Raw genomic sequence first — 115,343 nt, forward strand, 5'->3', positions numbered from 1 at the left:
ACAAAAAAAACTATTTCCTGAGATGCGTTTATGGTACAGGAAAATAATCCAAAAACCGGCCATAAAAGGTAATGACCGTATTATATTAAATTTTGGCGCCGTAGACTGGCAAGCAACAATCTTTATAAACAAAAAACAAATCGGAACGCATACAGGAGGCTATCAAAGTTTCTCGTTTGACATTACCGATTTACTAAAGCCAGACAACAACGAAATTTTAGTAAAAGTATTCGATCCCAGTGACAAGGGGCCCAATCCTCATGGAAAACAAGTTCTTAATCCGACGAATATATATTATACTTCATCAAGTGGTATCTGGCAAACGGTATGGTTGGAAACTGTTCCAGCTATGTATATAGCAAATATAAAAACTACTCCAGATATAGACAAAAGTACTTTAGCTCTAAGCATCACAACAAAAGGGAAAATAGAAAATACAAGGCTTGAAATTACTACATCAGCAAATGACAAAGTAGTAAGCATCCAAAAATTTCCAATAACCAATAATCAGGGAAATTATACACTTACAATACCTAAGGCTAAATTATGGTCTCCCGACGATCCATTCCTGTATGATCTTACTGTAAAACTCATAAAGAAAAATAAAATAATTGATGAGGTAGAGAGCTATTTCGGAATGAGAAAAATAAACATTCAAAAGGATGAAAAAGGTGCAGATCGTATTTTTTTAAATAATAAGTATACGTATAACCTTGGGATTCTCGACCAAGGATTCTGGCCTGAAGGATTATATACCGCCCCAACGGATGAGGCATTAGCATTTGATATTAAAACCATAAAATCGTTAGGTTTTAACACCATACGAAAACATATAAAAGTTGAACCAGAGAGATGGTACTACCACGCAGATAAAATTGGTATGCTAGTTTGGCAAGACTTTGTAAATCCACCTCATGGATACCCCAAAGGCTATGATTCTATTTTTGAAAAAGAAACACAGGAAACAATAGATCAATTACATGACCATCCCAGCATTATTACATGGGTTCTATTTAATGAGCGATGGGGGGCATATGATCAAAAAAGGCTAACAGAATGGGTAAAAAAATATGATCCAAGCAGGATAATCAACGGACATTCTGGCGAATTGCTTTATGTAAACAATCAACTTCGTGCACCTGCTGATGATCCGTGGATTGGTAGTGATATGACGGATGTGCATTCATATCCAGATCCAATAAATGCTCCTCCCTTGCCCAATAAGGCTCGTGTAATTGGTGAATTTGGTGGTGTGGGTGTACCTGTTCCTGGTCATGAATGGGACGATATGCAGGGCTGGGGCTATATACAAGTCACTCCGGAAGAACTAAAAACTAAGTATATCCATATGACAAGTGAGCTTAAGAAATTGGAGGTCGCTGGTCTAAGCGCTTCCATTTATACCCAACCTTTTGATGTTGAGGGAGAGGAGAATGGCCTACTTACCTATGACAGAGAGATAATTAAGATTCCTGTTACAGAATTGAGAGCCATCAACCAAGAACTGGTAAAACAAACCAAAGGATTTGCAATAGATCCAAGTTTCGTTATTGCAACGAATATAAATATAAACGACAATGATAGTCGCTATGAGTCACTAATTGATGATTATAAAAAAGGGGGAAGAGATTCTGCTTTTCTAAGAAGACTTATACTAATATCCATACGCAAAAAAGATCAATCAACAACTACCCTAATAGGGAACAATTATATCAGCATTTTGACGAATCCTTTTTCCAAGGATAACTTAACTTTTATTAGAAGAATAACAAAGACCAGTAAAGATAGAGGTTTTCAACTTTTCATAGAGCAACCCAGGAAAGTAGATTCGTTCCTCTGGGAAACTGCGGCAATAAGTAAAGTAAAATCAATAATCGACGCAGAGGAAATAGCTCCTTATAAAACAAACCCTGATTGGGAGACCATAGAGCAACGAGTGACAAGTAAATATGGTAAAGTTGGTGAAGAATTAGTACTTGGCAAACGAATGTTATATTACGGCGTGGAGTCAAGCCATAAAGATTGGAATATTTATGCAAAATACTACACATTATATTTTAAGTTAGCATTGGAACGACCAGAATATGATATTAATAACTTTTCATGGCTCATTTTCGAACATTGCAACGACCTAAAGACTTTGGATTTTGCAATTGATGTTATGAAATATGCAATTGAAAAATGGGACCAATCACCTGAGGCATTCGATACATATGCTCATCTGCTTCATAAAACAAATAGATCTAATGAAGCTATACCATGGGAAGAAAAAGCACTAAAGCTAAAGAAAGGAACTCCCGACGAAAAAGTCTACGCCGAAACTCTTCAAAAAATGAAAGCCGGCCTCCCTACCTGGCCACAAAATAATTAAACTCTACGCGGTGTAAGTGGGTGGATGGTTTACACCCCTTACGCACTCATGTGTCGGTCGCTAATATTCCTATTAGTGACCCATTTTTTCTCAAAATCACACTCAAAATGTCAAATAAATTATTTTTTCATATTCATAGTACGTAAGGGAATTCGCATGTGTACTATATATGATTAACCTTAAAAAAAGACGAAAGCAAAATATTAAGATACAAAACTGAATAGGCCAGATTGAAATAGTTTGTTGCTATCCTATAAAAACACTTCAGTCGAGCCCGGTCAGCAGGCAAAACAATAACAGACATTTTTACACCACTTTCACAAAAAAAATAATGTTATGAAAGCGCCCAGTAATCTCCCGCGTATACCTTTAAGAATCGATGAAGATGACCAGGATTTCATCTCTATTGAAAGTTTACCCCCGGAATATCAGCACCTGGCCATGCCGGCTGCTAAAATCTCTTTCAGAAGTGATGACTATGTGGATATCATCAGCCAGACGATAAAGTTTGGCCGGTTCACACTCCGTACGCATGAAGTATTCAATAAGGAACATCCCATTATGCTGGTTCCTTATACAAAAATTGAGCTACTGGCCCTGCATTTTATGGCTGGCGGCGAAATAGTAGCAGAGCTCACCGACCAGGGGCCGTATATGATGGCCAAAAGGGAAATGACCTTATTCAAGCTGGAGCCCAGCGCCCATAAGGCGCCCATGAATCCCTGGGACAATATGTTCAGCTTCCATATTAACATCACACCGGAAGACCTGATGGAGCTGGCACTGGAATACCCCGAACTGGCGGCAATAGTTAAGAAAACATCCAAAAAAGGCAGTGCGCCCATCAACGCAGAGCCGTATCATATCAACCTGGCGTGTACAGACCTGATTGATGCCATCTGCAACTGTAAGTTTGTAGGCAAACAGGCCGAAATATTTATGCACCGGTGCTGCCTGGAGCTGTACTTCAATTTTGCGGCGCAGGATAAACTGGAGGATGAGCCCATGCGGGTGTTCCCGTTATATGTATCTGAAAAATTAGAGGAATCCATTAAATACCTGGTGAACGTCACCAACGAAAAGTTTTCCATGGCTAAAATGGCGGTACTGCTGGACCTCGGCACACAGGAATTGAGAGAAGCCTTCGTTAATAGCTTTTTTATGACGCCGGAACACTTCCACTTCCAACGCCAGATGATCCAGGCATATAGCACCGTCATCACTTCTCCCGATCCCCCTGAAAAAATTTGTACTTCTATAGCAATGAACAATGCAGACGAATTCACTACCCTGTTTGAATCCTATTTTAACTGTTCCATCGCTATCATTCGAAGTAGTCAATGAAGAGATTGAATATCCCCATTTTTGGTTTTTTAGGTTATTAGTATGCCGGATCAATCCTGATCCGGCAATCACTTGTCCCTCAAAATAACCCTTGCTTTTTGCCGTCAGAGAAAGATTCCTTAAATTCCTTTTTCTTTCTCACCGCTAAAAGCAAGGGTTATGTCATTTCAGCAACGTACCATCTTTATTACCGGCGCAAGCCGCGGCATAGGCAAAGCCATTGCGCTGCGACTGGCCAGCCGGGGAGCTAATATTATCATTGCCGCCAAAAGCGTGGAAGAAGATCCAAGACTGGGAGGAACCATCTACTCCGCCGCTGCTGAAGTAGAAGCCGCTGGTGGTAAAGCACTCGCCGTGCAGGTAGATATCCGGGAAGAAACACAGATAGCCGCCGCCGTGCAACAGGGCGTCGAAAAATTCGGTGGAATTGATGTAGTGATCAACAACGCATCCGCCATCCAGCTCACCAATACAGAAGAAACACCCGCCAAACGTTTCGACCTCATGTACAATATCAACGTACGCGGCACCTTCCTCGTAACACAACACTGCCTCCCCTACCTGAAAAAAGGAAATAATCCGCATATCCTTACGCTGTCGCCACCAGTGAACCTGGACCCAAGATGGTTTGGACCACACGTAGCCTATACCATCAGCAAATACAATATGAGCATGCTGGCCATGGGCTGGGCCAATGAACTGGAGAAATACAACATTGCCTCCAACGCATTATGGCCTGCCACCACCATTGCTACGGCGGCAGTAAAAAACCTGCTGGGAGGCGATTCGCTGATTAACAAAAGCCGTACCCCGGAAATTATTGCCGACGCGGTGGAATATATATTGCAACAGCCCTCGTCATACACAGGAAATACATTGATTGATGAAGATGTGCTGAAAGCGATGGGGATCACCAACTTCGATAAATATGCAGTAGTGCCGGGCGGCAAGCTGCAGCGGGATTTGTTCCTGTCTTAAAAAAAATGGCCCGGTAAAACAACTTTACCGGGCTTTTCCCCCTCCCTACTCCGGGAATATGCGCGGCATATCCCTGAAAATAAATTGTTTGTATAACTGATCTGCAACAGGATAAATATCATCGGGAATAGCCACCGTTTCCCCATACTCCGACGTTTTATACAATGCGCACCGGATAGCACGCCAGCAATGAGATGTTTTATCATATAACAGCGCTTCCATAGTGGCCTGTTGATCCTGCATAATGGTATCCTGGAACACCAGGCTGTAATCATTCCAGGAGGCTTTCACGGTTTCATCATCGGAGAACTTCAGCCAGTGACGCACATGCGGCGTTACTTTTTCCCACTCTCTTAAACGGATTAATATAGCTACCAGGCTGTGTACATGATCCATCACATGCGGATCCAGGTCAACAGCCCGGCGGGCGAACTTCGCAGCCAGATCCATCCGGGTATTCAGTAAATACAGGCACCAGGCTACCCGGTTCAAATCACGGGCCGGCAGGCGGAGATAATTGTAATTGAGCTGTTGCTCCATAAACAACAACAGGGAAACCGCAATGGACGTTTCTCCCTGATCTACCAGGAAACGCAGGTAAGAAATTTTTGCCTGCAGCAAATCGTAGCTACTCCCCTTCTGATCTACCGCCTGCTGGTACCAGGTATGCGCCAGCTGGTAATCCGTAAGACTTTCCGCATACAACTCCGCCAGTGCGCACATAGGCTGGCATTGGTCGCTGCCGGGAGCCGACATGGCGGCTTTATACAGCTTTTCCGCCTCCGCATATTCCCCGGTTTCTTTATAACAATGCCCTACCAGGAGTTGTAAGAAAGATACCTGCTGCACAGATGCCGGCGCATGTTTAAACACCGCTATCGCCGCTTCATAGCGACGCTGGTCCGATAATACTTTGACCAGGTGGTGACAGGTAGTTACACAGTCGGGTACATTTTGCAGGTGCTGGCTCCAGAGAACGGCAGCAGTGTGATAGTCTTTTGCCAGGTAGTAAATTGCCGCCAGCTCCTTCTGTACATTAAACGCAGAGAACTCAAATTTCTCCGCCCACTCCAAACCATTATTCAACAAAGAAAGATTGCCCGTTTGCGCTGCCACGGCGTGCAATGCATCCAGGTAAACTTTTGCCAGTATATCGCCCTGGGGAAAATAGTCATCAGATAAGGTAAAAGCCCGCTCAAAATAGTGAACAGCCATCCGTGGTTCGCCCAGCGCATAATGGCTGTATGCCAGTATTAAGTAGAAGGAAATTTGTTCCTGCTGTTGCCGCTGGTTTCCCTGCACGGCTTCAAGGTAGGCAATGTCCGTTTTTTCCAGCATGCCTGCTGGCCGGGGAGCCTTATGCTTTTTATTCAGCCGCTGCAGAAATGCCGGTAAATTTTTTAGGATTACCTGGAGTGATGCTTCTTTCATAACGATTGGGGTTAGTATCCTTGCCGCGCGCCACACGTGCAAATAATAATACACTCCCATCAGGCAGAAGGTACCATTACATAGATCACCTCCCCGCATAACTCCCCGCCGACGACGTCACCGGCCGCCGGTTCACCACATGCAGCAAATACTCACCGGAACCGGTTTCCATGATATACCGCCCTTCTTTATACCTCTTCTCTATCGCCACAGCCACTCCATTTACGGTAACATCTGAAGTGGATTCTGCGGGCGCATAAATAGTAGCGCGGCAATTGGCAGGTATCCGCACCCGGAGTGTAAACGTGTTATCTTCCTTCTTCCAGTCGCTCACAATTTCCCCATAGGGAGAAAGGTAGCTGGCTTTGGCGAAGGTAACATCACCCACCGGTTCCGGGCGGATCACGATATCGTGGAAGGCAACGCTGCCGGGCGCCGGGCGGATGCCGGCAAGGCCGCTGTAAAACCATTCCATCAGGTGGCCGAGCATAAAATGATTGTTGGAAGCATCACGGTAGGCTTGCCACGATTCGGTAAGCGCAGTGGCGCCTTTGGCGAGTTGCAGCCCATAGCCGGGAACATCGCTGCGACTGTTCATATCAAAGATTACATCTGAGCGGCCTTCGTCGTCGAGCACGCGGAGCAGGTAGCGGTAACCGATATCGCCGGCAGTGATACTGTTGTTATGCTGACGGATATCTGCCACGATGTTTTCCACTACGCCGGCTTTATAACGGGGATCTGTCAGCTGCATGAATACCGACATGGCGTTGGCGGTTTGACTGCCCGTAGCATATTGTTTGGTGCTGTCGTTGAAGAAGGCGCGGTTATAGGCCTGCTTTACGGCTTCGCTTTGCGCTTCGTACTTTTGTGCGTCTGCCGTTTTTCCTAGTACGGTAGCCACTTTCGACAGAATGCTGAGATCATAATAGTATATAGCCGTAGCCGTTATACCCTTTGGCGTGAGTTGTGATTCGCCGGGGAATTTGGGGCCAATGTCGTACCAGTCGCCCAGGCCGTGTGACAGAATATGATGATTTGATTTTTGCGAGAGATAGTTTACGTAGCGGGTCATCATCGGGTAACTTTCTTCCAGCACCGATTTATCGCCGTACCATTGATACATATACCAGGGCAGGATGATGCCGTTGCTGCCCCATTCCGGCGAGTCGCGGAAGCCGTCATCGAATTGCACATACTCCGGTGCGATGTCGGGGATCAGGCCATCTGCAGTTTGTGCATGGATCATATCCCGTACTACTTTCCGGCAAAGTGCGGCAATATCGTAATTGTAACGGATAGAACTGCCTACCAGGTGCGCTTCTTCCAGCCATCCCAGTTTTTCGCGGTGCGGGCAATCGGTAAACACGCTTGCCGTGTTGCTGCGGATGGCCCAGTCGATCAGCTTAAAGGTTTTATTAAACAATTCATTGGAGCAGCTGAATTGCCCGATGGTGGGCGCTGCATTGCGGGTATGCAGGCTATACAGTGTTTGTATTTCCGGTAACCCGGCAGGATTGCTTTTGCCGGCAGGCACGGCGCCATCGATTTGGATATACCGGAAGCCATAGTACATAAACTGCGGCTGCCAGGATTCTGTACCTGTTCCCTTTAAAGTATAATTAAAAAATACCGGGCTGCCTACGGCAGATTGATCTGCCAGGCCCTTTTCGGTGATCAGTTCCGCCGGCGTGATACGTACTACCATTCCTTTTTTCCCTTTCAGGGAGATGGCAGGAATAGCAGACGCATTTTGCCCCATATCGTATACCCAGGTGTTAGTACCGGTTTGTGTTATTTTAAGCGGCGTAAAGCGGTCGAATATTTTCAGGGGAGCGGCGGTTTGCGCTTCCAGCTGCGGCGGACCGGTTACCGTTACGGCGGGCCGCCAGGAAGCATCGTCAAAGGAGGGGGTGTCCCATCCTGGTTGTTCCAGGGTGGCATTGTAATCTTCCCCGCCGTAGATGCTGGAAAAAGTTACTGGGCCCGGGGCGGCTTTCCAGGTGGTGTCGCTGATAATATTTTCCGCGGTGCCATCATTGTATTGCAGATGCAACCGGCAAATGAGTTGGGGGTAACCGAAGGCGCCGGTGAGTTTACGGTATCTTTCGCCGGGCACATAAAAAAAACCGTTGCCCAGCATTACACCGAGTGCATTGGTACCGGTGTGCAATTGTTCCGTAACATCAAAGGTAACATAGAGGGCATGCTGATCATATTTTGTCCAGCCGGGATCGAGGAAATGATCGCCTGTTTTTTTTCCGTTGAGATGAAGATCAAACTGACCCAGTCCGCTGATATAAACAATGGCCTTTTGCAGTGGTTTGGCGATATTGAATTCTTTTCTCAGCAGCGGCAATACGTCTTTCCGGTGCCGGTATTTGGGGTCGTTGTCGTTGGTAATGGCGGGGACGATGCGAGCCGTATCCGGCATTTTCTCATAACCAATCCATTGCGCCTGCTGCCAGTCGTGCGGAGAAAACAGGCCCGTATGCCACTGTGCAATGTCACTCCATGCCGAAGGCTTTCCGTGCTGATCCCATACCATTACTTTCCAGTAGTAGGTGGTAGCGGGCAGCAGTGATTTGCCGTTGTACAGTACCTGCACCGACTGGTCCGACGGTACCTTTTTAGAATCCCAGATGCGTCCGCGGTTTTGATCCAGTGCGGCGGGATTATCCGCTACCAATACGCGGTAGGCGGTTTGCCGGATGTTGGTGCCTTTACTTTGCAGTTGCCAGCTGAGCGCGGGGTGCAGGGCATCTATGCCCATGGGATTGTCCTGGTATTCACATAGCAGGTGTTGCAATGAAACAGATTGCGCAACAATGGTATGGGTAGTACCCAGGAGCAGCAACAAGAGCCATGATTTCATCATCGTCAACTGTTTTTGATATCGGTTAAGGGATCAGATATCAATGATCGCCTTTATCACTCCGTTACGGGGATCCAGCCAGGTGGGGAAGGCGGTTTTTACGTCGCCGAATTTCACCCGGTGTGTAATGTATTTATCCGGATGCACCTGTCCTTCTTTGATACAGCGGATCACCTGTTCAAAATCTTCGCGGGTAGCGTTGCGGCTGCTCATCAGGGTGGTTTCCCTTTTATGAAATTCCGGATGGGAAAACTGGAGCAGGTCTTTCTGCAACCCGATGAGTACATACCGGCCGCCATGTGCCAGGTAATAAATGCCATTGTTAATGGCTTTCTGGTTACCGGTGGCGTCTATTACCACTACCGGCATATCGCCGCCGGTAATGTTACGCAGTTGCGTGGCTACGTCTGTAGCGGCATTAATGGTAAAAGGAATGCCCAGCGCTTGCTGGGCAAACTGCAGCCGTTTATCCTGGATATCGGTGGCAATTACCTGTGCGCCGGCAATGCGGGCAAATTCCATGGCGGCCAGGCCGATGGGACCCGCACCTATTACCAGTACGAACTCACCGGGTTGGACGGCTGCGCGGCGGATGCCATGTGCGCTTACCGACAGCGGTTCCACCAGTGCCAGCTGTTCGGCAGTGAGACCATTGCCATGCACCAGCAGGCGTTCCGGCACCGACAGGTACTCTGCCATGCCGCCGTCTTTATGCACCCCTAATACCGCGATATTTTCGCAGCAATTGGGTTTGCCGTTGCGGCAGGCAATACAAACGCCGCAGTTTTCATATGGAATAACCGTTACCAGCTCCCCTATGTGGAAGCCGGTAGATGTTATGCCGTCCAGGTCTACAATTTCACCAGCCAGCTCATGCCCGAGGATGCGGGGATAATTAAAATAAGGCTGGGTACCTTCAAAAGCGTGCAGATCGGTGCCGCAGATCCCTATTTTGCGGATGCGGATAATAGCATGCCCAGCCTGCACCGGGGGCATTGCCTGCAAACCATATTCAAAATTGCCGGGAGTAGTACAAATGAGTGTTTTCACCATAATTAATTTAGAAAAAAAAATCCGTACCCGGATGTTTTATTTTCAGCTGTGGATAACAGCATGATATTCAAAGAAACAGGATTAAAGAAGATATTTCTTATAGTATATTATCCTGTCTGTTATACATATTGATTATTCCCGGTGAAAAACCCTTCAACGGCAAGCTATATGTCATTTGGACACTTAATATTATACACTTGCATTTTTACATAATTTGGGTATTTTTACTATCATGCGCGAAGATATCCCCGAATTGCAAAACAAAATATACACCGGTGATACACAGGCATTTAAAGAATTGTACGATGACTTTTGCGCGCCATTACTCCAATTAGCCCTGGCTATTGTTCATTCCAGGGAAATGGCGGAAGAAATAGTTGCAGATGTGTTTATTGCCGTATGGAAAAAAAGGAAAAGCCTTCACCAGGTGAGCAACCTGAAGTGGTATCTCTATGCAGCCACCCGTAACATTGCGCTTAACTATCTCCGTAAATATGCCCATAAAAAAACGCTGCATCTTGATGAAGCCTATCTACTGGAATATGAAATAAATCCCGAAGCGCAACTGATCAGCAATGAAATGATGCGGCATATTAATACGGCCATCAGCGAGCTTCCCCCACAGTGCCGCCTTATCTTTAAACTAGTGAAAGAAGATGAGCTCAAATACAGGGAAGTAGCCATGCTGCTTAACATCTCCATAAAAACGGTAGAAAACCAGGTAGGCATCGCGCTGAAAAAACTCACTAAAATAAAGTCCTTCCTCACTACGCCGCTTCCGGGAGACCAGTAATCTTTCTCAAAAAAAAAATTCCCGCCCTCTTGGGGGTATTATCTTCTTCCGGTTGTCTTATACCCCGAAGTGCCCTTCGTCAACCATTTTCAATAGTACTATGAGCAACGACCGTATATGGATATTACTCGGTAAACAGTTCAGCGGCGATATTTCACGCGAAGAACTGTCTGAACTGGAAACATTGCTGAAAGATGATCCGGAGGCTGCCGCTTCGCAGGAACTTGCTGCCACCATCTGGCAGTCGCCTATGCAGGAAGTGACTGATATGCAGCACAGTAAAGAACGTATATGGGAAACCGTGAACCCGGAACTCCAACGCAACAATATACGCAAACTGGTAGCGATGGCGGCGGCAGCAGCGGTGCTGGCGGCAGCCTGGACGCTGTGGCATTTTACGCGCACCACGGCTCCTGCAGTGCAACAACTCAGCTCCGCTCCCGGTGGGAAATCGAAGGTAATACTTCCCGATGGCTCCATCGTATGGCTTAACAGCAACACGCAACTCTGTTATGAAAAAAACAGCTTTGGCCAGCAACAGCGGGAGATTACGCTTACCGGTGAAGCATTTTTCGATATTGCCAAAAGCGAAGGCGTTCCTTTTATTATTCATGCGGGGAAAGTAAACATCCGCGTACTCGGCACGGCGTTTAACGTGAAAGCCTATACGGGCGACAGCGCCGTGTCCACTACGCTGGTTCGTGGAAAAATTGCGGTATCGTTTGGAGGAAAAACCGTGGTGATGCAACCCGAAGAAAAACTAATGGTTCCGGCCACCCGGCTGGCGCCTGTCTTGCAGCAAAAACACCTGGAAAAAGACAGCAGCGGACAGCTCCGCGAAATATCCTGGCTGAATAATAAGCTGGTATTTGACAACGAAACCTTTGGCGAACTGGCGGTGAAAATGCACCAGTGGTACGGGGTTACTTTACACTTTGAATCTGCCCAACTGCAACAACTCCGGTTTTCCGGCATCATCGATACAGAATCAATAGACGAGACGTTGAAAATGCTGCAGCTATCGCGGCCCTTTAATTTCCGGATCAACGGGAAGGACGTCCGCATCAGTAATTGATACCGTATTTATCATCTTCAAAAATAAATGCTATGACATAAAAACATTACAAACCCGTTCTTTTAACTTTCGTTCACCCTCTTACATTCCATGTTATGAAGATAATGTTCCTATGGACTTTTATTAAAAGTCTGCATGGCAGGCTGCCTGGTATACTTATCCTGGCCTTGCTGCTAACCGGTACCACGCCGGTATACGCCACCTCCGCCACCCAGGAAAAGATCAGTATCTCCCTGGATAAAGTCAGCATTAAAACAGTGCTGAAAGCTATTCAACAAAAAAGCCGCTACCGGCTGATCTACAACGACGATATTTTACCGGAGAAACCGCCGGTATCCATTCACGCAGAAAATGCTACCGTAGAGCAACTGCTCACTGAAACCCTTTCCGGTACTACCCTTCGTTACACTGTACTAAACGACAACGCTATTGTAATTGCATCCGGAAACATCATCGCCGCCAAATTAAGCGGCATTGTAAAAAATGAACACGGCGATCCGCTGATTGGTGTTTCCGTAAAAGTAAAAGGCACCAATATCGGTACCATGACCAATGAACACGGTCGCTTTGAACTGCAGGCCGCTGCTGGCGTTACGCTGGTATTCAGCTACGTAGGGTATGAACAAACCGAAGTGGTAAGCACCGCTGATCCGATCAACATCATCCTGAAAGAAAGCGCCAGCGGATTAAATGAAGTAGTGGTGGTAGGTTACGGCACGCAGAAGAAAACTTCCTCCACCGCCTCCGTGGCAGCAGTACAGGGTAAGGAGCTGGCAAAATCGCCGGTGACCAATATCTCCAATTCGCTGGCAGGAAATGTTTCCGGTATCAGCATGCGACCCAATGGCGGTCAGCCCGGCAGGGATAATCCTGATATTCACATCAGGGGTATTGCCACCACCGGTAACAATTCACCACTGATAGTAGTGGATGGTATCATCCGCAACAATATCAACGAAATTGCGCCGAGCTCCATCGCCTCCGTGACGGTATTGAAAGATGCCGCCGCAGTAGCGCCTTACGGATTGGGTGGCGCTAATGGCGTAATTCTCATCACCACCAAACGCGGACAAACAGGTATGCCGTCGTTATCGCTCAACGCGTATTACGGTTGGCAAACGCCCACTTATTATCCTAAGATGCTGAATGCACAGGACTATATGCGCCTGCGTAATGAAGCCTATATGAATGAAAATCCGGGTGGCGCACAGCAACCTTTCTCCGAAGAACTCATCAACACGTATGCAGACCTGAACGCCAAAGATCCCGACAAATATCCCATCAGCAATACCAAAGACCTGGTGCGCATGCGCGCGCCGATTCAAAACTACAACCTGCAACTCAGTGGCGGCACCAAAGTGGTGCGGTACTATGCAGGTATTGGTTTCCTTAAACAGGATGGTATGTTTGACCCGATCAACTACAAGCGTTACGACTATAACGTAAACATGGAAGTGAGCGCCACGTCCACCACCACCGTATCGCTGTCGCTCATTGGCGCCATTGAAAACACCAACAGCGTGGATGCGGCCACTACGCCGGGGCAACTGTTCCGTAGTGCATACAAACTGATTCCCATCACCAACATGTATTACAGTAATGGCCTGTGGGGCGAGTTTGCAGGCAATACGCCGGTAGGTATCCTGAAAGCAGGTTATTCCCATCGTAATGCCACTTCGCTGCTGACTACCCTCGCGGTGGAACAGCAACTGCCTTTCATTAAGGGGCTTAGTATTAAAGGTACTTTCAGCTATGATCCTAACGACTTCACCGTGAAAGGATGGCATACGCCGTTTTACTTTTACTCACAGAACACCTCCACTAACCCCTACTCCTATACGAAACAGATATCCACTTCGGAAGGTAGTGCTGCACCCTACACCTGGCTGAACCAGGAGTATTCAAAGAACCAGTTCTATACCTACCAGGGATTCCTGAACTATCATAACAGCTTTGGCAAACACGACTTCACAGGACTGCTGGTAGCCGAAGCCCGTAAGAATGATTCTACCGGCTTTTCTGCGCGGCGGAATAATTTTGCGGTAAACATCGACGAGCTGGGAATGGGCAGCTCCAACAAAAATGATTTTGATAACAATGGCTCTACTATTACCGGTAGTCAACTTGGTTTTGTATACCGCGTAGGTTACATCTACGATCAAAAATATCTTTTTGAAGCAGCCGGCCGGTACGATGGTCACTATTATTTTGCGCCTGGTAAACGATGGGGTTATTTCCCTGCTTTCTCCGCAGGATGGATTATCTCCGAAGAAAAATTTATGAAGGATCGTCCCTCTGTGCTGAACTATCTTAAACTCAGGGGCTCCTGGGGAAAATCGGGTAACCTGGCCGGATCTGCGTTCCAGTACCTGAACGGTTATAATTTATACGGTAACGCCTATGCTTATGGCAACGGCAATATGGTACAGGGTTCCAACATCAGCAGGGAAGCCAATCCCAATATCACCTGGGAAATATCTACTAAAACAGATATCGGTATAGATGCTACTTTATGGAAAGGTTTACTCACACTGGAAGTAGATTATTTTCATGAAAGAAGAACGGGTATGCTGCTGCCGCCGGCTGTAACGGTGCCGGTAGAATACGGCCTGGGCCTCTCCGACGAAAACCAGGGTATTATGGAAAACCGTGGTATCGATATTTCCGCGGGTACCAGCCACCGTTTCAACAATGGCCTGCAAGTAAACCTGAACGGCAATTTCAGTTATGCGAAGAATAAAATGATCCAGGTGTTTGAAACTGCTGCCACACATGATAATCCCAATCGCAGCAGAACAGGCCGGCCCACCGGCACGCAGTTCGGCTATCATGCGCTGGGATTGTTTTCCCAGGGAGATGATAAAAACAGCGATGGTATCATCAACAGTGATGATGGATACAACGTTACCCAGTTTGGCGTGCTGCATCCCGGCGATATCCGCTATGCAGATATAGGCGGCCCTGGTGGTAAACCCGATGGTAAAATAGATTCCTATGATGAAACAGTGATCGGCAACCCCGTGTATCCTTTCATCACCTACGGTTTCACGCCCAGCGCCTCCTGGAAAGGATTTGACCTCAGCCTGTTTTTCCAGGGATCTGCGCTGGCCAGCCTGAACATCCGTGGTTTCCAGACGGTGCCGTTTAACAACAACAACAGTAATTCAGCTTATGAATACTACAACGACCACTGGACACCAGCCACGCCCAATGCCAAGTATCCGCGTGCGAACCAGTCGCCCTACGCTAATAATACACAGAACTCCGATTTCTGGATGATGAAAACGGGTTATCTCCGCTTAAAAACTGCCGTGCTGGGATACACCCTTCCTCCAAATATTTCAAAAGCTATGAAGATGCAGAGTGTCCGTTGCTATTTCTCCGGTCAGAACCTGCTCACCTTCAGCAAAATGAAATTCATGGATCCGGAAGTAGGCTACACCGACCTGGAAACAGCGTATCCTAACCAGAAGGTATTTGTGTTTGGACTCAATGTCACCTTTTAGATTCATCCTGTTAAATAAAAATATTATGATCCGCTTCATACATCTGTTGCCCGCCGCTATACTGCTGCTCAGTATCCTGTCGTGCAAAAAAGAATTCCTGGAAAATACCGACAAGTCGAAGCTCACCGATGAAACCCAATGGAGTACAGAAGGGAATGCCGATCTTTTCCTGAACGATATTTACAGCGCATTACCGAACTACTGGAACCAGCCGGAAAACCTGGATAATTTCACCGACGACAACGACGCCGGTTTTTATTACACTTCCTATAACTGGAAACAGGGCATTGTGGAACCTTCCTCCAACGACTATACTATTTGGGGAGGCATCACCGGTTCCGGCGATATCACCAACTGGACAACCATCTTCACCAATATCCGCAAATGCAACACCTTCATTACAGAGGTGCGTAATAACGCTGCTAACTTCTCGCCCGAGTGGCTGAACAAACGGCTCGATGAAGCCCGGTTTATCCGCGCTTTTTTTTACAGCGAATTGTGGATGCACATCGGCGGACTGCCTATTATCACCGTGCCCGCCGACAGGCGCACCATGGATAGCGCCGCTATTTACACGCCCAGGAGTACTTTTGCAGAAACAACGGACTTCATCACCACTCAACTGGATTCCATTGCCAAAGATGGTTACCTGCCGGCTAAATATAACAAGGGCGATGCGGACGCCGGTCGTGCTACGCTGGGCGCCGCGCTGGCCTTAAAAGGATGGGTGGAATTATATGCCGCCAGTCCTGCTTTCAACGCCGCTCAACCCGCCGCAGGCAACGACCCGCACAAAGTAGCAGGTTACAATAACTTTGATGCGCAGCGCTGGGGCAAGGCCGCCGCTACTTTCAAACAGTTCATCGACCTTTATGGCAATGGCAAATCATACGAACTGTTTCCCGATCCTTCCGCCATTTGGTACGAAGCCAATGAATACCATTCAGAAGTAGTGTGGGACCGCCAGGTAGTGGCCAACACCATGGGATCTTCCTTTGAACAATATGGCGGTCCGGTGTGGATCAATGGCGCTTACTATACCTGGGGCAACTACAACCCTACCCAGGAACTGGTAGACCAGTTCAATATGGCCAATGGCAAACCCATTACCGATCCCACTTCCGGCTATGATCCGCAACATCCTTACATAGGTCGCGAGAAGCGTTTTTACGACTGGATCGTTTATGACGGCGCGCCCTATAAAATGAACTGGATGGATAAAGGCGACACCATATACACCCGCATTGATAAAGTACGTCCTTCCAAAAACCAGATTGATTTTGGTACTGATGACGTAAGTAACACCGGTTATTATTTTAAAAAGCGGCTCAACCCACTGGTGCGGCCCGGCGGTGGCGCAGTAAGCGGCGCCAACTTTATTTATTACCGCTATGCCGAAGTACTACTGGGATATGCCGAAGCGCAAAATGAATCCGCAGGACCTGATGCCACCGTATACAATGCCATTAACCAGATCCGCAAAAGAGCTGGTTTGCCCAACCTGGCGCCGGGATTATCACAGGCAGACATGCGGGCTGCTATTTATCATGAAAGACGGGTGGAACTCTGTTTTGAAAACAAACGCTTTTATGACATCATCCGCTGGAAAACCGTGAGCACGGTGATGAATGTGGATAAACATGCCATGAAGATTACGAATACAGTACCCAATAACAACTCAGGCGTATGGAAATACGAAATTGTGCCGTTGAACCACCCGCACGTGTTTACCTCCAAAATGTACCTGAACCCGGTACCGCAGGATGTGATAGACCGTAACCCGAAGATTGTGCAGAACCCAGGATATTAAGAGATATCTATTAAAAAAAAGTTGCAGGCAAGTCCTGCAACTTTTTCATTTTATATGGCTGGTGTGTAAGAATGAGGTGATTAGGAGGTATTTGTAACTTATATTTTTGCAATCGTCTTATGCACATTTTTCTTCTCTTTTTTCCTTAATTCTTTACTTGTACTGATATTATACGCCTTGCCTTTCTCCGCCAGCAAAAACCAGCTGAGTGCGGGTATTGTATTGTTTGAGTGCAGCTCCAGCCTGATAAACAACTCATCATTAGGAAATTCTTTATTATGAATAATACGGCTTAAACGGGTTTCATCGATACTGATCTCCGCGGCGAATTCCTTTTGCTTCTTTTGCACGGCCCGGATATAGGCAGAAAGGAAATAGCCGAAGTGCAATGAGCCCTGGTATTCCAGTGATTCAATTACGCTTTCCATCTGGTACTTAACTTGCAATAAGTCTGCTTTGAGGTGATCGGCTGGGGTCATTTTATTCCACTGCTGCATACGAAACGCTGCCATTTCTCTATCTGCAGCAGTTTTTTCTTCTTTGGAAAGGCCGTGAGGATAAATGTTATCCACAGATAGTTCTTCACTTATTTTCTTATTCTTCTTCATAATTAATCGTTTTCCGAATAATCTGTAATGAGAGTAATAGAAATTTCACCGTCTACATAGAGCTGTGCTCCCATTGGAGAAAAAAAACATTTCCTCATATAATGAGATATTAATACCGTCTTAGGTATCAAAGAAACAAAACCATTAAACCCTTCTTTAAATGACAGTTTACATGCAAAAGCAATCAAACAACCTGCCAGCCTATCATACACCTTTAAATCACCTCTATTCTCCCGTGACAATTCCAACAATCTTATTTCACATCTACGCTCTGAAGAATTAATTTGAACAGACATCAGTCCAAGAATATAATCATCATTGATAAATGTGATTTTATAGGTTTCAAATTCTACTTCCCTTTCCCAATCAAAATCAAATCTCTTCTTTGTGGCGCCTGTTAACTCCACTTTTCGTAGTAAAGTTATACGCCTCTTTATTTGCCCGATGCAGTATGTAGAACTCTCATAAAGTTATGTAACTTTATTCTATTTGTCAATTAATTGATAAAAATCATCAATTAAAAGAATAAATGACCCGACTTAAAAGCAACCGTATTGCGGCTGAAGCATCATTAATTATTACAAAATGGGAAGCAATATGCGTAGTTAATTAACTGATAAGAGGAAATTCCCCGGGGTTATACAAAGTATAAAACAGCTGAATATTTAGTTTAATTAAATATACACAGATATCGCAAATCAGTACTATGCAATTAATTAAATTCAAAACAAAAAAGCCATCAATAACGACAGCTTTTGGGGTTAATCTTCGGAACAGTCCCTCCTCACTCCACCATCCTCCTCACCCCTTCCGTCATCCACACCTTCATCCCGCCCTGCGCATCCACATACACCAGGTACGCATCCAGATCTTTCCGTTGCTCCAGGAACTGTTTCGTTGCCTCTACTCCCATTACCATAAAAGCGGTATCATATCCGTCTGCTGTAATAGCATCTTCAGAAAACACCGTAACGCTCAACAGCGAATCGGGTGTGGAGTAACCGGTTTTGGGGTGAATGATATGTCCGGATACAGTACCGTTTTGCTCATAGTGATCGCGGTAATTACCTGCCGTGGTAGCAGACCTGTTATGCAGCCGTATGGTAGCGAGTTCCTGATCAGGATGCAATGGGTTATCGATGCCAACCGTCCACGACTTGCCGTTTTTAAGCCCTTTACAGCGCACTTCTCCGCCTATTTCTACCATATAATCGCTGATGCCATTGCGGTCCAGTAATGCGGCTAAAACATCCACACTATAGCCTTGCGCAATGCCGTCGAAATCGAGGCTTACACCTTCCTTTAATTTGCGCACGCCGGTTTCATCAAAATGGATATTGGAAAAGCCTACATATTGCAACAGGGAATCGGCCTTTTCCCACCAGGGGGTATGTGTTCTTTTTCCCTGCCGGTAAGCGGCGGTGAGCGGCATGACAGTAGGGTCGAAAGCGCCGCCGGTGGCGGCGTATATCTCGGCGGATTTTTTTAACACCGGGTAAAAATAAGGCAGCTGGAATTCAAGGGAGGTAGCGCGGTTGAATAAAGAAATCTCGGAGTCCTTCCGGTAAACAGACAGGCACTGGTCGATGTCTGCCAGGATTTGTGTTATCTGCGGCGTGAAATCCCGCTGCTGCGCATCCGCATATTGAATATGCCAGGTAGTGCCTTGCGCGCTGCCTTCCAGGTGTATCAAGGAAGGAGCAACGGCGGTATGCAACAGCAGCAGGATATAAACGGCGTACATGTTTAATTTTTAAGCAGGTCCATCAATTCGCTAAGGTGATCGGTGTATACACTCCGCGGGCTACCGTGATATTTGTTGGCCACATAGGCGGCAAAGCCCACTACTTCTCCCATCATACCACAGGTACGCATTACACGGGTACTGCCAAAGGCCACGTGTGTGGTGCTGATATTCCGTCCTGCCATAAACAGGTTGCTGATATTTTTAGAATACAAACAACGGTACGGAATAGTATACGGGGCCACCCTGATATGTTTGGTGCCGGCAAAAAACTCCTGTCCTTCAAAATATTTTTTGTTGACAGGATCCGGGAAGTGCAGGTCGATGGTCCAGGTGGCGGTGACAGCGCCATCCGGGTACATTTTGCCTTCCTGGATATCCATTTGGGTGAGCACATGATCGCCGATGATCCTCCGGGATTCGCGTTTACCGCCGATATAGGCTACCCAGGCCAGTTGTTGTTTGCCATATTTTTCTGGTTTGCTGTTTTTAAGATAGGACCAGTTACCATAAATCGCCCGCAGGTTATGATCGCGGATTTGTTCGGCTTCCGTGATGGTATTGAAATTACCAAAACCGGTTTCCCATTCCCAGTCGGCTTTAGACGCATCAATATGATACTCATCTGAAAACTGCAAGGCCCAGGGTGTGGCAGGGAAAGCAGTAACGCTGTCGGTTGGCAGGGAAGCCCACAAATTGGAAGTACCCAGTGTAAAACTATCTGGCTTCTCTGCGGCGAGGGATTCGCCTGTTTCTTCCTTGCTTTCCCTGCCCATCCTGAAGGCGGCGCCGGCAAGATAACCTATCGTGCCATCGCCGGTACAATCAGAGAAGTAAGTGCCGGTAAAACGTGTTTCCTGGTTGCTGGCAATATCACGACCGGTAACTGCTACAATATGATCTTTCTCTTTTTCTACTTTGAATACATAGGTATTGAGGAACAGGGTAAGATTTTTTTCCGCTTTAACGATGGCTATTTTACGGGCATCGCCATATTCTTTTGCATCGGGGTTACCGTTACCGGGATCGCCGTTATCCATTTCCCTGACAATGCGACCTAACTTGGGATAATAATTTTTGTCGATATCGCCCATCAGGTGCACCCGTATTTCCGAGCTGTTGTTACCGCCGAGTACGGGTCTGTCTTGTATCAACGCTACCTTCAAACCCATGCGGGAAGCGGATATAGCGGCACAGGTGCCGGCAATGCCGCCCCCTACTACCACGAGATCAAACGGGCCGGCTTCTTTTGGCGCTGCCGTTAAATGCAAAAGGTTACGGCGCAATGCGCTCAGTGCGGCCGCGTCATCCGGCGGGGTAAATTTCCCGGTGGTAAACATCAGGGCATCACAACGGCCATTAAAACCGGTGAGGTCGCGCAAGGCTATTTTTGTGGCGCCGGCAGGCACGGTGATCTCGCCTCCATCGTACCATTTCCATTTGTCGTTGCCACTTTCTCCAAACACCGTTTTCACCGGTGCATCATTCACCACCACCTGGAATTTTCCTGGCCCCTTCGGGAAGGGCGCCCAGTCTTTTGTGCGCACCCATAAATGATAAGTACCTTTCTCCGGGAAATTAACGGTAGTCACCGCATCTTTTACCGGGCGGCCCATGCCATGCGCCATCAGGTAGGAGGAGCCCATTACGGGAAACGACTGCTGGTCGATTACCCAGCCGCCTTTTTCTGTAAAGGATTCTGTTTCCACAAATACCCGCTGTTGCGCCTGCAGCCAGGGTGTACCTATACACAACAATAGGATGGTGAGCCAGCTATTTTTCAGTTGGATGAAGCGTTTGTTCATATTCATGCATCTTAATTTTTACGGAATGATTCACCGCCTGCTGTTGTAGCAGCAACGCATGGATAGCGGCTGCCCGTGTGGCATCGGTGCTTTCTAACTGGTTTGCCAGCAGCTGTATCGCCGCATCCGGCAAATGGGGCGTGGCCTGTAATGCGGCCAGTATTAAATGGAACTGTTCCTCATTGGCACTGCTGCCCGCATTGGCGAGTTGCTTTGCCATTGCATCGCTCAGCGGCACGGTAGCCAGTTTGCGCAGCATGGTTAACTGTAACGGATACACGCTTTTAGTGTAAGTATCCCATAACCACGACTGTGCCTTGGCGCCGGTAATAAAACCGGGATGTACCTGTTGTAAAGTATACCTGGCAATAAAAATATTTTTGCCATTAATCAAGGTACGGATATCATTTTCAAAACCCGGCATTATCTTCCCGTTTTTATCCATCACCTTTTCAAGTGCTTTATATTGATAAGCGTGATTGGAGGAAGACAGAAAACGGTGCAGCAGTGCGGGATTGATATAGGTATCTGTAATACGGGCGATTTCATCTGTCACGGTACCGTGTGCGATATGCCAGAGCGTATAACAGGTATACACGGCGCCGGAAATCACTTCATTTTTAATGGTTTTCAGCGTGGCGCCGGTACGGGCATCCACCGAATCGCTGAGACTTTCCGTTCCCGGTACAATGAGGTCGGTGATGGCCAGATCAGCCAGCAACGAATTGGGCCGGGCTAATATGTCCTGCAGCTTTTCATAATCGTCGCGTTTAAATTCTTTGTGATCCAGCTTTGTTAATACTTCCTTTCCGGGCAGATCATAACGGATATAATTGCCCAGCAGGTCCCAGTAAAGGTTGATGTATACCGGTTTACATTCTCCCGTATAACAAACCGGCGTAAAAATATGCCGGTAATAGTACAGTGGCCTGTTATCCCGGTCCAGCGCCAGCTGCAGCTCATAAGCCGCAGTGTCACTGATACGGTATGTTTTATACGAGGCAGCCACCGGTAACAACGAGCGGTTACCCAGCACGTCTTTCACCGCGCCGGTATCAACGGGATTTTTTCCGTTGGCTACCTGGCAACACCACATCAGTAAACAGACCACTGTATATTTCATGCCGCTCGTTATTTATATTCCAGCCATGCAGTAGCGTGGCAGTTTTTGTTGCTGGTAAAACGGATCCATCGTGCTTCGAAGCCATCGGGGAACTGCCAGTTCAGCGTTTCTCCCGGGGCAACGGTAACGGTTTTATACTTCATCCAGGCGCCGTTGCCCACCGGGTCGATGTCCAGGGTAAATTCAACCGGCGCGGCAGCATCATGCGATAACTGCAGCTGCCGCTGTGAATAAAAACCAATCAGGTAAGGATCTGAAGGTTTGCCTGCTTCCACCGCCGCATCTTTCCACGGACCGCCGCGGCCCACAGGCCGGCCCAGCTGCCAGAGATCATCGATAGCGCCTGCCCATACCATCGCTTTTTTATCTTCCGATACAATGATATGTTCGCCGGCTTTGGTACCGGGAGCAATGCCTGTCATTACCAGCATACCGCGGTAAGCGGCGTAGTCGTTGATCCGGAAAGGATGCGATGCTACCGGTCGTATTTTCGCATAGCCGTCGGCGTTTTCCGCAGGCAATTCATAGAAGGTGCCCATACAATTAAACAGGTCCCTTTCTGTTGACACCTCGCGGCAAATGCGCAGGGCGGCTTTGCCGGTAAGTCCGGCGAAGGCTTCATTGCCCAGCGGCAACCGCCATCTGCGGCCTTTATCGTCTACAATCAATACAGCGCCGGCTTCCACCGTTACCGCCTGTTGCGGGATGGCGAATTTCTGTTGGATGAAGTCCGCCGTTTTAGGATCGTCTTTTTTTACAAGGTCCATATTGGCATCCAGTTCGTAATAGCCTTCCACTGTAGCGTCACCATTTTTATACGACTGTGCCAGTATGCCAAGTGCGCGGCGATCGTTACCCAAACCATATAATAACCCGCCGTTGGAAACGGCGTCGGTTACATTGCTTAGTCCGTTGAAAATAGCCGCCGGGGCTGTTTTGCGGGCATCATTGGCAGCATAAAAGAAATGCGCGGTGGCTACTACCGGTTGTGCGGCAGTGATGCGGATCCATTCTCCCGGCATATTTTCCGGGAAAATAACATCGCCGGTTTGCCCGGGCGCTACGGTTACTTTTTGCGCAATGCTCCAGTTGCCGTCACCTTTATCTGTTTCCAGCGTGAACTCTACGGCACGTTTGCCGTTGTGGGTGATGCGTGCGCTGCGGTGAGGCCAGCCGGCAAAGAGGAAAGGCTCGGAAGGCTGTGAGGGCGTTACGGCTTCATTCAGCCATACGGCGCCTTCAGCGGTGTTGGGTCCCAGCGCATCGGGTTGTTGCAGGGAGGTAAACCAGAGATTGGAATTTGATTGTCCGGGTCCTTCAATACTTCCTTTGGCGGTACGCTTGTTGAGAAATTCTTTTTGTGCGGCGTCGTCGCAACCAAACACCAGCTGATCCTGCCAGCGGGTGAAGTCGCCGATCACTTTCAGGTAGGCGCTACGGGGACGGATACCCGCAGTATGCCCGGTAGAAAACTGTCCGGGGAAATGCCAGAACAGGCCGTGCATGGTCATGAGGTAATCCGGTTTATTGTTGGCGCCGACATCGCGGATACGCGGCCATTCGGTGTTCCAGCCATGTGCGCCGTCGTAGCTGTGACTGGCCTTTGGCAACCGGAAAAAGCTCCATTTGCCCTGGTCGCGCAATCCGAGTAACACCGATTTATGATCCCAGCCTGTAGCCCATATGGGGTCGGTGGCCGGATTTTTATTTCCGGAGATGCCGCCCGGGCCGGTGATTTCCGTGAACTGGTTCCGGCGCACCACTTTCCAGTCTTTCCCGTTCCATTCCGATAACGACCCGGCTTCAATATCAAACTGGGTCAATGCTTTGGGTCCGGGTTCCCCGTTGTTGGAATAGATCATTACGCCCTGCCCGGAATACAGGCCTTTACCATGCGCTCCCGGCAACAAGGCGGAAGGTGAGTTGGCGGTAGTGTCTGCGCCTTTTTTGTTTTTTACATTTCCATCTTCATATAATAAAGTAGGTTGAAGGGTTTTTACATCTACTTCATAAAAACCTTCTTCCATGGTGCCATAATAAATTTTCCCGGCAGGATCTGTAAGATGCCTGGCGTTACCGGTATGCCGCCCGGGCATTGCCGTGTAAGGGATGACGCGCACCTGGCCGTTTTCTCCAATCGCATATGGCCCTATGAACAACTGGTGGCTTTCGGGGTGGATCATACGGTTGGCTGGTGTGCCGCCAATGCTTTCGCTGCGTACCACCTGTTTCAGGTCGGGGGTTATTTCATACAGTTTATCAGATGAGCCAAAAGGCAGGTGCGGGCCGTAAGTAATTACCCACAACTTTCCCGCCCACGGCACTACTGCACCGGTGCCGCATTCTCCTTCCTTGTTATACATCGCCAGGTGCGGGTAAATACCGCTGAACGATCGCGGCGCCGCGGCTTTTTCACTTTTACACGCAGCTCCCAATATACCGATGGCCATTACTGCTGCTGCCAATCTATTTCTTTGTGTCATGTGCTGGCTTAATAATTTGGGTTCTGGGTGAGGTGACTGGTCAATACTTCTGTAGATGGAATAGGCCACAGGTACTGACGCGTGGCATCAAACTTCCGCACGGTGATCTGTTTTACCAGGCCGGCATTATACATCGCGCTAAAATCCGCTATACCATCTTCATCAATAGCCGGCGTTTGCGGGAAGAACCATAATCCCGGCTGCACTATTTTTGTGCGCAGGTCCGCGGGTTCCAGCAAACCATAGTTTGCTTTGTTCAGCACTTTTTCCGCCAGCTTCCAACGGATGATATCCATGTAGCGGATGCCTTCCAGCGCAAACTCCATTCTTCTTTCCGTACGGATAATTTTACGCAGGGCCGACTGATCTGCCGTAGTCACCGCAGGATACCCGCTGGTATTGGTGTACACGGTACCATAGGCGCGCGCCCTTACTTTGTTAATAGCGTCGCGCACCAGCTGATCTGTTTCTCCCAGCTCTGTTTTGGCTTCTGCATATATGAGCAATACATCTGCAAAACGGATCACGATATTATCCGGTTCTGATTTCCAGGAGTTGAGGAGCCAGTCGCCGTCAATTCCTTTTTTCCATAACAACCCGTTGAACGATGCGTACTGTGCAATGGTGCGGGTATCTTTATTTTCTACGTATTTATTGTCTGATACTGATCTTACTTTCACGGAGTCCGGGTGTGGCTGGAAAATATATCCCAGGTGCGGTGTCTGAAACTCTACGATAGTGGCGGCACAGCGCGGATCCCGGTTATCAAACGGGCGGCGGGGATTAAATAAAGGGGATTCATCTACCGGTAATCCATCTTTACATAAAAAACTGCAAAAGAGATCCCATGACGGATCTTTGGCAGCCCACCCACCGGCGTTACGCGATACATAGTTCTGGCAATCGTCGAAAGTGACTTTTAAGGTCACGGATCTTGGCAGGCCAAAAACTGTTTCTGTGGAATTCTTTGTCTTCGACAGGAACAAGTTACCAAAATTATCGTGCAATTTATATACATCGAGATCGATACATGCCTTAGCGGCATCGCGTGCAACGGCCCAGTCGCCCATATACAGGGCAATACGCGCTTTCATGGCCAGGGCAGCGCCTTTAGTGGCACGTTTCAATTCCGATGTACCGTAAGTGGTTTTCAAGGAAGCGGCAGCGGCATCAAAATCTTCATAGATCTTTTTCAGCACCGTGGCTTTGTCCGTTTGCTTCAGCTGCAATGCCTGGTCGATATCGAGCATGGAATCGGTGTAAATGATATTGCCGTAATGCGATAACAAACGGGAATACATACACGCTCTTACAAAGCGGGCTTCTGCGGTGTAGTTGTTGATCTGGTCGGCCGACAACACCTTATCGGCGCGGGAAATGCTTTGCAGGATGTTGTTGGCGCGGGCAACGGCTTTGTAGGTATCTGTCCACCACTTCTTTACAAAATCAGTTTGCCCATTGATGGTAGCGCCGGTAATAGCGGTAGTAACGTCGCGGTAGATCCAGTCGTCGGTCCACTCGTCGTCGTCCCTCATCCAGAAATTGATTTTATACAATCCGTTAAGCGACATTTCAATTTCTTCCGCATTGGAATTCCAGGTTTCGCTGGAGCCGTCGGACAGCGGGTTGAGATCCAGGCTGCCGCAGGCGCTGAAGAGAAAACAAGTGATGCCGGCTATGAGAATAAGTTGCTTCATGTTCGTGGAATTTAGAATTTAACAGATGCGCCAATAACATAACTGGTGGTAATAGGATAGCCCAGTGAAGGTTGTTCGGGATCCCATCCTTTCGGGAAATTATGCACCGATAAAAGATCGCTAACGCTGCCGTATATACGAACACCTTGTATGCGGATCTTCTTTACCCAGTCGTTAGGCATGGAATACCCCACACTGATATTTTTCAGGCGGAAATAGGCGCCGTTGATCAGCCAGAAATCGGACATGGCGTAGTTATTGCCTGCGGAAGTATTGCTGTAACGCGGATACCGGACTGCTTTGTTCTGTTCCGGCGTATTGTATTTGCTCCAGGAATTGCCATCGAGGATAGCCGGGAAATTGCCGAAATTTTCCATGAGGGGCCGTACCATATCCACAGTAAGCCTGGAGTTTTGTTTGCCTACGCCCTGGAATACGATACCAAGGTCCCAGTTACGGAATCCGCCCTGCAAATTGATCCCGTATTGGTAGCGGGGCAGCGAACCACCCAGCAATACGCGGTCGTATTCAGGGGATATTTTGCCATCGGGTACGCCATTCGGACCGCTCACATCGCGGTAGCGGATATCGCCGGGCCTTACATTGGCATTGAGCTTCGCCGATTTATCCACTTCATCTTGTGTCTGGTAAATGCCATCAGATAAATAGCCATACCATTCGTTAAATTCACTGCCTTGTTTTTTGATAGAATCTCCCACGAACTGCGTACCACCCAGGTCGCCCATTTTTGATACAAAGTCTGCCACGTTCACGGATACACTATAAGTGAAATCACCGATGCGATCGTTCCAGCCCAGTTGCGCTTCCCAGCCGGTTGTAAACATTTTACCAGTGTTCTGGTAAGGATTGTCGAAGCCAATGTAATCAGGGATTTCCAGCTCCAGCAGGATATCGTCTGTTGTCTTCTTAAAATAATCACCGGTAAAACGTAACCTGTTATTGAGGAAGTTTACATCAGCGCCGAGATCCCATGAATGGGTGGTTTCCCAGGAAATATCACGGATCGCATATTGCCACTGTGCGGCAGATTGCGCGGATACGGCGCTGTTGCCTTTATAGAACAGGGAGTTATTTTCAAAGCGCAGTAATGCCTGGTAAGGATAGTTACCGATACGTTCGTTACCCAGCGAACCCCAGGAAGCACGGAGCTTTGCAAAGGATAACCAGGGCGCGGTGGATTTCATAAATTTCTCTTCTGATATGACCCAGCCGGCGGAAAAAGAGGGGAAAGAACCCCAGCGGTAGCCTGCAGCAAAACGGGAAGACGCATCATAGCGGATATTACCCTGGAACAGGTATTTATCTTTGTAGCTATAAGTAACCCTTCCAAACCAGGAGCGGTAAGCATTTTCATATGCGCCGCCGCTGTTGTCGCGGAACTCCAGTGGTCCCAGGTTGAGGTAAGGATAGTTGCTGAGGATATACTGGCCGCGGGAAGCGCCCAGATCTTCATTGAACGCCTTATAAAATTCATATCCGCCCATCAGGCTGAAGCTGTGGTCTTTGATTTGTTTACTATAATTGGCAATAAACTGGGTGGTATAGCGGTAGTTGTCATTGCGGACTTCTTCCAGTTTGGTTTCCGTAGCGCCTTCAATATATCCCGAAATGATGTTGGGATTGTTGAAAGACGTATACGGCACTTTGCGGGTAAATTTCTTTCCTTTATCGAAGTTAATAAAGGGAGATACGACACCGGAAATTTTCAATCCTTCTATGGGCGTAAAATCGATGCCTACCTTTCCGCCAAGTTGATTAAACCAGTTGTTGTTAAAGCCGCCGTATTTTGTTTGCACGTATATGTTCGCGCCGTCTTTTCCAGCGCCAATGCGGCCGTCGGACCACATGGCCGCGTAAATAGGCGGCATGATACCCATCTTGTACATTGGGTCTACGACGGGTTGTTTAACGATGGTGCGTTTGTAATTCACGTCCACGCTGGCGGTGAGGTATTTATTGATGACTATGTCGTTATTGATACGTGTGGTGAGGCGGTCGTAGGAGCGGTCGTCGTACAGTGCGCCGACTTTATCATATACCAGTGAAACCCTGGAGCGCAGTGCCTTCCCGGCGCCGGCGATGCTGAGTGCATGGGTTTCGCGGGGTGCGCTGTTGTTGAGGATCATGCCTCTAAAATCAGTATCCGGGTATTGATCCGGATTTTGTGCATGCAATGTGGCGTAGTTATCCACAATATCTTTGGTATAGGTAGGGTATTCGTTGGCGTTATTGCCATTATCGTTCCACCGCAGCTCGTTGGTAAGTTGCATATAGCGTACAGCATTGGCATAATCCGGCAGTTTGGTAGGCTTTTCCACGCCGTATTCATAGCTGTAGTTCAGGTCCAGCTGACCGCTCTTTGCGCGTTTGGTGGTGACCAGGATCACGCCGGCGGCCGCCCTGGAGCCATAAATAGAAGCAGAGGCGGCGTCTTTCAATACCGAAATATTATCGATATCATTTGGGTTGATGGAGTTGATATCATCTATGGGCACGCCATCGAGGATGATGAGCGGTGTGGCGCCGGCATCAGAAATGGTGGTGATGCCTCTTACGCGGATCTGCGCCACGGCGCCTGGTGCGTTATTGGTGCGGGTAACCATTACACCCGGCACAGCGCCCTGGAGCGCCTGCGATACCTGCGTGGTTTTGCGGGAGGCGATGGCATCGCCTTTCACGGTAGATACTGCACCGGTGAGGTCACTTTTCTTCATGGTGCCATAGCCGATAACCACCAGTTCGTCGAGCGCGGTGTTGGCGGCTTTGGTAAGACGAACGTCCAGCTTATACTGTCCATTCACGGTGATCTCTTCTTTATTAAACCCGATGTAGGAAAAAACGATCACGGCGCCATCGCTGATATTGGAAAGCCGGTATTCGCCCGTTTCGCTGGTAACAACGGCGTTGCTGGTACCTTTCTGTAATACCGTAACACCGGGCAGCGGTGTATTGGAATCGTCGGTTACCCGGCCGGTGATGGTCATTTGCGGGATCATCAATTTCAGGAGGGGCGGAAGCGTGAGTGGCGGTCGCTGCTTTTTTACGGAAATAGTTCTGTCCAGGATGGTAAAAGTCATCCCCTGGTCTTTCAGGGCAGCATTCAGCAATACCGCCAGCGGCGCGTTTTCCACGGAGAGGGTCACGGGCGTACTGTTTTGCAGCAGCTGGTTGTCGTAGAACACCACGTAACCCGTTTGTTTTTTAATGGCGGCAAATACTGCTTTGAGTGATACCGACTTACCGGAAAAACTGACCGTTTGCGAAAGGCCGGTGGCACTTACATTCAGGAGCAGTAATGTGAACACAATCGTTAACTTCATAGCTAACAGCATTTTGGTTGAGCATAGCGTGCGATGCCGGGAAACCCTGCTGCCTGTCCGGGAAATAACGCTCCGGGTAATAGCAACAGCTGTCCGGCTGCAAAGAGCGATACAATTAATTTGCATACATTTGCATTGTTTGGTTGAATGAATAAGGAGTCTTCGCCGACTTTTTTGTTTCTGTTATCCAGACGCCGCCGGAAATGTTATCAGCGTTTCCGGCTTTATTATGCATAACAGGTGAGGATACATAAACTACAGGAGCTTATGCAGTGGAATTTGTGTTTCTAAGTTTAATAGTGAATCAGTAACGTGGTTTTTTATTTCAATACAATAATATTTTTCCCCTCTATCTTAAATTTCACCCCATTTTCTTCCAGTATTCCCAACACTTCCGTTAAGGGCAAAGAGCGTTGCATACCGCCGCCAAAGCTCTTTTCAGGAACAGGTCCTTCATAAGTCACTTTAACGTCGTACCACTTCTCTATTTGCCTCATTACGGCAGGCATATCTGCGTCGGTAAACTGGAAGAACCCGTTTTTCCAGGCGATGATTTCATCGGTATCTATATTTTCAGTAACGTGTAATACTTCATCTTTGCCTACCCTCGCCTGCATGCGCGGGCGGAGTACGGTGCTGTTGCTGCCGGCAGTTACGCTTACGGCACCATCTACCAGCGTGGTGCGGACAGCCGGTTCCTCCGTATAGGCATTTACGTTAAATCGTGTGCCCAGTACCGTTATAGCGGTGTTGCCGGCGGCTACCCGGAAAGGCATATTGGCATTGGCGGTTACCTCGAAATAGGCTTCCCCTTTTACTGTTACTTTTCTTTCCTTACCGGTAAATGCGGCGGGATAAGTAATCGCAGAAGCGGCGTTCAACCAAACCTGTGTGCCATCCGGCAAGGTAAGGTGGTACTGACCGCCCCGCGGGGTGGTCATGGTATTATACATGGCCTCGCCGTTGCCGTTGCCCACATAAGCCAGTTCACCGTTGGCCTGTTTGATGATCTTTACGGCGCCCTGCCGGCCCAATAGTCCGTTGCCGGCGCTGTCCAGCGCAATCACGCTCCCATCGGCCAGGGTGAGCATGGCGCGGTTGCTGCCCGGCATCACTTCATTTTTATATCGTTGTTGTTTGCTTTCTGCTACCGGCGATGGCGACCGCTGATGCTGCCATGCCCATACGCCTATGCCACCCAGTACAAGGATACTGGCAGCTGCCCACCATATTTTATAATAGCGGGTACGCGCCTGTACCACGGGGACCTCCGGCGCACGGCCAAACATGGCTGACACAATACGGTCCGACATTTCATCCGGCATCATGATCAGCGGCACATGCGATGCCCAGGCTTCTCCCAATACGGCTTCCAGCACAGTATCATCCGTTTGCCGGTCGATCCATGCCGCCAGCTCCAGCTTTTCTGCCGGTGTACAGGTATTATCAAAATAGCGTGCTGCCAGGTAGCTGATCCTTGCTGAAGTCATGCGGTGTTTTTACATTAATGCGGAATCTGTCGTATTATAGACACCCGGGCGGAAGGATATAACTAGTGTCGCTGAAAATATTTTTTCAGCAGAAGCCATCGATGATCATCAGGAGGCAGGAAGCGCCGGTAATGGAATGCAGGTGCGGCCCCAGTTGCTGGCGGATGGTGCGCAGGGCGGCAATCATATGATTATTAACGGTAGACGGGGAAATATTAAGCTGCCGGGCAATTTCTTCATGTTTCAGTCCCTGTTCCCGGCTCAGGGTATACACCAGTTTTTGTTTTGGGGGAAGATGATCGAGCGCGTATTGTAACTTTTCCCTCACCTCGCGGACACTCAGGTTATCCGCGGCATCAGCGGGGGCGGCATCGTTGATCGTCCTGGTGAGTTCAGCCAGGATCAGTGTTTCTTTCGCCATCCGGCGGAACGCATTCAGTGCCTGGTGTTGCGCCATCCGGTAAACATACCCGCCAAACTGTTCAATGTTCACCAGGTTTTCACGGTCCTTCCACAATTTCAGGAATACGTCCTGTATTACGTCTTCCGTCATTTCGGGAGATTCCGTTAAGCGCAGCAGGAAGCTGTACAACTTATGCCTGTACAGGAAAAAGAGTTGGGTAAACGCCTCCTCATGGCCTTCGGCAGCCCTTTGCAACAATTTCTTTTCAATGTTTACGTGCTCCATGGAACCGGATAAAGTGGAATAGTTTTACATAACGTCGTTGTATTAAAAGTAAAGAAAATGATGGAACGGGGAGAAAAAAATAAAAAAGGGCTGTCGTTTCCGGCAGCCCTCTCCTGTAAATTCGTTTTTGTTACTGTAATTCTCTTACCCAGATATTCCGGAAGCTGAGCGGTTCACTCTTATCGCCATGTGCCTGCAGCTTGATAGGGCTGGCGCCATGCGCCTGGCGGTAAGATGCCTGGCCGATGTATTGGGTAGGGCCTTTCAGCTCGTAGCCATTCTGTACTACCACGCCGTTAAAAGTTACGGTTACTTTTGCGGGAGATACCAACGCGCCATCTGCACCAAATACGGGCGCTGTCCAGATGACATCATACGTATTCCACTCCCCTGGTTTCAGGGTAGGGTTAGCCAGTGGCACGGACTGCTTGTAAATGCTTCCGGCCTGGCCATTGGTATACGTTTTATTGTTATAGGAGTCCAGTACCTGTAATTCATAACCGGCATCCCCTTTACCAATGGAGGCGAGGAAAACGCCGCTGTTGCCCCTGCCCTGACCGGTACCGGTGATATTCGCGGGAACGCGCCACTCGATATGTAACTGGTAGTTCTTAAAGGACTTCTTTGTTTCAATATTCCCTGACTTCTTGTTTACCGTCAGAATGCCTTTGTTCACCAGCCATTCTGCGGGTTTCTCCCGGTCGTCGGTCATTACCCACTGATCCAGGTTGCTGCCATCGAACAGTATGATCGCATCCGAAGGCGCTTCACCACATTTTTTTCCGGGTTTTACCTCCGGCGGCACCGGGGTATATACTTCTGTATCTTCAGGTTTTGCTTTCTCCTGGGCATTGGCGGCGCCAATTCCTCCGGCCAGCAGCATGGTAACTAAGATTCTCTTTTTCATAATCAATATTTAACTGGAACTAATTTTATGGGTCAAAAATGTAACCGGCGGCACAATAATATATAAAATAGTATCGGTAAGCAAGCATTTTTATGTCAGCGGCAGCCCGTTTGGTAACATACAGTTAACACTAAAAAACATTCTTTGCGGATTGATTACACTTAATTAATACGTGCTGTCATTACAAATGAAACGTTTTTTTCAGTTTATCGTCGTATGCTTATCTGTCCTCCCGGCAATCACCACCACTGCGCAGGACACCCTGCAAATGCAGCTGGCCGCCGCCGGAAAGCTGAGCCAGGAATCACCGGATGCCGCCTTTCTTGCCCTGCGCAAAATGCACGATGCAGCTATCAGTAACAAAGATGAAGCCACTGCCGGCAAATGCCTCCGCCAGATGGGAAAAATCTGTTTTACCCTGGGGCACTACGCCAAATCGCTGGAATACTACCAGCAGGCGGCCACTCTTTTTACCGCCACCGGCCATAAAGCCGCCGAAGCGGCCGTACTCAATGATATGGGCCAGCTCTATTACCGCAATATTAATAAGCCAGGCGCCAAAATGCAGTACGATAAAGCCCTTCAGCTGTACCGGCAGGTAAATGATCCCGCCGGCATTGCCGCCACCTATGGCCACATTGGTCACTACTACGAAAAACAGCAACAATACGACAGCGCCCGGTATTTCCAGGAACTGGCGCTGACACAATACCAGCGCGCACGCGACACTTTCGGCATGGCCGGCATCTACGAAAACCTGGGCACCATTTATGAAGACCTCGAAAAATACGATACCGCCCTCTCCTCCTTCCGCATGGCCCTGCAACTTTTTGAGGCAAGCCACGAACGGATAGCCGGCATAGAAGTATTAAATAATATAGGAGACGTGCTCCGGAAAACCGGCGATGTAAAAAACAGCCTGCCCTATTCTAAAGCAGCACTCGCCCTGGCACAGCAAACCAATAACAAGTACCAGGAGGCCGCAGCCTGTAAAGACATTGCCAAGGCATTTAATCTCCTCGGACGGAACGACAGCGCCTTTTATTATATGGAGTACAGCCGCAAATGCCTGCTCGACATCTACTCTGCCCAAAACAACCAGCAGATGAATTTCCTTCAGATCCTGTACGATACCAATAAAAAGAACGACGAAATCCTCCAGCTGGAAAACAGCCATAAAATAAACCGCATCATTTACACGGCAGTAGTCATTGTAGTGGTGTTACTCATCCTCCTTTGCCTGCTCACCATTTCCCGCCAGAAGCTGAAGATCAGCCAGGCCCAGACCGTATCTGAACGGAATGCCGAAATAAACCGCGTGCAGAAAGACCAGCTGGAGCTAAAAAGCAGGCAGCTGGCCACGCATACGCTGGACGTGATTCAACGAAACCAGTTCCTCGATGAACTGCGGAATACGCTGTCAGAAATGGTACAGGAAGATAAACGGGACCAGAAAAAACAACTGCAGCAACTGGTGTTGAAAATTAACCAGACCGTCAATCACGAGAAACAATGGAAAGAATTCACCGGCATCTTTGAACAGGTACACCAGGTGTTTTTTGATAAACTCAATGCGTTGCACAGCGATCTTACCAACAACGATATCAAATTACTGGCGCTCCATAAAATGAATATGGACTCAAAAGATATGGCTACCATTCTTGGTATTTCACCCGACAGTTTACGGGTGGCAAGATACCGTCTCCGGAAAAAATTAAACATTCCCGAAGGCGATACGCTCAACACTTTTGTGCAAAGCCTGTGATGCATAACGTTCCGGTAACGTTGCGGTAACATAATGGTAATGGCGATTCCTGTTACAAATAAACACCTAACTACCAACAACTTACATCCTGTTTGTATACGCTGATCACGCTTTGTTTACGGTGTTGTTAACGCTGTTTACGTTTTGCTTACGCTGCTTTCTTGCATTTTTTTTTGCAGCAGCCCACATTTGCGATGCCATTCGCCACTAACACGAACGGCATCAAATTCACCAAAAGATGAAGACACTTTTAACAACGCTTTTATGTCTGCTGCTGAGCGTCACATTTGCCAGCGCCGGCAGTCTGAAAGGACATGTGTACGATCAGAAAACGGGCGAACCGCTGGTAGGCGTCACCGTTGTAATGGACCAAACCAAACTGGTAGCTCTCACGGGTCTTGATGGTTCCTTTGAATTTAAAAAAATCACCGCAGGAAAATTCACCCTGCACATTTCCCATCTTACCTACAAAACATTAACAAAAGAAGTTACCGTACAGGAAAGTGACAACCCCGCGCTCAACATCTACCTCAGTGAACGCAGCAGCAAAAACCTGAGTGAAGTAGTGATTGCCGGCGGCACCAAAGCCTCCTCTGAAAACACCGCCCGCAAACTGGAACAGAAATCCGTCCAGGTGATGAACGTAGTATCCGGTCAGGCAATAGAAGTATCGCCAGACCTCACCGTTGCCAACGTGATCCAGCGCGTTTCCGGCATCTCCATAGAACGCAGCAGCAACGGCGACGGGCAATACGCCATTCTCCGCGGCATGGACAAAAGATATAACTACACACTTATCAACGGGGTGAAAATACCCAGCCCGGATAATAAATACCGCTATGTGCCGCTGGACATCTTCCCGTCGGAATTGCTGGACCGCCTCGAGGTATATAAATCCTTAACCCCCAACATGGAAGGTGATGCCGTAGGCGGCGTAGTGAACATGGTAATGAAAGACGCTCCGGGGAAACTGTCGCTCAACGCCAACGTAGCCACCGGCTACAGCCAGATGGTGCTGGATAAAGGCTTTACTTCCTTTGATGCCGGCAACATACAATCCAAATCACCTTACGAAGCGCACGGTAAAAGCTATAATGCCACTCCCGCAGATTTTGCCACTGGTACACTCGACTATAAAAACAAAAGCTTCGCTCCCAACCTGGTAGCAGGATTATCTGTTGGCCAGCGTTTCCTGCACAATAAACTGGGTGTGATCCTCGCCGGTAGTTTCCAGAACACCTATCGCGGTACTACCAGCACATTCTACAAGAACGACATGGATACCGGGCATTACTCTGTGCTTACCAGTATGCAAAACAGGCAGTACAGCGAACAACAGCAGCGCAGTGGTGTTCACGGGAAAATCGACTATGTGTTTAATGAAAATAATAAGCTGTCGCTTTACAACGCCTATATGAACCTGCAAAGTTTCCAGACCCGGGAAGGTATTACCACCAACTTCTCTGATGGCGTATTTGATCCTGCAGCCGGAAATGCACAGCTGACGTTTGAAAACCGTTCCAGGAAAACCACCCAGCAGATCTACAATTCCACCCTGCATGGCGATCACCATATTATTCCGGGTAAATTAAAGTTGCAGTGGTCTGCCGTGTTTTCTTCCGCCAAAAATGAAGTGCCGGACAATACTACCATTGCATTAAACGGGGTACGGAACAACTTCCAGGACACACGTACCACTATTGAAAACAACGGTACCTCCCGTCGCTGGGAACGTAATACAGACAATGATCTCGCGGGCTATCTCGATCTTACGTACACTGCCAGGATAGCCGGCACCAAAGTAGATTTCTCCGCCGGTGGCCTGTACCGCGACAAACAACGCAGCAGCTTCTTTAACAACTATACCTTCAGACCTTCGAATATCAATGCTGTATATGGCAAAGATTTTACCAGCTATACAGATATCGTATGGGAGATCCAGAACCCCGGAGGCGCAGTAGGCAACCCGCTTACTTACGACGCATCCGAAAAAACAACATCCGGATATGGCATGTTTAAATTTGAAGTAGCTGAACTGGAAATAACCGGTGGCGCACGCATAGAGCATACCGACCAGGGTTATCATATGTTTTTTCCACAGGGAGAAGACCGCCCCACGGGCAGCCAGGTATATACCGATGTATTGCCGAGCCTGAACCTGAAGTACGAGTTATCTAAACACCAGAACTTACGCGGTTCCTACTTCCGCTCACTGAACCGTCCCGGCTTCTTTGAAATTGTTCCTTCCAAAATTATACTGGAAGACTACCAGGAACGCGGTAATCCAGACCTGAAGCGCGCTATCGCGGACAACTTCGACCTGCGTTATGAACTGTTCCCAAAGCGTTCCGACCAATTGCTGGTAGGCGTATTCTACAAAAGGATCCAGGACCCGATTGAAAATACCATCCGCGCAGATGCCACCCGCCCGCAGGATCAGTATTATTCTGCCGGTAACTTTGGTACCGCCCGTAACTACGGCCTGGAAATAGATTATATCAAATTTTTCAGTAAGATAGGATTCAAAGCGAACTACACTTATACCCATTCTTCTATCACCACTTCTAAAAGTCTGAGGATCCGGGATGATAAAGGCGACATTGAAACCATCGCTGTGGATCAGACCCGCCCTTTATACGGACAGTCGGAGCACATCGGTAACCTTTCCGTGCTGTACAAAGACATTCAGCATGGATGGGATGCACAGCTGGCCGGCGCTTACACTGGTCCGCGTATCAACACTGTTTCCCAGTACATCGATAATGATCTGTGGCAGAAAGGATTTATACAGATGGATCTTTCTGTAGAAAAAAGATTCAGAAACAACTTCAGCATCTTCGTTAAAGCAGGTAACCTGCTGAACACACCCACAGAAATATTTATCAAAGGAACGGATCCTGCCAATACCAATATGCCCGGACAGGGAAAGGCCAATGAAACCCTGATCAGGAAAGAATATTATAAACAAACCTACCTGCTCGGCGTACGTTACAAGTTATAAACTCATTCTAAAATATTCATCTCATGAAATATAAAAATATTCTCTTTTACGCTGCGTTGATACTGACTATTGTCAGCGGCTGTAAAAAAGCAAACAGCGATGTAGACCTCAGCGAAAGCATCATTGGCTCCGGCACTGTTCACGGCGACGTGTGGGGCATCTGGCCCAAAGGCAGTATTCAGCGTGTTTCCGGCGACATCACCGTTCCTGAAGGCAAAACGCTGGTGATTGAAGAAGGCGTGCTGGTGATCATGGACACGCTTGTTAAACCGGAAGTGATTGTAAAAGGAAACCTGTACTCCATGGGAACACCTGAACAACCCGTGCGGTTTACCATCGAAGAAAACTACCGCACCAACAGCCGCAAGTTTGGTAAACAATGGGGCGGTATCCTCGCGGCGAAATCCTGTGCAGAGCTATTGTTAGACAATACCATCCTTGAATACGGTGGTGCTGTTACCACCGAATCATCTACCTCTGTAAAACTGGGCCTGTATAAAGCTGTGAGCGGCGAAGCGCTACCCGCGTTATGGTACAGCAATGTGAATGGTAAGCTGGTTGTTAACAACTGTATCTTCCGCAATTTTAATGAAGACTGCACCTATATTGAAGGTGGTAAGATCATCTTCTCCAATAATAAATTCTACACCACCGGTATCACCGGCGGAGAGGGTATTAACATCAAATCCGGCTGTATTGCGGATGTAAGTTATAATCTCTTTTACTCTACCAACACCAACGCCCTTAAATTATCCAACTCTGGTGAGCGCACTCCGCAGGCGCACGTAATTGCGTATAACAACACCATGCTCAACACCGGCTGGAGAAGACCTACTGTAAAAGGCGGCTCTGTTTGGGTGGAAGCCACGGTATTCGTGGAGCTGCACAATAACCTGTTTGCCAACACACGATTTGGTATTAAGAGAGATACTAAAAAAGTAGAGGACAGTCGCTCCGTGATCAGCAACAATCTTTATTATGGTTTTAATCAAACTACCGTAGACCAGTTCCAGCCTGCGAAAGATATTGTAAGCGGCGCCAACGACGTTATTGGTACCAAAGCCGGTGAGAATGATCCGAAATTTGTAAGTTATCCGCTGAACACACCAATGGATAGCCCTGACTTTAACACCAGCTGGGACTTTCATTTACAGGCCGGTTCACCCGCGCTGGGCAAGGGTACCACTGCTTTTACCCGTAATTTCCCGAACGGTCTGGAGCTGAATGGGAATAATTACGCTTCTCCCGCTCCTTCGTCTTTTATTGGTGCATTTGGCACTAAAAACTAAAACAGCGATCTCACAGTAATGACTACACGCAATATATTATTTTCCGCAGCAGTTCTACCCGGACTGCTGTGTTTTCTTGCCTGCGCAAGACCGACGAGCCGGGCTAACGGGCAGGTATATACGGATACTGCTATTGTTCAGCCGGCGGTTATCACCGAAGCTGTAAAGTTTGATTCAGATGATCCGGCGATCTGGGTAAACCCACAGAATCCCGCCCAGAGCCTGGTGATAGGTACCGATAAATCGGCCCAGGGCGCCCTGTATGTGTTTGACCTGGAAGGGAAGATCAAACAGGTAGTAGCCAACCTGCAACGCCCCAATAATGTGGACATTGCATATGGACTAGTCCTCAATGGAAAACGTATAGACTATGCCGTTACCACGGAACGCATCACGCATAAACTCCGCTTCTATTCATTACCAGGCATGCAACCCATCGATGATGGCGGCATCCCGGCATTTGAAGGCGAAACCGGCACACAGTTTCGTGATCTTATGGGCGTAGCTGTTTACACTAATAAGAAGAACGAACACTATGTTATAGCAGGCCGGAAAACCGGTCCGCAGGATGGGACCTATTTATGGCAATACCGCCTCTCCGATAACGGTGCAGGAAAAATAAAAGCCACGCTGGTACGTAAGTTTGGCCACTACAGCGGTAAAAAGGAAATAGAAGCCATTGCGGTGGATAACGAAGCCGGTTATGTTTATTATGCTGATGAACAGTACGGCGTACGGCAATATTATGCTGATCCCGAAAAAGGTAATGAAGAATTAACAGTTTTCGGCACCACCGGTTTTACAGAAGATCACGAAGGCATCTCCATTTATAAAACGTCTCCCACCAAAGGATATATCCTGGTATCTGACCAGGGTGCCAACAAATTTCATATCTTCAACAGAGCAGGAACAACACATACGTTGCTGAAAACAGTGAAAGTAAGTGCCAGCCACAGCGATGGCTCTGATATGGTAAATGTGCCGCTGAACAATACTTTCAAACATGGATTATTTGTAGTGATGAGCGACGACCGGACCTTCCACTATTATCGCTGGGAAGATATCGCCGGTAAAGAGCTGGAATCAGCGCCAACAAAAAAATAGTGTCCCATATATGAAATCTATCTTTCTCGCTTCGCTGTGCCTGTTGGCCGGTTTTGGCCCGGTGCAGGCGCAGGATGCTGCTGTTAAAAAGGATCCCATCGCTGCAAAGCTGATCCGTGGTCCTTACCTGCAGGCAGCAGGTACACAGCAGATGCTGATCCGCTGGCGCACCGATGCATCTGCCCGCAGCCGTGTGAAATACGGTACGGCGCCGGATAAACTGGATCAGCAGGCAGACGATGCCAACCTGGTAACAGAGCATAAAGTATTGCTTACTAACCTGCAGCCCAACACCCGCTACTATTATTCCATTGGCGGCTATAAGGAGGTATTGCAGGGCAACGCAGACAATTACTTTATGACCCTGCCCGAAGCCGGTAAAACAGACCTGTACCGCATTGCAGCATTGGGTGATTGCGGCGACGGCTCTCCCAACCAGCAACTGGTAAAAGAACAACTGGTAAAATACATCGGCAGCAATTACCTGAATGCGTGGATATTATTAGGTGATAATGCTTATCCCAACGGCACCGACGCGGAATATCAAAGCAAGTTTTTTAATGTTTATAAAGATGACCTGCTGAAGAAATATCCGCTGTTCCCGGCGCCCGGCAATCATGACTACCATGATACCGATATCTCCGCCGCTGCCGCGCAGCAGTCGCACCAAACAAACTACTACCAGAACTTCTCCATGCCATCTGAAGGAGAATCCGGCGGGTTACCTTCCCACTCGGCTTCTTTCTATTCCTTTGATATCGGGAACATTCACTTTTTGTCGCTGGACAGCTATGGCAAAGAAGACAGCGCCTACCGCCTGTATGACACTACCGGTCCCCAGGTTACCTGGATAAAGAAAGACCTCGCCGAAAATAAAAATAAAGGCTGGGTTATTGCCTACTGGCACCATCCACCGTATACTATGGGCTCCCATAATTCCGATGAAGAAGATGAGCTGGTACACATCCGGGAAAACTTTATCCGGATACTGGAGCGCAACGGGGTAGACCTGGTGTTGAACGGGCATAGTCATGATTACGAAAGATCCAGGATGATCAAGGGGCACTATGGTCCGGCTAACAGCTTTGATCCTGCCAAACATAATGTCAGTAATTCTTCCGGCCGGTACGATGGCGGCAGCAATTCCGCACCATACATCAAGGACAGCATACACACCACCGGTACCGTATACGTAGTGAGCGGCTCCGCCGGAAAACTGGGTGGCAAACAAACGGTTTACCCGCATAATGCCATGTATTTTGCAGATGCAGAACACGGCGGCTCCAGCATTCTTGAAATACAGGACAACCGCCTCGACCTGAAGTGGATCTGCGCAGATGGCACCATCCGCGACCAGTTTACCATGATGAAAAATGTAAACCGGAATACCAATATCCGTATCAAAAAAGGCGAAGCAGCAACATTAACCGCGTCGTTCATTGGTACTTATAAATGGAATAACCGTAAAGACACTACACGGAGTATTACCGTAACACCCACTGCTTCCACCACAAAATATACCGTAGTGGATGCATACAACAATGTAAAAGATACTTTCACCGTATATGTATCGAAATAAGATCATCTGGCTATTATTCAGCCTGCTGGTAGCTTATAGCTTTGCACCATCCACGGATGACCGCGGTGTTACTCATACCATTGCCATTTTCAGGGAGGGCGCCAACGGATTTTCGGCGGCTTCCCTGGAACTGGAACAGGCCATACAGGCGATTGATAAAGATGATCCGGCCAGCCTTATGGCTGCTAAAGAAGCGTTGAAAAAATGCCGCTTACAATACAAAAGGATCGAGTTTTTTCTTGATTACTTTTTCTTCTCTTCCTCCATGGTGTATAACCGCCCGGCCAAAACGGAAATAGATGAACCGTACATGGAATACCAGGCGCCATCAGGGTTACAGCAGATAGCGGTACTGTTGTTTGAGAAAGATCCTTTCTCCCGGAAAAAAGAACTGGTAACAGAAGCGCTGGTAATCCGTGCTGCCGCCGCCGATCTTACGTCGCTGCTCTACCAGTTTACCACCAGCGACAAAGCCATTATGGAAAGTATACGGCTCGAACTGGTACGCCTATACGCAGGAGGCATTACCGGCTACGATGCACCGGAGTTAAAAACAGGTATTGCAGAAACCGCACAATCGATGCGAACCATCCAGGCGGTGATGGAACCCTGGCTCAGCACCTCTTCTCCCGAAACAAAATCCGTAGCCCATTACCTCACCGTTTGTATACAATACCTCGAAACGCATCCGGGTTTCGACGATTTTAACCGGCTGGAATTCCTCACCGCCTGCGGTTTGCCCCTGCAGGAGAGCACCGGCGCGCTGATACGCGCTTTACAGCTGGACCAGCACACCCGCAGCGCGCTCAACTATAACGCACCACACCTCTTCAGTAAAAACGCGATAGATCTCAAAGCCTTTACTAACGGCGCCGTATATACGGAAAATGAAAAGGCACTGGGGAAACGATTATTCTTCGAAAAAGCACTCTCCGGGAACAACACCCGCCATTGTGGTACCTGTCACCGGCCAGAATTATACTTCAGCGACGGACTCCCCACCAGTAGGACACTGGATAATAAAACAGTGGTAAGAAGAAATGCGCCGGGCCTTACCTATGCCGCATTCCAATACGCGCAATTCTGGGACGGAAGAGCCGGTACTTTATCAAAACAAATACTTACCGTGATCAGTAACCCACAGGAAATGAACGGTCACCCTGCCGTGATCATCAGCCGGTTAAAAGACAGCGCGCATTACCGTGAAGCCTTTGCGGCGGCCTTCCCGGAAGACAGTGCCGCCGTATCCATGCCACACCTGGCCACCGCCATTGCTGCTTACCTAAGCACCCTCGCACCGATGAACAGCGCAATGGATGAATATTTTGCCGGCAACAAAAACGCCATGACACTCGCACAGATCCGGGGTTTCAACTTATTCACCGGGAAAGCGCAATGCGCTACCTGTCACTTTGCCCCGCTGTTCAACGGCCTCACACCGCCCTTATACCAGTTCACGGAATTTGAAAACCTCGGCATGCCCGCCAACGATGATCTTCAACATCCACAACGCGATACGGATGCCGGCAGGTTTGAATTTTTCCGGATTCCTTATTATCAGCGCGCCTTCAAAACGCCCACCGTACGCAACAGCGCTATGACCGCTCCTTACATGCATAATGGTGCATTCCGGGATCTTGAAAAAGTAATGGAATTTTATAATGCCGGCGGCGGCAATGGAGTGGGAATGACTGATCCTTATCAAACGCTTTCTTCCACGCCGCTGAATCTTCAGGAGGCGGAGATCAAAGACCTGATAGCGTTTATTCATGCGTTGACGGATAGGCCCGTCAATGAGTAGCCCCCTCCCCTCATTCTTTGATTTATACAACTCTTCCTGTTATTTTCACAATTTCCGGATCAGCCGTTACCCCTACCTTTGATCCAGCAAATCATCAAAAAAATGGAAAAAACACAAATATCTCCCGCCGCCACCTTTCTTTTAGGAGGCGAATTCAATATTAACCGCGTGGGTTACGGCGCCATGCAATTAACTGGCAACGGCGTATTTGGCGATGCAGCTGACCGTCCCAATGCCATTAAGGTATTACAACAGGCGGTGGCTTCCGGCGTAAACTTTATCGACACGGCAGCGGCTTATGGTCCGGGTACCAATGAACGCCTCATTGCGGATGCGCTGCATCCCTATCAAAAAGGCCTCATTATCGCTACCAAAGGTGGCTTTCAGCGCCCCGGCCCCAACCAGTGGGTACCCGATGGCCGCCCGGAATGGATTGCCAAAGACATTGACGAAAGCCTCAAAAATCTGAAAACGGACGTAATAGATCTCTGGCAGTTGCACCGCATCGATCCTAACATCCCGGCGGAAGAAACCCTGGCGCCGGTAGTAGCGGCAGTAAAAGCCGGTAAAATTAAACATGTGGGGCTGTCTGAAGTAACTATTGAACAGATCGAGCAGGCAGAAAAGGTAGTACCTGTTGTGTCTGTACAAAACCTGTATAACCTCGGTAACCGCCAATGGGAATCCGTACTGGATTATACCACTGAAAGAGGCATTGCCTTTATTCCCTGGTACCCGCTGGCTTCCGGTCCGCATACCCTGGAAGACAAGATCAGCAAAATTGCTGCCCGCCACCATGCCACCACGGCCCAGATTGCACTGGCCTGGCTGCTGAAACGCGCCAGCAACATCCTGCTGATACCTGGCACCAAAAGCATTGCCCACCTGGAAGAAAACCTTAAAGCAGGATCGATCACGCTCTCTGACGAGGACTTCGATGCGCTGAGTAAATAACACGCGGAGGTTGTCTTGAGCGCTGATTACGCTGATTATGCTGATTATGCGGATTGGATCAGGTTGGATTTTAAAAAGATTCGGGGAGAAGTAAGCGCAGATTGCAGCGAATTTTGTCTTTCTCAGGATTACGCTGATTTTACTGATTTTACTTTTTGGATTTTATCAGATTTTAAAGGATCAGGGAGATATAAGCGGATATATTCGCTAGTATCTCCCTGAATATTTTAATCAGTTATAAAATCCAAAAAGTAAAATCAGTAAAATCAGCGTAATCCTGAGAAAGACAAAATTCGCTGCAATCTGCGCTTACTTCTCCCCGAATCTTTTTAAAATCCAACCTGATCCAATCCGCATAATCAGCATAATCAGCGTAATCAGCGCTCAAGACAACCTCCGCGTATTTCGAAAACTACTTACCTTTGGTTACTGCTAACCCCGGGGAAATTAAAATATATACAAATGGATAAGAAAAGTCATCCTTCAGCGGAAGTGTGTTCCGCCTCACTCGCAGCAGTGGGAGACGCCATGTATGCCATTGGCGGCAAGTGGAAACTGAAGATCATTGTGGCCATGATAGATCACCGCAGGCGGTTTAATGAACTGCAGCGTTTAGTGGAAGGTATTTCGGCAAAGGTATTGTCGAATGAACTGAAAGAGCTGGAGCTGAATGGTTTCGTGAGAAAAATACCGGTAGCCGGCAGTCACCTTATGGAGTATGAGCTGACTGATTACAGTGATACACTGGGGGATGTGCTCCATTCATTAACGGTATGGGGCGCCATGCACCGGAAAAAAATCACAGGGCGCAGCCTAAAATTGCCTGCCCTGGAAACGACATCAGTTGATTAACGTAGCTTTCACCGGCAGCTGCAGCTGATAGCCTTTGCTGCTGCCCATGTATACATACTTTTTCACGGCCGTAAACCGTATTTTCTTTTTGCCTTTCAGCAGGCTTTTCACTTCATCCGGAAGCCCGTCGGTATCCGTGGCAGTAGCGGTTCCCTTAAAGGTGATTACAATATCGCGGAAGTACTTCTTGTCGCCCGCCGGTACCGTATACTCACTGCTCCAGCTGGATAACCCTTCCTCCGCTCCCACTTCTGTTCGTTCTGTATTGTGAGCAGCCATTACCTGCTGGTAGCCGCCATTGACCCCCGCAACCAGGAAATAATCGCCATAATACGGGCCACCTGCAGGTCCGTTGCTATGTTTAATCATAAACGCATACTGATCATCGCCTATCAGCAGTGGCTTTGGCGTGGGGCACTTAGAAAAAGCACCGTATGCCTGGATAGCCGGTTGAAACATCCTTAGTTTCCAGCCCTGATCGGTGAGTACAAACTTGGCAAGCCCGAGGAGTCCGCCGGTGAACCGCGAGGTTTGGAAACCTTCTTCATCAAATACAGAGTGGTTAAAGCTGATCACCTTATACTGTAAGCCTGTGGCATCTTTAAAATCCATTTCATTGATCAGGCGGGTGGCCACGCCTTCGGGGTAAGGAAATACAGGGTTGCCGTCTTCGTTTACATCCGGGTAGGGTTTGGGTTTACAGGTTTTGCATTCCCAGTTGATCAGCTCATTCCGGTAACTATCTTTGGTGAGATTATAATATTTCCCGGGGAACAGTTGCAGCAGCGCTTTCTGTGCATTAAAGGTACCTGCCAGTAACAGGGTGCGGTTTTGTAAAATGGTATCGGGGACATTCTTTTTTTTCAGGTACTCATCCGACTGTGCAAAACAGGCGGTTACCCATCCCGCCAGGAGGCATACTACAACAAACAAACGTTTCATCATAACTTTAAGCTATTATCTGTGCCGGCAAAGGTAATATTCGCGGCGCAAAAACGATATCCCGGGAAATCAGTAATTTAGTTACTTCAACCTACAACTGATTCCAACAATGAACCGCTTCGACCGATTAACCGCTATTCTCATTCACCTGCAATCCAAAAAACTGGTGCTGGCCCAGGAAATTGCCGACCGCTTTGATGTAAGCCTGCGTACAGTGTACCGCGATGTACGTTCGCTGGAACAGGCCGGGGTGCCTGTTATCGGCGAAAAAGGACTGGGATATTCCATTATGGAAGGCTATCGCCTGCCGCCGGTGATGTTTACCGAAGAAGAAGTGATTGCATTCCTGATGGCGGAAAAAATGCTGGAACACCATGCCGACCTGCAAAACAGCGAACGCTTTAAAGGCGCCATGTTCAAAGTAAAAGCTGTACTGCGTAATGCACAGAAAAAAGTGCTAGAAGACCTGGAAGAAAATATTGCCGTTAAGCATAAGGTATCTGAACATAATCACCTGCTCAACGATACCCTTCCCCTGCTCATCAGGGCAGTAGGTGAAAAGAAAGTACTGCATATCCGGTATGCTACCGAAAACGGCGTTAACGAAAGGGACATAGAGCCTATTGGTATTTTCCGGGAAAACGGCAGCTGGAATGCCATCGCCTTTTGTACCACCTCCAAAAAATATCATCCTTTCAGAACAGAGCGGATGCTTTCGGTAAAAGATACCGGCCGGCCATTTCACCAGGAACACATCTCCCTGACAGAATACCTGGCAAACAAACCTAAAAATAACGGGCAGTCGTTCCCGGTAGTGATCAACGTTCATAACGATATGGCCCGGTATCTTACAGAACAGAAATATAATTATGGCTTTAACAACGAGAAAGCAGGTAAAACCCACACCCGCATGGAGTTTGAAGCGCCCTGTATACAAGCCTTTTCCCGCTGGTATATCACCTTCGCCGACCAGGCGGACATTATTACACCCGCTTCCCTTAAAACCCTGGTAAAAGACCGGTTGCGGGAAATGCTGAAAAAAGTTTCCTGACCCGTTTTCTCAACTGACATACTGTTGTCACACCCCACCGGTAATTTTGGGATATGAACAGCTTGCAGATCATACAACACCGGCTGCATCAACAGCAGCTCCTCCATTCCCGGTTTACCCGGCCAGCCGACCTGGTACGCTGGATGGGCTGCATCCAGGCACAGGATTATGCAGGCGCCAAATGGGCCATCGGGAACCGCATTAAAGGCAGCACCGACGCCTCCATTGAAAAGGATTTTAACGAAGGTAAGATCCTGCGCACCCATGTCCTGCGCCCTACCTGGCACTTTGTGGCGCCGGAAGACATCCGCTGGATGCTGCAACTGACAGCGCCTAAGATAAAAGCCTTTAATAAACGGCTGCATGTAAAACTGGGCATCTCCGACAAAGACCTGAAACGCAGCAGCGCCATTATTACCAAAGCGCTCAACGATCATACCTACCTTCCCCGCACCGCCCTTCTTCCGCTGCTCGCCAAAGCAAAGATCAACACCGATGATATCCGGCTCGGATTTCTCCTGATGGATGCCGAGCTGGATGGACTTATCTGCAGCGGCCCCCGGCTGGGAAAACAATTTACCTATGCCTTGCTCGCCGACCGCGCACCCGCCACCGCGGCGCCCGCCCGGGAAGAAGCCATCGCCCGCCTCACCCTGTGTTACTTCAGCAGCAGGGGCCCTGCTACCATCCAGGACTTCCAGTGGTGGAGCGGGTTAAATATATCCGATATCAAAACAGGACTGCACCTCAATAAAGCACAGCTTACTCACACGGTCGTTAACGGCCAGGCCTATTGGTTTACCGGCGGTACGCCAGTGACTAAACGCACCGCTCCCTCTACGTTGCTCCTGCCCTGGTACGATGAATACGCCGTAGCCTACAAAGACCGCAGCGATATTCTCCCGGCTGAACATCAGTCCACCGCCGGTTATGGCATCTTTAAGCCCGTAGTAGTGATCAATGGAAAAATTGGTGGTATCTGGAACCGGAAAGAAGGGAACCGGCATATTGCCCTTACCACACAACTGGTTTCCCCCGGCAAGAAAACAGCAGTAGACACCGCAGCGGCTGCCTATGCGGCTTTTATGGGAAAGGAGCTGCAAAGCGTAACCGCTATATAAAAGCCCTGTGGCAAAAGTGCCTGATATTTGGTTACTTTGTTTGACTATAGACTCATATTAGAAAACGATAACCAGATTATCAGATGATAGACGATATTCAACTTCAGCTAAGAACGGTGAATGTAACCCGCTACGTAACGCCGTTACGTGAAGGGGGTTCGCTGCCGGCCATCGCCGAAGCAGACGACGGATTCCTGTATGCCCTGAAGTTCAGAGGCGCCGGACAAGGCGTAAAAGCGCTCATCGCAGAACTAATAGGCGGTGAACTGGCCAGGATACTCAAACTGAAAATACCGGAGCTTGTATTTGCCCATCTCGACGCCGCCTTTGGCCGTACAGAACCCGATGAGGAAATACAGGACCTCCTGAAAAAAAGCGTGGGCCTCAATCTTGCCCTGCACTATTTAACCGGCGCCACCACATACGACCCTACGGTAAATACCATCGATGCTTTAACTGCATCGAAGATCGTGTGGCTCGACTGCCTCCTGACCAACGTAGACCGTACCGCCCGCAACACCAACATGCTCATGTGGCGCAATGAACTATGGCTTATTGATCACGGCGCCTCGCTCTATTTCCACCACTCCTGGCAAAACTGGCAGGAACAATCCCTCCGCCCCTTTGTACAGGTAAAAGATCATGTGCTGCTGCCACAGGCAAGTGAACTGGAACAGGTAGATGCCGCCTTCAACCTGATCCTCACGCCGGAACGGATACGCGCCGTGGTAAACATCATCCCCGAAGAATGGCTGCGCAGCGACGACAGCAACGATGTTACACCGGAAGAAAGACGCCAGGTATATTTTGAATTTTTAACAAACCGGATCAGCCACTCCGGCATTTTTGTAAAAGAAGCACAACATGCAAGACAATCACTTATATGAATACGCTGTAATACGGGTGGTGCCAAGCGTAGAGCGGGAAGAGTTTCTGAATGTTGGTGTTATCCTCTATTGCAGGCAACAAAAATTTTTACGGGCAGTATATACATTAAACGAAGAAAAATTACACGCACTTTCCCCTGAAACAGATGTCAACACCATCCGCCCCTACCTGGATGCCTTTGTGGAAATTTCCAAAGGCGGCAAAGCAGGCGGCCCGATCGGGGCACTGGATATTGCCAGCCGCTTCCGCTGGCTAACAGCTACGCGCAGCAGCGTAGTGCAAACATCGAGGGTACACCCCGGTTTTTGCAGCGCCAATGCGGAAGATACGCTGATGCGGTTGCACCGGCAGCTGGTGCTATAAGCGTATTTTGTCTTTCCCGCTGATTACGCTGATTATACTGATTCAGGGGATTTGATCACTTTTGATTTTAAAAGATTTGGGGAGATATAAGCGGATGTATTCGCTTATATCTCCCCAAATCTTTTAAAATCCTTTATAAAATCCAAAAAGTAAAATCAGGCAAATCAGTATAATCAGCGTAATCAGCGAGTAAGACAACATACGCGCAGCCGTTATTTCGTGCCCAGGTTTTTACGTACCAGTTGCACAAAAGCGTCCGGGGTTACTACCCGCACATTTTTGTTTAGTCCGGCGATTACTGTGTTTATGGCCGACATGTCTTTTGTCCAGGTATGTACAAATACCAGTGTATAACCCGAACGGCTATGCGGGTCTGCTGGTCTTGCATTGATATTGCTGATCACGGTAGCTTCTTCTTCCAACCCTGCCCACAGGTTATCGCCCGCTTCTATAATGGGTTTACCATTGGCGGAAAAGCGGATACTGCCACCGGGCGCTTCTCCGTAACCGGTATATAATAACGCATCTATGTTTGGTTGCGCAAGATATTTATCCCACAGGTCCATTCTTTCCAGCGCACCCTGGTCGAGGATGTTCACAATATTCAGATCGGATTTCTCCATAAAAGTATTCAGGCGGAGAAGGTATTGATCGAGTGCAGCTGCCGGCATTTTACTGGGAAACGTATATCCGCTTCCACTTGGCCCGGCTACAAAGAAATCCCTGCCTTTATCTGTATTGGCTGCCTTTTCATAATACCAGCGCATGGCCGCAGGCGCCAGGTCTGCCAGGGAAGGGCTGATCGTATAGCCCATGTTGAATGTGCCTCTCAGCGGGTGACTAAAATACTGCTGCATACTCCACAGATCGTAGCCCACGTTATCGCCGTCGCTCAGCAGGAAAGTAACATAGTGTACATTTTGTTCTGCTGCCGGCGCAGTGCGGCCCGGTTGTTTTAACGGCGTTTCGTCGTATATGCTGCTCAGCGGCGCCAGGTTAGCTGCCAGATCGGTTGGTAACATTACAACGCCGGCAGTTGCTGCATTGGCTACCATTGAAAACTCTTCCTTGCCGTATCCAAAACAAAAGGCTTCCGGTTGAAGCGACTTTAACACATCGGCACGCCAGGGTGTTTCCCCGTCGTAAAAAGTAAACGCATTGGTGAGCGTAATGTAATCCCGGAGATGGTGATCAATAGCAGGGTTCTGTTCTGCGGCCAACGACCGGCTGAATGTTGCAGGATAATGTTCCCACACCCACTTCTCATCACGGGCACGCATATCCGCTTTTTTTGTTTTAATACCGGCAGTGATCACCGCCGTTTCCAGGCTGGCATCCACTGCAATGGCATTCATGGGGCCGCACAGGGAATTGGCAGCGCTGAGGGACCTGATATTTTTAGCGCGATTATACAGCACATAGCCGCTCACTTTAGGAGCGAAATGACGGAGCAGTTCCGCCCACGACGTATAGTTAGTGATCCTTATTTTATATTTTTCAGCGAGATAATTTTTCCATACAGAAGAAGCGCCTCCTTCATCTATATATATTTGTTCACCGGAAGTTTTTGCGACTACACCCTGGAGGGTGGCGATCAACACTTTCTGTTCCGCGGTGAGTGAGCTGGCAGGAATCACGCACAATGCCGTGAGCGCTGTTCCCTTTTGATGAAGCACACCAGTTTTTAGTATGGTGGTATCTGTTCCTGGTGGCGGCGTTACGGGAACTTCAACAGTATTCTTTTTACCGCAGGCGGTAACAACTGCCAGCATAGTGGCTATAAACAAGGCAAAAGTCGGGCTATTTCTCATATAAGAAATGTGATCTGTTGTGATAAAATAAGTGGAAGAAGTGTGGTGCCTGCATTAAAACACCTGTACCTCCGCAATGTTGGTACTGGAAGTGCCGTATACCTTTGTTACGGTGAACTTCACGTACCGTGCCTGTTTCAGCGTAGATACAAAATATTTGTACCAGGGCTGGCCGGGATCGTGCGGTATATCTTTTAATACAGCTACGTCTGTCCAGGCGGCATTATCCGCACTAACGGAAACGGTTATATCCTGTGGCTGGCCGTGGCCATCGGTTTGCCAGCTGCCTTCAAAATAACGGTCCATGATGCCGATGCCATGTACCGCTTTTTCTTCTCCCATATCCACTATCAAATAATGGGGAGGGCCGGGTTCTCCACCAGACCATTTGGAATTCCAGAAGGTAGACGGGTCGTTGTCTATCGCTCTTGCGACCAGCCCGTTGCCACCACCTTCCGCCGGTTCTTCCGTAGAAAAGCCTGCGATTGTCCATTTAGCCTGGTCATAAGGCACCATGCTGTTCAGGTCTGCGGTAGCATTTACCACATAGTAAGTAGTTTGCTGGTAAGCGCTGGCGCTGGCTCCTTCAATGTTTTCAATGCTGACAGGGATCATATAATCCTGGAAAGGGTCTATTTTCCCTTTGGCATAAATTTTCAGTCCTGTTGCTGCGGTAATAGAAGCGCCTTTCGTAATAGTAGCAACAGCGGGCATTTCGTAGCTGCCTTCCGGTAATACACGGTAATCAGTGCCATTCTGTTCATTAAAGAAATCCACCTTTGCCGGGTCTGCCTTAAAGTGTACTACAATATCGTTGCCGGCTACCGCATTGACTACCGTGGCATATTCCGAGCCGGTAATAACGGCGCTCACAGGTACTATGTAAGGCGTATCTGCCATCTCAAACGTTACCTTTACCACACCCAATGCGTTGGGCATGTATACGGTTGGCGTAGCGGAATGATCCTTCTTACAGGCGGTAAAAACAATAACGCCTGTGATGAGCAGGAAAAAAATATAGCTGGATAATCTGTTCATAAAATCGGAATTAAAGGAGGTGAGTGCAAAAATCAATACCCTGGATTCTGCCCGTTCTGCCAGTTGTCTTCCCCGCCGCTCTGGGCACGGATTGCAGGGTTGCGGTCCAGTACATGCTGCGGAACAGGCATGAGGTACATTTTTGGCAGGAACAGGCGGTTGCTCACATTTGAAGGCGTATAAGTAAGGGTAGTCGTTCCCGTTATGACCATGCCTTTTTCAGGCCGGTTCAACACGCCTGTTGAACCATCCATCAAACGGTCTGCAATTTTCCAGCGCAGCACATCCCACCAGCGCCTGTCTTCAAACGCAAGTTCCACCCTGCGCTCCCGGCGGATAATATCCCTCATCTGTTGTTTGTTCACGGTTCCGTAAGTAGCTTCTATTGTAGGCAGGTTGCCGGCGCGTGTACGCACCCTGTTTACTGCCGCCAGCACTTCCGCTGTAGGACCATTCACTTCATTTTCTGCTTCTGCGAAACTGAGTAACACTTCTCCAAAGCGGAAAAACATATAGTTCTGGTAAGATGTGCTGTTGGCGCGGTTATCACTTCCCACAATCTTTTCGTCCAGCCGCTTGCAGGCATAGTAGCCGGTATGGGTAACATCGCTGGTATACCCGAGATCTATTTCGTTGGCTGTTTTCCGTCCAAGGCCCACTACCATGCGAAGCGTATCTCCCTGCCAGGGCGAACCATTAAAGAGGATGGTCTGGTAAAACCTTTTTTCCCTTCCCACATATGGTTGTTGCGGGTTATAACCGGAACCTGGCTCATAGATCGCTTTACCGTTGGCCATCGAAAATTCATCTACCAGTTCCTGTGTGGGCTGAAAATTGCCCCATGCCTGCTGTACGCCGTTTACAATGGTAGGTCCTTCCTTACCTTCCAGCTGTCCGCCTTTCCCTTCCATATACTGCCTGGCAAAAATGGATTCTGTGCTATTGTTGCCCACCCGGAGGAACAGGTTACGGAAGTCGGGATAAAGATCATACACGCCAAGATCTATTACCTGCTTATTGGTTTTCGCAGCCAGTTTCCATCTTTCAAGATCACCGCCTGGATTGGCCACATCTCCTGAATTACGTAGCGGGCTGGCATAAAACAATTCACACCAGCCTTTCAGGGTAAGTGCTGCACCTTTGGTGGCACGGCCGGGTTCGGACTGTTTTTCGGGCAGGATGTCTGCAATTTCTCCCAGTTCTTTATCGATGAATCCGAACGTTTGTTTAGCCGTGCTTCTAGGCACATAAATATCATCTCCCTGGGTAAGATTATCCAGCACATTAGTGATAACAGGTACGCCGCCATAAGCCATCCATAACCAGTGATAGTACATGGCCCTCAGAAAACGGGCTTCAGCAATTCTTTCTTTTTTATAATCTTCCGGTAATGCGGACGCACCTACTTTTGTAATAAAGAGATTGCATTTCCGGATTTTCTCATAGTTCCCGGTGCGGGTGTCATTGTTACTTTCTTTACCCCAGTACCACATGTCCCACGGTCCGCGGGGCAGGTTGGAGGGCGTAATATTAGCCACCCGGATACTGCTGTAACCGGCCATCCAGGTAACGCCTACATCTGAGTTATCTGTATATTGTTCCAGGTGTTCCGTTTCATTATTGAGATCCGGCAACTGGTTATAAATATCGTTGAGAAAGAGGTCGGCATTGTTGGTAGATGCCCATACGGCATCATCTCCCACCCTATCGCGTGCCTGTACATCCAGGAAATCCTTTTTACAGGAAATAAACAGGAGCATAGCAATCAGTAATAAAGGGTATTGTTTTATCTTGAACATGGCTGTTGGCGGTTTGGATGTTAAAAGGTTACGTTCAGTCCGAATGAAAATACCTGTTGCTGGAAGTAATACTGTCCGTTAGAAGAACGGGCTTCCGGATCAATCATTTCCTTCATGTTTGGCGTCCATGTCCATAAGTTCTGCCCGGACACATATACGCGCAGTTGCTGCATATACCAGCGTTTGGTGAGGGAAGACGGCAGGGTGTAACCAAATTCCGCGCTTCTCAGTTTCAGATAAGATGCATCTCTCACCCACCAGGAAGAGAACCGGGTGTTGTAGGCCACCGGCTGATTGGTAGCACGCGGATATAATGCATCCGGGTTGGCTGGCGTCCAGTGGTTATCATAATATAACTTGCTGGCGGAACCCTGCTGATCGAAAGGATATACCAGGTTACCGCCCACCGGTAAACTGATCTGCGCGGCACCCTGTAACAGGAAGTTCAGGTCGAAACCTTTCCAGGATATGGCAGGCGATAAGCCGAAGATCATTTGCGGTACGCCGTTGGGGCGACCGATCACGGTTTCATCATTATCATCTATCACACCATCGGCTTTACCATCCGGGCCACTCAGATCTGCATACCTGAGATCTCCGGGCTTCACCGGTGCATTGGCCAGGGAGGCAATGCCCGCTTTCAACGTTCCGTCTGCATTAAAATCATCCGGTTTATAATAGCCCAGCGCCTTTAATCCGAACTGGGTACCGTTGGCCCGGCCGGTGCGGCGACGATTGGGATTATTAAAAGTGGCATCCGATTCAAATATCTGTAACAGCTTATTTTGCGCATAAGTAAAGTTGCCATTGACATCCAGCTTTAACCCATTGGAAAAAGTATGCGAAGTACCCAGGCTCAGCTCAATCCCATGGTTACTCATAACAGCGGCATTTAATTCAGACAGTCCTGTTCCATACTCCGCTGGTACAGTTACCGTAGGCGGCACCAGCATGTTCGAACGCTTTTCATAGAAATAATCCACTCCGAATGTGAGGGCGCCATCCCACAAAATTCCATCTACCCCTATATCTGTTTTCTTTGCCCGCTCCCAGGTGATAAAGGCATTTCCCTGGATGGTTTCATAGATCCCCGTAGTAAGTGCATTTCCCAATACTGCGGCATTATTATAAACGGCATAACCGCTCATATACTGGAACGGACCTCCTGCAAGATTACCGGATTCGCCATAGGAAGCCCGGATCTTCAGTAAATTGATCCAGCTGTAGTGGTCTTTTATAAAGTTCTCCTGGCCTATGTTCCAGCCCAGTGAAAACGCGGGAAAGAATCCGTATTTACGGCCGGGAGCAAAATAATAATGACCGTCATACCTGCCGGACACTTCCGCCAGATATTTACCTGCATAGCCGTAGCTCAACCTGTATACATAACCTACCTGCCGCTGTTCTGAAGAAGATCCGCCATTACTGATATCGCCGTTGGCTACGCCGCCACGGTCCAGTTCATCAATATCTATAGGGTAATTCCTCCTGCTGGCATCTACATTCCAGCCTTTCTGTATCCGCGATTCCGCTACACCGAGGAAAGTAACATCGTGTGCACCAAACGTATTGTGATAGTTGATATACCCCTGGTAGGTAAACGCTTTATTCTGGCTGTTGCTCAGCTGGAGCGACGGCTTTGCAGGGCCTATCAGCCGTTGCGTATATTCGTAAGGGTTAGTACTGAAGTTTACGCTGTAGGTTGGTATCGGTGTTTGCCATACTTTGGTATAGGTAGTATACGGATCATAGCTGGCCACTCCTTTAATGCTGAGGCCCTTCACGAAAGGCAACTGCTGTTCTACTGAAAAGGTGGTCATGATCTGTGTATTCTCATTTTTCACATAACCGCTGTGGTTAATGGTGCCTACCAGGGAGTTGGTAATATAACTACCCCACAGGCCGTTGCTGTAATAAATGGCAGATGTAGGCGGCGTTCTGAATGCCTGGTACATAATTCCCCCGCCGGCAGCAGCGTAGCGATTGTTCGCATCGCCATTGTAAGGATCGGCATAGCCGGAGTACTGCTGGTCTTCTACCCAGCCACTCAGCGATAGTCCTACGCGGGTAGTGCTGGTAGCCTGCACTTCCAGGTTGGCCAACACGTTATATTTTTTCAGGCTGGTGGTAGAAAACTGCCCATCCTGGTTGGTGTAACCTAATCCCATGTAATACCGGATCTTTTCTGTTCCGCCGGAGAGCTGCACATTGTGATTGGTGAGCAGTGCATTTCTTTGTATTACGTCCCGGAGCCCGCTGCTGTTGGGGTATTTGTCGGGATCCGCATCTGCGGCGCCGGTAACAGTTTTTTTATATTGTGCTACTTCTTCTGGGGTGAAAGCAGGACTTAATCCGCTGTTCACGTTAGCTTCATTACTTAATAGCGCATACTCCCATGAATTAACCATTTGGGGCATACGCGTTGGATTCTGGATACCAACATAGCCGTTATAGGACAAGGTAGGTACGCCGGTTTTACCTTTTTTGGTAGTCACCAGTATTACACCATTAGCGCCGGCCAGGCCATAGGGCGCCACTGCTGCCGCGTCTTTCAGGATGGTGATGGACTCAATAGAAGCAGGGTCCAGCCGGGAAAAATCACGATAAATACCATCTACTACCAGCAAAGGATTGGCGTTACCTAAGGTGGAGGTACCCCTGATGCGAAGGCGGGAGCCATCCTGGCCAGGTTCGCCACTGCCCTGGTCTGCAATAATACCAGGCGCCCGCCCTACGAGGTTATTGGTAAGATTGACCACCGGCTTTTGCGCAAAATCCTTTCCTTTCACCGTGGATACTGCGGCGGTGGTAGTGGCTTTCTGTTGCGTGCCATACCCTACTACAATAACCTCTCCCAGTGCAGTGGAGCCTTCTTTCAACTGTACATCGATATGGGATTGCCCGGCAACAGGTACTTCTTTTGTAACATACCCGATAAATGAAAATACAAGGATAGCATTTTCATTGTTGCCGGCAGGGATATTAAAACGGCCTTCTGCATCGGTATTAGCACCTGTAGAGGTACCTTTCAGCCGTACATTTACCCCCGGAAGCAATTCGCCTTTGGCGGAGGTAACTGTTCCGGATATACGCTTTTCCTGTATGACCGTTTTGGAAGGAGCCGGTTTAGGCACAATAAAAATATAGCGGTCGTTTTGCCGGTAGGTGAGATTTGTTTTTGCCAGCAGGAGATCCAGCGTGGCGGCAACCGTCCGCGTACCGGCGGGCAGGTTCACCTCGCCGGTACGGCTTAGTTCTGCAGCCCTGTAACCAAAGCGGAAATCTGTTTGCTGCTCAATTTCTTTTAACGTGGCCTCCAGGCTTTTGCCCGAAATACCCAGTGCAATTTTTGTCTGGTGGATATCCTGGCCGTTTGTTCTGCCAGCCATCAATAGCTGGCAGCAAAAAAGCACTATGGCCAGTGTTATCGTGGAACATCTCATAATCCAAAGGATTGTTTTGTTCAGGATAAGACGCTCATAAGGGCGCATCCGTCCCTTACTTACTGAAAAAATCATAGATTTGTTTGGTTTTAATCGGTTGACATACTGAGTTTAAGAACCATCCGGTTACGGGTACTTGCCTGTACCTGTAACCAATTTTCAGGTATCGTCGTGGTTGCCTCCACGGCGATACTTTTTTAAACTGATTTCATAACGTAATTTCTTTGCCGCTATACGGGCTAATCGAAGTGGAATTTTTTCATGGTACATGATTATAGTGATGAATAAATAAACCGTGTTAACATCCCTTTCCACTGATAATAATGTTGCTGCCGCTCATCTTCCAGGAACACCCGTTGAGCTCACAGATCATTTTCATCACTTCCCCGATATTCTCCCCATGTAAAAAAGAAAGAGAAAAACGGCAGTTACGGATGGCGTCATTCCCCAGTTCCACCTGTACATTATACCACCGCCCAATGATGGCGGCAGCCTGCTCCATTGTTACATTATCCATGATAAGCTCCCCCTTTTTCCAGGCCAGCAATGATGCTGCATTCACCGTAACAATTTTCGCCTGCCGGCTTGCCGCTTCATACTCCAGTTTTTGGTTGGGATGTAATATGCCTAATGAGGTAGTTCCTGCTGCCACACTCACTTTTCCGCTAACCACCGTTACCGCCAGCTGCGACTGCTGATAGGCCTGTATATTGAACACTGTTCCCAGTACTTTCACCGCTACATCACCACTATGCACAATAAACGGCTGCTGATCCCTGCGGGTAACGTCAAAACAGGCTTCTCCCTCAACATATAATTCCCGGGTGTTACCAGTAAAGGCAACCGGGTACTTCAGTTTACTGCCGTTATTCAGCCATACTTCCGTGCTGTCTTCCAGTACCAGTCGTACCCGCTTGCCTGCGGGCGCCAATACTTCTTCATACACCAAAGCAGGTTGTCCGGCAGGTTTGGTAAGCAGCCAGGCCGCTACACCTGCTCCGATCAACACCAGTATCCCCGCGGCATACGCAAGCCAGCGACGGGGTTTCAAAACGGGAACATCCTCCGAAAAACGGGGGTTCTCTTTAATCTGGTCATAAAGTGATTGGGCTTCTACGGGTGACAGCTGCGAGGCGGGCGTAAGTCCCGACCAGGTTTTGTCGAATGGCGACTGAACCGCATCATCGGATTCAGCCTGCCGCAACAACAACATCAATTCTTCAAATTCCTGTTCATTGATGGTGTTGCCTGCCAGTTTTGTCAGCAAAAGATGTATACGATGTTCATCCACGTGAAATACAATTTATCCCGGGCAGAAAAAAGCCGGTATAGTGCAATACACGCAGAGGGGACCTATCGGGTAGTCAAAAAAAATATATTTTTAAAATAACAGGGAGAATGCCAGGAAGCCAAAAACAATTTCAGCTTCATTAAAGTGGGTACGCAATACTTTCAGCGCAGCCATCATATGGTATTTGACAGTATGGGTGGAGATGTTCATACGGACGGCTATTTCTTCATAAGAGAGCCCTTCAAACCTGCTCAGACGGAAAATTTCCTGTTGCCGGGGAGGCAAAATATTCAATATCTGCACGGTAACCCTTTCGAGATCTGCCCCCAGTATGGCTTCCTCTGTATCATTGTGGTAAGCAGGAACAGATTGCCAGAGTTTCATGGAAGCAGCACGGCTACTGGCCGCCTGCCGTAACATATTTAAAGTGACCCGCCGGGCAATGGTATAAACATAAGGCGCCAGGGCATAATCTGTACTTAGCTTTAACCGGTGTTCCCAAAACCGAAGCATCGTTTCCTGTACCACTTCCTTTCCCTGCTCTTTATTTTTCAGGAAATGACAGGCCAGGCCGTATATTTTCTGATTAAACCGGTCAAATACCTCACGAAACGCCGTCTCATCTCCCGCCTGTAGCCGAAGAATCAATTGCACATCCAGTGATTCCGTGTTATTTTCCAAATCCGGTAGTAAATGACGCTTATAAATAATAAGATAGTTGGTCTGATTGCTGGCGCGCTGAATGATCTCTGGCGCTATACCCCGAAAGTAAACTTTTTTTTCAAAACCATATGTCAACAAACAGGAAAGACCGGTGAAAGAAGCTCCCACCGGTCTTTACCTGTACAAAGTATATTAATTGTCTATTGCTTTACAAAAGTATACGTCTTTCCTGCCTGTGTATCCAGGTCGTATAATATCGTCTGTGGCAACGGCAGTTCCTCTACCTTAGCTTTTTCACTCACCAGGGCCGGAGCTGTTGGTGTTACTTCAAAGAAAGGGTTGGTTTGATCACCACCGGCTGCTTTCAACTGTCCGTTTCCCCGGAGCGCATTGGGTACGCGGAGGCGGCAGTTGCCACCCAGTGTGGAACGGATGGTGATTTTACTGAGCTGACCATTTTCCCATACCATCTCCCGGATTTCAAAACCACCCCGGGCACGCAGGCCGCTCACACGTCCGTTCTTCCAGTCGTCCGGAAGCGCCGGCAACAGGTGGATGGCGCCATCCTGGCTTTGCAGCAGCATTTCGCAGATCCCGGCGGTGCAGCCATAGTTCCCGTCGATCTGGAAAGGAGGATGTGCATCAAAAAGATTGGGGTAAGTACCGCCGCCACCATACTTTACATTACCTCCGTCCACCGGGGTAAGCTGGTCTTTGATCAGCTTCCAGGCATGATTGCCATCCAGCAAACGCGCCCAAAGGTTCACCTTCCAGCCCATCGACCAACCCGTGGACACATCACCACGTTGCAGCAGCGAAGTGCGTGCCGCGCTGAACAAAACAGGCGTGCGATAGGGAGAGATCTGGTTGGCAGGATACAAGCCAAATAAATGTGACACGTGACGGTGCTTGTCGTCCGGATTATCCAGGTCCTGCAACCATTCCTGCAACTGGTTATGCTGGCCCACCTGCATAGGTGGTAAGCGCTTGCGGGCGGCCTTCATTTTTTCCACCAGCGCTTTATCAGTTTGTAAGATTTCAGCGGCATGGATGGTATTGGTAAACAGATCAAATACCAGTTGATTATCCATGGTGGCGCCTGCCGCAATGGATATGCCGGGGTAAGCTTTCGGGCTATTTTCCGGCGACATGGAAGGCGATACCACCAGCCACTTATGCACCGGCTCTTCTACCAGGAAATCCAGGTAAAACTGCGCGGCGCCTTTCAATGCAGGATATACCGTTTGCAAATATTTCTTATCCCCGTTAAACAAATACCTTTCCCAGGTGTGCCGGCTTAACCAGGCGCCTCCCATTGGCCACATAGCAGAATAAATCCCGTCTACCGGGCCTGTAATACGCCACAGGTCAGTGTTATGATGCGCTACCCATCCGCCGGCGCCATACATCACTTTTGCGGTTTCCCGGCCGGTAACAGATAAGTCCTTCACCATTTCTATGAGTGGCTCATGCATTTCAGAAAGGTTTGTTTCTTCCGCAGGCCAGTAATTCATTTCTGTATTAATGTTGATCGTATACTTACTTCCCCAGGGTGGGTTCATCAACGGGTTCCAGATGCCCTGCAGGTTTGCCGGCTGGCCACCCGGTTGAGAAGCAGCTATCAGCAGGTACCTGCCAAACTGGAAATACAATGCTACCAGCTGCGGATCGTTGCCGTTCCTGAAATCCCTTAACCGGATATCTGTTGTATTTTTGATAGAATCGGTAGTTCCTAAATCCAGTTGTACGCGGTTAAAAAAGTGCTGGTAAGCCGCTATATGATCTTTCAGCAGACCTGCGAAATTCTTTGGCCATACCTTCGACATATACGCCGTGGTGCGCTTTACTTCATCGCCGCTAATGTCGGCGTAGTTTACAAAGTTGGTGGCAACAGACACATAGATGGTTACCGCATCGGCGCCGGCAACACTAATGGCGCTACCATTGGCGGAGGCTTTACCACCGCTGGTTTTAAACTTTACCTGCGACTGGAATTTTACTTTTCCCGGTACGCCTTCCCTATCCCCGCTGATACCGGATAACACCAGTTCATTATTCCCGCTGGTAACTACATTCGATTTTTGCTGGCTCTTCATACCGGCGTTAAAAGTAATACTGCCGGGCTTATTGGCAGTAAGCTGTATAATTATCGCCTGATCCGGTATAGAAGCAAATACCTGCCTGGTATACTTTACGCCGTTTACCGTGTAGCTGGTAGCGGTTACCGCTGTTTGCAGATCCAGTTCCCGCGTGTAACCGGTGTACTGCTCATGACCGGGAAAAACCAGTTCCAGGTCTCCCACCGGCTGATAGCACATGCCGTTGATTTTTTCTGACTGGATATTTTTTGCGGCCATCTCGCTGGCCTCTTTCATTTTGCCATCAAAGATCAGTTGCCTGATTTCCGGCAATGCAGCCAGTGCATGGGGGTTATCGTTGCGGTTGGGGCTTCCGCTCCAAACCGTATTTTCGTTTAGCCGTATCAGTTCGCTTCCGGGATTGCCGTATACCATTGCGGCCAGCCGACCGTTGCCTACCGGCAATGCGGCTTCCCATATTTTGCCCGAAGGCTTATCGTACCTGAGTTTCAGTTCTGTGCGCTGCGCCAATGCAGGCAGCGATGTTAGCAATGCTATAACGCAAACGGCTATAGTGTGTTTGTTCCTTCGCATGAGTTTTTGTAATTAAGTGGAATTTTAGCTACTCCGGACTGCTTTCTTTCAAAACGCCGGACTGATCATTGGGGCCGCCGCATTTTTTCAGAAAAATGCGGCGGCAAGGAACAAAATACAAATTATAATTGGCTGTGCATCATCGAAAATAATGGCAAATTTCTTCACCTTTGTTTTGCCTTCAGGGGCATTCCAAACGCGTTAATTTCCCAGGAGCAGGGCGCTCATGATAAGATGACAAAAGTTTTCCGGAACTGCCGGTATGCGGACGCTATTCTGCCCGCATGCTTTTCACCGGGTCTGCCAGTGCAGCTTTCAGCGCCTGGTAGCTGATTGTGCCAATGGCAATAATACCTGCAATGATGCCCGACACGGCGAATACCCACCAGCCGATATTGATCCGGTAGGCAAACTCCTGCAGCCATTTGTGCATAAAATACCAGGCTACCGGTGTGGCTATAACAAAGGAGATTAATACCAGTTTAAGAAATTCTTTTGACAACAGGTTCACGATATCTGTAACAGATGCTCCCATTACTTTGCGGATGCCTATTTCGCGGGTACGTTGTATGGCGCTGTAAGAAGCCAGTCCTAGTAAACCAAGACAAGAAATAATAATCGCCAGCAGGGCGAAGTCGAAAAAGAGTTTACCAAAACGTTCTTCGGCGCGGTATTGCCTGTCGAAGAATTCGTCCAGGAAATAATAACTGAAAGGCCGGTTAGGCATCAGTGTTTTCCACTTCTGTTCAATAGCGGCGATGGTGCCTGACAAATCTCCCGGCGCCACATTCACGGACACCACTTCGCAATCCTGCGGCTCCATCCGGATGGTGAGCGGCTTAATATCCTCCTGCAGTGAACGGAAATGAAAATCTTTTACCACGCCGATGATAGTGCCTTCGTGGCCCCACTGCCGGTAGCTTCTGCCAATGGCTTCATCGGGAGTGGTGTAGCCAAACAGCTTTGCGGCCGCTTCATTGATCACTAGGGCATGGGCAGAGTCGCTGCCATAGTCGCGGGAAAATCCACGGCCGGCAACTATCTTCATTTTATATTGTTGCAAAAAATTATAGTCCACAGAATACAGGTCCAGGTTGGCCACCTGCATATCGCCTTGTTTATTCTGAATTTCTGAGTAAGCGCCATTGGTTGTTCCGCCGGGGATACCTGATGAAATGGTAACGGAATTTACTTTTGGAATATCTTCAATAGATGTCCTGAAAGTATGTTTTGCCGGGTCGCCATGTGTATCGATCACCAGCACCTGGTCTTTGTTAAAGCCCAGGTCTTTACTGTGTATATAATGCATTTGCAGGTATACCACAATAGTGCCTGTGATCAGTGCAATGGAAATCGCAAATTGTGTTACCACCAGTCCTTTGCGGAGGAAAATGCCTTTGGTACCGGTAGAGAACCGGCCCTTCAATACCGTTACCGGTTTAAAGGACGACAATACCAGCGCCGGATACATACCCGCCAGCAAACCTATCCCTATGGCCGCTGCCAGCAATGCCCCGATGTACCAGGCATTGGCAAACAAACCGGTGCTGATCGTTTTACCCGCCAGCAGGTTAAAGGATGGCAGCAATACTGCAAACAATATAATAGTAAATACAAACGCCATTAAACACAACAACACACATTCCCCGATAAACTGCCGGATCAGCTCCGCGCGGGTGGCGCCTACTACTTTACGTATACCAATCTCTTTCGCCCGCTCTACTGATCTTGCAGTGGTAAGATTGATGAAGTTAATACAGGCAATAAACAATATAAAAATGGCAATAACGGAAAAAATGTACACATTGGTTATACTGCCATTCTCAAAAGAAGGCCGGTCGGAATGCAGGTAGATCTGCTCCAGCGGTTGCAGTAAAACGGTATAGAGCATTTTGGACTTTCTTCTCTCGTCGCCATTATGCCGCTCTATAAAGTCCGGGAACTTTGCCGCCAATGCACCAGCATCTGTGTTGGGTTTCAGTAGCAGGAAAGTAGTGGCGCCGAAATTGCCCCATGAGTCATCGAGGCGCGGATTTCTACTCACCAAAAAAGACATCGACACCAGCATATCTGCTTTGATCTGCGAATTCTGCGGCATGTCTTCCATCACGCCGGTGACGGTGACCGGTACCAGCTCGCCGGTGAGCTGCACGGTTTGTCCTACCGGATCTGTATTCCCGAAATATTTCTTAGCAGCTGTTTTACTCAGCACCACAGCGTTCACATCTCTCAGCGCTGTAGCTGGGTTACCATCAATAAGTTTGAAATCAAATACCCGGAAGATCGACGAATCCGCAAACATGGAATGCTCTTCCTGGAAACTGATGTTACCTTTCTTCACCAGCAAATTAGCGCGGTTAACCCGCGTAAATGCTTCCACCTCCGGAAAGTCATGCTGCATGTTCGGTCCAAACGTCCATGGCGTACTTCCGCTTTTTATCATTTCACTCGGTGTTTTTATATCACAGATAACGCGGTAGATACGGTCTCCCTTACTATGAAACTTATCATAGCTCAGTTCAAAATGTACATACAGGAAAATGAAGAAGCAGGCAGTAAGACCAATAGTGAGGCCCATTACATTGATAAAAGAAAAAACTTTATTTCTCCAGAGATTGCGCCAGGCAATTTTGAGATAGTTTTTAAACATCAGCAGGAAATTGGATTTTGAAAGATATCTATCTCACGGGACCGCGCAGATGACTGCGAAGAAAATGCCAGTGACAAGGGGTATTAGGATCAGGCGGAATTGAATATATTAAAAGTATAATTTGTCCGGATTTAAGACAGGGGGTGTCCGGAAATGGACGGTTGCAAAATAAGTAAGGATTCTCCTGTGCAGAAAATCCTTACATGAATAAAATATTGTTGCAATTACTAAATATTCCTTGTGGTGTTGCCTGCATTAATTAAATCCCTGATTTCTGAGGCTTCCGAATTATAGTAATACGACATAATTGAAGAATACCGTTGATATAGATCATCCCCTTTCCGTAGGTCCTTTTCCTTAGACCCCAATATAATTCTCATTTTCTTTGAAAGGATATCAACTTTCTTTGTTCTCCCGGATTTTGCAAGGTATTTCCTTTTCATACTGAACTAAATTAAGATATTTCCACGGAATTCGAACAGTTTTGCAGGGTTATCATTCAATAAATCGATACAATAGGGTAGCTGCCCTTTAGGAACGTCTGTAGAAATTGCACCATAACTGGAAATAAAACTATATAACTTATTTTTTATCAAATAGTACGTTAGGCATGGATCATTTCCATAGCCGTCAAATATCAATCCGATAGGAACGTACCTTTTTGTTTCATAAAATCTATGAATTGCACGAACAGTTGCCTTGTGTCTCAAAAGGGAAACTAAAGTTAAATGCACTTCATATTGTTTGAAATGTAAAAATTCCGCCAAGTCAATTATTGCATTTACATCCTGCCCAATTTTCGGCAAAAGAATGTTATAGCCCAAATCAATGGACTTCAGTGTCAAAGAGGGTACTTCCGGATTTGGATTCGAAATAATCTTACTCGATTCCTCATGTACCAGGGATGCACCAAATGGATATTTTGAATATTCCGGTAGTTTCCGCTTTGCAAAGTCTGCGTCTAAAATTATCGCGCCAAAATTATCAGCCACAAGACATGCAATAGACGATTTCCCAGAAGCTGGTAACCCAATCAGAATATATGCCTTCTTATTCCTGACAATGCCTCCAACGGGAAGAGCTCCACCTTTCCCCAGGCAAATGTCCTCATCATTAATTAATCTCGTCTCTGACAATAATTCATCAACGATTAAAGCTCTCAAAGCCTCCCTGGAGGGCTCATCAAAAAACCTTTTGTCCCGGTATTTAGTTCCGGAATATGTCTGCATTTCATATGGCACATTCAATATGCCGATTTCGCCCTCAACTATGCCCGGAATAATTCCATCTAAACCAGACGGATCAAAATCAAGGACATGCCTTAAAAAAAACTCAACTTGTTTCTCTTCTATTAAAACCCTCGAATATTTCTGACTCATTAACTAGATACATTTTCAGATACATTACCCACTTAACCTGCATACTCATTCAGTGAACTTCCGGTGTTGCATCCCCTTTCAGTCCCGGCGTACATCCAACCTCCCGCTTCCCACCAGGTTCTTATGGGTTAAACAATACGCCAACAAATGTATCTTTCCGATACAAAACATCCGTAAAGAACAGGTTAAAAGAAAATGATTAACAAAAAAAAGATGACCAGTAGAAACTGATCATCTTTCATAACTCCGAAAAATAAATTACCACACAAAAGTAGCCACACTGCCGGCAGGTAAAACAGGCACCACCTGCTTCCCCTGGTACTTCAGGTTAAAAGAAGCAGCAGCATTATTATCATTCAATACAATCAGCGCCTTTTTTCCGTCGGGGCGTTTAAAGGCCACACTGTATAAATTCCCGCCACTGTTGCTGCCAATCCTTACAGAACCCGCAGGTACAAATTTGGATGCATGTGCAATGATATAGTAGGCCACATTCCGCGTAACATTGCTGCCGCTGATGGTAACCGCACCTTTGCATTCAGTGCAGCCGCCGGGGGTATGCGGACCGTAATCAGGATCGTTGGCCAGGTTCCATTCCAGCGCAGTACGACTATAATTACGCATGCTCCCGATGATCACATTTTTTATATGCCATTTCAGATCGCCGTCGAAACCGCCGGTAGCACTGGTCCATTGCTCGGTAAAATACAAGGCCTTTTCAGGCGCCGCGGCGTGAACAGTAGATAACGCGCTGATGTCGCCTGCATAGAGGTGAAAGGCACTGCCATGCACAAACTTCGCGGCCGCTGCATCGGCGAGGATGGTCAGCGGATAATCCGGGTGATCGCAGTTGTGATCGTATACAATAATTTTGGTGGCGATTCCTGCCGCCGCAAAGGCCGGCCCCAGATTGTTTTTGATAAAGTCGCGCTGCGCTTCCGCCGCCATTTTCAGACTGGGATTATTGTCGGGATTCAGTGGTTCATTTTGTGGTGTGATGGCATCAATAGTAACACCGGCTGCTTTCATCTGCTGCAGGTATTTCACCAGGTATTGTGCATACACTTCGTAGTATTTTGCTTGCAGGACGCCTCCTTTAAAAGAACCATTGTCCTTCATCCATACCGGTGGACTCCATGGCGTTGCGAGTATTTTCAGCTGCGGATTGATCAACAGTATTTCTTTCAGCAAAGGGATCAAACCTGTGCCCGCGGACATATCTGCATCCAGGGAAAAATGCGTCAATGACAGATCGGTTTGTCCTGCCGGTACATCATTATAGGTAAAAGGCATGGCATTCAGATCAGAGGCGCCTATGCTGATGCGCAGGTAACTGATGCCAATGCTGTTAGCGGTATTGCCAAACAGCTCCTGTAACAGTTGCTGCTTCGCAGTAGCATTCATGGCATTGATCAGTTGTGCGCTCCCGCCGGTAAGGGTGTAGCCAAAGCCATCTACTTCCTGGAAAGCTGTGCTGCTGTCCACTTCAATTGTCGTGTAACCATTAGCGTTGGGGCTACTGAATACCGGCAGCCCGCTTCCTGGTTTCAGCAGGCTTTGCTGATCCCCGGTGGTAACCCACCAGTTAACTGCGGCGCCGTTAGCGCCACTGGTATCTACCGGTGTTAAGGGCTGTGTAATGCCTTTACTGCCGGAGCAGGCAAAGAGCGCCAGCGCAAGACCGCCGGCAAATAATATAGGGCGAAATATTTTTTGCATATGAAAGGGTATTTAAACAAAGAGCCTGGTGTTATCCAGGCTCCTGTTCCGTTTTCATTTTTATAATTGCACTTACTTATTGATGTTAGGATTGCTGTCTATTTCGTCCTGGGAGATAGGGAAATACAATTTATCCGTAGTTACATTGTAGTTCAGGTTGTTGCCGTTGCCGTCTTTCTGTGCATTCATTACCGGGATAGCGCGGTTGGTGCGGAGCAAATCATACCAGCGGTGGCCTTCAAATGCCAGTTCCAATTGTCTTTCCTTCTCCACTGCCAGGCGCAGTGCTGCCTGTGTTCTGGCAGGGGTGTCGCCCAGCTTCGCACGATGCCTGATTTTATTGATATAGTATTGTGCCCCGTTGGTAGTGTTATCCAGCTTGTTCAGCTCTGTTAACGCTTCTGCTTTCAGCAACAGGATGTCGGCATAACGAAGGCGGTAAGTATTGCTTTTACCATCGGCATCATTGTATTTATAGATCACCGGAACTGGTTGTTTCCAATAGTCATCGGTCCAGGAAACATTCACGAATTTAATGCTGGCCGCTTTCCGCACTGCGTCGCCTTCTGCATCAAAGGCAGCTACGATCGTATGGGAAGGAATATTGAACTTTTTCCAGTCGCCCCACATAAACGGTGTATTCATACCCGTTACCCAGTTCTGGTGTAAAACACCATCAAACTGTGTTTCCCAGATGGACTCGATATTATTCTTTCCTGCTACGGTAAACAGGGTAGCAAAATCCGGCACCAGGTCGTAACCACCGGCGGTTACAGCATCACAGTAGGTAACCACTTTGTTCCAGTCGGGGTTTGGTTTTTGTGCATATACTTTTGCCAGCAAAGCATTCACGGCGCCTTTCGCCACAATCCCTTTGTTACCTGCAGGCGGATTATCACGGACACGGGTCAATGCATATTCCAGGTCCTGAATGATCAGCGCATATACTTCTTCCGCAGGCTTTTTAGCCACATACATACTTTGCAGGTCTGTTGGAATAGCAGTGATGATCGGGATTTCCTTCCAGCTTCTGATCAGGTTAAAGTAATGCCATGCGCGCAGGAAAGATGCCTCTCCCATGATCTCCTCGCGGCGTTCAGGGGTTAATCCTTTGTCATCCGTGGTGGGGGTGATGCTGAGGATCAGGTTACAGTTTTTTATATCGGTGTACAGGTATTTCCAGTCTCTTTTCACGTTACCGTTGATGGAATTAACGGTGAACTTATCAATGGAAAAGTTTGCTGCGTTGTCACCACCTGCGTAACCATTATCTGCCGATATATCTCCGTTGGTCAGGAAATCGGAGGTGTAATACTCGTCATACATATTATCGTAGGCGCCCAGCAGCAGCGACTCTGCAGTGGCAGTTTCCGACTGGGAAATTGGCTTCTTGTCCAGCAGATCCTTTGTGCAGGATGACAACAAAGACACGCTGAGAAAACCGGTAGCTATATAAGAAGTGAATTGTTTCATACTTGGAATAATTAATTGTTAAGACTAAAACTCAGCATTCAAACCAAAGATAAAGGCGCGTGATTGTGGATAGGTTCCATAATCGATACCCATAGCCGGACCGTTGGCAGCATCCTTGCTCACCTCCGGATCCAGTCCTTTGTACCTGGTAAATGTCAGCAGGTTTTGTCCTGTCACATACACATTCAAACGGCCAACGCCGATATGTTTCAACAGATCATTTGAAAATTTATAGCTCAGCGTAGCTGACTTCAGGCGCAGGTAAGAACCGTTTTCCACGAAGCGGGAAGACGACGCACTGTTGATGGTATTTCCTTTTTCAGCTTTTGGAATATCTGTAACATCTCCTGCCTGTTTCCAGCGGCGCAATACTGCGGTGCTTTGGTTCTTGGAGTCATACAAACCTTCCAGTTCCATACGGGTGGCGTTGAAGATCTCGTTGCCCTGGATACCCTGGAAGAAAAGATTCAGGTCGAAGCCTTTGTAACTGATGCTATTTGTGAAACCATAGATGAAGTCGGGTTGCGCATTGCCAATCCAGGTGCGGTCGCCATCGGATAATTTCTTGTCGCCATCCAGGTCTGCGTAAATCATGTTACCGGTAGCAGGATCAACGCCCTGTGCCACGTAACCATAAAATGCACCGAGGGGATGACCCGGTTCTACGCGGATAGCGTTACCTCTTTCATACACATCTCCATAACCTAAACTTGGTGTAGGACCGAGGTTCAGGACCTTATTGCGGTTCATGGAAATATTACCATTCGCATTCCATTTCACTTCTTTATCGATGATCAGTGCATTCACACTCAGTTCCACTCCTTTATTTTCTATGCTGCCCACATTGTAACGTTGGGTACCAAAGCCGGAACTGGCGGGTGGCTGGATATCCACCAACAGGTCGTTGGTTTTCTTGATATAGGCGTCAGCGGTGATGTTGATGCGACTGTTCAGGATACTCAGGTCCACGCCCACGTTGCTCTGGGTAGTTTTTTCCCAGGTCAGGTCATTCTTTGGCAGGTTGGTGAAGTTCAAACCACCGGTGCCATTGCTGGTGAACAGCCGGCGCCAGTCGTAATCCCCGATACCGTCGTTTCCTGTTTTACCCCAGCCTGCGCGGATTTTCAGGTCATTTACGATACCGTCTTTGCTGAAGAAGTCTTCATTGGAAATACGCCATGCTGCTGATACAGACGGGAACCATCCGTAACGTGCATCGGGTGCAAACCTCGACGAGCCATCATATCGCATGGTAGCGGTGAACAGGTATTTATCGGCATAACCATAATTCAGGCGACCCAGGTAAGAACGTTTGCCCCATTGACTTTTAGTCACCTCCTGTTTTTCACGGATAGTGGAACCTGTCAGCGTGGGTATCTTATCACTGGTATATCCTTTGGCAATATCATCGGTGAAATTATAATCAGATTCCTGCATGGTATGACCAACCATAGCGCCCACATTGTGTTTGCCAAACTGTTTGTTATAGCTCACGGTGTTTTCCCATAACCATACAAAACGCTCGATCGACTGGGATTTACCATAACCAATTTTTTCCTTCGCGCCGTAATCAGTAGAATAAGGATCCAGGAAATAATCATAACGGTAGCCTTCCGATTCCGCACCGAGGTTGGAGCGGAAATGCAGTTCCGGCAGGATGGTGAAGTCCGCGCTTACATTGCCCAGGAAACGGTTGTTGATGGCTTTCTGCTGTGGCGCAAAAGCATAGGCGATAGGATTCTGCCAGCTTTTGTTATTTGGGTTAGATGTATAGGTGCCATCTGCGTTATAAATACCGATGGTGGGCGGTGATGTTAAGGCCGACAGGATCGTGCCTCCTCTCGCTACGCCACTGTTATCCGGCACATCTACGTAAACGGATCTGTTGAACGACAGGTTGGAGGCCAGTGTCAGCCAGTCTTTCACTCTGTTATCGATGTTGGCCCTTACAGAGTAACGGTCATAATCTGCCGGCGCTACCACTCCTTTTTGTTTCTGGTAACCGCCGGACACATAGTAATGTCCTTTCTCGGTACCACCGGAAACACCTACCTGGATATTCTGCTCACGGCCGGTTTTAAATGTTTCTTTCTGCCAGTCGGTGTTCAGGTTATTAGGATCAGTGATGCCCAGCTCGCCCATCAGCGTTTGGTATTGGGCGGTATTCAGTACATCCATTTTCTTAGCGAAATTGGACATACCGGTATAGGCGTTTACAAATACTTTCGACTGGCTGGTTCCTTTTTTAGTGGTAACGAGCACCACGCCGTTCGCTCCGCTGGCGCCATAGATAGCGGCGGAAGACGCATCTTTCAGCACAGAGAAACTTTCAATATCGCTCGGATTCAGGAAGTCAATGTTTGGCACAATCACCCCGTCTACTACAAACAGCGGGTTATTGCTGGCATTCAGGGAGGTATTACCACGGATGCTCACGTTCAGTCCTGCTCCGGGTTTGCCGGAAGGCGCGGTAACGGTTACACCGGCGGCCTGGCCCTGTAAGCCTGCTGCGGCGCTTACAATGGGTCTGCTTTCAAAAGCATCTGCTTTCACAACAGATACTGCACCGGTAATATCTTTCTTCCGCTGGGTACCATAACCCACTACCACCACTTCATTCAGCTTACTGTTTTCTGCGGTCAGCTTTACGGTGATATGCGTTTGTTCGCCTACCACCACTTCCTGCGGCTGGTAACCAATAAACGAAATCACCAGCACGGCTTGTTTGTCGGGAACCGGCAGGGTGAATTTACCATCGGGAGAGGTGGTGGTGCCAGTAGTGCTGCCTTTTACTCTCACGGTAGCGCCGGGCACCGGTAAACCGTCTTCACCGTTTACCACACCGGTTACCACTATATTCTGACGGCCATCGGCAGGTGTGAGGAACAGCAGGATCTGCTGGCTGTCGATCACCTTAAAGTCGATGCCCATAGGCTTTAAAATATCATCAAAAAACTCCTTCAGCTGTCTGGATTTCAGCTCTACGGATACCTTCCGGTTTACATCCACCATATCGCTGCTATAGGCGAAATTCACGCCCGTCTGGGTCCGGATCTGGTTCAGCAGCTTCCTCACGGAAGTTTGCTCTGCCGAAATGGAGATCGGTTTTTCCAGCACAGACTGTGAGTTCACCTTATTGGCGTACAGCGACAGTGAAAAAACGGAAGCAAGAATAAGTTGAACAGCAGTTAATCTCATAACGTAGTAGATTACGGCAGCGAATCGCTTTTTTTTCATAACTTGTGTGGCTTTGTTTCGTTAATTGAAAGTTTGCGGACATAGCGCATTTTAACCGCGGCAAACGGTTAATTTTACTAAACTGGTAATGCCCCACATTACCAGTTTTTTCTTTTGGTGACTTTTATAATATGTTCATTAATTACATCCTTTCCCTTTTATATAAATGGTGGTACCCTTTACTTCATATGAAGCCTGAACAGATTGGCAAATAATGTCCAGCTTCTCGTATAGATGTTGTTTTGTGATATCTCCTGTAAAATGACAACGGCTGAATTGCCCGTTATCTGTTTCAATGGTAATGGCATAAGTATCTTCCAAAGCCTTTAATACCTCTTCCAGCGAAGCATCTTCATAACTGAACGTGGGCTGCTTTTCCGGTGCTGTAACCGGCTTTGGATCGTCTACCAGCGAGGTGGTGAACTGGTTATTTTCTGTTTTATACGTAACCTTCTGGTTGGGTGTAATAATAATGCTGTTGGCAGATGCGGTAAATAAAGTATCATTCTTCTTCTTCCGCTCATAAACAGATACTTTCCCGGTTACCACGGCTACTTCTACTTTATGACTTACTTTGTCGTGGCTCACATAAAAACTGGTTCCCAATACCTCTGCCAGCACTCCTTCGCTGGTGTGTACGATGAAATGCCTGCTGGCATCGTGCGCTATCCGGAAAAAAGCATTTCCGCTGAGGTATACATCTCTTGTATGACCACTGAATGCAGGCGGATAATACACAATGCTCCCCGGTTCCAGCCTCACCTCCGATCCGTCACTCAGCGCCACTTCCCGGTTGTTGTCTGTTTCATTGAAAACGGATACATATCCTCCCGGGATAGGCTCCTGTGTAAATATATTCTTTGGCGTAATGGTCCGTTGCTGCGACCACCAATACCAGGCGCTTGTAACGGCCAGTAAGAAGCAGCCCGCAATAGCCAACCGCGCTACCTGCCGGGGCCACATCCGCACTACCGGGGTTTCCGGTTCCCCACTGCCAACGGTGGCAGTTACATTGGACCAGATCCGGCTTTCAATCCGTTGCTTTTCTTCTGCAGATATCTCTATTTCACTTTCGTTGATAAATGAACGGTACCAGGCCAATACCAGTTTTTCCTCCTGCGGGGTGCATTGCCCCGAAAGATATTTTTCAAGCAGGTCGTCGAATTCATATTGGCTCATGGAATCAGTTTATCTGATTACATTGACGCATAACTGAATTAAACCCCTAAAAAAAATTTAAAGAATTTTACAGGAAGGAAGACATATAGCCGCGGAGCCGCTGCCGCAGCAGTTTTATAGCCTTTGTGATATGATATTCCACGGCCTTTTCGGTGAGATCGAGGTTGCCTGCTATTTCGCGGACCGACTTATTTTCAAAACGGCTCAACCGGAAAACGGCCTGGGTTTTCTCCGGCAGCTCCCGCAACGTTTTTTCGATGTCTTTCAGGAGAAGCTCCCTGTTCACATCTTCTTCCGTTGTATTTACCAATGGATCGGTGTCCAGTGTTTCCATGTATTTTTCTGCCGTCATCTTCCTGCGCTGGGAATCGTGCAGGCTATTTCTGAGCGAAACAGCCAGGTAAGCGCCTATATTATGGATCACCACCTTGCGCCGGTTGGTCCACAACCGCTCAAAAATGGTCTGGATCAGCTCTTCCGCCTCGTGCTGGGAACTCGTGCGCTTCACAGCAGCGCTGTACAGTTTGAACCAAAATCTTTTATAGATTTCTTCAAACGCACGCATATCCTCACTCACCTGGAAAGCTGTCACCAAATCCTCCTCATCATACAGGGAATAATTGCTGCTATCTTCTTTCATGTTGCTCTACCAAACCTAACCGGCAAAATAAGCGCTTTTATCCCGGATGCCCAAAATACCTTTCCATTTATCAGCGCATTCCCGCCACCGCGCGATATATACGCATTTGGCATTTCCCGCACTTATCCTCTTGATAACGAAGGAATTTAGGTGGAGATTTGTTAAAGAAGCAGGGGCCATTATAACAGCACAAACAGTCCCCAAAAAATTCTAATGAAGAACACCCCAAAAGCAACTGCTTCCGATTTAAAATAACCCCAAAAAATAATGTCATGAGCTACCAGTTCAAAGGCAATTTAAAGGGCCTCCTGTGCGATAAATATTGCATAGAAGCCATTGCCAATGTTAAGATCCGGCTTTACCGGGCCGCCGTTTCCCGGGAAGTTGTACTGCAGGCTACTGCTGCAGAGAAGGAAACCTTCCATGAAGTATCTGCAGAAGAAGCCAAAAAGAAAGCCGGCAACCTGCTGGCAGAAGCCCTCACCGATGCGGAAGGCAACTTCGCCTTTTCTCTTGGAAAGGAAAGTAAATATGAAGGTGAAGCCTTCGAAATCGACTTCGAATGCGGCAATGTGCCACGCCCCAAACCTTACCCCGGCAAACTGCCCACCCTGCAGTTTCACATCACCACCCTCCAGCCACGGTGGCGCGGACAGGAAAATGATTTCTTCGCCGCCTGGGATTATGTAATCCCCAACCGCTGGTGGTGTCTCATCCGCGCTAAATACGATGCATGGGTCATCTGCGGCCGCGTGATCAACTGTAAAACCCAGAAACCCCTCGAAGGCCTGCGCGTAGCCGCTTTTGATGTAGACTGGCTCCAGGATGACCCGCTCGGCAGCCAGCTCACCGATGCTACCGGGCATTTCCGGATAGATTATACCATGGTCGACTTCAGCCAAACGCTGCTGTCGCCCTGGCTCAATGTGGAATGGCCGGCAGGACCCGATCTCTATTTCAGCATTACCGAACCCGTATCCGGCGCCGTATTGCTGAAAGAGGACCGCAGCGTAGGGCATCGCGCCGACCGTACCAACCGCGGCCCCTGCTTCTGCATAGAACTCTGCGTACCGGATGATATCACGCCGAACAACGAAGTACCAGCCCTCTTTGAAAGAGTAGGCGCCTACGACATAGGCCCTACCGGCGCCCAGTTTGATGCACAGGGTTATACTACAGATGTGCCCCGTCTTTCTTTCTACGGTGCGCTCGATCTTAACGGCACCCTGCCCAGCGGCACCAACTCCAATGAAATGGAATACCGCTTCCGCATCATCAACGCCGATACCAGCTACGAACTCAGCGCCACACAGGTACTCAGCGCCCTGCTGCCATTCAAGATCGGTGAACTGCTGAAACAAACCGGCCCCACCACCTGGACACACGACGCGGTCATTGTTACCCCGGCCATCAACGGCGCCGGAGAAGTGTGGATCCCGGTACCACGCGGCAATAACTTAACCACCGGTATCTTCACCCCTACTAATGGTGTACTGGCTATCCTCAACACTTCCCAGCTGGCGCTCAATGCCGCCGGCACCACCTTCGCAAGGGATAATTTCGATCTCACCGCCCCCGCTGTACTCGTGGCCGGCAACGCCGTACCACCTGCACAAAGAGCAGGCATCCATACTTTCAAAATTATCTTCGAAGCAAGAAAAGTTGGCACCACTACACTCACCGCTATCAATACACTGGAAAAAATAGTCGTGTCCAATGTAAATTATAAACAAAGAAGACACCCGGGATGGGGCTACACGGGCGATGAAAATATCCTCGCAGCAGCCATGCTCGAAATTGGGGAAACTACCGGCAGCGGCCATGGTTGCGGAGGCATCACCACCACCGTTACCGCGCAATACACTATTGCCCACCCGCATATCGAGGCATTCACCCTCCGCTTTGAAGGCAACCCGGTACTCCCGGCATCCTTCCACGGCGGACCACCACCAGCAGCAGCAGAATACCATAACAACAGCCTGGTATTTTCTACCGCCGGAATGGAACCCTGCGCGTATATTCTCTGGCTGGATCTGCAATTAGGTCTTACCAACGGCTACCAGAAAATACCACAGGTACATGATCATATTGCTTTCTGCAAAACAGCTTAAACACAAAAGCTGTCTTAAAAGGGCGGCTCAGAAAAGGTCCATTTAATTAAGTTGCAAAAATGGGGCAGTTCATGATTTATGAACTGCCCCCATTTTATTTGATTTGTATGAAGTTTTTTTCAAACCAGATTCCGTATAGCCGATTATCTTTCTTGTTTCAAGATACTTTTTTAGGCCTTTTAAAAAGGGCCGCCTTTTATTCACAAATTATTTCGCTAAAATGTAAAAAACAGTGTCAATAAAAAAAAGTACGTCATTCTTTGCGATAACGTTTTCATCATGCATGTCTTCTAATATCAACCCAAACTCTTCATTGAAATAATCCTGTCGCCTGGTGTTCAGAAAACCATTATAGGTGAGGTGTTCTTTGATTGCCGTCAGGTCTGCTTGCTCCCCTTCAACAAATGGCTGTTTGAGGACAGCGAGTAACGGTGCATCTTTATTGAAGGTAATACCAATCAGCTCATAGGCGGTATTAGGAAACAGTATATTATGGATTACCAGACTATTAAAATACTCCAACCAGGTAGCGTAATAAACAGCATCATTAATTTTGATTACATGTCTTTGATCTGGAGCAAGATAAATTTTGGCTTCACCTCCGTGGGTTAAATATTAACTTCCTTTCGGTAGGGCTGTTAGCCATCCACCATTTTTTTCAACGTGAGCTTTTAGGAAGATAGCCTGCTTTTCTTTGAGAATTGAGCGACCTTCGAATTCTCCTTTAACAGTCGGACTTGAGCCAAAGCTTTGGACAAGGAGATTTCTGATTGTTGTGCAATGATCTTCTTGCCCTTCGAGGACATCTCCTCTAATGATATTTTGAAGTTTTTGTCTGATTTCATCTGAGATCATTTATGCAATTATAATTCAAATCACTGAAAAATAAAAAACATATTGAATATCAACAATTTATATACACCAACACACTTTAGAGTCAGTTAAGTTTTAAAAAAGATAACAAAACCGAGCAGCCAAAAATAAAAAAGTGATACAACGTTTTTTATCTGTCAGTTCCAGTTTTCAGGCCCGTTTTAAAACGTAAAGGATCAGGAGTAAAGTGAAGTCGCCAAACTGTTCGCGCAAACTTTCGAGTGCACTGTATATCAGCTTGTAGGCGCCCACTACATTCATGTGCATAATGTCAGCGATCTCTTCGTAAGAAAGATCCTCATAGTATTTCAGGAATACCGCCTCCCGTTGCCGGTTAGTAAGAATAGAGAGCAACATATCTACTTTGGCGGTAAGTTCCTCCATACGTTCTTTCCTCACCATCGGATGCCCGCCGATAAGTTCCAGTTGAAAAGGAATATGTTCCCCACTCAGCTCTTCCTCATGCCGCGAAGGATTATAATCCAGCTTCCGAAGCAGGATACGCCGGAAAGAAAGATACATGTACTGTTTCACCACTGCCGGACTTTCAATACGCTCCCTGTTTTGCCATAGCTTCAGGAAAAGATCCTGCATGCTTTCTTCTATGCATACATTATCGGGCGTAAATTTAAATCCGTAGTTCGTGAGCGGGGAATAATACAATTCATATAATCCTTCCAGGGCTTTTACATCTCCTTCTTTATAGGAGTACCATAATTCATTATCATGCATGATGTTGGAATAATGGGATTAGTTTCATAAGAAGGGGCAAAATACAGCAAAAATCGTTTACGGCAAAATGCACAACCGTTGCCGGGACGAAATTAACCGTTCCTGTTTTTTTGCTCCTGCTGGTATAATAATTTTAGTTAAATTAGCCTTATACACTATGATAAAGTACTGAAGAAGATAAGATACCCGGTAAGTTTTTGCTTTATTTATCAAGTCGGAGCCATGATCAATACTGCCGGGAAGCGATAGTGATATCAACCAGAATGTAATATTAAACCCTTATTGCCTCATATGCATTCAACCAAAAGATGTAGAAAGCTGGGTGCGTTTCCCTACCCTACATTGCCCGGATTATATTCAATTAAATCGCTGTTAACTATGAAGCTACTGTCCCTTTTTCTGCTCGCGCTTTCTTTGCAGGCAAGCGCCAGGGATTCCCTGGAAAAACTCCCTCCCGGCGTACTGCGGCAAACCGTCAAAGCTGCGGCACCTGTGCACGGCATTATCCGCAACAACAAAGGAGAACCACTACCCGGCGCCTCGGTAAAAGTAAAAGGCACTACGAGAGGCGCTATTACCAACACCGCAGGTGCATTTGACCTCGAAGTACCGGATGGCGCCACGCTGGTGATATCTGCCGTAGGCTATAAAACCCGCGAAGTAAGAGCCACCAACAACCTGGTAATTTCCCTCGAAGAAGATGTAACAGAACTGGGAGGCGTTGTAGTAACCGGTTTCCAGAATATCGACCGTAAGAAATTTGCCGGCGCTGCCGTTACCCTCAAAGGGGATAATGTGAAAATAGACGGCGTACAGGACGTAAGCCGTATGCTGGAGGGCCGTGCTGCCGGGGTAAGCGTGCAAAACGTTTCCGGTACATTCGGTTCTGCGCCTAAAGTACGTATCCGCGGCGCTACCTCTATCTCCGGTGAAAACAAGCCACTGTGGGTGGTAGACGGCGTGGTACTGGAAGATATCGTAAATGTATCCAACGAACAGCTCACCAGCGGTAATATCAATACGCTCCTGGGGTCTGCCGTAGCCGGACTGAATGCCAACGATATTGAAACGTTCGACATCCTGAAAGATGCGGCGGCTACCGCGCTCTATGGCGCCCGCGCCATGAACGGCGTAATCGTTATCACCACCAAAAAAGGTAAGGCAGGCAGGGCGGCAGTGGCGTATACCGGCAACTTCGGCGTACAACTGAAACCCTCCTACGAAAACTACGATATCATGAACTCCGCCGACCAGATGTCGGTATATGCTGAACTGGAACGTAAACAACTGCTCCAGTATTCCGAACAGATCAACGAACGTACGTCAGGCATCTACGGAAAACTGGGGCGCCTGCTCCAATATCCCGATGGCAGCGATAAATTTTCGGTACTGAATACCCCGGAAGCACGGCAGCAATGGCTCATGCAATATGCCAACGCCAACACCGACTGGTTCGATATCCTGTTCCGTAATTCCCTCACCCAGGAACACTCATTGAGCCTGTCCACCGGCAACGAAAAATCACAACTGTATCTCTCCACCAGCTTCTATAACGACGCCGGCTGGACCATTGCAGATAACGTGAAGCGATATACGGTGAATATGCGCGCCAACTATACGCCCAATAATAAACTGAGCTATGGCCTCCAGATCAACGGTAACGTACGCCAGCAACGCGCACCAGGCACAGAAGACCGCGTATCTGACAAAGTACAGGGCACCTATACCAGGGACTTCGATATCAATCCCTTCTCCTATGCACTCAGCACCAGCAGGGCACTCAGGGCGTACGATGAAAACGGGCAGCTCGAATACTTTACCCGAAACTTTGCTCCTTTTAATATCATTGAAGAAACCAGGAATAATTTTACAGACCTAAACGTCATCGATTTCAGATTACAGGGTAACCTGAATTATAAATTCAGTCCTCACTTTAATTATGATTTTACCGGTGCCATCCGTTATGCACGGACAAGTGCGGAGCATAAATCAAATGAAAATTCCAATGAAGCCAATTCCTACCGCGCCAATGGCAACAGCATCATCAATCAGCGGAATCCATTTCTCTACAAAAACCCCGACTTCCCCAACGACCCGGCAGTAGTAGTACTGCCCTACGGAGGATTTTACCGGAGAAATGATGTGGAACTGAAAAACTATACCTTCCGTAACCAGTTCAACTATAACCAGTCGTTCAACGACGATGAACACCAGGTATCTGCACTGGTAGGCCAGGAAGTAAAATATGCCGACCGCCAGACGTCCAACAACGTAGGCGTGGGTTATCAATACAACAGCGGCGGAACTCCGTTTGTAGATTATCTCTTCATCAAAAAAATGACAGAGAAAAACCAAACCTACTATGGTGTGAGCAACGACTTCGACCGGTTCATCGCCTTTTACGCCAATGCCAGTTATACCTATAAAAGTAAATACACCCTGCAGGCCACCGTCCGTGAAGATGGTTCCAACAGGCTTGGCAGCTCTCCCAGTGCGCGCTGGCTGCCTACCTGGACCGTTGCCGGCAACTGGAATGTGGACCAGGAAGCGTTCCTGAAAAACTCTTCCGCGGTCAGTCACCTGATGCTCAAAGCCAGCTATGGCCTGAACGCCAGCACCGGCGCAGCCACCAATACCACCGCTATCCTGCGGTCGTTTGTTACCGCCCGGCCATATCTCGTAGATCAGCAAACCGCTATCCTCATACAGGCGCTGGAAAACTCGGATCTTACCTGGGAGAAAAAATATGAACTGGACCTCGGGGCAGATATGGGATTTTTTGATGAAAGACTTGGGCTTACTTTCGACTATTACCGGAGAAAAAGTTTTGACCTGATTGGTCTTATTAAAACTTCGGGTGTAGGCGGACAGGTAAATCAATTCGCCAACTATGCCGATATGAAATCGCATGGCGTGGATATAGCTCTTACCGGCAAAATCATCGCACAAAAGAATGTGGGTCTTACCAGTACCTTCATCTTCAGCTATAACAATACCCTTATCACCAATGCCAGAAACAACCCGGTCATCTTCGACCTGGTAGGTGAAGGTGGCGGCGCACTGGAAGGCTACCCTGTACGCGGACTGTTCTCCCTGCAAAACGCAGGACTGGATCCTTACACCGGCGTGGCACGCTTTATCAACGACACCGGCACGGTATCGTCCGGCGTGTACCTGCAAAGTCATAATGTGAAATACCTGAAGTACGAAGGCCCTGCCGATCCAACCATTACCGGCGGCTGGAGCAACACCTTCCGGTATAAGGATTTCTCCCTCAGCGCACTCATTACTTACCAGGCAGGAAATAAGATCAGGCTTACACCGGTATACACTACCGATTACACCGATTTTAACTCACTGCCAAATGAATTTAAAGGAAGATGGAGTTTACCGGGAGATGATAAGAAAACAAATATCCCCTCTGTTGCTGATATCTACACACAAACAGATCTGCTGGCCAATACCGCTTATCCGTATAACAATTATAATTTTTCCAGCGACCGCATAGCAGATGGTGGATTTGTAAGATTAAAATCAGTGACCCTCAGTTACCAGATCCCCGCGCCATTGCTGGGCCGCATCGGATTAAAAGGCGGATCTCTCACGGCTACAGGAAACAACTTATGGCTTATCTACGCCGACGAACGCCTGCATGGGCAGGACCCGGAATTTTATAATACCGGCGGGGTAGCAATGCCTGTCAACAAACAGGTAACCGTTTCACTGAAAGTAAGCCTCTAATCCAAAAAGTATTCATTATGAAAAAACTACTGATCTATATAGGCTTATTTGCCGCCGTAATAACATTACCCGGCTGTAAGAAGTACCTCGAAACACTGCCCGATAACAGGACGGTGATCACCTCACCGGAGCAGGTAACCCAGCTGCTCACGACCGCTTATCCGCATGCGAGTTACATGTTGTTTTGTGAGGCGCTGAGCGATAATGTGGAAGACAAAGGCAACACCGGCGTAGGTATTGATCCGCAAACTTTCCAGATCAATACGCAAACTTTTAAATACCAGGATGCAGATGATATTTCTGCCGATGGCCCCATTGCGTACTGGGATTCCTGCTATGCCGCTATCGCGGTGGCTAACCAGGCATTGTCTTACTGCAATGGTCCGGATTCAGCGAAGTATTCCGCGCAAAAAGGAGAAGCGCTGGTATGCAGGGCCTATGCGCACTTTATGCTGGTAACCCTTTTTGCCAAAGCATACAATCCGGCTACTGCAGCCAGCGACCCCGGTGTACCCTACATGACCACCATCAGCACCTCCGTTTTCAATAAATACGACAGGAGCAATGTAGCGGCGGTATACCAGAAAATTGAAAGTGACCTCACCACTGGTTTACCCCTGCTGAAAGATGAGCTGTATGCCAATGCGCCTAAATACCATTTCACGCGCCAGGCTGCAAATGCTTTCGCCGCACGGTTCTATCTATTCAAAAGGGATTATGCAAAAGTAGTTGCACATGCCACGGCTGTTTTTGGCAGCGTTAACCCGGCTAACCTGATCCGTGACCAGGATGCATTCTATGGCATGTCGTACGATAATATGGTGGTGTATTACAACCACGCCTCCAATCCTGCTAATATTTTACTGCAGGAAGCGCCCGGCACAAAATATCCCGACAACTACTACAGCTACCGCTATGGCATAGGCACCGAAATTAACCAGGAATATTTCCTGTCGGACAATGTGACCGGCGGCAACCTGGCGATGTCTATATATGGCTCCGGCCCGCAGTATTTTAACTTCCCGAAATTTAAGTCGGATGTTACTGTGATGTCGCTCCTCAGCATGGATGAAGTACTGCTGAACAGGATTGAAGCCAATATCCGCTTAAAGAATTACACCGCCGCTGTTACGGATATGAATACCTGGGTGAGCAAAAATATTTCTGGCTACAGTCCATCCCGGCACAACGTCACCATCGCAAAAATGATGTCGTTCTATGGCTTGCCGCAGGACGCATCCATGATTGAAACTACACTCTATATGAAAAGGGTTACTTACATGCAGGAAGGCCTCCGCTGGTTCGATATACTCCGGCTTGATATCCCGGTAGTACATACCGGCTCGCCTAATTTTAACACGACACTGGCGCCCGGCGATAAACGAAGATTGTTACAACTGCCGCCGGAAGCAGTTAACGACGGTATGGCATTGAACCCGAGATAATTCATCTGTTGTAAACCTTTTAAAATGAAACCAATGAAACTACAGATAATCACCGGCATCTTCCTGCTACTACTAATGGGAAGCGCCTGTAAAAAAGAAAAGGTGAGTCTCACCACTCCCCCGGTTGGACTTGGCGGCGACTCTACCGCCAACACACCGGAAGATATTTTTATACATGATAGTCTCACGGTACCTTATAACATCGCCGTTTATTATAAATGGCTGCCCGGTCAGCTGGACTTTCCTTACGAAATTGTGCCGCCAAAGGCTGAGAAAGTAATCCCCGCGCTAAAAGCTTTGCTGGCGGTTACTTTCAGACCTTACAACGAACAAACCGGCAGTTCCGTTTTCCTGAGAAGATACCTGCCGAAAACGTTTAAAGTAGCAGGGTCCGCACAATACCTGAGCAACGGTTCCATTATTCTCGGCCAGGCGGAAGGCGGTACCTCCATGGTACTGTTCGAGTTTAATAACTTCACGGCCCAGGCAAAAGACTCCAATACGCTGAAACGGATGGGACACACCATGCACCATGAGTTTGGACATATCCTGAATCAGAATATCGTGGTTCCCCCTTCATTTAAACAGATCACACCACGATACACCGGTAACTGGTACAATATCGCCGATCAGGAAGCGCGGATGGACGGATTTATTACCGCCTATGCAGAGTCGGACCCCAACGAAGATTTCGTGGAAATGGTCGCTTCCCTGCTGATAGGCGCCGACAATGGCAACGATGGGTATGACGACTATGAAAAAATACTGGCCGATCAGACAGATGGTCCGGGAACACCCGGGTATGAAGCCATCAAAGCAAAAGAAGCGGCGGTAGTGGATTATTTCGCCCGGTCGTGGTCCATCGACTTTTACGCCCTGCAACGCAAATGCCGCAGAGCACTGGCCGCCTATTATCAATAATTGTTGATCACCCTGAATTATTATTTATGAAAAAGATATGGATATATTATTTCCTCGGCCTGGCAGTGATGCTCTCTGCGTGCGACAGGAAATCTGACCTTAATATTGACGGGATACCAACAGATGTAAGGATAGCACAGGCCCTGGCCACCTATCAGCAAAAACTTACAGACGCTCCCTATGGATGGGTGGTTACCCAATTCACCAACGGTACCTCCACCAATGGCGGCGTTACCCGCAACGGGCCTAAAGCGGTATTCTCCTACTATATGAAATTCGATAAAAACAGCCAGGTATCGATGTTGTCGGATTTTAACATGGGAGCTGCTACTGTCTTTAACAATACAGGCTATCGCATCAAAGCTAACCAGCGTCCTACGCTGATCTTTGATACCTACAGCTATGTTCATCTGCCCTGCGATCCGGATGCCGCTATATCTAACAGTCCCTTTGGATCAGGCTTCGGATGGGGAACCGATTTTGAATTCGCTTTTGCTGATAACGTAGCCGCAGCAGAACTGGGCGACACCATCCGTTTAAAAGGCAACCTGAACCAGGCGGAAGCGGTGATGGTAAAAGCCACACAAGCCGAGCAAACCTTGTTTAATACCAATGGATTCGGTTCTTACAGCACCTTCAATAAAATCCTCGAATATTTCAAACGGGTGAATGCCGGTGGCGTTGTCTTCGAAATAACTCCCGGTGTTGGCGGCAGATCATTTGATATTAAAACAGCCGGCAGTCAAAACATTACCAATGTGGGCTGCCAGTTTGCACCGCACAGCATCATACTGCAGGAGCCCGTTACCATCGGCGGACTCACGGTCAAATCCCTCGACAACCTCGTCTGGAACCCTGGTACGCGTACTATCAGCGCGAGCGTCAACGGTACGCCGGCTACCATTTCGCCGGCACTGGCGCCCATATCGCCGGAACCAGGCGTTGCACTGGCTTTCTACAACGAAGGCCTTGATAACCCCTGGCTCACCGTTCCGGGCTTTCATATCAGCGGAGTGGATGATGCTTATAATATCCGGGGTCTAACCTTTCCCGGCCGTACCTATTATCGCTACGTATACTACCCCGGCCTGGTAGACGCAGGTGGTGGCGATTTCTATGATGTGTTGTCGCCTTTCTTCGTAGGAGCCACCAACGGTTATCCCTACCTGTTCGCAGGCGGAGTGGCATACCCCTATTTACAGAGCGGCGGCCGCCTCACTTTCGAAATGCTCGATGGCGGCGATCCGATCGTGAATCCGCCAAGCATTATCGCTACCAACAATGTTTTTAATACCGGGAAAACAGCGCCGCCTTACTTCGCTAACTCCGCAGGTTTTTACATTGTTCGTAAAGCAGATGGAACTACCATGGACATGGTAACTGCCGGCGATGCCCTGGGATGGATAACATGGAACCACCAGTAATTTTATTATTTAAATTTTATCAGATGAAAAAGATATTCTTCATAGCTGTTATAACTCTACTGGGCGGCAAATTGGCGCAGGCCCAACAGAGTAACCTGTCGCCGGTGAACCAGGTAAAACAAGGCTATAATCAAACAAGGGCCAATACCGATTATAGCATGATCTACCTGAAAAACATCTCAGTAACCGATACACAAAAACCACAGGTAAATAAAATAATCCTGAACTACCTCGACGCCAAAAGAACATTGGCGCTGGCAAACAAACAAGACCTCAGCGTTTACAGGCAGCAGCAGCCCGCCCTGTTCAACGACTTTAAAACAAAACTCGCCACAGTGCTGAGCAGCCAGCAAATGTCTGCATTCCTGGCGTCAAAGCCACCACTGGACGGTAAGAGAAATTTGTTACGAGGATTGTTTTATTAGGGCGATCGCAGCGGATTTTGTCTTGGCTCAGGATTACGCTGATTTTACTGATTACCTGGATTTTACTTTTTTGATTTATAAAGGATTAAGGGAGATAGAAGCGGACATTCGCTTTTATCTCCCTTAATTATCATTTTAAGAAAATCAAACAATCCAAAAAAATCAAAAAAGTAAAATCCAGGTAATCAGTAAAATCAGCGTAATCCTGAGCCAAGACAAAATCCGCTGCAATCCTTTACAAAATAAAATGTTAAAGTATTGCCGGCCTCCACTTTCCATTAATGCTCTCCAACATATCTCTCACAGCCATCCCGGCTGATCTGCATTCCTTTTTGCTTGAATGTTCCCTGTAACTATCCTTTTTGTAACCAGTTACACGAAGCAAACGTAACCATTCCGGTACTATTTTCGCTCCACGGATGCCATCCAATTGCATACATGAAAATACTTTGCCAGCTACTTTCGGTTTTACTGATTGCCCTTATTCTTATTGCCGCAGGCGTACCTCATACGGCCCTCATTATTTCACCGGATGCATTGGACAGCCTCCCTGCCGATACTTTGCCCATCGCCTCACCCGATAGCATGGATGCCCCTATCCACTACAAGGCGAAAGACTCTATCGTAATGCAGATACCCAAAAAACGTATACTCCTGTACGGTAGCGGCGATACCAAATACAAAGAAACCAACATCACCGCGGAGCGTATCAGCTTCGACCAGGAAAACGGCATGGTGGAAGCCACCAAAATGACCGATACCGCCGGTAAAGCCATTGGCCGCCCCGTAATGACAGACAACGGCCAGAGCTTCGAATCTGATACCATGCAGTTTAATATTACCTCCCGGAAAGCAAAAATTTATAATACCAGGTCGGTATACGGAGAAGGATTTATCACAAGCCAGCAATCCAAACGGATGCCGGACAATACCATCTTCGGTTTTAAAAATACCTTTACCACCTGCGATCTCGATACCCCACACTTCCAGTTCCGCGCCCGCAAAATAAAAGTGATTCCCGATAAACTGGTGATCTCCGGCCCGGCCAACCTGGAAATAGAAGGCATTCCCACACCACTGTATATACCTTTTGCCATTTTTCCCATCACTCATGGCCAGCGCTCCGGGATACTGCCGCCGCAGTACGTGGTGAATCAACAAAAAGGAATTGGCCTGGAAAACGGCGGATACTATCTCGGCCTGGGCGACAACTTCGATCTCACCACGCGGATAGACCTCTACTCATACGGCAGCTGGGGCATCAAAGCCAGTCCCACTTACCGGAAACGCTACAAGTACAACGGCGGCTTTAACTTCGACTTTGCCAACACCCGCTTCGGCGATCCGGAAGTGAAATCAGAGTTCAGTACCTCTAAGGATTTCCGGGTAACCTGGAACCATAGCATGGACAGCAAAGCACGCCCCGGCGTGAACTTCGGCGCTGCCGTGAACTTTGGCACCTCTTCCTATAACAAGTACAACGTGTATGATTACAACACGCGTGTAAATAACAACATCGGGTCGTCTATCACGTTCTCCAAAACCTGGCAGGGCAAGCCGTACAACCTCACCATGGGGTTGAACCACTCCCAGAACCTGAGTACCCGTGATGTGTCTATCTCCTTCCCGGATGCCACTTTTACGGTGAACACGATCTATCCTTTCCAGCCAAAGGAAATGGTGGGCACCCCAAAATGGTATGAAAAAATCGGGATCTCCTATAATACCATCCTGCGCAACCAGGCTAACTTCAAGGACTCCCTGTTTGGTAAACAAGCGATGTTTGACGCCATGCAAACCGGCATGCAGCATAATATCCCGATCTCGTTCTCTATCCCGGTGTTTAAAAAAGCCTTTACGTTATCGCCGGGGATTAACTATACAGAATGCTGGTATACCAAGAAATTTGTCCGCAAATGGGACCCCAATAAAAAGAACCTTGGCTCGGACACCGCGGGCGGCGCTATTGATACCAGCTACATTCCCGGGTTTTACAGTGCCCGCGACATCAGCGCCAGCATGTCGCTGTCCACCGCCATGTATGGCATGTACACCTTTAACAAAAACTCGAAGATAAAATTCATCCGCCATGTGATGCGGCCCACCATGAGTGTGAGCTACCGCCCGGACCTTTCCAGTCAATATTACCATGAGCTGCAATACAACAAGGAAGGCGATAAACAAATGGTATCCGACTTCGACGGAGCTATCATCGGGGTACCTTCTCCCGGTGCTTTTGGAGGTATTAACTTCGGACTGGATAATAACCTGGAGATGAAAGTATTTTCAAAAAAAGATACGACCGGGCGCCATGAAAAGAAAATAAAACTGCTGGATGGTTTTGGCATCAACGGCAGCTACAACCTGGTGGCCGACTCCTTTAAGTTGTCTACTTTCAGCTTATACGCCCGCACCAACCTGTTCGATAAACTGAATATCTCCGCCAGCGGAAACCTCGACCCCTACCAGGTAGATGCCCGCGGCCGCCGCATCGATAAATACGTGTGGCAGCAGGGAAAAATCAGTCTGGGTCGTTTAACCAATGCCAGTATTTCCATGAGCACCTCCTTCCAATCGAAAGATAAAAAGGGCGCTGTCAAAGAACAAACAATGGATTCCCTCCAAAACGTCCAGGGCGGCGACGCAGCCTTTGCCGCACAACAACGCCAGCTGGCGCAAATACGCAACAACCCCGGCGAGTACGTGGACTTCGATATCCCCTGGCGCATAGATCTTTCTTATAGCTTATCGTATACCAACACCATCATCCCCGACTCCGGCGGCGTGGTGAAACGTATTACACAATATGTAAGCTTTAACGGCGACTTCAGTCTCACGCCAAAATGGAAGATTGGCCTGAACAGCGGCTTCGATTTTACCAACATGCAGATCGCCTACACCAACATGTATATCTCGCGGGATCTGCACGACTTCAATCTCTCCATCAACCTCATTCCTTTCGGCACCTACCGGCAGTTCAGCTTTACGATCAGCGCCAAAGCCAGCCTGCTGAAAGACCTCCGGCTTAACCGCACCAGGCAGTTCTTCGACCAGTAAGCGGATTTTGTCTTGGCTCAGGATTACGCTGATTTTACGGATTACCCGGATTTTTACTTTTTTGATTTTTGGGGATTTTTAGATTTTATTAAATAATAGTTAAGGGAGATATAAGCGAATATATCCGCTTATATCTCCCTTAATCCTTTATAAATCCAAAAGTAAAAATCCGGGTAATCCGTAAAATCAGCGTAATCCTGAGCCAAGACAAAATTCGCACACCTCTTCGAGCACCCCCACCACCGAAGCAATTTCTTTATTGTTGAGGGAAGCGAAACCGAAGCGCAGCGCATTCTGCGATGCAGCGCCGTAGTGGTATTGCCCGCCGCTTGTCATGTGCAGGCCGAGTTCCGCTGCCTTTGCAGCGATTTTTTTGAGCGGGTATTTTTTGGAGAAGCGCAACCAGATAGCCATTCCGCCGGAAGGAACCGTAAACTTCACCGCGTCGCCAAGTTTGGTGCTCAGTAAATGACAAAGCAGGTCCCGTCTTTCTTTATAAATTTTATTTGATTTTTTAAGATGCCGGTCTATGGTACCATCCGCAAGCAGGTTGGCCAATGCCTGCTCAGAAAGGTTATCCCCACGCAGGTCCATCAGCCGGCGCAGGTTTGCAGCGGCCTCAATGAAATCGGCAGGAGCAATCATAAACCCAATACGGATAGATAGTCCCAGCGATTTGGTAAACGACCCGATGTAAATGACGTTACCGCCATGATCTGCACTGGCCAATGGTAAAATGGGCGCCGAGCTGTAGTGGAAATCATAATCGTAATCGTCTTCTATTACAGGCAGTTTGTATTTGCGGATGACAGCCAGCAGCTTCATTCGCCGCGCCGCACTCAGCGTAACCGTGGTAGGATGGTGATGATGCGTAACCAGGTACAGCATCTTTATTTTCCGCTTGCTGCAAAGTTGCTCAATCATATCCACATCAATACCTTCTTCATCTACCGGCACCCGCAGCAGCTTTGCGCCGAGCTGTTCAAAACAGAGGTCCGCAAAAAAATAGTTCGGACTACCAACAATTACCAGGTCATCTTTTTTGATGAGCAACGCGGCAGCCAGGTAGATAGCCATTTGCGCACCGCGGGTAATCATGATGTGCGGCATACTGATGTTTAATCCACGTGTATCAGAAAGGTATTCCAGCATCTGCTTCCGCAGCGATTCCAGCCCGGTAGCGCCACCATACATCAGCAGCTTGGCATACCGGGGACTTTCAATCACCGAGCGGCATTCCTTTACCCAGTCGGCCAGCGGTGCCAACCGCGCATCCGGGAAACCATCATTGATGATCAGCGTACCAGCGGCCGGCGGCACACCTGCCAGTGTGATGGTAGGCACCTCGTGAAATGGAAAGGCCGCCGCATCCTCATAGGGAGAGGCAGCGTCCCGGTAGGTCCTGGGCTTCATCACCGGCAAATTGGCGGCCACCATTACACCCTTGCGCGGCATTGCCACCAGCCAGTCCTGGCTCACCAGCTCATCATAAGCCGCAATCACCGTTTTCCGGTGCACCTCCAGCTGCAATGCCAATACCCGGCTGCCCGGCAGGAACAGCCCGGGTTTCAGGATCCCTTCCTGGATAAGCCCGATGAGCCGGTTGGCAATTTGCTGGTACACCGGCAATTTCAGCGTTTTATCTGTTTGTATGAGCGTTTTAAATGGCAGCATCTGGACTACTTAACAATTACAAAGTGGACTACTAAGATACTCCAGTTGATGGTAAATTTGTGGATCATTTTTAATACAAAACAATTGACGATGACAACCAGATTTTTGATGAACGAAACGGAACCAGGCGCCTACGCCGCTATGCTCGGACTGGAAAAATATCTCGCTACTACCGGCATCGCCCCGCTCCATCATGAGCTGATAAGAATACGTGCCTCGCAGATCAATGGCTGCGCCTTTTGCGTAAATAAGCATAGTAAGGATGCGCTTAATTTAGGTGAAACCACGCAGCGGTTGCTGCTGCTCCCTGTATGGCGCGAATCACCGCAATTCACCGAAGAAGAAAGGATTATCCTGGCTATGACGGAAGAAATTACGCTCATCAGCGAGAAAGGTCTTACTGATGAAACCTATGAAAAAGCACTGGCGGCATTTGGCCTGAATGGTACTGCCCAGCTGATCATGGCGGTGAATATTATTAACGCGTGGGACCGCATCGGGATTACCACCCGGCGCATTCCTCAATAAGCCCATTTAAACCAAGCGATATGGTGTCTGTAAAAACTGCCCGCAGTGAAGCCGACCTGCAGGCCTGCAGTGAAGTCATTCTTTTTCTTCGTCCCTTCCTGGAACCGGAACAGCTGTTACCCCAGCTGAAAGAAATGCAATCTGAAAAGTATGAAATTGTGTATATCACTGCGGAAGAAGATCCTTCCAGGGTGGCCGCCTTTGCAGGCTTCCGTCATATGAACAAGCTATTCACCGGGAAAACAATTTATATAGATGATCTGGCCTGCCTGCCTGAATACCAGGGCCGGGGTTATGCTGCCCTGTTGCTGGATCATATAAAAGCGCTGGCGAAAAGTGAAGGTTTGCGTTCTGTACAGCTGGACTCCGGACACGGGCTGTATCCTGCGCACCGACTGTATCACCGGCAGGGATTCCGTATCTCCGCCCATCATTTTTCGCAACCGTTGTAACGGCTGCCGGTAACGATGATACCCGTGTACGGGCACACGGCGTATCACCGTTACTGTTTTTTTGCCTGTACATTCAGCGTTACTGTGAGCTTATCATCAATGGCATTATCCGGCCCCACCTGGAAATCCTTCCGGTTAATGGTAAACTTACCGGTCAGTTGCACCGCTTCCGCAGATACTACCGCCGTAAACGGAAAGGTGATGGTCCGTGTAATTCCCTTGATGGTAAGCGCCGCAGTGAGCTGGTACGTAGAAGGCTTGTCTGTAGCTGCAATGGCAGAAGAAACGATCTTCATCACCGGGTATTTCGCCGCATTAAAATATTTCTCCTCCAACAGGTCCCTGTCGCGCTTACCAATACCGGTACTGATGGTATTTACATCCACGGTAGCGTTTATTGATGACGACTTCAGATCACGCGGATCAAAACGGATACTCCCTTTCAATCCTTTGAAATAGCCATTCACTGTAGACGTAAAAATCAGGTGATTGATAATGGTGAACTGTACTTTGGAACCAGCGTCTGTGGGAACATAATGCTGCGCGTGTGCAGATACACTGCAAAATGCCAGGAGGCATAACAGCCATATACGCCATGCGTTTTTGGGTGCTTTCATACCTGCTAAGTTGGCCAATTCCCTGCTTATTACCAAATCATAAAAAAACAGCAGGCAGCCCTTGCAATGCCACCTGCCGTACATCTATCATTATGAAAAAAGCTATTTTTTGCCGGTTTCTTCTTTATATGCGCTCACATATTCGTGCATAATTTCAGTGAGGCTCTCTCCTATCAAGGTATAAGCATCGGTGGGTAAATTAGCCAGTGATACCCTTACCGACCATTCGGGGCCCGCAAAACCGCCACCATTCAGTAATACGATCGCTGTTTTTTCTGCCAGCCGGAAAAGAATGTCGGTAGGCTGCATTTTTTTCTGCAACCATTTCAGGAAATCATCTCCATAAATTTTCGATGCCCAGGATGCAATATCTATTTCAACATAATAACCGGTATTAAGCGGATCTTCCAGCTGCTGTTGCTCCAGCTTATCCCACAATAGCTTCAGCCGTTTATGCACCAGCGTTTGCGCTACCTGTTTATAATTGTTTTCTTTGTCGAGCAACGCAAACAGGCTGAATAAAGTCATTTGCGTTTGCTGCGGCAACGACAATCCCGCCGTATGGTTCAGCGCCACCTGGCGGCTGTCGGCCACCATGCGGTCAATGAACTTCATTTTTTCCGGGTGCAAGGTAGTGGTACTATACCGCTTTGCCAGATCTTTTTTTGCAGTGGCCGGTAAAGCTGCTATCTGTTCATCAAAGATATTATCTTCATGAATAGCGATCACGCCTAAACGCCAGCCGGTACAACCAAAATATTTTGAGAAAGAGTATACGCAAATAGTGTTGTAGGGAATTTTTGCCAGCAACGACCGGAACCCGTTCACGAATGTGCCATACACATCATCCGTTACAATCATCAAATGGGGGTTATCTTTCTTTACAATCTTTGCCAGCTTATCCAGCGCATCAGGCGCCAGCGCCCGTGATGGCGGATTGCTGGGGTTCACGCAAAACAATACTTTGATGCCGGGGTCCTTTAATTTTTCCAGTTCTTCATCCGGGTACTGCCAGGTATGCCGGCCTTCTTTGGTTTCGCCCTTCGCGTTAATATACACCACTTCAAACTGGTACCGGTCCAGCTCCGGTATTTCCAGGTAGGGTGTAAAAACAGGCACCATCAATGCAATCTTTGATCCCTGTTTCAGCAGTTTATTCTGCATCAGTGAATCGAAAATATAACACATTGCCGCGGTGCCGCCTTCCACGGCAAACAGGTCGAATTTTCCTTTCTGCTTTTCTCCCCCGCACATCTCCTGAACAATATAATCATGCACAATGGGTTCCATGTGCGCCAGCATACGGCCGGGCACCGGGTATTCATTGCCGATCACGCTTTCTGCCAGTTCAAATACAAAGGCATCGTCGTTAAACTGGTGTACGTTTTGTCCGTATAAATAGGCCTGTTGCAGCAGCGCTGCGCCGGGCGCATTTTTATGCAGGGCCAGAAAACTCTTGAAACGATCGGCAATACCGCTCTTCTCCGGCACGCCGGTGAATCCATGCTCTTCGGGCATATTACGACGGCATTCTGCTATACCGAACTGCCCCAGCAGGAAGAAGGCTTCCCGTGGTGTGGCGGCCGTCCAGTTGGGATTGCCACGCCCTGCATTCAGCATTACTTCAATACTTTTCTGTGCGGTGTTCTGTGCCAGTGAAATCAGCGTGTCCTTTAGTTCAAAAGGGCTTAATTTCTGCAATGCACGTTGTTCTGCAACGGTAGTTTTGATATACGACAGTCCCATAAAATGATGTTTTCGGGTCAATAGGTGAAAAAGTAACTCTGCAACATATCCTTATTGGTTGTTTTGGTAAGTCCGAGCATCAGGAGGATCCTGGCTTTCTGCGGGTTGAGGTCATCACTCACAATGGTACCCAGCGCTTTGTCGTCTACTTCATCGTATTGCGTAACGCGTCCGGAGCCAACATGACTGGAACGCACTACCACCACGCCTTTCTTTATGGCTTCGTCGATAGCGTTGTAAAAGGCTTTGTTGAAATTACCGTTGCCCACACCTGCAATGATAATTCCCTTGTAACCGTCTTTTACAAAATTATCAATGGCTACCGGATCCGCATCCGCATACATATAGGCGATGCCTACTTTGGGCAGTGAGGTAACGCCGGCAATATCAAAAGGGGTTTCTTTATTTGCTTTCCGCATGGCGTTCTGGTAATAGGCCACCCTGCCATCGTACACCTGGCCCAATGGCCCGAGGTTGGGCGCATAGAAGGCATCTACTTTGGTTGTATTTCCTTTTGATACATCACGGCCGTCGAAAATGCTTTCATTAAATACCAGCAGTACACCACGACCAGCAGATTTGGGACTGGCAGCCACGGTAACGGCATCAAATAAATTTTTTGGGCCATCCGCGCTGATAGCGGTAGAAGGCCGCATGGAGCCGGTGAGCACCACCGGCTTATCGGAACGTTCGGTGAGGTTCAGGAAATACGCCGTTTCTTCCTGTGTATCGGTACCGTGCGTGATCACAATACCATCGGCTTCGTTGTTCGCATATATTTCATTGATCCGTTTATTCAGCTTCATCCAGATATCAATGGTCATATCCTGGCTGCCTACATTCGCTACCTGTTCGCCGGTAATGTCCGCAATTTTCTCAATACCCGGCACCGCTTTCAGCAAAGATGCAATGGGCACCTTACCTGCCGTGTAAGCCGCCCTGTCCGCCGAAGCGCCTTCCCCGGCAATAGTGCCGCCGGTAGCCAGGATGATCACACGTGGTTTCTGCGCAATGGAGGATACACAAACAAATAATACAATGATTAAAGTACATAAGATTTTCATACGTAATACCTTTAGATTGTTTGGCGGAGTTGTCAGGATATTAGAACAACGGAAGTTCGCGGATTGTTCATGCGGATTTTGTCTTGGCTCAGGATTACGCTGATTTTAAGGATTCCCTGGATTTTTACTTTTGGATTTATAAAGGATCAAGGGAGATAGCAGCGGATATATTCGCTGCTATCTCCCTTAATTATTATTAAAAAAATCTAAAAATCTTTATAAAATCCAAAAGTAAAAATCCAGGTAATCCTTAAAATCAGCGTAATCCTGAGCCAAGACAAAATCCGCATCATACGCTCTCTGCTAGCTTCTTCAAGCCGGCCAGCACCTGCCGCCAGTTGTCGCGCGAATGATCGCAGGCTTCCTGGTTTTCAAAATTTTCCTGGGTGATGGTAAAGCCGGTAGCGCCGTTACCGTTGCTGTTCAGGGTATAAACGATCACGGAATAGTTTTCCGGCTTATCTTCTTTGCCGGAACTCAGGTAAGTGAAAGATAATTTTTTGTCCGGCTCCATCGCCAGTACTTCGCCTTTTTCTTCGTAGTGTTGTCCTTCCCATTCACCGGACCAGATCACGGGGCTACCCACTTTCCAGTCGCTGGTAACATCTGTTCCAAAAAAATATTGTTTGATCAGGGTCTTATCAGTGATGGCGGCCCATACTTTTGAAACGGGGGCGTTAATACTGGTACTTTCCGAAACTTTTAACTGCTTGTCCATAATACATTGTTTTTGATAGTACAATATTAAGCAACCGCTGTTCCGGCCGATTGCATTTTACGGATTAATTCTAACGGAATTGGGAGTGACCCCGAACTTCTTTTTAAAAGCATTATTAAAATGCTGGGGAGTGGAATAGCCCAGCTCATAGGCTATTTCAGCGGATGTTTTCTGTGTTTCCTGCAGGTATTGGTTGGCCAGCTGCAGGCGTTGCCCGGTGAGGTAATCGAACACGGTGGAATTAAATGTTTCTTTAAAACCGCGTTTGAGTTTATATTCATTCAGTCCTACGAGTTGCGCTATTTCACTGAGGCCGGGCGGGTTACTAAGCCGGTCGTTGATCAGGTCTCTGACAGCAATGATCTTCTCTTTATCTGTTTTATTTTTTATAAAGATGTCTTTCTTCGCGGTGTAATTATATGCTTCGGCCGATAGCACCAGCAATTCAATACTCTTTGACAGGAGGAATAATTTTTTCAGCTGACCCGTAAAACGGCAGTTCAGTATCTGGCTGATCACCTGTTGGATACCCGCATCAATAGGACCCCAGTTTTCAGACAGCAATACGCTCTTTCCACTTAGCACTGCTTCACAAAACCGTTGCAGGTGTTCATTCCCGTTTTCGGTAAATTCCAGGAATTGTTTTTTGGAGAACTGGATCCCGAATGTTTCTATCTCTGTGGCTTTGGGCATTATTTCGATCTCAAAGCCATTTGAATACATAATATTGTGATGTCCGCCGATGAGGTCAAAAGAACGGTCCAGTTGTTTATACGAAAAAGCATAGTCGCCTTTCATACCAAAATGCAGGCGTACCACATCGGTGTCGTTGCTGGCGCGGATTTTATCGGGCTTTGTGTAACGGGAAACGGTATGCGTTAACCGGATATCATCGCAAAACCAGTCGGTGATATCGGTAACGCTAAATGCGGTAACTAACTGATGTTGTTTATCGTGGTTCATAATGGGTCTTAAAAATACGAATATTCGGTACCTTTCGTGCAGGGGTATCTTTGATTTGCACAATTAATACTGTCATAATTACAACTATACAAGTATTACGCCGCCTATCTTTGCCTCTTTGTATTACAGCAACCCGAAATTACATTATATGAAGTACAGAACACTCGGAACAACAGACGTACAATTGTCAGCCATTGGACTGGGCTGCATGGGAATGAGCCATGCCTATGGCACACCAGACGACGTGGAATCCATTGCCACGCTGGAAAAGGCCCTGGAAATCGGAATCAATTTCTGGGACACCGCGGATGTGTATGCTGCCGGTAAAAATGAAGAGCTGATTGCCAAAGTATTAAAGCCTAACCGCAGCAAAATATTCCTGGCGACCAAATTTGGATTCACCTCTTCTCCTGCTTCACCCGGCGCCGTGCAGTTCGATGGTTCACCCGCGTACATGAGGAAAGCCGTGGAAGCCAGCCTAAAAAGACTACAAACGGATGTGATTGATTTATATTATGCCCACCGCATCGATCCGAATGTGCCGGTGGAAGAAATGGTAGGCGCCATGGCAGACCTGGTGAAAGAAGGAAAGGTACGCTACCTCGGCCTCTCTGAAGCTTCTGTTACCAGCCTGCGTAAAGCACATGCCGTGCATCCCGTCAGCGCATTACAGAGTGAATATTCCCTGTTAACAAGAGATGTGGAGAAAGAGATCCTGCCTGCCTGCAAAGAGATGGGCATCAGCTTTGTGCCATTCAGTCCGCTTGCGCGGGGCCTCGTTACCAACGACCTCGATATATCCAATCTCGCTGACAACGACTTCCGGAAATCACTCCCCCGCTACCAGGGCGAACATGCGGAAAACAACCGCGTGCTGGCCGCCGGATTTGCGGAACTGGCTGCCGGTAAAAACTGTACCCCTGCTCAACTGGCACTGGCATGGGTATTGGCACAGGGCGAAAATATCATCCCGATTCCGGGCACCAAAAGAAGAAAATACCTCCTCGATAACGCCGGCGCAGTAGACGTGAGTTTAACACCTGCTGATCTGCAAAACCTGGAAGACTTACTGCGGAAGTATCCCAACACCGGGGAAAGGTATAGTGAAGCAATGAACAAACTGGTGGATCGGAGCTAGTAGCGCGGATTTTGTCTTTCTCGCTGATTACGCTGATTATACTGATTAGCTGGATTTTTACTTTTGGATTTTGCAAAGGATTAAGGGAGATAAAAGCGGATGTATCGCTTTTATCTCCCTTTTTTATATCTTAAGAAAATCAAAAAAATCAAAAAGTAAAAATCCAGCTAATCAGTATAATCAGCGTAATCAGCGAGAAAGACAAAATCCGCTTACTTCTCCTGGAAAGGATACAACGCCGTCTCCACATGCGCTTCGCGCATGTAGGCGGCTAGTTTGCGCGTAATGTCGGGATGGGCGGCTGCTATATTCTTTGTTTCTCCGGGATCGGTGGAAAGGTCGTATAATTCCAATGCTCCGTCGGGGTGTTGTGCGGCGTGGAGGCGCACGGCTTTCCAGTTTCCCTGCCGTACGGCCTGACGGCCGCCGTCTTCGTGGAATTCCCAGTAGAGATAGTTATGTGATTGCTGTCCTTTTTTACCGGTGAGGGTAGGTAGTAGTGACACGCCATCTGTATAGGGTGCTGCGGGGGCGTTGGTGAGTTGCGCCAGTGTGGGCATGATGTCCCAGAAGGCGCCCTGGAAGCTGTTGGTGCTGCCGGCTTTGATGTTGCCGGGCCAGCGAGCAATAAATGGTTCACGGATGCCGCCTTCGTACAGGTCGCGTTTAACGCCGCGGAAACCTCCGCTGCTGTTGAAGAAGGCGGGATCGGCGCCGCCTTCTTTATGCGGACCGTTGTCGCTCGTAAAAATTACCAGGGTATTTTTATCCAGGCCCAGTTCTTTTAGGCGGTCCATCACCTCTCCTACATAATTATCCAACCTGGTAACCATGGTGGCAAAGGTAGCATGCGGATATTGCTGTGAAGCATAACCGGGCACGGTGGCGTTAGGACCATAGTCGTTGCCTTTATAGGGCTTCTCTTCAAACTTGCCTTTAAAATGCCGGAAGAGGCTATCATCCGGCACCTGCAGCTCTGCATGTGGCAGGGTGTAGGTGAGGTATAAAAAGAAAGGTTTGTTTTTATTATCATCCAGGAAGCGGAGTGCCTGTTGCTGGATGAGATCCGGCGCATAGGTGTTCATATGTTCCAGCCGGCCGTTTTGTTCCAGTACTACTTTGGTATCGTTGTCCCACAGGTGTGTTGGAAAAAAGCGGTGCGATTCGCGCTGGCAGTTATAGCCATAAAACCGGTCTGTTCCCTGCTTCATCGGATCGCCTTCCGAGCCTACCGGGCCCAGTCCCCACTTACCGAAGATGCCGGAAGTATACCCGGCTTTTTTCAGTACTTCCATCACCGTTATCACGGTGTCGGCTATTGGTTGCTGTCCTTCGGGCTGTATTTCTTTATTGCCGCGGATAAAAGTATGTCCTGTATGCAGGCCGGTAACCAGCGACGCACGGGAGGGTGCGCATACCGATGTACCTGCATAGAATTGTGTAAACCGCATGCCCTGCTTTGCCAGCTGGTCGATGTGGGGCGTATTGAATTTACGTTGACCGTATGCACTCAGGTCACCATAACCCAGGTCGTCGGCCAGAATAAAAACAATATTGGGAGGGGGTGTTTTCTTTTGCTGTGCCGCTACGGGTGCGGTTAACAGGGTAAGTCCTGCTGCAACGGGCAGCAATATGTTAAAAATTTTCATGTTCATGTTGCTATACCTTGCAATTACTTCGCTGATCCAAAATACAAAGTATTCCCGTCTTTTTTCAACAATGGGGTAACGCACGAACTAATGGGACGAACTCGATTATGAAAGCGGAGGGAATGTCTTCCCTCCGCCTGGTGTTTTACATTTTAAATACTTTACCTCCTACCATCACTTCCTGAGTGGCTTCATCAAAGGTGGCTTTCATGCCGGTGCGGTAGGCCGCATTACCCATGATGAGTGCAATAGAATGTGAGTAGGCTGCTTCGATTGGTGCGTTGGGTTGCTTACGTTCACGTACCGACGTCATCCAGTTGCGGACATGCGCGTTGGTGAGCGGGTCGCCACCGGTGTTGGCGCTGGTGGTGGCAGCTTCGTCATTGCTGAGCGTTTGAGGCGTCAGCAGGTTGGCGTGCATGCCCATTTCCTGGGCTTCTCTTTCTGTGAGACCACCGGTGGCGCTTATTTTGTTGGTAGACATATCAATAGTGCCACCATTGGAGTAATAAATTTCTTTGGTACCGCCGGCGGAGTTGTGGAAACGGCTGCTGTACATTACCTGGAAACCGTTGGTAGGATCGTTCTCCGGACCGTAGTCGAAAACCGCGGTGAGGGTATCCGGATTTTTACGGCCGTCTTTCCACATATAAATGCCGCCGTTGGCGACTGCGCTGCGTGGATGTTTCAATCCGCTGAACCAATGCACGGTGTCTATCTGGTGGGTCATCCACTGTCCGAAGATACCGGAAGAGTAAGGCCAGAAGAGGCGGTATTCGAGGTATTTGCGTGGATCCCAGCTATCCTGCGGGCGACCGGCCAGGAAGCGTTTCCAGTCGGTATCCGATTCTTTAATGGAATTTACCAGGTCCGGGCGGCGCCAGCGGCCTGGCTGGTTTACGTTCCAGGTCATTTCCACCATCGTAATAGGACCAAATTTTCCCTGCTGGATAAAGTTGGCGGCGGCGTGATAGCTTGGACCACTGCGGCGCTGTGTACCCACCTGCATAATGCGGCCGGAGTCTTTCACGGCTTTGAGCGCACTACGGGCATCTTCCATTGTTTCCGCGAAAGGTTTTTCACTGTATACGTCGCACTTGTTTTTTACTGCTTCAATGGTATGATAAGCATGCTGAAAATCGGCGGAGGCGATGAATACCGCATCCAGTCCTTTGATATTGTACAGCTCATCGTTATTCATACAGGCCTGCACATTATGCCCGGTTTTCTGCTGCAGGAAAGCTTTTCCTTCTTCCCTGCGGCGGTTCCATATATCAGATACAGCCACCAGGTCGAAGTTCAGTTCCTTGTTGTTATTAAAGAAAGATGGCAGCAGGGCCTGGCGTGCACGATCGGAGAATCCTACCAGTCCCACATTTACACGGTCGTTGGCGCCCATGATGCGGGCGTAGCTGCTGGCGGGCATACCCATAGCACTGATGGTGATACCGGCTCCTGCCAGTAACGACTGTTGCAGGAATTCCCGTCTTGTTTTTTTTGATTCAGACATATAAAGGCGTTTTTTATAGTGTGTTGTTTATTTGGCGTAAGCTTCTTTCAGTTGTCCTTCCAGGTAGTCGAAGGCTGGTTTGTACTGCGTAGCAGGGTCGTCCCAGCGGCATTCCATCATAATATGACCGGTATATCCGATTTTATGCAGGGCGGCAAAATAAGGCCGGAAATCGTCGCCGGCTACACCGGGAGGCGTACGTTTATCCCTTTCCGCAATATGGCAATGTACCAGTACCGCTTTGGCATTTTCGATGCTGGCGGGAGATTCATGCTCTTTGAGCATATGGTAGATATCTGCCGTGAGCCGGAAGTTGGGATGTTGTATGGCGGTAACGATCTCATTGCCTTCTGACAGGGTATTTACAAAATTGGTTTCTGTGGAATTGAGGTTTTCCATAGCGATGGTCACGTTATATTTTGCCGCCACTATTGCCATTTTACGGCACAGTTGAATGAATTGTTGTTTACATTTGGCCCGGTCCGCGCCTTCCGGTATTTTCCTGGCTTCCCCGCTGCCAAGTACAATGATCTTTATTCCGGCGATTTTTGCGCGTTGCATCACGGAGTCCACATATCCCAGCACTTTGGCTTCGTCTACGTCGTTGCCGGTTAGTTTCATGGTTCCGGGGATAAACACGTTACAACTCTGGATCTTGCATTTGCTGCTGCGGATGGCATGCAGCTGTTCCCTGAACTGGGCCTCGCTCAGTGCGGGTGAAAGGATCTTCCGCACGGTTTCTTCCATGAAAGTAAACCCGTTGGCAGCAGCGAGACTGTCGTTGGAAAAAGAAGAACAGATGCCGATAGCCGGCAATGACTGTGCATTCGATTGCAAAAACGGGGAGAAGACAACGGCTAAAAGGAGTAGCAACCAAGTTTTCATAACGTCTGGTAAGTTTATGTGGAAAAAGGAACAGCTTTAAGATAATATCTAATTCCGGAAAAACAAAACAAAAAGACGGGGGCGGGAAAAGGGAGGGCTGTATGGTTCGCCTGGACCTCGCCGTAAACCGGGGACACAGTAGCTAAAAACACGCTTCCCGGTCGCGCCGTAACTACTTCACCGGTACTTCTGAGTTGCCTCATCCATGGATATACCATGGATCATCCATACAGTATTAATACTGTTCGCATGGACTTCCCATGCACTCCTCATGCCCTTCCAATGGACTACCCATGCACTCCCCATGCACTATGTCCCGGTTTGCCCGCCCCAAAAACAACACAGGCTATGATTGATAAAACACCGGTAAGTACCCAGCGGTTGACAAATCATAGCCTGTATTTTGAGTTCATCGGGATAGCCTGACGAAATAAAAGGCAATTTTGAATTTATATGGGAAGGAAAAGCAGAAAGAAGTGCTGACTAATTATATTCCTTTTTAAAAAAGGCACTTAATTCCTGTTCGAGTTTTCTTTGTTCTGAATAAAATGGCGAAAGCCGGTACAGTATGTTGCCGCTACCCGTGGCAATAAGATCCACTAAAAAGAAAACCGCCGTGAAAATAGATGGTTTTGCAATTCTCTCTATCATAATTTCATTTTCTTCTCTTGTTACCTGGATCGATACAAAAGCAGATTTCTCCACAAAAATACTTTGCTTGTTACCGAAATCAAACAGTTCATAAGAATACCTACCGGAAAACTTTTGCTTTAAAGTCTCCGCTAATTCGTTAATGGAAGGAAGTATTTTTGAGGCGGCAATTTTCATCTCTTTATATTTTCTATATTAATATAACTATAAATTCCGACAAACCGTCAATAAAAAAAACGGTTGTTACAAATTTCCCTTCTTCATTTCACTCACTGCGTAGCTCGCAGCCCTTGCCGTGAGCGCCATATATAAAAGCGAAGGGCTTTGATTGCCGGTACTCGCCATGGCAGCGCCATCTGTTACAAATACATTTTTACAATGATGCAGCTGGTTCCATTCGTTCAGCAACGAAGTGCGGGCATCCTTCCCCATGCGGCAACCTCCCATTTCGTGTATGTCGAGACCCGGGGCCTGTTTGTTATCATGCTGCTGAATATTTTTACAACCTGCCTTCTCCAGCATCTCTGCACTTTGCGTCAGGAAGTCACGGATCATCTTTTCATCGTTATCATCATAATCAACAGACATTACCAACAGTGGAATGCCCCACTGATCCTTTTGATCTGCACTTAATCTCACCAGGTTGGTTGCTTTCTGAATAGTTTCTCCCTGCATATACATATAAGTGCTCCAGGCGCCCGGTTCAGATAACGCTTCCTTACATGCAGCGCCTATGCCCTCCCCGTTTCCCCGCCCGCGGTGCGCGCCCATAAAAGTAGTGAACCCGCCCACATAATCAGTGTCCTGGCGGTGCAGGTTCCGGTAGTTGGCAATGATAGGCTCCGTAGGATTACGCCCATAGTAGTATTGATCTTCCATCCCTTCTATACCGGCACTCACAGACGCCCTGTAATTATGAAACGCTACATACTTCCCCAGCAACCCGCTGTCGTTACCAAGACCATCAGGAAAACGACGGCTGGTAGAGTTGAGCAACACCAGATTGCTGTTCAGCGCGGAGGCATTTACAAAAATGATCCGTGCAAAAAAATCGGTGACTTGTTTTGTGTTGGTATCAATTACCCGCACACCCGTGGCTTTGCCTTTTTGTTCGTCGTAAATAATAGAATGTACGACAGAAAAAGGCCGTATCGTAAGGTTCCCGGTTTTCTTTGCCCATGGCAGCGTAGAAGAAACGGAGCTGAAGTAACCGCCGAAAGGACATCCCCGCATACATAAATTCCTGGCCTGGCATTTTACACGGCCCTGCTGGAAATGTATTTCTTTTGGCTCGGTAAGATGCGCCCACCTTGCATGTACAAGGTGACGGTCTTTGTAATTTGCAAGGATCTTTTGCTGTATCGCTGCTTCTGCGCAGTTAAGATCAAATGGCGGCAGAAATTCACCATCCGGCATGGCTTCAATACCATCGCGGGTACCGCATACCCCAATGAACTTTTCAACATGCGAGTACCAGGGCGCAACCGTTTCATAATTAATGGGCCAGCCGGGGCCATAACCATACCGCTCCGGGGCCGTAAATTCAAAATCACTCCAACGCTGGCAGGCACGCCCCCAGGTGAGCGACTTCCCTCCTACCTGGTAGCCGCGTATCCAATCAAATGGCTTTTCCTGTATGTAAGGATGATCATTATCTTTGATGAAAAAATGTGCAGTATCTTCTCCAAACCCGGCAGCCTTGGAGATCAAAGGATTCTCCTGTAAAAACTCCTTCGTCATTTGTCCGCGATGCTTAAATTCCCACGGCGCTTTAGTCGCAGTCGGATAATCTTTTACATGCTCCACATTTTTCCCCCGCTCCAGCACCAGCGTTTTTAATCCCTGTTCACATAACTCTTTTGCAGCCCACCCGCCGCTGATACCGGAGCCGATCACAATAGCGTCAAATGTATTTTGCTGAATGCCGGTTGCATTGATGAAGAAGGAACGCTCTTTCATAACATGGAATTGTGGAAATGAATTGCTAAAATAGGGAAACACCGGCTATCCGCATCACCTAAAATTTTTTCAGCAACCGTTCCAGGTTAATCCCTCTGCCCAATACCGGTTTAAAAAGATCTCCTTCCGATTTGACACGTGCCAATGCATTCTCAATCGTAAAGTCGGTCATCTTTAATCCTTTCCGCACTTCCTCCCAATACAGGGGCATGGAAACCGTAGCCCCTGGCTTAGGCCGCAATGAATAAGGTGCGGCAAGCGTAGCTTTAGGACGGTTCTGCAAATAATCGATGTAGATCTTTCCCTTCCGGTTGCGGGTCATCCGCTCAATACTGGTAAACGCTGGCAACTGCTCCTGCGCTTTGGTAGCAACCAGCTTTCCGAAAAGCTGGCACTGATCATAGGAATATTTTGCGTTCAGGGGAATATAAATGTGAATGCCTGTAGAGCCGGAAGTTTTAGGATAACTTTTAATTCCTAATCCTTCCAGTACTTCATGCACCACCTGCGCGGTTTGAATCACCTGCGCGAAGGTATTCCCCTTATCGGGATCCAGATCAATCAGGCACCAGTCGGGATTATCCGGGTTACGAATAGTGCTGTTCCAGGGATTCATTTCAATGGCTCCCAGGTTAGCCATCCAGAGTAAACTGGCTTCATCTTCTACTACCAGGAAATTTTTGTCCTCCCCTTCACTGGTGCGGTAGGGGAACTGTTTGACCCATTCAGGCGCTACAGCGGTCACATCTTTCTGATAAAAACTTTTACCTTCTATACCATTGGGAAAACGGTTAAGCGACTGGGGGCGGTGCTGAAGATAAGGAAGGATGTAAGGCGCCATCTGGTAATAGTAATTCAGCATATCCCGTTTGGTGTATCCTTCTTTTGGCCAGAATTTTTTTCCGAGGTTGCTGAACTTCAATTGATGCTGACTCACCTGTTTCACCTGTGTTGCTTCGGTTGGATTCAACAACGATTTGCGGCTGCGCGTACCAACCGGTTTAGTTAACCGCACGGTCTTAGTCTTTTCTTTTTTAGGAAGTATATCCACTAATTCAGCCGGTTCTTCAGCGGTAACGGCTTTGGCCGGCTTGTCGGTTCGCATGCCTTCAAAGCTTGGATGCCGCATGACGCCGTCCCCCGTGATTTCTGCATAGCTCACTTCGCAAACCAATTCGGGCTTCAACCAGGTAGCGGTTGCCACCGGCGGGTTTGGCCGGAAGCGGGATGGCTGGTTTACATCAGGCGTTTCTATAAAAGGACATTTCTTTATTTTCAATGGCTGAAAGCGCTGCATCATTTCCTGCTGCTGCCTGGTATTAAACCCGGTGCCTATTTTACCGGTATACCGCAGTTTTCCGTTTTCATACACACCTACCAGCAGGGAGCTGAATGCCTTCGGTGAACCTTCATTATTGGTGAACCCGCCAATCACCACTTCGTGTCTTTTATTTGATTTTATTTTTAGCCAGTCCCTGCTCCTGTCCTGGATATAAAAACTGTCTGCTTTCTTCGCCATAATCCCTTCCATTCCCATTTTCTTTGTAGCTGCCAGGAGATCAGTGGCGGACGTATTAAAAGATTCACTGTAACGGATGATGTCTGTTCCCGGGATAAGGGCCTCCAGCAGCGCCCTTCTACTGGTAAGCGGCAAGCCGGTAAGATCTTTCCCCTCGTACCATAACAGGTCAAAAATATAATAGATCAGTTCACCATCCGCCTCGCTCCGCCAGTTTTGCAGCGCGCCAAAATGAGCGATTCCTTTTTCATTGAGTACACAAATTTCACCATCAATTACTGCATTGTTATTTAACTGCAGCAATGCCTGGTGAACAGGATAAAATTTATCATTAAAAGACTTATTATTCCTTGATATCAGGTTTACGTCACCATTCTTACATAAGGCAACGGCACGGTACCCATCCCACTTCACTTCGTACAGCCAACCTTCTCCGCCGGGAGGCTGGTCTACCAGCGTTGCCAGCATGGGCTTCACTGTTTTGGGGAAAGGTTTCTCCGGCGCATCTGTAAAACCATACTTCCGAAGCATCGTTTGCTGCTTTACGGACACCTTGCCAGGCTTTGCCAGGGGAGAAGATCTTTTCTTTTTAACCGTTGATGTTCGCATACTTTATTAATAGTAATTCTTATGCCAAAAGTAACTATTAATAAAAGCGAAGCCTGCGTGATAACCGCGCCAGATGAGCCTGTAACAAATCCTTCAGGCTGTTTACCCACTGCGGCATTATTACACAATTGAGTGATATTATCCCCACTTATAAAAAAAGAAAGATCCCGATAACCGGCCACCACAGCCATTTTATAATCATATCATCATCCGGCACCTGATTTGTTTCCGGATAAAAAGTAATCAGATCCCAATATTGTGTCGTATGAAAAAGAAAATTACCAGCCTTCTCATCGAAGAAAAAGCAGATCAACGCATTCAGTTTTACCTGTCCTTAGACCTGCTGAAAGTTAACCAGGCCTGTGTTTGCCAGGACAACACCTTTGAGGCGCTTGCCTATCTGAAACTACAACCCGGTTTCATCCCCGATTATATATTTATCAGTTCGGGGGTACCAGTTGCACATGCTGCCTTGTTTATTCAGCAAATCCGCAGGTTAAAAAGGCTGGCCACTGTACCTGTGATACATTTTGCAGCGGCCGCAGAGCAGCTTTCCCTTGATAACCTCAGCACGCATGGCTTCACGGACTGTTTACCCAAGCAGCCTGATATTTATTGTTTGAGGGATGCACTGAAAATAATCTTTGAAAAAGATTACAGCAGGACAGTTATCGTAGAACCTGTTCCGGTGCTGAGCAACGTGGCTTCACTGATAAAGGAAATGATGCACGGAAACCAAACAACACAGGAAGCGCCCCGTCGATTATCTGCCTGATCCGTTATTTTAAATACAACATATGGCGTTACAACCTTCCGGCAATATGGCAAGGAAGGCAGGAATACTCCTGCATATTACTTCGTTGCCCGGTCCTTTTGGAATAGGAGATATCGGGCCTGCTGCACGGAAGTTTGCTGATCAGCTGCACAACAGTGGTCAGCAGATATGGCAGGTGCTGCCTGTAAATCCTGTTGATATTTCCAATGCATCCCCGTACAGCGCGTTATCTGCCATGGCGGGAAACATTTTGCTGATCAGCCCGGAATTGCTGATGGAAGACGGATTGCTGGATAAAGAGATGTTGATAAAATTTACTTTGCCTTCGGCAGATGCTGTAGATTTCAATGTGGCCGCGCGGTATAAAATGGCTATCCTGGAATCGGCCTGGTTAAATTACAGCAACGGCGCTTACCCGGCAATAGCAGCCGACTTTGACGCATTCTGCCACCGTGAGGCAGCATGGCTGAAAAGTTATGCCACGCACAAAGCGCTGTCTGTCAAATACGGCGGCAAACCCTGGCAGGAATGGGATGCACCCGACCGTAAGAAAGATGCCCGTCTCAGCACCGAATACGCCGCCATCAGTTTAAAAGAACAGTGGTGGCAGTTCATCTTCGACCGGCAGTGGCAGCAACTGAAAACATATTGCCACCAGCGGAACATTCAATTGTTCGGAGACCTGCCTTTTTATATCAGCCACGCGGCAGCAGATGTATGGAGCCACCGCGAACTTTTCCTGCTGGACGATAAAGGTAACATGACCAGCGTAGCCGGCGTGCCGCCGGATTATTTTAATGAAAACGGGCAACGGTGGAATATGCCCATCTACCACTGGCCACAACTTAAAAGTACCGGCTACGACTGGTGGATGCAAAGGATTAAACGGAACATGCATTGGTTCGACCTTCTCCGGCTCGACCACTTCCGCGCCTTTGCCGCTTTCTGGCAGGTGCCCGCTACGGCACCCACTGCAAAAACCGGCGAGTGGCAGCCTGGTCCGGGTAGCGACCTCCTGAAAGCCATGATCAGCGCTTTTCCCGGCAATCCTTTTGTAGCGGAAGACCTGGGCGACATCGATCAGGCGGTGACAGACCTCCGGGACCAGTTCCGGTTACCTGGTATGAAAGTATTACAGTTTGCCTTCGGCGATGATATGCCCGTAAGTGTGCATATTCCCCATCACTATCCGCAAAACTGCTACGCCTATACCGGCACACACGATAACAATACCATTGCCGGATGGCTGGAGGAAGAGGCATCGCCGGCAGCATCCAATCGCCTGAAACAATACGCCGGCGTTACTCCCGGTAAAAAGAAAAAGCACCTCCTGCCTGCCCGCATGATATATGCTTCTGTTGCGGCCAATGCCATACTGCCCATGCAGGATGTACTTGGGCTCGGCGCTGCCGCCAGGATGAACAAGCCCGCAGCAGAAGGACAACATTGGGCATGGCGAATGCTGCCGGGGCAGTTCGACAAAAAGGCCATCACAAGATTAAAAAAATGGACACAGCTGTATAACCGGTAATTTATGAACAGATACGATTTGGCAGGAACATTCACCAACGCTGATGGAGCTACCACCTTCCGGCTGTGGGCGCCTTTCCGTAAGGAAGTGGCGCTGCTACTGCACGACCGCCTCTTACCAATGGAACGCTCAGCGGACGGATACTGGGAACTAACGCTAACGGACATACGCCCCGGTACGCGGTACGCCTACCTGCTGGATAGCCACCTCCAACGCCCGGACCCGGCTTCCCGCTGGCAGCCGGAAGGCGTACACGGCCCATCCGCTATTCCTGAAACGTCGTTTACATTTACAGATGATCACTGGACGGGTATTGACCCCGAAAATATGATCATCTATGAAATACATACAGGTACATTTTCTGCCGGAGGCAACTTCCGGGGCATCATCCAGCACCTGCATTACCTGAGAGAACTCGGCATCACAGCCATTGAAATAATGCCCATCGCGCAATTTCCAGGCAACCGCAACTGGGGATACGACGGCGTATATCCGTTCGCGGTACACAACAGCTATGGCACACCGGATGAACTGAAAACGCTTGTTAATGCAGCCCATGCATTGAACATTGCCGTGATCCTGGATGTGGTATACAACCACCAGGGGCCGGAAGGTAACTACTTCTCCGACTTCGCCCCCTGGTTCACCGGTAAGTATAAAACACCCTGGGGCGATGCCGTTAACTTCGACGGCCCCTGGTGCGATGGCGTCCGTAACTTTTATATACAAAACGCCTTAATGTGGCTGGAGGAGTTTCATATCGACGGCCTCCGCCTCGATGCGGTGCACGCATTCTCCGACAACAGCGCTGTGCATTTTACAGAAGAGCTGTCGGCAGCCGTAAAAGACCTGCAAGAGCGCACCGGCAAGCGGAAAGTGCTGATCGGTGAAATAGACCTCAACGATCCGCGCTTTATCACCCCCGCATCAGCAGGAGGTTACGGCCTTGATGCACAGTGGGTGGATGAATTTCATCATGCCCTTCACAGCCTCTTAACCGGCGAGCAGCAGGGGTATTACGAAGACTTTGGCGCCGTGTCCCATCTCGCCCGCTCCTTTGAAAACGCCTACGTTTATACCGGCCAGTATTCCGTTCACCGCAAAAGGAAATTCGGCAGGGAACCTTCCGGTAACCCGTTCCACCAGTTCGTTGTTTTTTCACAAAACCACGACCAAACCGGCAACAGGATGCTGGGTGAACGGCTGTCGTCACTGGTTCCGTTTGAAGCGCTCAAACTGGCTGCTGCCACCGTAATATTATCTCCCTTTATTCCCTTATTATTTATGGGAGAAGAATACGGAGAAAAAAATCCGTTCCTGTTTTTCACCTCTCATACAGATCCCACGCTCATGAAGGCAGTAAAGGAAGGACGGCAGCGGGAATTTGCACACGCCGGCGAAGCGCCCGATCCACAGGATGCTGCTACTTTTCAGCGAAGTAAATTAAGCTGGAATACCACTGGTGATAACAACACTGCCCTGCTCAACTGTTATAAAGCGTTGCTGGCGCTGCGTAAACAACAACCGGCTCTTTACAACACCGCCCGGGAAGGCACCCGTGTACATCGTGCAGAAAATGAACGCCTGCTGATACTGGAGCGCCGCATGAACGCTGATACGCTGCTGATCATATTTAATTTCGATTCCAATACGCAAACAGTACCCTACACCACCCACGGCAAACTGCAGCAGCTATTTGATTCTGCCAGTACGCGGTTCAACGGACCAGGGACATTACCCCCAGCTGAAAACGGAAACCAGCTGGTAATACCACCTTTATCTGCTGTTGTTTATGAAATAATTGCTTATGAAAACTGATACCACTTACCCTCTTTCCACGTACCGCATACAGTTCAATGATGCATTCACCTTTGCACACCTGGAAGAAATACTCGACTACCTGCAACAACTGGGCATCACCACTATCTACGCATCTCCTATATTCGATGCAGTGCCCGGCAGTTTACATGGATACGATGGCATTCATCCCCACCGCATCAACCCTGCCATTGGCACACTGGACGATCTACGCAGGATCAGCGCTGCACTCAAACAACGCGGCATGACCTGGATACAGGACATTGTACCCAATCACATGGCGCTGCATCCCGGCAATGCCTGGCTGATGGACACATTGGAAAGAGGCCCTTCCTCCCCCTGGTATCATTTCTTTGATATCGATTGGGAGTACCGCGATCCGCAACTCCACGGCCGGCTGATGATCCCTTTCCTCGACCGGCCATTGCCGCAGGCCATCGCTGAAAAACAGATCACTTTTACAGCCGGTACGGAGGGTTTTAAATTTGATACCGGCGGACTGCAATTCCCGCTGTCTGCTACCGCGTATAATATTCTGCTCGATGCCTTCGACAATTTACATCCGCAGATATACGAATGCCTGCTTACCCTCCAGCAAAACAGCCGGCTGCCATTATTGCCGGAAGATTGGTCCGCACAAAAGCAACGGTTGTTTGCCGGTTTACTGCAAACAACTGTGCTCAATGAATTCCTGGAACAGGTGAACCACCACGAAGCACTGCTCACCCTGTTGCTGGAACAACAATACTATCTTTTTACGCACTGGCGCGAAGTGGAGCAACGGATCAACTACCGCCGCTTCTTTACCGTAAACGGACTCCTCACCCTGCGGATGGAAGACAAACAGGTATTTGACACCTGGCACAAATTCTTGCACGAGCTATACCAGGAAGGTCTTATCCAGGGATTACGCATCGATCATATCGACGGCCTGATGGAGCCGGCCATGTATGTACGCAGGCTCCGCGAACGCTTTGGAGACGGGTGTTACATTATAGCAGAAAAGATCCTGGCAGAAGGAGAGTCATTGCCGGAAAACTGGCACCTGGATGGCGCCACCGGCTATGAATTTTTGTCGGATGTAAACCACCTGCTCACCAATCACTGGGGCGATGAAAAGATCAGCCGCTTTTACCGGGCCCTGTTCCCCGGACTTGCCAAATACCGTCAGCTGGTACAGAATAAAAAAACAATGATCCTGCAAACACAACTCAGCGCCGAATGGGATAACCTGGTGCACCTGTTGTTCCAATACCAGCTCGCGCCAAAAAACACCGACCGCCAGAAGCTGAAAGCGGCGCTCGGATTATGGATGGTATGCATGCCTGTATACCGTGTTTATCCTGAAATATGGCCGCTCCCTGAAAACGACATCCATATTCTTGAAGAAGCGCTTACCGCTGCCGCACAACGTGCGCCTGCATTAACAGCCGAGTTTACCCTGATCCGCTCCTGGTGGGAGGAAGATTTCGAAAAACCTGCTGTTGCTTTAAAGTTTTTAAAAAGACTGATGCAGTTTACCGGCCCGCTCACGGCAAAGGGCGTGGAAGACACCGTATTTTATGTGTATAATGCCCTGCTTTCGCACAACGAAGTAGGAGATTCACCCGCAGGTTATAAATGCACACCGGCGACTTTTCACGAACGCAGTATCAAACGGCAGGAATTATTTCCGGGATCACTGAATGCTACTGCCACGCACGACACCAAACGCGGCGAAGATGCGCGCATCCGTTTAAATGTACTCACCCTGCTTCCCGACCTTTGGATTCAGCAGGTACAGCAATGGCATGCCATGAACAGCGTGTTCCGCGAAGAAACCGCACCGGCGCAAAATGATGAATACTTCATCTACCAATCCATCATCGCCGGCTTTCCTGAAAACAATGATCCCGGAGAAGATTTTATCACGCGGCTTTCTGATTATCTTATCAAAGCGCTGCGCGAATCAAAAGAACACAGCAACTGGACAGCGCCGGATGAAGCCTATGAAAACAGCTGCCTGCGTTTTATCCAACAGTTGTTTTCCCCGGAACATGGCTTCCAGGAAAGCCTCCGCATTTTTATGGAAAAGATCAACCAGCATGCGCCCATATATTCACTCAGCCAGCTGCTGCTGAAAATTACGGCGCCCGGCATACCGGATATCTACCAGGGTTGCGAACTATGGGATTTCAGCTTTGTAGATCCCGATAACCGCCGCCCGGTCAATTATCTCAACCGCATCAATATGCTGTCGCTGATGCAACAACTGGAAAAAGATGATCCGGCCGCGTTAATAAAACTGTTGAAAGAAAACCGCCACTTTGGCTGGGAGAAATTATTTGTTGCTGCCAAAGCTTTACAATTCAGGAAAGCACATGCTGCACTTTTTCAGCAAGGCAGCTATCTCCCGCTCAGCGGCGACCAGGACCCGTTGATAGCCTATGCCCGGCAACATGAACAGGATATCTGCCTGGTAATAGCACCGCTGTTAAATGCAGACAATAATATGGGCCAGCGGTGGTTGGTGCTGGATAACGATATGCCACAGCAATGGCGTAATATATTTACGGGAGAAAGGGTGACAACGGAAAACGGGAAGCTTCCGCTGGCATTCTTGGATCGCTTCCCGGTTGCCCTGCTGGAAATGGTATCAGGCTGATTTATCTTCTTCTTTCATTAATAAAATAAGCGATCTGCCCGCTGCCATCAACTGGCTGCCGGCGGTATATTCATTACCTTCTTCATTGGTAGCGGTGTTAACCACCATCTTCCAGCGATCGCCATATGCAGCTGGTGGTAACTGGAAACTCAGCTCGTCATGATGCGCGTTAAAGATGATATAAAAGCTGTCGTCCAGGATTTTGTTTCCTTTCTCATCGCGCGTGCGTAAACTGAGACCATTGAGATAAACACCCAGGGAACGGGCAAAGTCGGTATCCCAGTGCTCTTCAGACATAGGCGTACCTTCCGGCAGGAACCAGGCGATGTCTTCCACGCCCACACTTTCCACCGGCTCGCCCCGGAACCAGCGCTTGCGGCAGAATACCGGGTGCTGCCGGCGAAGCGCGATCATCTTTTTAGTAAACGCAAGTAGTTCTTCATCTATGCCTGCCCAATTCAGCCAGCTCACTTCATTATCCTGGCAATAGGCATTATTGTTTCCCTGCTGTGTTCTTCCAGCTTCATCGCCGGCCAGCAACATCGGGACGCCTTGTGACAGGAACAGGGTGGCGATGAAGTTTCGTTTCTGCCGGAGTCGTAATGTATTCACCAGCGGATCATGCGAAGGTCCTTCATTGCCGCAGTTCCAGGAGCGGTTATGACTTTCTCCGTCTTTATTGTCTTCCCCGTTGGCCTCATTATGTTTCTCATTATAAGATACCAGGTCGTGCAAGGTAAATCCATCATGCGCGGTAATGAAATTAACGCTGGCAGTGGGGCGGCGATAATCTTCTTTATAAAGATCCGCACTGCCGGTGATCCGCGAAGCAAATTCCGCCAGCGTGCTGTCGGCGCCCCGCCAGTAATCACGGATGCTGTCGCGGTATTTGCCATTCCACTCTGCCCAGCCGGGTGGAAACTTACCTACCTGGTAGCCGCCTTCGCCCACATCCCAGGGTTCTGCAATAAGTTTTACCTGTGAAATAACCGGGTCCTGGTGGATGATGTCGAAGAAGGCGCTGAGCCGGTCTACTTCATGCAGCTCCCGCGCCAGCGTCGCCGCCAGGTCGAAACGGAAACCATCCACATGCATGTCCGTAATCCAGTAACGCAGGCTGTCCATGATCAGGCGCAGCACATTCGGCAATCGTGCATTCAGTGTATTGCCGGTACCGGTATAATCCATGTAATACCTTTTATCTTCTGTAAGGCGGTAATACACCGCGTTGTCTACTCCTTTGAAGGAAAGGGTGGGTCCCAGGTGATTGCCCTCAGCGGTGTGGTTGTATACCACGTCCAGTATTACTTCAATACCGGCGGCGTGCAACGCTTTTAC

Annotated in this window: 77 protein-coding genes and 1 pseudogene (2 of these 78 only partly in view); 33 read left to right on the forward strand and 45 right to left on the reverse strand. The window is 48.3% G+C overall.

Features of this window, described 5'->3' with window-relative positions:
• The 3 genes from AB6805_RS03695 to AB6805_RS03705 all read left to right on the forward strand — a co-directional run.
• Positions 1–2,371: the 3' portion of a sugar-binding domain-containing protein gene (locus tag AB6805_RS03695; RefSeq protein WP_370908103.1), read on the forward strand. It extends 308 nt beyond the left edge of the window; 2,371 of the gene's 2,679 nt are visible here — the last part of the coding sequence; the start codon falls outside the window, past its left edge; the stop codon is at positions 2,369–2,371.
• Positions 2,372–2,707: 336 nt separating this feature from the next.
• The gene (locus AB6805_RS03700) at positions 2,708–3,715 is read left to right on the forward strand and encodes a hypothetical protein (RefSeq protein ID WP_370908104.1); all 1,008 of its coding nucleotides are present in this window, start codon (positions 2,708–2,710) and stop codon (positions 3,713–3,715) included.
• A gap of 159 nt (positions 3,716–3,874) precedes the next feature.
• Complete coding sequence (locus AB6805_RS03705; RefSeq protein WP_370908105.1) at positions 3,875–4,693, forward strand: SDR family oxidoreductase; 819 nt, start codon at positions 3,875–3,877, stop codon at positions 4,691–4,693.
• A 45-nt stretch (positions 4,694–4,738) separates the two neighbouring features.
• Here the strand turns inward: AB6805_RS03705 and AB6805_RS03710 are convergent, their stop codons facing one another.
• The 3 genes from AB6805_RS03710 to AB6805_RS03720 form a co-directional block, all read right to left on the reverse strand.
• Positions 4,739–6,124 (reverse strand): hypothetical protein, encoded by a 1,386-nt coding sequence (locus AB6805_RS03710; protein ID WP_370908106.1) that lies wholly within the window; start codon positions 6,122–6,124, stop codon positions 4,739–4,741.
• Between the two features lie 85 nt (positions 6,125–6,209).
• Positions 6,210–9,002: a family 78 glycoside hydrolase catalytic domain gene (locus tag AB6805_RS03715; RefSeq protein ID WP_370908107.1), complete on the reverse strand. Its 2,793-nt coding sequence runs from the start codon at positions 9,000–9,002 to the stop codon at positions 6,210–6,212.
• A gap of 30 nt (positions 9,003–9,032) precedes the next feature.
• Positions 9,033–10,052, reverse strand: coding sequence for a zinc-binding alcohol dehydrogenase family protein (locus AB6805_RS03720; protein WP_370908108.1), 1,020 nt, complete (start codon positions 10,050–10,052; stop codon positions 9,033–9,035).
• 232 nt (positions 10,053–10,284) lie between these two features.
• Here AB6805_RS03720 and AB6805_RS03725 point away from each other — a divergent pair, with 232 nt between their 5' ends.
• The 4 genes from AB6805_RS03725 (at position 10,285) to AB6805_RS03740 (ending at position 17,236) form a co-directional block, all read left to right on the forward strand.
• On the forward strand, positions 10,285–10,845 hold the full coding sequence (locus AB6805_RS03725) for an RNA polymerase sigma-70 factor (protein WP_370908109.1): 561 nt from the start codon (positions 10,285–10,287) through the stop codon (positions 10,843–10,845).
• A 100-nt stretch (positions 10,846–10,945) separates the two neighbouring features.
• A complete protein-coding gene (locus AB6805_RS03730) occupies positions 10,946–11,920 on the forward strand; it encodes a FecR family protein (protein ID WP_370908110.1) in 975 nt (324 codons plus the stop codon).
• A 95-nt stretch (positions 11,921–12,015) separates the two neighbouring features.
• Entirely contained in the window at positions 12,016–15,426 is a 3,411-nt protein-coding gene (locus AB6805_RS03735) for a SusC/RagA family TonB-linked outer membrane protein (RefSeq protein ID WP_370908111.1), read from the forward strand.
• A 25-nt stretch (positions 15,427–15,451) separates the two neighbouring features.
• The gene (locus tag AB6805_RS03740; RefSeq protein ID WP_370908112.1) at positions 15,452–17,236 is read left to right on the forward strand and encodes a RagB/SusD family nutrient uptake outer membrane protein; all 1,785 of its coding nucleotides are present in this window, start codon (positions 15,452–15,454) and stop codon (positions 17,234–17,236) included.
• Between the two features lie 98 nt (positions 17,237–17,334).
• Here AB6805_RS03740 and AB6805_RS03745 read toward each other — a convergent pair whose 3' ends face one another.
• The 11 genes from AB6805_RS03745 to AB6805_RS03795 all read right to left on the reverse strand — a co-directional run bounded on the left by AB6805_RS03745 (position 17,335) and on the right by AB6805_RS03795 (position 33,122).
• Complete coding sequence (locus AB6805_RS03745; protein ID WP_370908113.1) at positions 17,335–17,844, reverse strand: hypothetical protein; 510 nt, start codon at positions 17,842–17,844, stop codon at positions 17,335–17,337.
• A 2-nt stretch (positions 17,845–17,846) separates the two neighbouring features.
• On the reverse strand, positions 17,847–18,251 hold the full coding sequence (locus AB6805_RS03750; RefSeq protein WP_370908114.1) for a hypothetical protein: 405 nt from the start codon (positions 18,249–18,251) through the stop codon (positions 17,847–17,849).
• A 377-nt stretch (positions 18,252–18,628) separates the two neighbouring features.
• Complete coding sequence (locus AB6805_RS03755) at positions 18,629–19,588, reverse strand: FAD:protein FMN transferase (protein WP_370908115.1); 960 nt, start codon at positions 19,586–19,588, stop codon at positions 18,629–18,631.
• A gap of 2 nt (positions 19,589–19,590) precedes the next feature.
• Positions 19,591–21,399: an FAD-dependent oxidoreductase gene (locus AB6805_RS03760; protein ID WP_370908116.1), complete on the reverse strand. Its 1,809-nt coding sequence runs from the start codon at positions 21,397–21,399 to the stop codon at positions 19,591–19,593.
• Positions 21,362–22,516: a hypothetical protein gene (locus AB6805_RS03765; RefSeq protein ID WP_370908117.1), complete on the reverse strand. Its 1,155-nt coding sequence runs from the start codon at positions 22,514–22,516 to the stop codon at positions 21,362–21,364. The genes AB6805_RS03760 and AB6805_RS03765 overlap by 38 nt, the downstream gene beginning before the upstream one ends.
• Before the next feature lie 8 nt (positions 22,517–22,524).
• Entirely contained in the window at positions 22,525–24,999 is a 2,475-nt protein-coding gene (locus AB6805_RS03770; protein ID WP_370908118.1) for a hypothetical protein, read from the reverse strand.
• Positions 25,000–25,007: 8 nt separating this feature from the next.
• Complete coding sequence (locus tag AB6805_RS03775; RefSeq protein ID WP_370908119.1) at positions 25,008–26,696, reverse strand: RagB/SusD family nutrient uptake outer membrane protein; 1,689 nt, start codon at positions 26,694–26,696, stop codon at positions 25,008–25,010.
• An 11-nt stretch (positions 26,697–26,707) separates the two neighbouring features.
• Positions 26,708–30,037, reverse strand: a complete 3,330-nt coding sequence (locus AB6805_RS03780) for a TonB-dependent receptor (protein ID WP_370908120.1) — start codon at positions 30,035–30,037, stop codon at positions 26,708–26,710.
• A gap of 320 nt (positions 30,038–30,357) precedes the next feature.
• Complete coding sequence (locus AB6805_RS03785; RefSeq protein WP_370908121.1) at positions 30,358–31,527, reverse strand: FecR family protein; 1,170 nt, start codon at positions 31,525–31,527, stop codon at positions 30,358–30,360.
• 85 nt (positions 31,528–31,612) lie between these two features.
• Positions 31,613–32,215, reverse strand: a complete 603-nt coding sequence (locus AB6805_RS03790) for an RNA polymerase sigma factor (RefSeq protein WP_370908122.1) — start codon at positions 32,213–32,215, stop codon at positions 31,613–31,615.
• A 130-nt stretch (positions 32,216–32,345) separates the two neighbouring features.
• Complete coding sequence (locus AB6805_RS03795; RefSeq protein ID WP_370908123.1) at positions 32,346–33,122, reverse strand: DUF1080 domain-containing protein; 777 nt, start codon at positions 33,120–33,122, stop codon at positions 32,346–32,348.
• A gap of 187 nt (positions 33,123–33,309) precedes the next feature.
• Between AB6805_RS03795 and AB6805_RS03800 the strand changes: the two genes are divergently transcribed.
• The 8 genes from AB6805_RS03800 to AB6805_RS03835 all read left to right on the forward strand — a co-directional run bounded on the left by AB6805_RS03800 (position 33,310) and on the right by AB6805_RS03835 (position 45,467).
• The gene (locus AB6805_RS03800) at positions 33,310–34,887 is read left to right on the forward strand and encodes a tetratricopeptide repeat protein (RefSeq protein ID WP_370908124.1); all 1,578 of its coding nucleotides are present in this window, start codon (positions 33,310–33,312) and stop codon (positions 34,885–34,887) included.
• A 238-nt stretch (positions 34,888–35,125) separates the two neighbouring features.
• A complete protein-coding gene (locus AB6805_RS03805) occupies positions 35,126–37,888 on the forward strand; it encodes a TonB-dependent receptor domain-containing protein (protein WP_370908125.1) in 2,763 nt (920 codons plus the stop codon).
• 23 nt (positions 37,889–37,911) lie between these two features.
• The gene (locus AB6805_RS03810) at positions 37,912–39,177 is read left to right on the forward strand and encodes a hypothetical protein (protein WP_370908126.1); all 1,266 of its coding nucleotides are present in this window, start codon (positions 37,912–37,914) and stop codon (positions 39,175–39,177) included.
• A gap of 18 nt (positions 39,178–39,195) precedes the next feature.
• The gene (locus tag AB6805_RS03815) at positions 39,196–40,281 is read left to right on the forward strand and encodes a phytase (RefSeq protein ID WP_370908127.1); all 1,086 of its coding nucleotides are present in this window, start codon (positions 39,196–39,198) and stop codon (positions 40,279–40,281) included.
• 10 nt (positions 40,282–40,291) lie between these two features.
• On the forward strand, positions 40,292–41,860 hold the full coding sequence (locus AB6805_RS03820) for a purple acid phosphatase family protein (protein WP_370908128.1): 1,569 nt from the start codon (positions 40,292–40,294) through the stop codon (positions 41,858–41,860).
• The gene (locus tag AB6805_RS03825) at positions 41,847–43,661 is read left to right on the forward strand and encodes a cytochrome-c peroxidase (RefSeq protein WP_370908129.1); all 1,815 of its coding nucleotides are present in this window, start codon (positions 41,847–41,849) and stop codon (positions 43,659–43,661) included. The genes AB6805_RS03820 and AB6805_RS03825 overlap by 14 nt, the downstream gene beginning before the upstream one ends.
• A 102-nt stretch (positions 43,662–43,763) precedes the next feature.
• Positions 43,764–44,615, forward strand: a complete 852-nt coding sequence (locus AB6805_RS03830; RefSeq protein WP_370908130.1) for an aldo/keto reductase — start codon at positions 43,764–43,766, stop codon at positions 44,613–44,615.
• A 462-nt stretch (positions 44,616–45,077) separates the two neighbouring features.
• Entirely contained in the window at positions 45,078–45,467 is a 390-nt protein-coding gene (locus tag AB6805_RS03835; protein WP_370908131.1) for a winged helix-turn-helix transcriptional regulator, read from the forward strand.
• Here AB6805_RS03835 and AB6805_RS03840 read toward each other — a convergent pair.
• Complete coding sequence (locus AB6805_RS03840) at positions 45,456–46,412, reverse strand: hypothetical protein (RefSeq protein ID WP_370908132.1); 957 nt, start codon at positions 46,410–46,412, stop codon at positions 45,456–45,458. The two genes, AB6805_RS03835 and AB6805_RS03840, sit on opposite strands and share 12 nt — an antisense overlap.
• 106 nt (positions 46,413–46,518) lie before the next feature.
• Between AB6805_RS03840 and AB6805_RS03845 the strand changes: the two genes are divergently transcribed.
• The 4 genes from AB6805_RS03845 to AB6805_RS03860 all read left to right on the forward strand — a co-directional run bounded on the left by AB6805_RS03845 (position 46,519) and on the right by AB6805_RS03860 (position 49,832).
• Positions 46,519–47,460: a helix-turn-helix transcriptional regulator gene (locus AB6805_RS03845; RefSeq protein WP_370908133.1), complete on the forward strand. Its 942-nt coding sequence runs from the start codon at positions 46,519–46,521 to the stop codon at positions 47,458–47,460.
• A 53-nt stretch (positions 47,461–47,513) separates the two neighbouring features.
• A complete protein-coding gene (locus tag AB6805_RS03850; RefSeq protein WP_370908134.1) occupies positions 47,514–48,581 on the forward strand; it encodes a winged helix DNA-binding domain-containing protein in 1,068 nt (355 codons plus the stop codon).
• 83 nt (positions 48,582–48,664) lie between these two features.
• On the forward strand, positions 48,665–49,468 hold the full coding sequence (locus tag AB6805_RS03855; RefSeq protein ID WP_370908135.1) for a HipA family kinase: 804 nt from the start codon (positions 48,665–48,667) through the stop codon (positions 49,466–49,468).
• The gene (locus tag AB6805_RS03860) at positions 49,446–49,832 is read left to right on the forward strand and encodes a DUF3037 domain-containing protein (RefSeq protein ID WP_370908136.1); all 387 of its coding nucleotides are present in this window, start codon (positions 49,446–49,448) and stop codon (positions 49,830–49,832) included. Before AB6805_RS03855 ends, AB6805_RS03860 begins: the two co-directional genes overlap by 23 nt.
• 212 nt (positions 49,833–50,044) lie before the next feature.
• On the opposite strand, the gene AB6805_RS03865 is transcribed toward AB6805_RS03860, so the two are convergent.
• The 14 genes from AB6805_RS03865 to AB6805_RS03930 all read right to left on the reverse strand — a co-directional run bounded on the left by AB6805_RS03865 (position 50,045) and on the right by AB6805_RS03930 (position 74,826).
• Positions 50,045–51,643: a GxGYxYP domain-containing protein gene (locus tag AB6805_RS03865; RefSeq protein WP_370908137.1), complete on the reverse strand. Its 1,599-nt coding sequence runs from the start codon at positions 51,641–51,643 to the stop codon at positions 50,045–50,047.
• A gap of 54 nt (positions 51,644–51,697) precedes the next feature.
• On the reverse strand, positions 51,698–52,681 hold the full coding sequence (locus AB6805_RS03870; RefSeq protein WP_370908138.1) for a BT_3987 domain-containing protein: 984 nt from the start codon (positions 52,679–52,681) through the stop codon (positions 51,698–51,700).
• Positions 52,682–52,713: 32 nt separating this feature from the next.
• The gene (locus AB6805_RS03875) at positions 52,714–54,480 is read right to left on the reverse strand and encodes a RagB/SusD family nutrient uptake outer membrane protein (protein WP_370908139.1); all 1,767 of its coding nucleotides are present in this window, start codon (positions 54,478–54,480) and stop codon (positions 52,714–52,716) included.
• A gap of 20 nt (positions 54,481–54,500) precedes the next feature.
• Entirely contained in the window at positions 54,501–57,923 is a 3,423-nt protein-coding gene (locus tag AB6805_RS03880) for a TonB-dependent receptor (RefSeq protein ID WP_370908140.1), read from the reverse strand.
• 298 nt (positions 57,924–58,221) lie between these two features.
• Positions 58,222–59,214 carry a FecR family protein gene (locus AB6805_RS03885; protein ID WP_370908141.1) on the reverse strand — a complete coding sequence of 331 codons (993 nt, stop codon included), beginning with the start codon at positions 59,212–59,214 and terminating at the stop codon, positions 58,222–58,224.
• 90 nt (positions 59,215–59,304) lie between these two features.
• Positions 59,305–59,895 carry an RNA polymerase sigma factor gene (locus AB6805_RS03890; RefSeq protein WP_370908142.1) on the reverse strand — a complete coding sequence of 197 codons (591 nt, stop codon included), beginning with the start codon at positions 59,893–59,895 and terminating at the stop codon, positions 59,305–59,307.
• Positions 59,896–60,077: 182 nt separating this feature from the next.
• Complete coding sequence (locus AB6805_RS03895) at positions 60,078–62,549, reverse strand: glycoside hydrolase N-terminal domain-containing protein (protein ID WP_370908143.1); 2,472 nt, start codon at positions 62,547–62,549, stop codon at positions 60,078–60,080.
• A 271-nt stretch (positions 62,550–62,820) separates the two neighbouring features.
• Entirely contained in the window at positions 62,821–65,199 is a 2,379-nt protein-coding gene (locus AB6805_RS03900) for an ABC transporter permease (protein WP_370908144.1), read from the reverse strand.
• Between the two features lie 449 nt (positions 65,200–65,648).
• On the reverse strand, positions 65,649–66,578 hold the full coding sequence (locus AB6805_RS03905; protein WP_370908145.1) for a zeta toxin family protein: 930 nt from the start codon (positions 66,576–66,578) through the stop codon (positions 65,649–65,651).
• Positions 66,579–66,836: 258 nt separating this feature from the next.
• Positions 66,837–68,297: a glycoside hydrolase family 30 beta sandwich domain-containing protein gene (locus tag AB6805_RS03910; protein WP_370908146.1), complete on the reverse strand. Its 1,461-nt coding sequence runs from the start codon at positions 68,295–68,297 to the stop codon at positions 66,837–66,839.
• Positions 68,298–68,369: 72 nt separating this feature from the next.
• The gene (locus AB6805_RS03915; RefSeq protein WP_370908147.1) at positions 68,370–69,770 is read right to left on the reverse strand and encodes a RagB/SusD family nutrient uptake outer membrane protein; all 1,401 of its coding nucleotides are present in this window, start codon (positions 69,768–69,770) and stop codon (positions 68,370–68,372) included.
• Between the two features lie 24 nt (positions 69,771–69,794).
• Positions 69,795–72,968 carry a TonB-dependent receptor gene (locus AB6805_RS03920; protein WP_370908148.1) on the reverse strand — a complete coding sequence of 1,058 codons (3,174 nt, stop codon included), beginning with the start codon at positions 72,966–72,968 and terminating at the stop codon, positions 69,795–69,797.
• Between the two features lie 177 nt (positions 72,969–73,145).
• Entirely contained in the window at positions 73,146–74,186 is a 1,041-nt protein-coding gene (locus tag AB6805_RS03925; RefSeq protein WP_370908149.1) for a FecR family protein, read from the reverse strand.
• Between the two features lie 67 nt (positions 74,187–74,253).
• On the reverse strand, positions 74,254–74,826 hold the full coding sequence (locus AB6805_RS03930) for a sigma-70 family RNA polymerase sigma factor (protein ID WP_370908150.1): 573 nt from the start codon (positions 74,824–74,826) through the stop codon (positions 74,254–74,256).
• A 272-nt stretch (positions 74,827–75,098) separates the two neighbouring features.
• Between AB6805_RS03930 and AB6805_RS03935 the strand changes: the two genes are divergently transcribed.
• The gene (locus AB6805_RS03935; RefSeq protein WP_370908151.1) at positions 75,099–76,937 is read left to right on the forward strand and encodes a hypothetical protein; all 1,839 of its coding nucleotides are present in this window, start codon (positions 75,099–75,101) and stop codon (positions 76,935–76,937) included.
• A 207-nt stretch (positions 76,938–77,144) separates the two neighbouring features.
• Here AB6805_RS03935 and AB6805_RS03940 read toward each other — a convergent pair.
• The 3 genes and pseudogenes from AB6805_RS03940 to AB6805_RS03950 form a co-directional block, all read right to left on the reverse strand.
• Positions 77,145–77,540 (reverse strand): annotated as a pseudogene (locus AB6805_RS03940) (hypothetical protein); the annotation flags it as partial.
• 12 nt (positions 77,541–77,552) lie between these two features.
• Complete coding sequence (locus tag AB6805_RS03945; RefSeq protein WP_370908152.1) at positions 77,553–77,792, reverse strand: hypothetical protein; 240 nt, start codon at positions 77,790–77,792, stop codon at positions 77,553–77,555.
• Between the two features lie 168 nt (positions 77,793–77,960).
• Entirely contained in the window at positions 77,961–78,542 is a 582-nt protein-coding gene (locus AB6805_RS03950) for an RNA polymerase sigma factor (protein ID WP_370908153.1), read from the reverse strand.
• A 378-nt stretch (positions 78,543–78,920) separates the two neighbouring features.
• Here AB6805_RS03950 and AB6805_RS03955 point away from each other — a divergent pair, with 378 nt between their 5' ends.
• The 6 genes from AB6805_RS03955 to AB6805_RS03980 all read left to right on the forward strand — a co-directional run bounded on the left by AB6805_RS03955 (position 78,921) and on the right by AB6805_RS03980 (position 89,555).
• Positions 78,921–82,283 (forward strand): SusC/RagA family TonB-linked outer membrane protein, encoded by a 3,363-nt coding sequence (locus AB6805_RS03955; protein WP_370908154.1) that lies wholly within the window; start codon positions 78,921–78,923, stop codon positions 82,281–82,283.
• Positions 82,284–82,300: 17 nt separating this feature from the next.
• Positions 82,301–83,728, forward strand: coding sequence for a RagB/SusD family nutrient uptake outer membrane protein (locus AB6805_RS03960; protein ID WP_370908155.1), 1,428 nt, complete (start codon positions 82,301–82,303; stop codon positions 83,726–83,728).
• A 33-nt stretch (positions 83,729–83,761) separates the two neighbouring features.
• On the forward strand, positions 83,762–84,649 hold the full coding sequence (locus AB6805_RS03965; protein WP_370908156.1) for a substrate import-associated zinc metallohydrolase lipoprotein: 888 nt from the start codon (positions 83,762–83,764) through the stop codon (positions 84,647–84,649).
• A gap of 26 nt (positions 84,650–84,675) precedes the next feature.
• Complete coding sequence (locus AB6805_RS03970) at positions 84,676–86,073, forward strand: DUF4302 domain-containing protein (protein ID WP_370908157.1); 1,398 nt, start codon at positions 84,676–84,678, stop codon at positions 86,071–86,073.
• 23 nt (positions 86,074–86,096) lie between these two features.
• Positions 86,097–86,498 carry a hypothetical protein gene (locus AB6805_RS03975; RefSeq protein WP_370908158.1) on the forward strand — a complete coding sequence of 134 codons (402 nt, stop codon included), beginning with the start codon at positions 86,097–86,099 and terminating at the stop codon, positions 86,496–86,498.
• 438 nt (positions 86,499–86,936) lie between these two features.
• Positions 86,937–89,555 (forward strand): putative LPS assembly protein LptD, encoded by a 2,619-nt coding sequence (locus AB6805_RS03980; protein ID WP_370908159.1) that lies wholly within the window; start codon positions 86,937–86,939, stop codon positions 89,553–89,555.
• A gap of 186 nt (positions 89,556–89,741) precedes the next feature.
• On the opposite strand, the gene AB6805_RS03985 is transcribed toward AB6805_RS03980, so the two are convergent.
• Positions 89,742–91,229 carry a PLP-dependent aminotransferase family protein gene (locus AB6805_RS03985; protein WP_370908160.1) on the reverse strand — a complete coding sequence of 496 codons (1,488 nt, stop codon included), beginning with the start codon at positions 91,227–91,229 and terminating at the stop codon, positions 89,742–89,744.
• 90 nt (positions 91,230–91,319) lie between these two features.
• On the opposite strand from AB6805_RS03985, the gene AB6805_RS03990 reads away from it, so the two are divergent.
• A complete protein-coding gene (locus tag AB6805_RS03990) occupies positions 91,320–91,757 on the forward strand; it encodes a carboxymuconolactone decarboxylase family protein (protein ID WP_370908161.1) in 438 nt (145 codons plus the stop codon).
• Positions 91,758–91,777: 20 nt separating this feature from the next.
• Positions 91,778–92,209: a GNAT family N-acetyltransferase gene (locus tag AB6805_RS03995; protein WP_370908162.1), complete on the forward strand. Its 432-nt coding sequence runs from the start codon at positions 91,778–91,780 to the stop codon at positions 92,207–92,209.
• A gap of 50 nt (positions 92,210–92,259) precedes the next feature.
• On the opposite strand, the gene AB6805_RS04000 is transcribed toward AB6805_RS03995, so the two are convergent.
• From AB6805_RS04000 to AB6805_RS04020, 5 genes are all read right to left on the reverse strand, one after another.
• On the reverse strand, positions 92,260–92,826 hold the full coding sequence (locus tag AB6805_RS04000) for a YceI family protein (protein WP_370908163.1): 567 nt from the start codon (positions 92,824–92,826) through the stop codon (positions 92,260–92,262).
• Between the two features lie 102 nt (positions 92,827–92,928).
• On the reverse strand, positions 92,929–94,572 hold the full coding sequence (gene aspD / locus AB6805_RS04005; RefSeq protein ID WP_370908164.1) for an aspartate 4-decarboxylase: 1,644 nt from the start codon (positions 94,570–94,572) through the stop codon (positions 92,929–92,931).
• A 17-nt stretch (positions 94,573–94,589) separates the two neighbouring features.
• Positions 94,590–95,636, reverse strand: a complete 1,047-nt coding sequence (locus AB6805_RS04010) for a type II asparaginase (RefSeq protein WP_370908165.1) — start codon at positions 95,634–95,636, stop codon at positions 94,590–94,592.
• A gap of 289 nt (positions 95,637–95,925) precedes the next feature.
• Positions 95,926–96,354 (reverse strand): SRPBCC domain-containing protein, encoded by a 429-nt coding sequence (locus AB6805_RS04015; RefSeq protein ID WP_370908166.1) that lies wholly within the window; start codon positions 96,352–96,354, stop codon positions 95,926–95,928.
• Between the two features lie 57 nt (positions 96,355–96,411).
• Entirely contained in the window at positions 96,412–97,317 is a 906-nt protein-coding gene (locus AB6805_RS04020; protein ID WP_370908167.1) for a helix-turn-helix domain-containing protein, read from the reverse strand.
• A gap of 148 nt (positions 97,318–97,465) precedes the next feature.
• Here AB6805_RS04020 and AB6805_RS04025 point away from each other — a divergent pair, with 148 nt between their 5' ends.
• Positions 97,466–98,455 carry an aldo/keto reductase gene (locus AB6805_RS04025; RefSeq protein ID WP_370908168.1) on the forward strand — a complete coding sequence of 330 codons (990 nt, stop codon included), beginning with the start codon at positions 97,466–97,468 and terminating at the stop codon, positions 98,453–98,455.
• Between the two features lie 212 nt (positions 98,456–98,667).
• Here the strand turns inward: AB6805_RS04025 and AB6805_RS04030 are convergent, their stop codons facing one another.
• The 6 genes from AB6805_RS04030 to ligD all read right to left on the reverse strand — a co-directional run bounded on the left by AB6805_RS04030 (position 98,668) and on the right by ligD (position 107,237).
• Complete coding sequence (locus AB6805_RS04030) at positions 98,668–100,110, reverse strand: arylsulfatase (protein ID WP_370908169.1); 1,443 nt, start codon at positions 100,108–100,110, stop codon at positions 98,668–98,670.
• 139 nt (positions 100,111–100,249) lie between these two features.
• Positions 100,250–101,614: a Gfo/Idh/MocA family protein gene (locus AB6805_RS04035; RefSeq protein ID WP_370908170.1), complete on the reverse strand. Its 1,365-nt coding sequence runs from the start codon at positions 101,612–101,614 to the stop codon at positions 100,250–100,252.
• A gap of 27 nt (positions 101,615–101,641) precedes the next feature.
• A complete protein-coding gene (locus tag AB6805_RS04040) occupies positions 101,642–102,499 on the reverse strand; it encodes a sugar phosphate isomerase/epimerase family protein (RefSeq protein ID WP_370908171.1) in 858 nt (285 codons plus the stop codon).
• Between the two features lie 483 nt (positions 102,500–102,982).
• Entirely contained in the window at positions 102,983–103,327 is a 345-nt protein-coding gene (locus AB6805_RS04045) for a hypothetical protein (RefSeq protein WP_370908172.1), read from the reverse strand.
• 66 nt (positions 103,328–103,393) lie between these two features.
• On the reverse strand, positions 103,394–105,109 hold the full coding sequence (locus AB6805_RS04050; RefSeq protein WP_370908173.1) for a GMC oxidoreductase: 1,716 nt from the start codon (positions 105,107–105,109) through the stop codon (positions 103,394–103,396).
• Between the two features lie 58 nt (positions 105,110–105,167).
• Entirely contained in the window at positions 105,168–107,237 is a 2,070-nt protein-coding gene (gene ligD / locus AB6805_RS04055; protein ID WP_370908174.1) for a DNA ligase D, read from the reverse strand.
• A gap of 265 nt (positions 107,238–107,502) precedes the next feature.
• Between ligD and AB6805_RS04060 the strand changes: the two genes are divergently transcribed.
• From AB6805_RS04060 to treY, 4 genes are read left to right on the forward strand one after another with little or no spacing between them, the layout of a single operon-like run.
• Complete coding sequence (locus AB6805_RS04060; RefSeq protein ID WP_370908175.1) at positions 107,503–108,012, forward strand: hypothetical protein; 510 nt, start codon at positions 107,503–107,505, stop codon at positions 108,010–108,012.
• 22 nt (positions 108,013–108,034) lie between these two features.
• Complete coding sequence (gene malQ / locus AB6805_RS04065) at positions 108,035–109,543, forward strand: 4-alpha-glucanotransferase (RefSeq protein WP_370908176.1); 1,509 nt, start codon at positions 108,035–108,037, stop codon at positions 109,541–109,543.
• Between the two features lie 3 nt (positions 109,544–109,546).
• Positions 109,547–111,361 (forward strand): malto-oligosyltrehalose trehalohydrolase, encoded by a 1,815-nt coding sequence (gene treZ / locus AB6805_RS04070; RefSeq protein WP_370908177.1) that lies wholly within the window; start codon positions 109,547–109,549, stop codon positions 111,359–111,361.
• A complete protein-coding gene (treY, locus tag AB6805_RS04075; RefSeq protein WP_370908178.1) occupies positions 111,351–114,005 on the forward strand; it encodes a malto-oligosyltrehalose synthase in 2,655 nt (884 codons plus the stop codon). Before treZ ends, treY begins: the two co-directional genes overlap by 11 nt.
• Here the strand turns inward: treY and glgX are convergent.
• Positions 113,997–115,343 carry the 3' portion of a glycogen debranching protein GlgX gene (glgX, locus tag AB6805_RS04080; protein ID WP_370908179.1) on the reverse strand. The gene runs 777 nt beyond the window's last position, so only the last 1,347 of its 2,124 coding nucleotides appear in the window; its start codon lies beyond the right edge, outside the window; its stop codon occupies positions 113,997–113,999. The genes treY and glgX overlap by 9 nt on opposite strands.

Origin of the sequence: Chitinophaga sp. RCC_12 (assembly GCF_041360695.1) — a bacterium.
Lineage (GTDB): Bacteria > Bacteroidota > Bacteroidia > Chitinophagales > Chitinophagaceae > Chitinophaga.

Coding starts and splice junctions, on each gene's coding strand:
- AB6805_RS03700 (WP_370908104.1), top strand. CDS start 2,708: ATGAAAGCGCCCAGTAATCTCCCGCGTATACCTTTAAGAATCGATGAA.
- AB6805_RS03705 (WP_370908105.1), top strand. CDS start 3,875: ATGTCATTTCAGCAACGTACCATCTTTATTACCGGCGCAAGCCGCGGC.
- AB6805_RS03710 (WP_370908106.1), bottom strand. CDS start 6,124: ATGAAAGAAGCATCACTCCAGGTAATCCTAAAAAATTTACCGGCATTT.
- AB6805_RS03715 (WP_370908107.1), bottom strand. CDS start 9,002: ATGATGAAATCATGGCTCTTGTTGCTGCTCCTGGGTACTACCCATACC.
- AB6805_RS03720 (WP_370908108.1), bottom strand. CDS start 10,052: ATGGTGAAAACACTCATTTGTACTACTCCCGGCAATTTTGAATATGGT.
- AB6805_RS03725 (WP_370908109.1), top strand. CDS start 10,285: ATGCGCGAAGATATCCCCGAATTGCAAAACAAAATATACACCGGTGAT.
- AB6805_RS03730 (WP_370908110.1), top strand. CDS start 10,946: ATGAGCAACGACCGTATATGGATATTACTCGGTAAACAGTTCAGCGGC.
- AB6805_RS03735 (WP_370908111.1), top strand. CDS start 12,016: ATGAAGATAATGTTCCTATGGACTTTTATTAAAAGTCTGCATGGCAGG.
- AB6805_RS03740 (WP_370908112.1), top strand. CDS start 15,452: ATGATCCGCTTCATACATCTGTTGCCCGCCGCTATACTGCTGCTCAGT.
- AB6805_RS03745 (WP_370908113.1), bottom strand. CDS start 17,844: ATGAAGAAGAATAAGAAAATAAGTGAAGAACTATCTGTGGATAACATT.
- AB6805_RS03755 (WP_370908115.1), bottom strand. CDS start 19,588: ATGTACGCCGTTTATATCCTGCTGCTGTTGCATACCGCCGTTGCTCCT.
- AB6805_RS03760 (WP_370908116.1), bottom strand. CDS start 21,399: ATGAATATGAACAAACGCTTCATCCAACTGAAAAATAGCTGGCTCACC.
- AB6805_RS03765 (WP_370908117.1), bottom strand. CDS start 22,516: ATGAAATATACAGTGGTCTGTTTACTGATGTGGTGTTGCCAGGTAGCC.
- AB6805_RS03770 (WP_370908118.1), bottom strand. CDS start 24,999: ATGACACAAAGAAATAGATTGGCAGCAGCAGTAATGGCCATCGGTATA.
- AB6805_RS03775 (WP_370908119.1), bottom strand. CDS start 26,696: ATGAAGCAACTTATTCTCATAGCCGGCATCACTTGTTTTCTCTTCAGC.
- AB6805_RS03780 (WP_370908120.1), bottom strand. CDS start 30,037: ATGAAGTTAACGATTGTGTTCACATTACTGCTCCTGAATGTAAGTGCC.
- AB6805_RS03785 (WP_370908121.1), bottom strand. CDS start 31,527: ATGACTTCAGCAAGGATCAGCTACCTGGCAGCACGCTATTTTGATAAT.
- AB6805_RS03790 (WP_370908122.1), bottom strand. CDS start 32,215: ATGGAGCACGTAAACATTGAAAAGAAATTGTTGCAAAGGGCTGCCGAA.
- AB6805_RS03795 (WP_370908123.1), bottom strand. CDS start 33,122: ATGAAAAAGAGAATCTTAGTTACCATGCTGCTGGCCGGAGGAATTGGC.
- AB6805_RS03800 (WP_370908124.1), top strand. CDS start 33,310: ATGAAACGTTTTTTTCAGTTTATCGTCGTATGCTTATCTGTCCTCCCG.
- AB6805_RS03805 (WP_370908125.1), top strand. CDS start 35,126: ATGAAGACACTTTTAACAACGCTTTTATGTCTGCTGCTGAGCGTCACA.
- AB6805_RS03810 (WP_370908126.1), top strand. CDS start 37,912: ATGAAATATAAAAATATTCTCTTTTACGCTGCGTTGATACTGACTATT.
- AB6805_RS03815 (WP_370908127.1), top strand. CDS start 39,196: ATGACTACACGCAATATATTATTTTCCGCAGCAGTTCTACCCGGACTG.
- AB6805_RS03820 (WP_370908128.1), top strand. CDS start 40,292: ATGAAATCTATCTTTCTCGCTTCGCTGTGCCTGTTGGCCGGTTTTGGC.
- AB6805_RS03825 (WP_370908129.1), top strand. CDS start 41,847: ATGTATCGAAATAAGATCATCTGGCTATTATTCAGCCTGCTGGTAGCT.
- AB6805_RS03830 (WP_370908130.1), top strand. CDS start 43,764: ATGGAAAAAACACAAATATCTCCCGCCGCCACCTTTCTTTTAGGAGGC.
- AB6805_RS03835 (WP_370908131.1), top strand. CDS start 45,078: ATGGATAAGAAAAGTCATCCTTCAGCGGAAGTGTGTTCCGCCTCACTC.
- AB6805_RS03840 (WP_370908132.1), bottom strand. CDS start 46,412: ATGATGAAACGTTTGTTTGTTGTAGTATGCCTCCTGGCGGGATGGGTA.
- AB6805_RS03845 (WP_370908133.1), top strand. CDS start 46,519: ATGAACCGCTTCGACCGATTAACCGCTATTCTCATTCACCTGCAATCC.
- AB6805_RS03850 (WP_370908134.1), top strand. CDS start 47,514: ATGAACAGCTTGCAGATCATACAACACCGGCTGCATCAACAGCAGCTC.
- AB6805_RS03855 (WP_370908135.1), top strand. CDS start 48,665: ATGATAGACGATATTCAACTTCAGCTAAGAACGGTGAATGTAACCCGC.
- AB6805_RS03860 (WP_370908136.1), top strand. CDS start 49,446: ATGCAAGACAATCACTTATATGAATACGCTGTAATACGGGTGGTGCCA.
- AB6805_RS03865 (WP_370908137.1), bottom strand. CDS start 51,643: ATGAGAAATAGCCCGACTTTTGCCTTGTTTATAGCCACTATGCTGGCA.
- AB6805_RS03870 (WP_370908138.1), bottom strand. CDS start 52,681: ATGAACAGATTATCCAGCTATATTTTTTTCCTGCTCATCACAGGCGTT.
- AB6805_RS03875 (WP_370908139.1), bottom strand. CDS start 54,480: ATGTTCAAGATAAAACAATACCCTTTATTACTGATTGCTATGCTCCTG.
- AB6805_RS03880 (WP_370908140.1), bottom strand. CDS start 57,923: ATGAGATGTTCCACGATAACACTGGCCATAGTGCTTTTTTGCTGCCAG.
- AB6805_RS03895 (WP_370908143.1), bottom strand. CDS start 62,549: ATGCGAAGGAACAAACACACTATAGCCGTTTGCGTTATAGCATTGCTA.
- AB6805_RS03900 (WP_370908144.1), bottom strand. CDS start 65,199: ATGTTTAAAAACTATCTCAAAATTGCCTGGCGCAATCTCTGGAGAAAT.
- AB6805_RS03905 (WP_370908145.1), bottom strand. CDS start 66,578: ATGAGTCAGAAATATTCGAGGGTTTTAATAGAAGAGAAACAAGTTGAG.
- AB6805_RS03910 (WP_370908146.1), bottom strand. CDS start 68,297: ATGCAAAAAATATTTCGCCCTATATTATTTGCCGGCGGTCTTGCGCTG.
- AB6805_RS03915 (WP_370908147.1), bottom strand. CDS start 69,770: ATGAAACAATTCACTTCTTATATAGCTACCGGTTTTCTCAGCGTGTCT.
- AB6805_RS03920 (WP_370908148.1), bottom strand. CDS start 72,968: ATGAGATTAACTGCTGTTCAACTTATTCTTGCTTCCGTTTTTTCACTG.
- AB6805_RS03925 (WP_370908149.1), bottom strand. CDS start 74,186: ATGAGCCAATATGAATTCGACGACCTGCTTGAAAAATATCTTTCGGGG.
- AB6805_RS03930 (WP_370908150.1), bottom strand. CDS start 74,826: ATGAAAGAAGATAGCAGCAATTATTCCCTGTATGATGAGGAGGATTTG.
- AB6805_RS03935 (WP_370908151.1), top strand. CDS start 75,099: ATGAGCTACCAGTTCAAAGGCAATTTAAAGGGCCTCCTGTGCGATAAA.
- AB6805_RS03945 (WP_370908152.1), bottom strand. CDS start 77,792: ATGATCTCAGATGAAATCAGACAAAAACTTCAAAATATCATTAGAGGA.
- AB6805_RS03950 (WP_370908153.1), bottom strand. CDS start 78,542: ATGCATGATAATGAATTATGGTACTCCTATAAAGAAGGAGATGTAAAA.
- AB6805_RS03955 (WP_370908154.1), top strand. CDS start 78,921: ATGAAGCTACTGTCCCTTTTTCTGCTCGCGCTTTCTTTGCAGGCAAGC.
- AB6805_RS03960 (WP_370908155.1), top strand. CDS start 82,301: ATGAAAAAACTACTGATCTATATAGGCTTATTTGCCGCCGTAATAACA.
- AB6805_RS03965 (WP_370908156.1), top strand. CDS start 83,762: ATGAAACTACAGATAATCACCGGCATCTTCCTGCTACTACTAATGGGA.
- AB6805_RS03970 (WP_370908157.1), top strand. CDS start 84,676: ATGAAAAAGATATGGATATATTATTTCCTCGGCCTGGCAGTGATGCTC.
- AB6805_RS03975 (WP_370908158.1), top strand. CDS start 86,097: ATGAAAAAGATATTCTTCATAGCTGTTATAACTCTACTGGGCGGCAAA.
- AB6805_RS03980 (WP_370908159.1), top strand. CDS start 86,937: ATGAAAATACTTTGCCAGCTACTTTCGGTTTTACTGATTGCCCTTATT.
- AB6805_RS03985 (WP_370908160.1), bottom strand. CDS start 91,229: ATGCTGCCATTTAAAACGCTCATACAAACAGATAAAACGCTGAAATTG.
- AB6805_RS03990 (WP_370908161.1), top strand. CDS start 91,320: ATGACAACCAGATTTTTGATGAACGAAACGGAACCAGGCGCCTACGCC.
- AB6805_RS03995 (WP_370908162.1), top strand. CDS start 91,778: ATGGTGTCTGTAAAAACTGCCCGCAGTGAAGCCGACCTGCAGGCCTGC.
- AB6805_RS04000 (WP_370908163.1), bottom strand. CDS start 92,826: ATGAAAGCACCCAAAAACGCATGGCGTATATGGCTGTTATGCCTCCTG.
- aspD (WP_370908164.1), bottom strand. CDS start 94,572: ATGGGACTGTCGTATATCAAAACTACCGTTGCAGAACAACGTGCATTG.
- AB6805_RS04010 (WP_370908165.1), bottom strand. CDS start 95,636: ATGAAAATCTTATGTACTTTAATCATTGTATTATTTGTTTGTGTATCC.
- AB6805_RS04015 (WP_370908166.1), bottom strand. CDS start 96,354: ATGGACAAGCAGTTAAAAGTTTCGGAAAGTACCAGTATTAACGCCCCC.
- AB6805_RS04020 (WP_370908167.1), bottom strand. CDS start 97,317: ATGAACCACGATAAACAACATCAGTTAGTTACCGCATTTAGCGTTACC.
- AB6805_RS04025 (WP_370908168.1), top strand. CDS start 97,466: ATGAAGTACAGAACACTCGGAACAACAGACGTACAATTGTCAGCCATT.
- AB6805_RS04030 (WP_370908169.1), bottom strand. CDS start 100,110: ATGAACATGAAAATTTTTAACATATTGCTGCCCGTTGCAGCAGGACTT.
- AB6805_RS04035 (WP_370908170.1), bottom strand. CDS start 101,614: ATGTCTGAATCAAAAAAAACAAGACGGGAATTCCTGCAACAGTCGTTA.
- AB6805_RS04040 (WP_370908171.1), bottom strand. CDS start 102,499: ATGAAAACTTGGTTGCTACTCCTTTTAGCCGTTGTCTTCTCCCCGTTT.
- AB6805_RS04045 (WP_370908172.1), bottom strand. CDS start 103,327: ATGAAAATTGCCGCCTCAAAAATACTTCCTTCCATTAACGAATTAGCG.
- AB6805_RS04050 (WP_370908173.1), bottom strand. CDS start 105,109: ATGAAAGAGCGTTCCTTCTTCATCAATGCAACCGGCATTCAGCAAAAT.
- ligD (WP_370908174.1), bottom strand. CDS start 107,237: ATGCGAACATCAACGGTTAAAAAGAAAAGATCTTCTCCCCTGGCAAAG.
- AB6805_RS04060 (WP_370908175.1), top strand. CDS start 107,503: ATGAAAAAGAAAATTACCAGCCTTCTCATCGAAGAAAAAGCAGATCAA.
- malQ (WP_370908176.1), top strand. CDS start 108,035: ATGGCGTTACAACCTTCCGGCAATATGGCAAGGAAGGCAGGAATACTC.
- treZ (WP_370908177.1), top strand. CDS start 109,547: ATGAACAGATACGATTTGGCAGGAACATTCACCAACGCTGATGGAGCT.
- treY (WP_370908178.1), top strand. CDS start 111,351: ATGAAAACTGATACCACTTACCCTCTTTCCACGTACCGCATACAGTTC.